The 115343-nt window shown below is 64.3% G+C and carries 105 protein-coding genes and 3 tRNA genes (1 of these 108 running past the window's edge); 59 read left to right on the top strand and 49 right to left on the bottom strand.

The features are described 5' to 3' along the window. Together ggt and F455_RS0116110 are read right to left on the bottom strand one after the other, a co-directional pair. Positions 1-1544, bottom strand: partial view of a gamma-glutamyltransferase gene (ggt, locus tag F455_RS0116115; RefSeq protein ID WP_018974348.1) — the 5' portion only. It extends 325 nt beyond the left edge of the window; only the first 1544 of its 1869 coding nucleotides appear in the window; its start codon is at positions 1542-1544; its stop codon lies beyond the left edge, outside the window. A 161-nt stretch (positions 1545-1705) separates the two neighbouring features. Next, positions 1706-2608, bottom strand: a complete 903-nt coding sequence (locus F455_RS0116110) for a LysR family transcriptional regulator (RefSeq protein WP_018974347.1) — start codon at positions 2606-2608, stop codon at positions 1706-1708. Between the two features lie 169 nt (positions 2609-2777). Between F455_RS0116110 and dgcN the strand changes: the two genes are divergently transcribed. The 12 genes from dgcN (at position 2778) to F455_RS0116050 (ending at position 13500) form a co-directional block, all read left to right on the top strand. Next, the gene (gene dgcN, locus F455_RS0116105; protein ID WP_018974346.1) at positions 2778-3821 is read left to right on the top strand and encodes an N-acetyltransferase DgcN; all 1044 of its coding nucleotides are present in this window, start codon (positions 2778-2780) and stop codon (positions 3819-3821) included. Continuing rightward, complete coding sequence (gene dgcA / locus F455_RS0116100; protein WP_018974345.1) at positions 3806-4792, top strand: N-acetyl-D-Glu racemase DgcA; 987 nt, start codon at positions 3806-3808, stop codon at positions 4790-4792. The genes dgcN and dgcA overlap by 16 nt, the downstream gene beginning before the upstream one ends. A gap of 64 nt (positions 4793-4856) precedes the next feature. Beyond that, positions 4857-6131 carry a diaminopimelate decarboxylase gene (lysA, locus tag F455_RS0116095; RefSeq protein ID WP_018974344.1) on the top strand — a complete coding sequence of 425 codons (1275 nt, stop codon included), beginning with the start codon at positions 4857-4859 and terminating at the stop codon, positions 6129-6131. Next, complete coding sequence (locus F455_RS0116090) at positions 6128-7687, top strand: serine hydrolase domain-containing protein (RefSeq protein WP_342662062.1); 1560 nt, start codon at positions 6128-6130, stop codon at positions 7685-7687. The genes lysA and F455_RS0116090 overlap by 4 nt, the downstream gene beginning before the upstream one ends. Positions 7688-7703: 16 nt before the next feature. After that, on the top strand, positions 7704-8765 hold the full coding sequence (locus tag F455_RS0116085; protein ID WP_026293455.1) for a serine hydrolase domain-containing protein: 1062 nt from the start codon (positions 7704-7706) through the stop codon (positions 8763-8765). Then, positions 8762-9928, top strand: coding sequence for a 3-hydroxy-D-aspartate aldolase BhcC (bhcC, locus tag F455_RS0116080; RefSeq protein ID WP_026293454.1), 1167 nt, complete (start codon positions 8762-8764; stop codon positions 9926-9928). Before F455_RS0116085 ends, bhcC begins: the two co-directional genes overlap by 4 nt. Positions 9929-9950: 22 nt before the next feature. Further along, positions 9951-10421 carry a low molecular weight protein-tyrosine-phosphatase gene (locus F455_RS0116075; RefSeq protein WP_033410264.1) on the top strand — a complete coding sequence of 157 codons (471 nt, stop codon included), beginning with the start codon at positions 9951-9953 and terminating at the stop codon, positions 10419-10421. Beyond that, entirely contained in the window at positions 10418-12316 is a 1899-nt protein-coding gene (uvrC, locus tag F455_RS0116070) for an excinuclease ABC subunit UvrC (protein ID WP_018974339.1), read from the top strand. The genes F455_RS0116075 and uvrC overlap by 4 nt, the downstream gene beginning before the upstream one ends. Before the next feature lie 60 nt (positions 12317-12376). Continuing rightward, positions 12377-12937, top strand: a complete 561-nt coding sequence (gene pgsA / locus F455_RS0116065) for a CDP-diacylglycerol--glycerol-3-phosphate 3-phosphatidyltransferase (protein WP_018974338.1) — start codon at positions 12377-12379, stop codon at positions 12935-12937. Positions 12938-12997: 60 nt separating this feature from the next. Further along, positions 12998-13073: transfer RNA gene (locus F455_RS0116060), tRNA-Gly, on the top strand. Positions 13074-13224: 151 nt separating this feature from the next. Then, positions 13225-13298: transfer RNA gene (locus tag F455_RS0116055), tRNA-Cys, on the top strand. Positions 13299-13409: 111 nt separating this feature from the next. Further along, a tRNA-Leu gene (locus tag F455_RS0116050) sits at positions 13410-13500 on the top strand. Between the two features lie 151 nt (positions 13501-13651). Here the strand turns inward: F455_RS0116050 and phoU are convergent. From phoU to pstS, 5 genes are all read right to left on the bottom strand, one after another. Next, a complete protein-coding gene (gene phoU, locus F455_RS0116045) occupies positions 13652-14362 on the bottom strand; it encodes a phosphate signaling complex protein PhoU (RefSeq protein WP_018974337.1) in 711 nt (236 codons plus the stop codon). Between the two features lie 4 nt (positions 14363-14366). Further along, complete coding sequence (gene pstB / locus F455_RS0116040; protein WP_018974336.1) at positions 14367-15215, bottom strand: phosphate ABC transporter ATP-binding protein PstB; 849 nt, start codon at positions 15213-15215, stop codon at positions 14367-14369. Next, on the bottom strand, positions 15208-16083 hold the full coding sequence (gene pstA / locus F455_RS0116035; protein WP_018974335.1) for a phosphate ABC transporter permease PstA: 876 nt from the start codon (positions 16081-16083) through the stop codon (positions 15208-15210). The genes pstB and pstA overlap by 8 nt, the downstream gene beginning before the upstream one ends. Beyond that, on the bottom strand, positions 16080-17060 hold the full coding sequence (gene pstC, locus F455_RS0116030) for a phosphate ABC transporter permease subunit PstC (protein ID WP_018974334.1): 981 nt from the start codon (positions 17058-17060) through the stop codon (positions 16080-16082). The genes pstA and pstC overlap by 4 nt, the downstream gene beginning before the upstream one ends. Before the next feature lie 78 nt (positions 17061-17138). Beyond that, positions 17139-18176 (bottom strand): phosphate ABC transporter substrate-binding protein PstS, encoded by a 1038-nt coding sequence (pstS, locus tag F455_RS0116025; protein ID WP_018974333.1) that lies wholly within the window; start codon positions 18174-18176, stop codon positions 17139-17141. A gap of 283 nt (positions 18177-18459) precedes the next feature. On the opposite strand from pstS, the gene F455_RS0116020 reads away from it, so the two are divergent. Beyond that, the gene (locus F455_RS0116020) at positions 18460-19089 is read left to right on the top strand and encodes a DUF47 domain-containing protein (RefSeq protein ID WP_026293451.1); all 630 of its coding nucleotides are present in this window, start codon (positions 18460-18462) and stop codon (positions 19087-19089) included. A gap of 16 nt (positions 19090-19105) precedes the next feature. Further along, positions 19106-20236, top strand: a complete 1131-nt coding sequence (locus F455_RS0116015; RefSeq protein ID WP_018974331.1) for an inorganic phosphate transporter — start codon at positions 19106-19108, stop codon at positions 20234-20236. A 376-nt stretch (positions 20237-20612) separates the two neighbouring features. Here the strand turns inward: F455_RS0116015 and F455_RS0116010 are convergent, their stop codons facing one another. Continuing rightward, entirely contained in the window at positions 20613-20972 is a 360-nt protein-coding gene (locus tag F455_RS0116010; protein WP_018974330.1) for a hypothetical protein, read from the bottom strand. Positions 20973-21250: 278 nt separating this feature from the next. Here F455_RS0116010 and F455_RS0116005 point away from each other — a divergent pair, with 278 nt between their 5' ends. Further along, on the top strand, positions 21251-22339 hold the full coding sequence (locus tag F455_RS0116005; RefSeq protein WP_245540004.1) for a sensor histidine kinase: 1089 nt from the start codon (positions 21251-21253) through the stop codon (positions 22337-22339). Positions 22340-22341: 2 nt separating this feature from the next. Next, positions 22342-23124, top strand: coding sequence for a LytR/AlgR family response regulator transcription factor (locus F455_RS0116000; RefSeq protein WP_033410260.1), 783 nt, complete (start codon positions 22342-22344; stop codon positions 23122-23124). Between the two features lie 11 nt (positions 23125-23135). On the opposite strand, the gene F455_RS22235 is transcribed toward F455_RS0116000, so the two are convergent. Together F455_RS22235 and F455_RS0115990 are read right to left on the bottom strand one after the other, a co-directional pair. Then, on the bottom strand, positions 23136-24383 hold the full coding sequence (locus tag F455_RS22235; RefSeq protein WP_083918988.1) for a DUF3300 domain-containing protein: 1248 nt from the start codon (positions 24381-24383) through the stop codon (positions 23136-23138). 138 nt (positions 24384-24521) lie between these two features. Further along, positions 24522-24929 carry a hypothetical protein gene (locus tag F455_RS0115990; RefSeq protein WP_018974327.1) on the bottom strand — a complete coding sequence of 136 codons (408 nt, stop codon included), beginning with the start codon at positions 24927-24929 and terminating at the stop codon, positions 24522-24524. A gap of 57 nt (positions 24930-24986) precedes the next feature. Here F455_RS0115990 and F455_RS0115985 point away from each other — a divergent pair, with 57 nt between their 5' ends. The 4 genes from F455_RS0115985 (at position 24987) to F455_RS23375 (ending at position 27232) form a co-directional block, all read left to right on the top strand. Then, complete coding sequence (locus F455_RS0115985) at positions 24987-25364, top strand: MGMT family protein (RefSeq protein ID WP_083919005.1); 378 nt, start codon at positions 24987-24989, stop codon at positions 25362-25364. A gap of 27 nt (positions 25365-25391) precedes the next feature. Next, the gene (locus F455_RS0115980; RefSeq protein ID WP_018974325.1) at positions 25392-26030 is read left to right on the top strand and encodes a rhomboid family intramembrane serine protease; all 639 of its coding nucleotides are present in this window, start codon (positions 25392-25394) and stop codon (positions 26028-26030) included. Positions 26031-26241: 211 nt separating this feature from the next. Further along, a complete protein-coding gene (locus tag F455_RS0115975) occupies positions 26242-26535 on the top strand; it encodes a LysM peptidoglycan-binding domain-containing protein (protein ID WP_018974324.1) in 294 nt (97 codons plus the stop codon). Positions 26536-26743: 208 nt separating this feature from the next. Next, positions 26744-27232, top strand: coding sequence for a hypothetical protein (locus F455_RS23375; RefSeq protein WP_018974323.1), 489 nt, complete (start codon positions 26744-26746; stop codon positions 27230-27232). A 136-nt stretch (positions 27233-27368) separates the two neighbouring features. On the opposite strand, the gene F455_RS0115965 is transcribed toward F455_RS23375, so the two are convergent. The 5 genes from F455_RS0115965 to F455_RS0115945 form a co-directional block, all read right to left on the bottom strand. Next, entirely contained in the window at positions 27369-29414 is a 2046-nt protein-coding gene (locus F455_RS0115965) for a M13 family metallopeptidase (protein ID WP_018974322.1), read from the bottom strand. 241 nt (positions 29415-29655) lie between these two features. Further along, on the bottom strand, positions 29656-31491 hold the full coding sequence (locus tag F455_RS0115960; protein WP_342662060.1) for a M14 family metallopeptidase: 1836 nt from the start codon (positions 31489-31491) through the stop codon (positions 29656-29658). After that, entirely contained in the window at positions 31488-32141 is a 654-nt protein-coding gene (locus F455_RS0115955) for a DUF502 domain-containing protein (RefSeq protein ID WP_018974320.1), read from the bottom strand. The genes F455_RS0115960 and F455_RS0115955 overlap by 4 nt, the downstream gene beginning before the upstream one ends. Positions 32142-32224: 83 nt before the next feature. Next, a complete protein-coding gene (locus tag F455_RS0115950) occupies positions 32225-33157 on the bottom strand; it encodes a methyltransferase domain-containing protein (protein WP_169337363.1) in 933 nt (310 codons plus the stop codon). Between the two features lies 1 nt (position 33158). Beyond that, on the bottom strand, positions 33159-33629 hold the full coding sequence (locus F455_RS0115945; protein WP_018974318.1) for a DUF4442 domain-containing protein: 471 nt from the start codon (positions 33627-33629) through the stop codon (positions 33159-33161). Positions 33630-33776: 147 nt separating this feature from the next. On the opposite strand from F455_RS0115945, the gene F455_RS0115940 reads away from it, so the two are divergent. Continuing rightward, entirely contained in the window at positions 33777-35036 is a 1260-nt protein-coding gene (locus F455_RS0115940; RefSeq protein WP_018974317.1) for an MFS transporter, read from the top strand. A 14-nt stretch (positions 35037-35050) separates the two neighbouring features. On the opposite strand, the gene F455_RS0115935 is transcribed toward F455_RS0115940, so the two are convergent. Together F455_RS0115935 and trxA are read right to left on the bottom strand one after the other, a co-directional pair. Then, complete coding sequence (locus tag F455_RS0115935; RefSeq protein WP_018974316.1) at positions 35051-35464, bottom strand: hypothetical protein; 414 nt, start codon at positions 35462-35464, stop codon at positions 35051-35053. 205 nt (positions 35465-35669) lie between these two features. After that, the gene (gene trxA / locus F455_RS0115930) at positions 35670-36536 is read right to left on the bottom strand and encodes a thioredoxin (protein ID WP_018974315.1); all 867 of its coding nucleotides are present in this window, start codon (positions 36534-36536) and stop codon (positions 35670-35672) included. 175 nt (positions 36537-36711) lie between these two features. On the opposite strand from trxA, the gene F455_RS21155 reads away from it, so the two are divergent. Both F455_RS21155 and F455_RS0115920 read left to right on the top strand, forming a co-directional pair. Beyond that, a complete protein-coding gene (locus F455_RS21155) occupies positions 36712-37257 on the top strand; it encodes an ECF-type sigma factor (protein ID WP_018974314.1) in 546 nt (181 codons plus the stop codon). After that, the gene (locus tag F455_RS0115920; RefSeq protein ID WP_018974313.1) at positions 37254-40208 is read left to right on the top strand and encodes a serine/threonine-protein kinase; all 2955 of its coding nucleotides are present in this window, start codon (positions 37254-37256) and stop codon (positions 40206-40208) included. The genes F455_RS21155 and F455_RS0115920 overlap by 4 nt, the downstream gene beginning before the upstream one ends. Before the next feature lie 39 nt (positions 40209-40247). On the opposite strand, the gene F455_RS0115915 is transcribed toward F455_RS0115920, so the two are convergent. The 8 genes from F455_RS0115915 to F455_RS0115875 form a co-directional block, all read right to left on the bottom strand. Beyond that, complete coding sequence (locus tag F455_RS0115915; protein ID WP_018974312.1) at positions 40248-40724, bottom strand: hypothetical protein; 477 nt, start codon at positions 40722-40724, stop codon at positions 40248-40250. Between the two features lie 38 nt (positions 40725-40762). Then, positions 40763-41392, bottom strand: a complete 630-nt coding sequence (locus F455_RS0115910) for an uL10 family ribosomal protein (RefSeq protein WP_018974311.1) — start codon at positions 41390-41392, stop codon at positions 40763-40765. A gap of 29 nt (positions 41393-41421) precedes the next feature. Then, positions 41422-41763, bottom strand: a complete 342-nt coding sequence (locus F455_RS0115905; protein WP_018974310.1) for a hypothetical protein — start codon at positions 41761-41763, stop codon at positions 41422-41424. Between the two features lie 17 nt (positions 41764-41780). Continuing rightward, the gene (locus tag F455_RS0115900) at positions 41781-42305 is read right to left on the bottom strand and encodes a hypothetical protein (RefSeq protein ID WP_157578929.1); all 525 of its coding nucleotides are present in this window, start codon (positions 42303-42305) and stop codon (positions 41781-41783) included. A 5-nt stretch (positions 42306-42310) separates the two neighbouring features. Continuing rightward, positions 42311-42541, bottom strand: coding sequence for a hypothetical protein (locus F455_RS23070; protein WP_157578928.1), 231 nt, complete (start codon positions 42539-42541; stop codon positions 42311-42313). Between the two features lie 52 nt (positions 42542-42593). Then, entirely contained in the window at positions 42594-44648 is a 2055-nt protein-coding gene (locus tag F455_RS0115885; RefSeq protein WP_018974306.1) for a DUF7933 domain-containing protein, read from the bottom strand. 141 nt (positions 44649-44789) lie between these two features. After that, positions 44790-45281 carry a hypothetical protein gene (locus F455_RS0115880; RefSeq protein ID WP_018974305.1) on the bottom strand — a complete coding sequence of 164 codons (492 nt, stop codon included), beginning with the start codon at positions 45279-45281 and terminating at the stop codon, positions 44790-44792. 249 nt (positions 45282-45530) lie between these two features. Then, positions 45531-46838, bottom strand: coding sequence for a metal-dependent hydrolase family protein (locus F455_RS0115875; RefSeq protein WP_018974304.1), 1308 nt, complete (start codon positions 46836-46838; stop codon positions 45531-45533). 323 nt (positions 46839-47161) lie between these two features. Between F455_RS0115875 and F455_RS22230 the strand changes: the two genes are divergently transcribed. Both F455_RS22230 and F455_RS21145 read left to right on the top strand, forming a co-directional pair. Next, a complete protein-coding gene (locus F455_RS22230) occupies positions 47162-50680 on the top strand; it encodes a serine/threonine-protein kinase (RefSeq protein WP_018974303.1) in 3519 nt (1172 codons plus the stop codon). A gap of 172 nt (positions 50681-50852) precedes the next feature. Then, positions 50853-51701: a hypothetical protein gene (locus F455_RS21145; protein ID WP_169337362.1), complete on the top strand. Its 849-nt coding sequence runs from the start codon at positions 50853-50855 to the stop codon at positions 51699-51701. A gap of 114 nt (positions 51702-51815) precedes the next feature. Here F455_RS21145 and F455_RS0115855 read toward each other — a convergent pair whose 3' ends face one another. Next, positions 51816-52877: a glycerophosphodiester phosphodiesterase gene (locus F455_RS0115855; protein ID WP_018974300.1), complete on the bottom strand. Its 1062-nt coding sequence runs from the start codon at positions 52875-52877 to the stop codon at positions 51816-51818. A 191-nt stretch (positions 52878-53068) separates the two neighbouring features. Here F455_RS0115855 and leuS point away from each other — a divergent pair, with 191 nt between their 5' ends. The 9 genes from leuS to F455_RS0115810 all read left to right on the top strand — a co-directional run bounded on the left by leuS (position 53069) and on the right by F455_RS0115810 (position 65473). Continuing rightward, positions 53069-55792, top strand: coding sequence for a leucine--tRNA ligase (gene leuS / locus F455_RS23660; protein WP_026293446.1), 2724 nt, complete (start codon positions 53069-53071; stop codon positions 55790-55792). A 5-nt stretch (positions 55793-55797) separates the two neighbouring features. Further along, complete coding sequence (locus F455_RS22225; RefSeq protein WP_169337361.1) at positions 55798-56304, top strand: LPS-assembly lipoprotein LptE; 507 nt, start codon at positions 55798-55800, stop codon at positions 56302-56304. 19 nt (positions 56305-56323) lie between these two features. Further along, positions 56324-57349, top strand: a complete 1026-nt coding sequence (holA, locus tag F455_RS0115840) for a DNA polymerase III subunit delta (RefSeq protein WP_018974297.1) — start codon at positions 56324-56326, stop codon at positions 57347-57349. A 58-nt stretch (positions 57350-57407) separates the two neighbouring features. Further along, on the top strand, positions 57408-58055 hold the full coding sequence (gene nadD / locus F455_RS0115835) for a nicotinate-nucleotide adenylyltransferase (RefSeq protein ID WP_018974296.1): 648 nt from the start codon (positions 57408-57410) through the stop codon (positions 58053-58055). A gap of 260 nt (positions 58056-58315) precedes the next feature. Further along, entirely contained in the window at positions 58316-58732 is a 417-nt protein-coding gene (rsfS, locus tag F455_RS21135; RefSeq protein ID WP_425413746.1) for a ribosome silencing factor, read from the top strand. Between the two features lie 58 nt (positions 58733-58790). Beyond that, entirely contained in the window at positions 58791-59261 is a 471-nt protein-coding gene (gene rlmH / locus F455_RS0115825) for a 23S rRNA (pseudouridine(1915)-N(3))-methyltransferase RlmH (RefSeq protein WP_018974294.1), read from the top strand. 36 nt (positions 59262-59297) lie between these two features. Continuing rightward, entirely contained in the window at positions 59298-59870 is a 573-nt protein-coding gene (locus F455_RS0115820) for a Maf family protein (RefSeq protein WP_018974293.1), read from the top strand. An 86-nt stretch (positions 59871-59956) separates the two neighbouring features. Next, complete coding sequence (gene rng, locus F455_RS0115815; RefSeq protein ID WP_018974292.1) at positions 59957-61501, top strand: ribonuclease G; 1545 nt, start codon at positions 59957-59959, stop codon at positions 61499-61501. Positions 61502-61528: 27 nt separating this feature from the next. Then, entirely contained in the window at positions 61529-65473 is a 3945-nt protein-coding gene (locus tag F455_RS0115810; protein WP_018974291.1) for a YhdP family protein, read from the top strand. A 61-nt stretch (positions 65474-65534) separates the two neighbouring features. On the opposite strand, the gene F455_RS0115805 is transcribed toward F455_RS0115810, so the two are convergent. From F455_RS0115805 to pqqA, 7 genes are all read right to left on the bottom strand, one after another. After that, complete coding sequence (locus tag F455_RS0115805) at positions 65535-66884, bottom strand: pyridoxal phosphate-dependent decarboxylase family protein (protein WP_018974290.1); 1350 nt, start codon at positions 66882-66884, stop codon at positions 65535-65537. Positions 66885-66921: 37 nt separating this feature from the next. Next, complete coding sequence (locus tag F455_RS0115800) at positions 66922-68226, bottom strand: PP2C family protein-serine/threonine phosphatase (RefSeq protein ID WP_018974289.1); 1305 nt, start codon at positions 68224-68226, stop codon at positions 66922-66924. Between the two features lie 248 nt (positions 68227-68474). Next, the gene (pqqE, locus tag F455_RS0115795) at positions 68475-69638 is read right to left on the bottom strand and encodes a pyrroloquinoline quinone biosynthesis protein PqqE (RefSeq protein WP_018974288.1); all 1164 of its coding nucleotides are present in this window, start codon (positions 69636-69638) and stop codon (positions 68475-68477) included. Then, positions 69635-69907 (bottom strand): pyrroloquinoline quinone biosynthesis peptide chaperone PqqD, encoded by a 273-nt coding sequence (gene pqqD, locus F455_RS0115790; protein ID WP_018974287.1) that lies wholly within the window; start codon positions 69905-69907, stop codon positions 69635-69637. Before pqqD ends, pqqE begins: the two co-directional genes overlap by 4 nt. Then, complete coding sequence (gene pqqC, locus F455_RS0115785) at positions 69904-70608, bottom strand: pyrroloquinoline-quinone synthase PqqC (RefSeq protein ID WP_018974286.1); 705 nt, start codon at positions 70606-70608, stop codon at positions 69904-69906. The genes pqqD and pqqC overlap by 4 nt, the downstream gene beginning before the upstream one ends. Continuing rightward, complete coding sequence (gene pqqB / locus F455_RS0115780) at positions 70605-71522, bottom strand: pyrroloquinoline quinone biosynthesis protein PqqB (RefSeq protein ID WP_018974285.1); 918 nt, start codon at positions 71520-71522, stop codon at positions 70605-70607. Before pqqB ends, pqqC begins: the two co-directional genes overlap by 4 nt. 52 nt (positions 71523-71574) lie before the next feature. Beyond that, the gene (gene pqqA / locus F455_RS21130; RefSeq protein WP_083919003.1) at positions 71575-71649 is read right to left on the bottom strand and encodes a pyrroloquinoline quinone precursor peptide PqqA; all 75 of its coding nucleotides are present in this window, start codon (positions 71647-71649) and stop codon (positions 71575-71577) included. 161 nt (positions 71650-71810) lie between these two features. On the opposite strand from pqqA, the gene F455_RS0115770 reads away from it, so the two are divergent. From F455_RS0115770 to F455_RS0115760, 3 genes are all read left to right on the top strand, one after another. After that, positions 71811-72821, top strand: a complete 1011-nt coding sequence (locus tag F455_RS0115770; RefSeq protein WP_018974283.1) for an alpha/beta fold hydrolase — start codon at positions 71811-71813, stop codon at positions 72819-72821. After that, the gene (locus tag F455_RS0115765; protein WP_018974282.1) at positions 72818-74158 is read left to right on the top strand and encodes an ATP-binding protein; all 1341 of its coding nucleotides are present in this window, start codon (positions 72818-72820) and stop codon (positions 74156-74158) included. Before F455_RS0115770 ends, F455_RS0115765 begins: the two co-directional genes overlap by 4 nt. A 218-nt stretch (positions 74159-74376) precedes the next feature. Continuing rightward, positions 74377-75024, top strand: a complete 648-nt coding sequence (locus F455_RS0115760) for a response regulator (RefSeq protein ID WP_018974281.1) — start codon at positions 74377-74379, stop codon at positions 75022-75024. Between the two features lie 44 nt (positions 75025-75068). Here F455_RS0115760 and F455_RS0115755 read toward each other — a convergent pair whose 3' ends face one another. Together F455_RS0115755 and yhbY are read right to left on the bottom strand one after the other, a co-directional pair. Continuing rightward, positions 75069-75443 (bottom strand): Mth938-like domain-containing protein, encoded by a 375-nt coding sequence (locus F455_RS0115755; RefSeq protein WP_018974280.1) that lies wholly within the window; start codon positions 75441-75443, stop codon positions 75069-75071. A gap of 70 nt (positions 75444-75513) precedes the next feature. Further along, entirely contained in the window at positions 75514-75810 is a 297-nt protein-coding gene (gene yhbY / locus F455_RS0115750; RefSeq protein ID WP_018974279.1) for a ribosome assembly RNA-binding protein YhbY, read from the bottom strand. Between the two features lie 204 nt (positions 75811-76014). On the opposite strand from yhbY, the gene rlmE reads away from it, so the two are divergent. The 9 genes from rlmE (at position 76015) to F455_RS0115705 (ending at position 88414) form a co-directional block, all read left to right on the top strand. Then, positions 76015-76638, top strand: a complete 624-nt coding sequence (gene rlmE, locus F455_RS0115745) for a 23S rRNA (uridine(2552)-2'-O)-methyltransferase RlmE (protein WP_026293444.1) — start codon at positions 76015-76017, stop codon at positions 76636-76638. Positions 76639-76749: 111 nt separating this feature from the next. Continuing rightward, complete coding sequence (ftsH, locus tag F455_RS0115740) at positions 76750-78672, top strand: ATP-dependent zinc metalloprotease FtsH (RefSeq protein ID WP_018974277.1); 1923 nt, start codon at positions 76750-76752, stop codon at positions 78670-78672. A gap of 207 nt (positions 78673-78879) precedes the next feature. Continuing rightward, positions 78880-79662 (top strand): hypothetical protein, encoded by a 783-nt coding sequence (locus tag F455_RS23275; RefSeq protein ID WP_018974276.1) that lies wholly within the window; start codon positions 78880-78882, stop codon positions 79660-79662. Beyond that, entirely contained in the window at positions 79659-81446 is a 1788-nt protein-coding gene (locus tag F455_RS0115730) for a tetratricopeptide repeat protein (RefSeq protein ID WP_018974275.1), read from the top strand. Before F455_RS23275 ends, F455_RS0115730 begins: the two co-directional genes overlap by 4 nt. Further along, positions 81443-83221, top strand: a complete 1779-nt coding sequence (locus F455_RS0115725; protein ID WP_018974274.1) for a tetratricopeptide repeat protein — start codon at positions 81443-81445, stop codon at positions 83219-83221. Before F455_RS0115730 ends, F455_RS0115725 begins: the two co-directional genes overlap by 4 nt. Then, a complete protein-coding gene (locus F455_RS0115720) occupies positions 83218-85050 on the top strand; it encodes a tetratricopeptide repeat protein (protein ID WP_018974273.1) in 1833 nt (610 codons plus the stop codon). Before F455_RS0115725 ends, F455_RS0115720 begins: the two co-directional genes overlap by 4 nt. After that, a complete protein-coding gene (locus F455_RS0115715; protein WP_157578925.1) occupies positions 85041-86867 on the top strand; it encodes a tetratricopeptide repeat protein in 1827 nt (608 codons plus the stop codon). The genes F455_RS0115720 and F455_RS0115715 overlap by 10 nt, the downstream gene beginning before the upstream one ends. A gap of 4 nt (positions 86868-86871) precedes the next feature. Beyond that, the gene (gene folP / locus F455_RS0115710) at positions 86872-87774 is read left to right on the top strand and encodes a dihydropteroate synthase (protein ID WP_018974271.1); all 903 of its coding nucleotides are present in this window, start codon (positions 86872-86874) and stop codon (positions 87772-87774) included. Continuing rightward, positions 87761-88414, top strand: coding sequence for an HAD family hydrolase (locus F455_RS0115705; protein WP_018974270.1), 654 nt, complete (start codon positions 87761-87763; stop codon positions 88412-88414). The genes folP and F455_RS0115705 overlap by 14 nt, the downstream gene beginning before the upstream one ends. A gap of 19 nt (positions 88415-88433) precedes the next feature. On the opposite strand, the gene F455_RS21125 is transcribed toward F455_RS0115705, so the two are convergent. The 3 genes from F455_RS21125 to F455_RS0115690 form a co-directional block, all read right to left on the bottom strand. Further along, on the bottom strand, positions 88434-89483 hold the full coding sequence (locus F455_RS21125) for a redoxin domain-containing protein (RefSeq protein ID WP_018974269.1): 1050 nt from the start codon (positions 89481-89483) through the stop codon (positions 88434-88436). A 135-nt stretch (positions 89484-89618) separates the two neighbouring features. After that, positions 89619-91724 carry an FUSC family protein gene (locus F455_RS0115695; protein ID WP_018974268.1) on the bottom strand — a complete coding sequence of 702 codons (2106 nt, stop codon included), beginning with the start codon at positions 91722-91724 and terminating at the stop codon, positions 89619-89621. Between the two features lie 183 nt (positions 91725-91907). Beyond that, complete coding sequence (locus F455_RS0115690) at positions 91908-92489, bottom strand: N-acetylmuramoyl-L-alanine amidase (protein ID WP_018974267.1); 582 nt, start codon at positions 92487-92489, stop codon at positions 91908-91910. A 53-nt stretch (positions 92490-92542) separates the two neighbouring features. On the opposite strand from F455_RS0115690, the gene F455_RS0115685 reads away from it, so the two are divergent. The 6 genes from F455_RS0115685 to F455_RS0115660 all read left to right on the top strand — a co-directional run bounded on the left by F455_RS0115685 (position 92543) and on the right by F455_RS0115660 (position 99458). Further along, positions 92543-93055 (top strand): alpha/beta hydrolase, encoded by a 513-nt coding sequence (locus F455_RS0115685; RefSeq protein WP_018974266.1) that lies wholly within the window; start codon positions 92543-92545, stop codon positions 93053-93055. Continuing rightward, positions 93052-95226, top strand: a complete 2175-nt coding sequence (gene rlmKL / locus F455_RS0115680; protein WP_018974265.1) for a bifunctional 23S rRNA (guanine(2069)-N(7))-methyltransferase RlmK/23S rRNA (guanine(2445)-N(2))-methyltransferase RlmL — start codon at positions 93052-93054, stop codon at positions 95224-95226. Before F455_RS0115685 ends, rlmKL begins: the two co-directional genes overlap by 4 nt. 147 nt (positions 95227-95373) lie before the next feature. Then, the gene (locus F455_RS0115675) at positions 95374-95775 is read left to right on the top strand and encodes a hypothetical protein (RefSeq protein ID WP_018974264.1); all 402 of its coding nucleotides are present in this window, start codon (positions 95374-95376) and stop codon (positions 95773-95775) included. Between the two features lie 159 nt (positions 95776-95934). Next, a complete protein-coding gene (locus tag F455_RS21120; protein ID WP_211212339.1) occupies positions 95935-96567 on the top strand; it encodes a class I SAM-dependent methyltransferase in 633 nt (210 codons plus the stop codon). A gap of 54 nt (positions 96568-96621) precedes the next feature. Next, on the top strand, positions 96622-98292 hold the full coding sequence (gene hutU, locus F455_RS0115665) for a urocanate hydratase (protein WP_018974262.1): 1671 nt from the start codon (positions 96622-96624) through the stop codon (positions 98290-98292). A gap of 14 nt (positions 98293-98306) precedes the next feature. Next, on the top strand, positions 98307-99458 hold the full coding sequence (locus F455_RS0115660; protein WP_018974261.1) for a hypothetical protein: 1152 nt from the start codon (positions 98307-98309) through the stop codon (positions 99456-99458). Between the two features lie 107 nt (positions 99459-99565). Here F455_RS0115660 and F455_RS0115655 read toward each other — a convergent pair whose 3' ends face one another. Beyond that, positions 99566-100009, bottom strand: coding sequence for an SRPBCC family protein (locus tag F455_RS0115655; RefSeq protein ID WP_018974260.1), 444 nt, complete (start codon positions 100007-100009; stop codon positions 99566-99568). A 268-nt stretch (positions 100010-100277) separates the two neighbouring features. Between F455_RS0115655 and F455_RS22220 the strand changes: the two genes are divergently transcribed. Beyond that, a complete protein-coding gene (locus F455_RS22220; protein WP_018974259.1) occupies positions 100278-100994 on the top strand; it encodes a class I SAM-dependent methyltransferase in 717 nt (238 codons plus the stop codon). Positions 100995-101074: 80 nt separating this feature from the next. Here the strand turns inward: F455_RS22220 and F455_RS22215 are convergent, their stop codons facing one another. Genes F455_RS22215 through F455_RS23060 form a run of 3 tightly spaced genes read right to left on the bottom strand, consistent with a single transcriptional unit; the run spans position 101075 to position 102029 of the window. Beyond that, positions 101075-101593, bottom strand: coding sequence for a zinc ribbon domain-containing protein (locus F455_RS22215; protein ID WP_018974258.1), 519 nt, complete (start codon positions 101591-101593; stop codon positions 101075-101077). A gap of 59 nt (positions 101594-101652) precedes the next feature. Further along, positions 101653-101871 carry an RNA-binding S4 domain-containing protein gene (locus F455_RS0115635; protein WP_018974257.1) on the bottom strand — a complete coding sequence of 73 codons (219 nt, stop codon included), beginning with the start codon at positions 101869-101871 and terminating at the stop codon, positions 101653-101655. After that, positions 101868-102029 (bottom strand): hypothetical protein, encoded by a 162-nt coding sequence (locus tag F455_RS23060; RefSeq protein WP_018974256.1) that lies wholly within the window; start codon positions 102027-102029, stop codon positions 101868-101870. The genes F455_RS0115635 and F455_RS23060 overlap by 4 nt, the downstream gene beginning before the upstream one ends. Between F455_RS23060 and F455_RS0115625 the strand changes: the two genes are divergently transcribed. After that, positions 102028-102405, top strand: coding sequence for a hypothetical protein (locus tag F455_RS0115625; protein ID WP_211212338.1), 378 nt, complete (start codon positions 102028-102030; stop codon positions 102403-102405). The two genes, F455_RS23060 and F455_RS0115625, sit on opposite strands and share 2 nt — an antisense overlap. A 132-nt stretch (positions 102406-102537) precedes the next feature. Continuing rightward, positions 102538-102897, top strand: a complete 360-nt coding sequence (locus F455_RS0115620; protein ID WP_211212337.1) for a YciI family protein — start codon at positions 102538-102540, stop codon at positions 102895-102897. Between the two features lie 8 nt (positions 102898-102905). On the opposite strand, the gene F455_RS0115615 is transcribed toward F455_RS0115620, so the two are convergent. Beyond that, positions 102906-104267, bottom strand: coding sequence for an MATE family efflux transporter (locus F455_RS0115615; RefSeq protein ID WP_018974253.1), 1362 nt, complete (start codon positions 104265-104267; stop codon positions 102906-102908). 164 nt (positions 104268-104431) lie between these two features. Beyond that, the gene (locus F455_RS0115610; RefSeq protein ID WP_018974252.1) at positions 104432-105274 is read right to left on the bottom strand and encodes a trypsin-like serine protease; all 843 of its coding nucleotides are present in this window, start codon (positions 105272-105274) and stop codon (positions 104432-104434) included. 226 nt (positions 105275-105500) lie between these two features. Here F455_RS0115610 and F455_RS0115605 point away from each other — a divergent pair, with 226 nt between their 5' ends. Beyond that, positions 105501-106181, top strand: coding sequence for a GNAT family N-acetyltransferase (locus F455_RS0115605; protein ID WP_018974251.1), 681 nt, complete (start codon positions 105501-105503; stop codon positions 106179-106181). 19 nt (positions 106182-106200) lie between these two features. Here the strand turns inward: F455_RS0115605 and F455_RS0115600 are convergent, their stop codons facing one another. Beyond that, entirely contained in the window at positions 106201-107007 is an 807-nt protein-coding gene (locus F455_RS0115600; RefSeq protein ID WP_018974250.1) for a DUF72 domain-containing protein, read from the bottom strand. A 93-nt stretch (positions 107008-107100) separates the two neighbouring features. Between F455_RS0115600 and F455_RS0115595 the strand changes: the two genes are divergently transcribed. Continuing rightward, positions 107101-107982, top strand: coding sequence for a carbon-nitrogen hydrolase family protein (locus F455_RS0115595; protein ID WP_018974249.1), 882 nt, complete (start codon positions 107101-107103; stop codon positions 107980-107982). A 151-nt stretch (positions 107983-108133) separates the two neighbouring features. Here F455_RS0115595 and F455_RS0115590 read toward each other — a convergent pair whose 3' ends face one another. The 3 genes from F455_RS0115590 to F455_RS0115580 form a co-directional block, all read right to left on the bottom strand. Continuing rightward, positions 108134-108685 carry a phosphatase PAP2 family protein gene (locus tag F455_RS0115590; protein WP_018974248.1) on the bottom strand — a complete coding sequence of 184 codons (552 nt, stop codon included), beginning with the start codon at positions 108683-108685 and terminating at the stop codon, positions 108134-108136. Beyond that, complete coding sequence (locus F455_RS0115585; RefSeq protein ID WP_026293437.1) at positions 108682-109851, bottom strand: glycosyltransferase family 4 protein; 1170 nt, start codon at positions 109849-109851, stop codon at positions 108682-108684. The genes F455_RS0115590 and F455_RS0115585 overlap by 4 nt, the downstream gene beginning before the upstream one ends. Before the next feature lie 760 nt (positions 109852-110611). Further along, complete coding sequence (locus tag F455_RS0115580; RefSeq protein ID WP_018974246.1) at positions 110612-112516, bottom strand: ABCB family ABC transporter ATP-binding protein/permease; 1905 nt, start codon at positions 112514-112516, stop codon at positions 110612-110614. A 38-nt stretch (positions 112517-112554) separates the two neighbouring features. On the opposite strand from F455_RS0115580, the gene F455_RS0115575 reads away from it, so the two are divergent. Both F455_RS0115575 and F455_RS21100 read left to right on the top strand, forming a co-directional pair. Continuing rightward, positions 112555-113004 carry a DUF4399 domain-containing protein gene (locus F455_RS0115575; RefSeq protein WP_018974245.1) on the top strand — a complete coding sequence of 150 codons (450 nt, stop codon included), beginning with the start codon at positions 112555-112557 and terminating at the stop codon, positions 113002-113004. Positions 113005-113041: 37 nt separating this feature from the next. Continuing rightward, the gene (locus tag F455_RS21100; RefSeq protein WP_211212336.1) at positions 113042-113533 is read left to right on the top strand and encodes a TlpA family protein disulfide reductase; all 492 of its coding nucleotides are present in this window, start codon (positions 113042-113044) and stop codon (positions 113531-113533) included. Here the strand turns inward: F455_RS21100 and F455_RS0115565 are convergent, their stop codons facing one another. Next, on the bottom strand, positions 113534-115225 hold the full coding sequence (locus F455_RS0115565) for an AMP-binding protein (RefSeq protein ID WP_018974243.1): 1692 nt from the start codon (positions 115223-115225) through the stop codon (positions 113534-113536). Positions 115226-115343: the final 118 nt, after the last annotated feature.

Raw genomic sequence — 115343 nt, 5'->3', positions numbered from 1 at the left:
GCGAGGCGATCTTTGCCGATGATGATGCTCGGCGTCATCGACGAGAGCATGCGCTTGCCCGCGACCGGCGCGTTGGCTTCGCCGCCGATCAGGCCGAACGCATTCGGCTGGCCGGCGACCAGGGCGAAGTCGTCCATCTCGTTGTTGAGCAGCACGCCGCTCTTGCCGGCGACGAAGGCAGAGCCGAGCGTGGTGTTGACCGTGCAGGTCATCGACACCATGTTGCCGTCCTTGTCGATGATCGAGAAATGCGTGGTGTGCATGCCCGGCTCCTTGGCGTGCACCGCCGGCAGCCATTCGGATTTCGTCGCCTGCTCGGGCAGGATGCTCTGGCGCAGTCCGTCCGCGTAGTAGGGCGAGAGCAGCATGTCCATCGGCATCTTCACGAAATCCGGATCGCCGAGATATTCGTTGTGGTCGCGATACGCACGACGCATCGCTTCGACTTCGTAATGGATGCGATGCGCTTGATCGAGGCTCTTCAAATCGATGCCGGCGAGGATGTTCAGCACTTCGCCGACGACGACGCCGCCCGACGACACCGGTGGTGCGGTGATGATTCTGTAGCCGTTGTAGGTCAGCTCGATCGGCGCGCGTTCCCGGGTCCGGTAGCTCGCGAGGTCGGCCGTCGTCCACGTGCCGCCGGCCGCCTTCACCGCCGCGACCATTTCCTCGGCGACTTCGCCCTTGTAGAAACCGTCGGCGCCTTTTTCCGCGAATGCTTTCAACGTGCGTGCCTGCGCCTCGTCGCGGAAGAGGTCGTTCGTCGTCGGCGCCTTGCCGTTCGGGAAGAACTTGGCCGTCGACGCGGCGTAGCGATGCAATACGTCGGCGCGGTAGGCGATCGATCGTGCCATCGCCTCGCTCGGATGGAAGCCTTTTTCCGCCAGCATAATCGCGGGCTGCACCGATTTCGTCAGCGGCAGCTTGCCGAACTTCTGCGCGATGTAGGCAAGACCGGCGGGCGATCCGGGAATGCCTGCAGCCAACGGACCGTTGAGCGAGGTGTCGCGATTGGGCGTGCCGTCCGCGTTGAGATAGTCGGCGGATTTCACCGCCGCCGGTGCCATCTCGCGCGAGTCGATGAACGTGTCCTTGCCACTCGCCGCGTCGTGGATCAGCGCGAGGAAGCCGCCGCCGATGCCGGACGCTTCCGGCTGCACCACCGATAGTGACGTGGCGACAGCCACCGCCGCGTCGACCGCGTTGCCGCCTTCGGCGAGCACGCTGAAGCCGGCTTCGGTGGCGTGCGCGTTCGCGCTCGCGATCGCCGCTGTCTTCGTCGTCGTTCCCGCATCCCGGGCGAACGCCGTTGCCGTGAGCGCAATGAGGCCCGCGGCCAAGGCGAATCGATGCGGCCACGATGGGCCGGGGAATTTCGTGCGCGAGTGCGGCGCGATGCGCTTGCTCATGTTCTTGCTCCAGCGGGTATTGCCAGTATCGGACTTTTCCATGGACGAACGCGCCTCAAACAGCGCGGTGGCGGGACGAGCAAGGGATGTGCCGTGGAAGTTGCTGCAGTCGTCCGGCAAATGCAATCGCATCGCGCGGGCAAAGCATAGGTGCGGCGGTAGCGAGCCACCAATGAAAAGGTCGTGGCTTTGCATAACCGGAGGTTGTGGGCGGCCTGGATGGGCGGGGCTTCGACGTTCTCAACTGCCGAGAATCGTCGTCGACGATGCCGAGCCGCAGCTGCGTTTCGCGGCTAGCGCTGCGCGAGCATCTTCTGCGCCAGTTGCCGCACCAGATCGAGGAATCGCTTCTGCACCGGATCGAGCGGATTGTCGGGCCGATGCATCGCATACAGCACGACTTCGAGATGCGGTTTCAGCGGACGCATCTGCACGCTGTTCGCGTCGCCGCAGCGGGCCGTGAACGGATCGACCACCGCGAGGCCCTCGCCCTTGGCGACGAGCGCATGCGCCAACTGGTACGTCTGTACCGAGACCGCGATGCGCGGCGCAGGAGAAACCTGGGCGAGATGGCCGTGCAGCGCGCGGCCCAGCGCGTCGCGCACGGTGATGCCGATCATCGGCTGGTTGGCCAGCGCCTCGATCGGCAGCGGTTGCGTCAACTCCTTCTCCGGCCACCAGCCCGGCGGCGCGATTACCATGACCTGGCCACGGCAGAGCACGCGCTGGCGCAGGTTTTGATGGCCGGTGTCCTGCAAGGTGAGGCCGATGTCGGTGTCGCGCAGGGTCAGCGATTCGCACATCGCTGCCGAGTGCTGCGTGGACAGTTCGGCCATCACATCGGGAATGGCCTTGCGCAGCAGCGTCGTCGCGCCGGCAAGCAGAGTCAGCGCCAGCGTCGGCGTGCAGGTGACGCGCAGCGGGCAATTGCCCGGCTGACCCATGTTCTTGGTCAGGCGTTCCAGATCGTGCACGTCCTGGATGATCTTCTCGATGCGGTCGCGCATCAGCAGCGCCTGCGGCGTCGCCTGCAGGCGCCCGCGCACACGGCTGAACAGGGCGAAGCCGAGCCGGTCCTCGGCGTGCTGCAACGCTTTGCTCGCCGCCGGCTGCGAGATATTCAGCAGCTTCGCCGCGGCAGTGATGCTGCCGGTGGTCAGCACGGCATGAAAGAGTTCGATGTAGCGCAGGTGCATGAGGATTTCGATCCGTCTGTTTGTCCGGTGGGGCTGGTGGCGCCGAACTAGGATAACCACAACCCAAAGTTATGCCACGTACCGGTCTTTTCATTGGTGGCCGACGCTGGCCGCTGGTTATGCTCCTCGAACCTTTCGATGGACGGATTCAGGCAGGAGTGCGGATTTCATGAGCAGCCACGGCGAAGCGACCGGCAGCAACCGTTGGGGACCGCCGTACCTGCTGTATCTGGGTGGTCGGGCCGACGATCTGGCCATCAAGACCGCGCGCGGATTGGCGTATTGGCGGCCCGATTGGTGCATCGGACAGAACCGGCGTGCAGACTGCAACCAGACGCTCGATCTGCCCGACATGACGCCGGCGCAGGCCAGGGCCGCCGGCGCGAACACGATGGTGGTCGGTACCGCCAACGCGGGTGGCGTGATGGCGAAGGAAACCGTCGCCGACATCATCGCCGCACTCGACGCCGGCCTCAACGTGATTGCCGGCCTGCACGAGAAGTTGCGCGACAACGCGGACATCGTCGCCGCGGCCGAGCGCAATGGCCGCGTGCTGTTCGATGCGCGCGAACCGAAGGGCCGCATCCCCGTCGGCAACGGCAGGAAGCGCGCCGGCCGCCGCCTGCTGACGGTCGGTACGGATTGTTCGGTCGGGAAAATGTATACCGCGCTCGCGCTCGAGCGCAGCCTGCACAAGCGCGGCCTTGTCGCGGATTTCCGCGCGACCGGGCAGACCGGGATTTTCATCGCTGGCGACGGCGTGCCGGTCGATGCCGTGATTGCCGATTTCATCTCCGGCTCGGTCGAGCAGATTTCGCCGGCGCGCGACGACGGCGGTTGGGATCTGATCGAGGGCCAGGGCTCGCTGTTCCATCCCTCGTATGCCGGCGTGTCGCTCGGCCTGCTGCATGGCGCGCAAGCCGATGCGCTCGTGCTCTGCCACGAACCCACGCGCAAGCACATGCGCGGGCTGCCGCACTATCCGATTCCCGAACTCAAGCTTTGCCTGGAAGCGAACCTCACCGCCGCGCGCCTGACCAATCCTGCGGTCAAGGCCGTCGGCGTCGCGCTCAACACGTCCAATCTTCGCGCCGCGGAAGCCGCCGCGATGTGTCGAGAAATCGGCGACCGGCTCGGCCTGCCGTGCCAGGACCCGGTCAGCATGGGCGTAGAAGCGATCGTCGACCATCTGCTTTCATGCTGCGCAGGCTGAGCGTCCAGCCGCGCAGCTTTCCGCTGCACTCGCCGTTCGGCATTTCGCGCGGCGTGAAGACCGCGGCGGACGTGGTCACGGTCGAGCTCGAACAGGCCGGCTGCGTCGGTCGCGGCGAATCGGTTCCGTATGCGCGCTATGGCGAATCGGTTGCTGCGGTGATCGCGCAAGTCGAGTCACTGCGCGACGAGCTTGCCGCGGGCATGGGCCGCGACGAATTGCAGGCGCGACTCGGCGCCGGTGCCGCACGCAATGCGCTCGACGCGGCGCTGTGGGATCTCGAGTCGACGCTCACGCGCGTGCCTGTGCATAGTCAACTGGCGCGGCCGCCGCATCGACCGCTCGAGACCGCGATAACGGTCGTCATCGATACGCCGCAGGCGATGGCGAAGGCAGCGGCGAGTATCGCCGATGCCGGACTGATCAAGATCAAGGTCGATGCCGAGGATCCGATCGCGCGCATCGAAGCGGTGCGCAGCGCGGCGCCCGCAGCGCGGCTCATCGTCGATCCGAACGAAAGCTGGACGATCGACATTCTGCGCGAGACGCAAGACGCGCTGGTGCGCCTCAAAGTCGACCTGCTCGAACAGCCGCTGCCGGCCGATGCGGACGAAGCGCTACGGGGTTTTGTCAGCCGCATTCCAATCTGTGCCGACGAGTCCTGCCACACCTCGTCGGACCTGTCCTCGTTGCTCGGCCGCTATCAGGCGATCAACATCAAGCTCGACAAGACCGGCGGCCTGACCGAAGCCTGGCGCTTGCTGCGCGCGGCACGCGCCGAAGGTTTCATCGTCATGGTCGGCTGCATGGTCTGCTCGTCGCTGGGCATTGCGCCGGCGCTGGAAATCGCGCGCGAAGCAGAATTCATCGACCTCGACGGGCCGCTCTGGCTCGCGAACGATTATCCCGATGGCGTCCGCCTGCAGGGAGGCATGCTGATGCCAACTTCGCCCGGTTTCTGGGGCGGATGAACGTGAGCCGCGACGTCGCGACTCAGGGCGTCAACGAGGCATTGTCGAACCGATCATGACCCGTATGTCGACCACCATCGAATCCCCACGCGCCATCGACGTCTGCTGGGACGGCGTCGACCTGCCGAGCTTGGCGCAAAAGCTTGGAACGCCGTGCCATGTCTATTCCGCATCGTCGATCCGGCAACGCATCGGCGCATTGCAGACCGCCCTGCGCGGGCTCGATGCGCTGGTCTGCTACGCAGCCAAAGCCAACAGCAACGTCGCGATCCTGCAGTTGATGGCGCAAGCCGGGTTCGGCGCCGACATCGTTTCGGCTGGCGAAATGCGGCGTAGCCTGCGCGCCGGCATTCCGGCGCAACGCATCGTGTTTTCCGGCGTCGGCAAGAGCGCCGACGAAATCGTCGAGGCGCTGGCCGTCGGCGTCGCCCGCTTCAATGTGGAGTCCGAGGACGAACTGCATCTTCTGCAGCGGTTGGCGGCGGAGCGGGGCGTGATCGCGCGTGCCGCGGTGCGCGTCAATCCCGATGTCGACGCGCTGACCCACGCCAAGATTTCCACCGGCAAATCGGAGAACAAGTTCGGCGTCGGCATCGACGAGGCGCGCCGTTGGTTCGCCGCCAGTGCACAGCTCACGCATGTGCGTCTCGACGGTCTGCACGTGCATATCGGTTCGCAGATGCTCGATCTCGATCCGATTCGCATCGCACTGCAACGCGTGGCCGATTTCTGGCGGGAACTCATTGGCGCCGGTCACGCGATCAACAGCATCGATGTCGGCGGCGGTCTCGGCGTGTGTTATCGCGCCGATCGCGACCGGCCGATTGCGATCGAGGACTATGTCGCCGCCATTCGTCACGCGCTGACCGGCTTCGATGGCCGCATCCTGCTCGAACCGGGGCGCTGGCTCGTGGCCGAGGCTGGGGCATTGCTGACGCGTGTGATTCGCGTGAAGCAGGGCCGGCAGCGCTGTTTCCTCGTGACCGACGCGGCCATGACCGAACTGCTGCGACCGAGCCTGTACGATGCCTGGCATGAGATCGTACCGGTGACGCGGGAGCCGCGACCCGCGCAAACCTACGATATCGTCGGACCGGTCTGCGAGACAGGCGACGCCTTCGCCGTCGATCGTGAACTGCCGCGCTGCGAAGCCGGCGACCTGCTGATGATCCGAACCACCGGCGCCTACGGCGCGTCGATGGCGTCGAACTACAATTCGCGGCCGCTCGCCGCCGAGGTGCTGCTCGACCGCGGCCGATATGCCGTGGTGCGACGGCGTCAGACTTTCGAGGATATGCTCGCCGGCGAGCAGTCGGTGCAGGAGTGGGAGAACGCGTGAACAGTTTCGTCAAATCCATCTTGGCAGCGTCGATGTTCGCGTTCTTCGCAGCCGCCGCTGCTGCGCCCGCGACGAGTACGAACTCGAATTCCGATGTCGACGGCATCGTCGATGCCGTGGTCGCGCGCTATCACCTGCCTGGCATCGCGGTCGGCGTCATCGACGATGGCAAGGTGGTCTACACGCGCGCAGTCGGCAATCTCGCCTCCGGCAAGCCGATGGATGCGGATACGCTGTTCCAGATCGCATCCAACACCAAGGCGATGACCTCCACGCTGCTCGCGCGGCTCGTGCAGCAGGGCAAGCTGCGCTGGGAGGATCCGGTCACGAAATACCTGCCGTCGTTCCGCATGCACGACCCGTGGGTGACGGCGAACATGCAGGTCGGCGATCTGCTCGTGCATCGCAGTGGCCTGCCCGAAGGCGCGGGCGACCTGATGCTGTGGCCGACGCCGAACCAGTTCACGCCCGACGACGTCGTCGCCGGGCTGCAATACCTCAAGCCGGCCTACAGCTTCCGCTCGGGTTACGCCTACGACAACACGCTGTATATCGTCGCCGGCCAGCTCGCGGCCGCGGCCGGCGGCGCGGCGTATCCCGAGCTGATGCGCCGCGAAATCTTCGAGCCGATGGGCATGACGCGCTGCCGGATCGGCACGTGGAATCGCGATGAGATCGGCAACGTCGCTGATCGGAATGTCTGGCGCGATGGCAGATACGTGTTCGAAGCGGCGAAGGATCCCATCGTGCAGGCACAGACGATGGACTCTGCCGGCGGCGTGCGTTGCAGCCTGAACGACATGCTGACCTGGGCAAAGAACTGGCTGGTGCCGACGCCGCGGCAACTCGAATGGCTGGCGCCGGAGCAGCGGCGCCGGGAATGGACGAGCTATACGCCGATGCCGATTTCCAAACGCAAGCGCGACTGGGACGGCACGCTGTTCTACGGCTATGGCTACGGCTGGCGCATCGCTGATGTCGATGGGCAGATGACCGTGTCGCATACCGGCACGCTGTCGGGCATGTACTCGGCGATGTTGCTGCTGCCGATGCGCAAGAGCGGTTTCGTCGTTCTCATCAACGCCGATGCCGACCACGCACGCAGCGTGCTGATCGAGACGCTGACCAAGCATTTCACCGCGCCGGACAAAGCGCGCAGTGTGGCCAGCTATGCCGACGAACTGGAGCAGGCGGACAAGCAGCAACGCGCCTCGCATATCCCCGACACGTCCTCGCGCAAACCCGCGACAGTGGCGGAACTGAAGGCGCAACTGGGGGTATGGCGCGACCCGTGGTTCGGCGAGGCGCGCATCTGCGCCCAGGGCAGGGCGGTACGCTTTGCGTCGGCGAAATCGCCGCGGATGGCCGGACAGGTCATGCGTGTCGGCGACAAGTATCTCGTGCATTGGGACAGCGACGCGGTCGATGTCGAAGCCTGGCTGCGTCTGCCGGAAAAACCCGACGGCACGCTGCATCTGGCCAAGGTCGATCCCGACGCCGACTTCAGCACCGACTTCGAGGATCTGGCCTTTACGCGTGAGCACGGCTGCGAATAAGGAGTCCGCATACATGATGCGCAAGCTTGTCTTCTCCACGATCGCATTGGTGGGCATGCTCGCCTGCGTGCGTGCGCAATCAGCAACGCCGGTGAACGATGCCCGGATCGACGCGATGATGAGCCGCTACGCTGGCAACGTGGCCGGCGCTTCGCTGATCGTCGTCAAGGACGGCAAGACCGTCGTCCGCTGCGGTTTCGGCTACGCGAATCTCGAGGAGCACACCAAAGCCGGCCCCGAAACCAACTACCGCCTCGCCTCGGTATCCAAGCAATTCACTGCCGCCAGCATCCTCTTGCTGAAACAGGACGGCAAGCTGCGGCTCGATGATCCCGTGCGCAAATGGTTGCCCGAACTGCCGGCCAGTGACGGCAAGATCACCCTGCGCAATCTGCTGACCCATACCAGCGGCCTGATCGATTACGAGGATCTGATTCCGGCGGATCGCACCGCGCAGATCGACGACCACGACGTGCTGCGCATGATCGCGGCGCAGAACCGTCTCTATTTCGAACCTGGCAGCGCGCATCGCTACAGTAACGGTGCTTTCGTGCTGCTCGGCCTGGTCGTCGAACGCACCTCCGGTGTGGGTCTCGCCGACTTCATGAAGAAGCGCATCTTCCAGCCGCTCGGCATGGAGCACACGCTGATGTACGAGCACGGCCGCGGCCCCGAGGTGGCGAACCGCGCCTACGGCTATACCGAAGCCGACGGCAAATGGACGCGCACCGATCAGAGCGTCACCAGTGCCACGCGCGGCGACGGGGGCATCTACTCGTCCGTCGACGATCTGGCCAAATGGGACGCGGCGCTGTATACCGACAAGTTGTTGAACGCGGAGTCGCGCAAGCTCGCGTTCACGCCGACCGAACCGATTGCCGATCCTGACGTCGACTTCGGCTTCGGCTGGCGTCTCAGCGGCGACACCGTGTGGCACTCCGGCGAAAGCATCGGATTCAACAACGTCATCATCCGCTGGCCGAAGCAGCACGTCGCCGTCATCATCCTTACCAATCGCAACGAATTCCAGCCGTACCCGTTGGCGTTGACGATAGGCCAGTTGTTCCTCGATCGATGAGCTCGGCAACGATGGATTTCACCGGCCTCGAAGTCGGCTACGACATTCCCGCGCTGCCCGGCATGGCCGAGGCCGACATCCAGACGCCATGCCTGATCCTCGACCTCGATGCGCTCGAGCGCAACATCCGCAAGATGGGCGAATACGCGAGGGCGCACGGCATGCGCCACCGCAGCCACGGCAAGATGCACAAGTCGGTGGACGTGCAGAAGCTGCAGGAAAGCCTGGGCGGCGCGGTCGGTGTCTGCTGCCAGAAGGTTTCCGAAGCCGAAGCGTTTGCGCGCGGCGGCATCAAGGACGTCCTCGTCTCGAACGAGGTGCGCGATGCGCTGAAGATCGATCGCCTCGCGCGCCTGCCGAAGTACGGCGCGCGCATCAGCGTCTGTATCGACGATCCGGCGAACGTGGCCGAGCTTTCGGCGGCCGCGCAGAAACACGGCACGACGCTGCAATGCCTTGTCGAGATCGACTGCGGCCAGGGGCGTTGCGGTGTCGGCACGGCCGATGCTGCGGTCGAGATAGCACAGGCCGTCACCGCAGCACCGGGCCTGAAGTTCGCCGGCATCCAGGCCTACCAGGGCAGCATGCAGCATCTGGAGAGCTTCGCCGATCGCAAGGCCAGACTCGACGCCGCCATTGCGGTAACGAAAGCCGCGGTCGCCGCGCTACAAGCGGCGGGCCTCGATCCCGAACTCGTCTCGGGCGGCGGCACGGGTTCGTACCCATTCGAATCGAATTCCGGGGTTTACAACGAACTGCAATGCGGCAGCTACGCCTTCATGGATGCGGACTACGGGCGCATCAGGGACTCGCTAGGAGATCGCATCGACCGCGGTGAATGGGAGAACGCGCTGTTCATCCTCACCTCGGTGATGAGCCACGCCAAGCCCGGTCAGGCCGTCTGCGATGCGGGGCTCAAGGTGCAGTCGCTCGACAGCGGCCTGCCCGTGATCCACGGTCGCGACGACGTGAAATACATCAGTGCTTCGGACGAGCACGGCATCATCGAAGACAAGCACGATGTCCTGCGCATCAACGAAAAACTCAAGCTCATCCCCGGTCACTGCGATCCGACCTGCAACCTGCACGACTGGTATGTCGGCGTGCGCCACGGCAAGGTCGAAGTGCTCTGGCCGGTGTCGGCGCGCGGTAAAGCCTGTTGAGTTTTTGCGCTATATTTGAAGCATGCGAATTTTGTTTGTCTGCATGGGCAACATCTGTCGTTCGCCCGTGGTCGAAGCAGTGTCACGCGCGCGCTTCGCGCGCGCGGGGCTCGATATCGAAGTCGACTCGGCCGGCACTGGCGGCTGGCATGCGGGCGACGCGGCCGATCCGCGCTCGCGCGCGAGTGCGCTGGCGCGCGGCTACGATCTTTCCGCGCACCGCGCGCGCCAGGTGACCGCCCGCGATTTTGTGCTCTTCGACAAACTGCTCGTGATGGATCGCATGAATCTGCGTGACCTCACCAGCCTTGCCCCGGGCGAAGGCCACGACCGGATCGCAATGTTCCTGCCTTGGGCCGGGCTCGCCGATCCGCGTGACCTGCCCGATCCTTATTACGGCGACGCGCAAGACTTCGACCACGTCGTCACGCTCGCAGAACGCGGCGTGGACGGGTTGATTGAGAGGCTCGGAAGGCCCATAAAGGCGCAATGACCGAAAGCGCCAACTCCTTCGACGGCAAAGAGTTCGTCCGCACGCTGACCAGCTCGCCCGGCGTCTACCGCATGTTCGACGCGCGCGGCGAATTGCTTTACGTCGGCAAGGCCGGCAACCTCAAGAAGCGCGTCGGCAGCTACTTCCTCAAGCCGCGCCTCGAGCCGCGCATCATGTCGATGATCGGGCAGATCGCGCGCATGGAGACGACGCTGACGCGCACCGAAGGCGAGGCGCTGCTGCTCGAGGCGCAGCTGATCAAGTCGCTCAAGCCGCGCTACAACATCCTGCTGCGCGACGACAAAAGCTATCCGTACATCTATCTGTCGGAAGGCGAAGGCGGAAAAGGGCAGGACAGCCCTTTTCCGCAAGTGAATGATTACCCGCGCATGGCATTCCATCGCGGGGCGAAGGCGGGCAAGGGCAAGTACTTCGGCCCGTTCCCGAGTGCGTGGGCGGTGCGCGAAAGCCTCAATCACATGCAGAAGATCTTCCTCGTGCGCCAGTGCGAGGACAGCTACTTCCGCAATCGCTCGCGGCCGTGCCTGCAGTACCAGATCGGCCGCTGCAGCGCGCCTTGCGTCGGCCTGATCGACAAGGGCGAGTATCAGGAAAGCGCACGCCACGCGGCGATGTTCCTAGACGGCAAGAGCGATGCGGTGATCGGCGAACTGGTCGGCGCGATGGAAACCGCGAGCCGCACACTGGAATTCGAGAAGGCGGCGAAGCTGCGCGACCAGGTGTCGACGCTGAAGCGCCTGCTGGCGAAGAACTACGTGCAGGGCGCGAGCGCCGACCTCGACGCGATCGCCTGCCGCATCGCCGGCGGCGTCGCCTGCGTGTCGGTCATGTATTTCCGCAACGGCGTCAATCTCGGCTCGCGCGATTTCTTTCCGAAATTGCCGCATGACGCCGAGGTTGCCGACGTGCTGACCTCGTTCATCGCGCAGTACTACGTCGACAAGCCGGTGCCGCGCGAACTGCTCGTCGAACAGGCGCTGCCCGATGCCGAACTGCTCGCGCAGGCGTTCACCGAGCAGGCCGGGCATGAGGTCGCGATCAAGCACAGCGTGCGCGCCGAACGCGCGCGTTTCCTCGAACTTGCGGCGAAGAACGCCGAAGCCGCCCTGGCTGCCCGCCTGGCGAGCAACGAGACGCAGCGCGAGCGCTTCGAGTCGCTGCGCGACCTGCTCGGCCTCGACGAGGTGCCGCGGCGCCTGGAGTGCTTCGACATCAGCCACACGATGGGCGAGGCGACCGTTGCATCCTGCGTCGTCTACGGGCCGGAGGGGCCGATCAAGGCGCAATATCGCCGTTACAACATCGCCGGGATCGAGCCGGGCGACGACTACGCCGCGATGCGCCAGGCGCTGGAAAGGCGCTTCCGGCGCGCTGCGCCAGCCAACGAAAGCGAAGGCGGTGAGCCCGAGGCTGCAGAGCCAGCCAACCTGCCGGACATCCTGCTGATCGATGGCGGCAAGGGCCAGGTCAAACAGGCGTTGGACGTGCTCGAAGATCTCGCGATCAACGACGTTCTCGTCGTCGGCGTGGCCAAGGGCGTCGAGCGTAGGGCCGGGCACGAGACGCTGATTCTCGGTGCCAGCGGCAAGACTTTGTGGCCCGGCCCGGAATCGCCTGCGTTGCATCTGGTTCAGAGTGTGCGCGACGAGGCACACCGCTTTGCGATCACCGGTCACCGCAAGCAACGGCAGAAGGCGCGCGACACGAGCAAGCTCGAAGACATCACCGGTATCGGCGCCAAGCGCCGTGCGGCGCTGCTCAGGCATTTCGGCGGCCTGCCCGGCGTGGTCAATGCGGGCATCGAGGAGATCGCGAAGGTCAAGGGTATGAGTCGCGAGCTGGCCGAGAAGATCTACGCGCTGTTCCACGGCTGAACTCGCGTTGCTTTCCTGTGTCACACTGCGACGAGTCGAAATTTCCGCACCATCCACGCAATGCACCTGACCTGGCCGACCATTCTCACCCTGTTCCGCATCGCGCTGCTGCCGGTCATGGTGGTCGTGTTCTACCTGGATTTCCGTGGTGCGAACGTCACCGCCGCGCTGATCTTCCTGCTCGCCGCGATCACCGACTGGCTCGACGGCTACATCGCGCGGCGCTACAACATGTGGTCGGCGTTCGGCGCGTTCCTCGACCCGGTCGCCGACAAGCTCATGGTCGCGGTGACGCTGTTCCTGCTCGTGCAGGAGAATCCGACCCCACTGCTCGCGGTGACCAGTGCGGTCATCGTCGGCCGCGAGATCACGATTTCGGCGTTGCGCGAATGGATGGCCGAGATCGGTGAGCGCACGCGTGTCAACGTCGCCGCGCTCGGCAAGATCAAGACGGTGATGCAGATCGTCGCGATCGAGGTGCTGCTCTACCAGCACGACCTGGAAGGCCTGCGCCTGTTCCACGTCGGCGAAACCCTGCTCGTGATCGCCGCGGCGATGACTATCTGGTCGGCTTTTGAGTACCTGCGTGTGGCCTGGCCGGTGCTGCGCGACCGGCGCTGACCGAAATCGTCATTTTCCTGTTGACAGGCGCCGTCTGAAACGGCATCATTTTCGGCTCACGCGGGAATAGCTCAGTTGGTAGAGCACGACCTTGCCAAGGTCGGGGTCGCGAGTTCGAGTCTCGTTTCCCGCTCCAATATTTATGTATTCGTCCGTGAATACGAAGAACAAGAAGCGGCCGTCCACTGCCGCACTCTTCACGGAAGAGCTTGAAAACCTCGGCGCCAAAACCGGGGTTTTGTTTTTTCCGGAGGGCGTTGCTACGCTTCCGGAAGCCATCATGCAGAGGCGGGGTGGCAGAGTGGTCATGCAGCGGCCTGCAAAGCCGTGTACGCCGGTTCGATTCCGACCCTCGCCTCCACAGTGTTTGTGTTCTCATCCGTGATCGCGAAGCGATCGCCTGCGGCCACACACCCGGCGCGCTTCGCGCGCAATGCGGTATTCTCTCGCTGTGATAGATGCGGCTAGCAATGCCCGGATGGCGAAATTGGTAGACGCAGCGGACTTAAAATCCGCCGGAGCCTAATAGCTTCGTGCCGGTTCGATTCCGGCTCCGGGCACCACGGTTCACGCAGCGGTCCGATGCGATCCTGGGAATTTCCATAGGCGCCGGTGTCTCCATCCGGACGGCCAATTCTGCGAGCGCGCACGCTCCCAATAGGCAAAGCCGATCCAAGGCGTCGCGCGCGCCAGTACGCATGCGAACTTGAGCCTTCAGTTGTTCGCTTCGACCTGATCCAGGCTGGTCTTGTCGCCCTTCGGGCGTGGCGCGTCGAGCACGTTGCCGGTGACGAGGTAGTAGATCGATTCGGCGATGTTGGTGACGTGGTCGCCGATGCGCTCGACGTTCTTGGCGATGAACATCAGATGCGTGCCGATCGCGACGTTGTGCGGGTCGGTCTTCATGTAGTCGATCAGGCGGCGCGAGATGCCAGTGTAGGTGTCGTCGATCTGTTCGTCGCAGGCCCAGACCGTGATCGCCTTTTCCTGATTGCGTTCGCCGAACGCGGTGACGACGTCGGCAAGCTGCTTCTTCGCCAGTTCGCCGAGCTCGCCGATCTCGACCAGCCACTGCTCGGGCGAATGCGTGTTGAGCGCAATCACGCGCTTGCAGATGTTGGCCGAGAAATCGCAGATGCGCTCGAGCTCGACGACGACGCGCAGGGTCGAGATCACCTCGCGCAGGTCGCGCGCGATCGGCTGGCGCAGCGCGAGCACGCGGATCGCGCGTGACTCGATGTCACGTTCGAGCGCATCGACGTCGATGTCGTCGCGGATCACGCGCGCGGCGGCCTCCACGTCGCGCATGCGCAGCGCGCTCATCGTCGCGGCGAACTGGAACTGCGCGGATTCGCCCATGCGCGCGATCGCCGCATTGAGCTGGGAAAGTTCGTCGTCGAAACTCTTTACGATATGTTCGGACATGGGATCAGCCGTAGCGTCCTGTGATGTAGTCTTCGGTCATTTTCTTCGTCGGGTTCTCGAAGATCGTGGTCGTGTCGCCGAACTCGATCAACTCGCCCAGGTACATAAATGCAGTGTAGTCGGAGACGCGCGAGGCCTGCTGCATGTTGTGGGTGACGATCGCGATCGTGTAGCGCTCCTTCAGTTCCTCGACGAGCTGCTCGATCTTGCCGGTCGCGATCGGGTCGAGCGCCGAGGTCGGTTCGTCGAGCAGGATCACTTCCGGCTTCAGCGCGACCGCGCGCGCGATGCACAGGCGCTGTTGCTGGCCGCCGGAGAGGCCGAGCGCGCTGCCGTTGAGCTTGGACTTCACCTCGTCCCACAGCGCGCCCTGGCGCAGCGCTTCCTCGACGCGCGCGTCCATGTCCGCCTTCGACAGCTTCTCGTAGTGGCGGATCGCGTAGGCGACGTTGTCGTAGATCGACATCGGGAACGGCACCGGCTTCTGGAACACCATGCCGACCTTGCTGCGCAGGCGGTTGAGCGGATACTTCGGATCGAGGATGTTCTCGCCGTCGAGCAGCACTTGGCCCTTGGCCTCGAGCTTCGGGTAGATCGAATAGATGCGGTTGAAGATACGCAGCAACGTCGACTTGCCGCAGCCCGAGGGGCCGATCAGCGCGGTGACTTTCTTCTCCGCGATGTCGAGGCTGACGTTCTTCAGCGCGTGGAATTTGTCGTAATAGAAGTCGAGGCCCTTGGCGGACATCTTCGGTGCTGCGGCAGCAGCCGTCGCTTTCGCGTCAGTGCTTGGCGGCGGCGTGATCAGCGAAACGCTGCCTGTCGTCGCAAGTGGAATGTTCGGATTAGTCATTGGACACCTTGTTGCGCAGGAGTATCGCGCGCGAGAGCAGGCTCAGGGCGAGCACGAACAGCGTGACGATCAACGCGCCGGCCCAGGCCAGTGACTTCCAGCCGGCGTCAGCGCTCATCGCGAATTTGTAGATCACGACCGGCACCGAGGCCATCGGCTGGGCGACGTTCATGCTCCAGAACTGGTTGTCGAACGCGGTGAACAGCAGCGGCGCGGTCTCGCCCGAGATGCGCGCGAGCGCAAGCAGCACGCCGGTGACGATGCCGGGCAGGGCGGCGCGGTAGAGGACCTGCATCGTCACCTTCCACTGCGGCACGCCGAGCGAGAGTCCGGCCTCGCGCATCGCGCTCGGCACGAGCTTGAGCATCTCGTCGGTCGTGCGCACGACCACGGGCAGCACGATCAGCGCCAACGCAAGCGAGCCGGAGAGCGCCGAATAGTGGCCGATCTGCTTGACCACGACGGTGTAGACGAACATGCCGAGCACGATCGACGGCGCCGACAGCAGGATGTCGTTGAAGAAGCGGATCGCCTCGCCGAGGCGCGACTTCTTCGCGTATTCGGCGAGATAGGTACCCGCGGCGATGCCGATCGGCGCGCCGATCAGGATCGCGAGCAGGCAGATCATCGCGCTGCCGGCGAAAGCGTTGAGCAGACCGCCCTCGTCGCCGGGCGGTGGCGTCATCATCGTGAACAGCTTGCCGTTGAGCGAAGAAATGCCGGTGTAGAACGTCGTCCACAGAATCCAGGCCAGCCAGAACAGGCCGAAGCCGGTCGACAGCGTCGCGAAGACGAGGCCGACGCCGTTGACGATGCGGCGGCGGAAATAGAGGCGATCGGCGACCGCCTGGCGTGCCTCGTCGCTCATTTGCCTTCCTTCTTTTCCATCTGGCGCAGCATCAGCTTGGCGATCGCGAGCACGATGAAGGTGACGACGAAGAGCAGGAACGCGAGCGCGATCAGCGAGGAGCGGAAGATTTCCGAATCCGCTTCGGCGAATTCGTTCGCGATCGTCGCCGCGATCGAGTTGCCCGGTTCGAGCAGGGACAGTGACAGGCGATGCACGTTGCCGAGCACGAAGGTCACCGCCATCGTCTCGCCGAGCGCGCGGCCGAGGCCGAGGAAGATGCCGCCGATCACCGCGGTGCGCGTGTACGGCAGGACGATGTCCCAGGCCACTTCCCAGGTCGTCGAGCCGAGCGCATAGGCGGATTCCTTGAGCCGGGTCGGTACGGTCAGGAACACCTCGCGCATCACCGAGGAAATGAACGGGATGATCATGATCGCGAGCACGATGCCGGCGGTGAGCATGCCGAGGCCGAGCGGCGGCCCCTTGAACAAGCCGCCGATTACCGGCCATTCACCGACATGGTCGTTGAGCCAGGGGATGATGTATCTGCCCATGATCGGCACGAACACGAACAGGCCCCACATGCCGTAGATGATCGAGGGGATGCCGGCGAGCAGTTCGATCGCCGAGGCGACCGGCGTGCGCAGCCAGGGCGGTGCGATCTCGGTCAGGTAAAGCGCAATGCCGAAGCTGACCGGCACCGCGATGATCAAGGCGATGGCCGCCGTCACCAGCGTGCCATAGACCGGCGCGAGCGCGCCGAATTGCTTGCCGACCGTGTCCCATTCGCTGGACGCGAGGAACTTGAAGCCGAACGTGGCGAACGCCTCACGCCCGCCCCAGAGCGTGGTCAGGGCGACGCCGGCGAGGGTGACGAGGACGAAGATGCCGGCACCGGCGACGATGCGGCGGAACAGGCGGTCGGCGAAGCCGTCGCGGCGCGCGCGCTGCTCGTCGCTCTGCGGGATGGCGATGGATTCGGCACTCGCAGCCATGATCGATTCCGGAAACTGTTTGCGCTGCAGTAAAAAAGCGCCCCTCGCGAATGCATCCACGAGGGGCGGGGAGGGAGCTTACAGTTTGACTTCCGCCTTCCAGTAGGCCTCGATCTGCGCGACCAGCGCGGCCGGCAGCGGCACGTAGTCCAGCGCCTCGGCAGCCTTGCCGCCTTCGCTGTAGGCGTACTTGAAGAAGTCGACTACCGCCTTGGAATGCGCGGCATCCTTCGGCGTCTTGTAGATCAGCGCGAACGCGGTCGCGGTGATCGGCCAGGAGTCATCGCCCGGCGCATTGGTGATCACGAGTTGGAAGTCTTTCGCGCTCTTCCAGTCCGCGTGCGAGGCGGCCGCGGCGAAGCTTGCCAGGTTCGGCGTGACGAACTTGCCGGCCGAGTTCTGCACCTGGGTATAGGCCATCTTGTTCTGCAGCGCGTAGGCGAGTTCGACGTAGCCGATCGAGCCATTGATCTGCTGCACGTAGGCGGCAACGCCCGCGTTGCCCTTGCCGCCGACGCCGACCGGCCACTGCACCGAGGTGCCTTCGCCGACCTTCTCCTTCCACTCGGCGTTGACCTTGGAAAGATAGTTGGTGTAGTTGAACGTGGTGCCCGAGCCATCCGAGCGCGAGACGACCTGGATCGCCGCATCCGGCAGCTTGACGCCGGCATTGTTCGCGGCCAGCGCCGGATCGTTCCACTTCTTGATCTTGCCGAGGTAGATGTCACCGAGCTGGGCGCCGGTCAGCTTGATTTCGCCGGCCTTGACGCCTTCGATGTTGACTACCGGCACGACGCCGCCGATCACGATCGGGAACTGGCCCAGGCCCGCGGCCGAGAGCTCGTCTGGCGACAGCGGCTTGTCCGAGGCGCCGAAATCGATCGTCGCGGCCTTGATCTGCGCGATGCCCGCGCCGGAACCGCCGCCACCGTAGTTGATGTGGTTGCCGGTCTTCTCGGCGTAGGTCGCCGACCACTTGGTGACGATCGGCTGGACGAAGGTCGAGCCGGCGCCGGTGACGTCGACGGCCTGAGCCGAACCCGCGAACAATGTGGCGGCCACGGCGAACGCCGTGATGGAATGACGAATGCTGTGAAACGCATTGACTTGAAGCATGTGAAAACCTCCGTAGGTGGAAATTCTTGCGGAGGCGCGGACGACGTACCCCGCGCCGCTCCTTTACGCTGGCGCAGGCTACGCGGGGAATTTGAAACTTTTATGACAAAGGCCGAGGGGCGGGAATGGCCGGCCGGGAATCGTTTAAGAATCAGCATATTGAAGGTGGCAGCGCAAAACAGGCGGTGCCGGACAATCGACCGATTGACTGTTTCCGACACCCCATTCCCGGCCGTCGTAACAAAACGGTAAACTTGCGGCCAATTTTGTGGGGATGGATCACATGTTTTCGTTACAGACCATATTCGGCAAGGGCGACAAGTTTTACGGCCTGCTCGAGGCCAGCGCCGATGCCGCGCGCCAGAGCGCGCGTGCACTGATCGCGCTGTCGAAGCAGAAGACGCCGAATCCCTCGCTCGACGAATTCCGCCTCGCGCGCCGGCGCGAGAAGCAGATTTTCAACGACATCAGCGCCGAGCTGGTCAATACCTTCGTCACCGCGCTCGAACGCGAGGACATCGAGGCCCTGTCCGCCGCGTTGTACAAGATCCCGAAGACGGTGGAGAAATTCGCCGAGCGTTACGCGCTGTTCGCCGCCCAGCTCATGGATGTCGACTTCGGTTCGCGCGCGGTCATGCTCGAGAAGGGTTGCGACGTCATCGCCGAGATGGTCGGCCTGCTGCGCAAAGGCATGCCGCTTGACAAGATGAAGGAGCTCAACGACCGCATGCAGGCGATCGAAGGCGAAGCCGACCGCCTGATCCTCGACCTCTACCGCGACCTGTTCACCCAGGAGCAGGACGTCGCCCGCCTGCTGTTGCGCAAGGATCTGTTCGAATTGTTGGAAAAGGCCATCGACCGCTGCCGCGATGCGGGCAACGTGATCTATGCGATTGCGCTGAAGAATTCCTGAGAACGGGAGCCATCGCGTGACCCTGACGCTCGTTCTCGCCGTCGTTTTTGTCGCCCTCGTTTTCGAGTACATCAACGGTTTTCACGACACGGCCAACTCGATCGCGACCGTCGTCGCGACCAAGGTGCTCAGTCCCGGCCAGGCCGTGCTGCTCGCCGCGGCAACGAACCTCCTCGGTGCGCTCTGGGGCACGGCCGTGGCCAAGACGATCTCGTCCGGGCTGATCGATTCCCACGTCGTCAACGTCACCCCCGAGTTGCTGATCTGCGCGCTGCTCGGTGCCACGATCTGGGATCTCATCACCTGGTGGTGGGGCCTGCCGTCGTCCTCTTCGCATGCGCTCGTCGGCGGCCTTTGCGGCGCGGCGCTCGCCGGTGCCCACAACGACTGGAACGCGCTGATCTGGAACCAGGCCGGCGTGCACTGGTGGGACGGCAAGGGCCTGTGGCCGAAGGTGATCCTGCCGATGATCACCTCGCCGCTCGGCGGGTTCGTCCTCGGTGTCGTCGTCATGGGCCTGCTGTTCGCCCTGATCTCCTGGCTCGGCTCAAGCAGGAGCCCGACGATCAGTCAGTTCGGCCGGCCGAAATTCGTCAACGCCTTCTTCGGCAAGGCGCAGATCATTTCGGCCAGCGCGATGGGCCTGTCGCACGGCATGAACGATGCGCAGAAGACCATGGGCATCATCGCGCTGGCGTTGGCGGGAGCGACGAGCGCGGGTTCGCTCGATCAGCTGCCGTGGTTCCTGCATTTCCTGCGCGTCGAGCAGGATGCATCGAAGACGTTCGAGATCGCGCTGTGGATCAAGATCGTCTGCGCGCTGACCATGGCCGCAGGCACCGCCGCGGGCGGCTGGCGCATCATCAAGACGCTCGGCCACAAGATGGTCAAGCTGCATCCGATCAACGGTTTCGCCGCGGAAACGAGTTCGGCCGCGGTCATCATCGCCGCGTCGACCGTCGGCATTCCGGTGTCGACCACGCACAACATCTCGGCGGCGATCATGGGTGTCGGCGTAGCCAAGAATCCGCGTGCGATCAAATGGACCGTCGTCGAGCGCATGGTCTGGGCGTGGCTGCTGACGATTCCGATCGCTGGCGTGATTGCTTACGTACTCGTGCGGTTTGTCGAAGCGGTGTTCGCGTAAGACGCAACCTCTGCGCGCCGGAAAGGCGATTCCTCTCCCCCCGATGTTCATGTCAGGGGAGAGGGTAGGGTGAGGGGTGCTTTTGATCTTGCTCTGTTCTTGCAACCGCGTCCCTTCGCTTTTCCGCGCGCGTCCGGCGCGCGGGTGACTTTCTCTTGCTCGCCCAAGAGAAAGTCACCAAAGAGAATGCGCCCCGGATGCCGCGCTCGCCGCTGCGCGACGAGTCCGCGAGGTCATGCCGGGGTTCGTTGAACGCACGTCCGTGTGCGTGCAACGAACTCGCGCGCATCGTGCGCGCGATCCTGCGGACGTTTCCGGCATGCCCTCGCCGCGACAAACGGGGATCCGAGGATCAAGAGCCGGATCAAGAACGGGCTTACGGCATTTTGGCGACCACGGTTTGCGCATTCCCGCGCAGGTATTGTCCGGTGTGGTAGCTGCGGTATTTGCATACGTCGAAGTTCTTCTGGATCAGGACGCGGCCGTTGCGGAACTCGGTGCGCAGATCGCGCAGACAGCCGTCGTCGTCGCGCAGGGCTACCGTGGCCGAGTCGCCGCCGCCGTGCAGCGGCTGGTCGCCGAAGGGCAGCGGGCGAAAATGATTGCTTCCCGCAGGCGCGACCGAGAACGCGGTGATGCTGTTCTGCGCGGTATTGACCAGATTGAGGTAGTGGGTGGTTCCGGCCGCGTTTGCATCGACCGCGGCGAGGAGAAGGAGCAGGCATAGGCTGCGCATTGAAAATTCCTGGAGTCGATGGGAACCGGAGTACAGGCATCGCCGCTACCCTTGGGAGGAATCGAGATCGCTGACTGCACTCCGGTATGCGCACAATCCTCATGCGCGGAGTCGGAGCGCGCTACCGGAATGGGACGAATCGTCGCCATGCGCGGACGAATCGCAATCCGTTGCAACCATCCTTTCCGTCGTGCCATCTCATGCGTACGATGAGCGCCCATCCAATCGATTTGGAATTGCCGGTGACGCGAGAGCGGATAGATCCGCACGAGCTTTTGTTGCGGGTTCTCCTGTACGTCGCGCTGTGGCTGATGGTCGCGGTGCTGTTCGCCGTGCCGAGCCTGATGGCCGACTGGCTCAATGGGCATACCTGGCGCATTTCCGACTACGTGCGTTGGTCGATGATCCAGTGGGGGACGCTCGCCGTGCTGGTGCCGCCGGTACTCTGGCTTGCGCCGCATGAGCCGATCGAGCCGCCGAATCGCTGGCGGCTGCTCAGGGCAAACTTCGGAGCAAGCCTGATTTTCACCGTTGCAGCCGTGGTGCTGGGGGCGGTGATCACGCATTTTGTTCAGGAGGAATACACCAGCATCGGCTATCAATTCACCCAGTTCCTCGGCCAGCACGCGGCGATGGACTTCGTCGCCTATTGGTTGATTCTAGGCATGCGCCAGACGGTACATTTCTATCAGCAGAAAGTCGGTCGCGAAGCGCAGGCGAGCCGCCTGCAGGCGCAGCTCGCGCAATCGCACCTGCAGTTGCTGAAAATGCAGTTGCATCCCCATTTCTTGTTCAACACGCTGCATGCCGCAGCGACGCTAGCGCGTGAGGATGCGGCTGCTGCCGAGGACATGCTGCTGCGCCTGGCCGAACTGCTGCGCACCTATCTCGACGACGAGCGCCAGGAAATCTCGCTGGGCGAGGAGCTGGAGTTGATCGATCTCTATCTCGGCATCCAGCGCGTGCGCTTCAAGGATCGGCTGACCAGCCGCGTCGACATTGATCCCGAATTGTCGCGCTACGCCGTGCCGAGCCTGATCCTGCAGCCTATCGTCGAGAACGCGATCCAGCACGGCATCGGCAAGCAAGTCGGCGCGGATTGCGTGGAGATCGACTGCTATCGCGTCGCGGCGAATCTCTGCATCGATGTGCGCAATCGCAACAGTGTGCTGGCCGGACCGCCCGAGGAGTTGTTCCGGCGTGGCATCGGCCTGTCCAATACCCGCCTGCGGCTAAAGGAACTGTACGCCGACGCCGGTCATATCGAGCTCGGTGAACTGTTGCCTCGAGGCGTGATCTGCCGCATTCGCTTGCCGCTGAAGCAACTCGCTGCGGATGCGACGCGACGCGTCGCGAGGGCGGCCTGAGCATGAGCCGGATCAGAGTGCTGGTCGTCGACGACGAGCCGATCGCGCGGCTGGCGATCGTGCGCCTGCTCAATGAGGACGCCAGCTTCGAGTGCGTCGGCGAATGCGGCGACGGCGCGAGCGCGCTCAAGGCGATACGCAAGCTCGCTCCCGACCTGGTCTTTCTCGATATCCAGATGCCGGCGATGAGCGGGATCGATGTCGCCGCGCAGATCGGCCACGAGCGCGGCCCGGCCATTGTGTTCGTCACCGCGTACGAGCGCTACGCGGTGCGCGCGTTCGAGGCGAACGCGGTCGACTACCTGGTGAAGCCGTTCAGTCGCGACCGCTTTCTCGCCACACTCGAACGCGCCAAGCGCCGCCTCGCTGCCGCTGATGCAGCCATCGAGCAGGCCGCTTCGGCGCAAGTGCTGCGCGCACTCAACGAACTGCGTCGCGAGCAGGACTACCTCGAACGCATCCCGGTGCCGGTCGACGAACATTTGGTCTTCGTCGACGTGCGCGACGTCGACTGGATCGAGGCGAACCGCAACCTCGTGCGCGTGCATGTCGGCAAGCAGGTGCACGAAGTCCGCGAGACGATGATGGCACTCGAAGCACGTCTGAATCCGCGTCACTTCGTGCGCGTACATCGTTCGGCAATCGTCAACGTCAGCCGCATCACGGCGATCCATCCCTGGTTCAACGGCCACCACGTGCTGATGCTGAGCGGCGGCCAGCAATTGCGCATGAGCCGCTACCAGCACGAAGCGTTTCTGCGCCTGACCGGGCGGCGCGGCGAGTGACGATCAGCGGATCAGTGGGCGCGCGAGGAACTCGCCGAGCCCGAGCTGCTGCTGGAAGAGGACGTAGAGATGGATGTCGACGCGCTGCTCGACGCAGACGAGCCGGACGACGAACCGCCACCGCTCGACGCGCCGTGGGTGGAAGATCCGCCGCCGGAACTGCCGTGACTGCCGCCAAAGGAAACCGGAGAACCGCCGCTACTCGCCGAAACCATGCGACCGCCGCCTAAGGCCCCGTTGAAATGGAAGACCGAACCCGGGCGTGCGCCCACGGCGGGACTCTCGCGGCTGCTGTAGCGCGCGGGCGGCAACGATTCTCGCGCTGCTCGTGATTCGCGCGGCGCCCAGGCCGATGGGCGGGCAATGGCGAGTGGCGATGCGTCGACATTGCGCGGCGCATTGGAGTGTGTGGCGTACGCGATTGCGTGCCGATCCGCATGATCGACGTGCTTCCACGCGACGGCACTGCGCGGCGGGCAGGGATGTGCGGGATCGTGCTGGTGATGCTTGTGCCAGTTCCGGTAGCTGTGAGCGAAGACGCGGCGGTGGACGTGGTAATAGGTGTCCCAGGTACACGGAACCCAGTAGTAGCGCCGAATCCAGCCGTTCGAATCCGCAGGCGGGTAGTCGGGCCAAGGCCAGGTTCCGTAGGCAACGGAAGAATTGCAGGTGGGGATGTAGTAATAGCCCTTGAAGCCGCTGTCGATGAACACGTCGCCGCTGCCGTCGAAGACGTACAGATTGTCCGGGACGCCATCGAGGACGCCGGACTCGACCGAGCGCCGGCGCAAGTCCCTGATCGCGAGGCTGACGTCCGCGCTCTGGGCGAGCACGATGTCGCCGAGCCGGCGAGTCCAGTCGATCTGTTCGCTGAGCATTTCCAGGATCTGCGGAAACGCGAGGAGCGCAGTGACGGCCGGATCCCAACCTTGCTTCGAGCCCGCGTCGATCGCGGCATCGCCGTCAAGTTCGGAATGGCCGCGCGACCATTCCGCCGCGGCGAGTACATCGTCCGGGGCCGTCGCTGCCAAAAGCACCAGGCCGAGCACATCGTTCGGATACAGCGCGACCGGTGCGAGCATCTGCTCGAGTTCGGCCCGGCTGAACTCGGTGCCGACATAGTTGGGAGTCGAATTCGTTGGTTGCTTTGAAATGCCTTGTGCCTTCGGTGCTGTGGCAATGGTCGAACAAGCCGAAAGCGTGGCGAGGGCAACAACGGCGGCCAAGAACGTTCCCGAGGTTCTCATGCGTGCGCTCATGATTCACTCCTCCTGACTCATGCATCGCGTCGGCGCAACGATACTCCCAATTGGGTATACGGATGTAAGCAATCTTCAAGAAAGGTCAAGCCGAGCGCATTGAAGCCGTGCCGGAGGGACGGACCGCAGTTTCCGTTTTCAGAGCGTGTCGTCGCCCTGCGAAATCGCTTGTTCGAGCTTGTCGCCGAGCGGGCCGAGTTCGGCGACGAGGCGATCGATTTCCTTCGCGTTGAGCAATTCGTACGGACGGTTTTCGCACAGATGCAGGTAGGGCGAGCCGTCGAGGTCGCTGACCGCGAGAAATCCCAGGCGCTGTTCCCAGTTGAAACGCAGGCAGCGGCGCGCATCCATGCCGGTGAGCGGGCCGATCGGCGTCGACACGCGCAGATAGGTGGCGCCGGTTTCGTCGTTGAGTTCCGCGAGGTACAGCCCTTGGTGACGCTTGCCCTGCTCGAGTTCGACGTCGAAGCAGATCAAGTATGGATCGTTGATGCGCAGCGGATGCTTCGCCGCGATGTACGCACGGATTTCCTCGAACGATTGCATGAATTTCTCCCAGAATTGGCGCCTATGCTAACGTGCCGGGGAGACGAAGTGGAGCGTATGGCGAAAGCGAAGTCCCCGGCGAAACAGGTTGCCGCCACGGGTGTCAAGCCCGAACATGCGGCCATCGTGCGCACGATTGCCGCGATTCCGCGTGGACGCGTCGCGAGCTACGGCGAAATTGCCGCGCGCGCCGGCCTGCCGCGGCACGCGCGCCTGGTCGGGCGCGTGCTCGGCGACGCGGGCGCCGACGCCAAGCTGCCTTGGCATCGCGTGCTGCGCGCCGATGGCCGTTTCGCGTTCAAGCCGGGCAGCCGCGCGTTCCGCGAACAGCGCGCGCGCCTGATCGACGAGGGCGTTGCGGTCAAAGCGGGTCGCGTCGACCTTGCATTGTTCGGCTGGCAGCGCAATCTCGATGCGGAAATCTGGCGTTTCTGAACATCCCGCAAGGAACGAGAATCTTTGATGCAGAACCTACCTCCCGTCACACGCGCGTTGCTGATCGCGAACGTAATCGTCTTTCTGCTGCAGCAGGTCGCGGGCGATTGGCTGACCGCGCATTTCGCGCTGTGGCCGGTCGATGGCTCGCGTCTTTTCGATCTCGGCGACGGCAGCGTGCTGCGTGTTGCGTTCGAGCCGTGGCAACTGGTCAGCTACGGTTTCCTGCATGGCGGTTTTCCGCACATCGCGTTCAACATGCTTGGTCTGTGGATGTTCGGCGGCCCTGTCGAGCAGGCGCTTGGCGCGCGTCGATTTACTATTTTCTATTCCGTTAGCGTAGTTGGTGCGGCGCTGGCGCAACTCGCGACGATCCATTTCTTCAAAACAGGGGATTTTTATCCGACGATTGGTGCTTCAGGTGGCGTGTTTGGAATTCTGCTCGCCTACGCAATGATTTACCCTCGCGCACGAATCATCTCCTTGTTTACTCCTTTTCCTACTCCTGCGCCCATAGCAGTCGCGATTTTCATCGCGATAGAAATGTATATGGGCATCACCGGCACACAGGAAGGCGTCGCGCACTTCGCCCATCTCGGCGGCGCGGCGGCGGGGTTCGTGTTGCTGCGTTATTGGCGTGCGCAAGCGCTGCGCAGTCGCGATTGAGCGCTAATAACTCCGACGATAGCGCTGTCTTTGTCCGCGTTGCATCGATCGACCTTGCGCGAATTTGTTAGGTAATCGTTAGTGATGAACCGAGCGAATTTTCGTGCGGCGGAGCGCATGCGTGTGCAGAAAAAAACGTGTATGGTGCGGGTGCGTCGGGTCTTGAGACCCTCATCGCACTTTCCAACCAGGGCAGGAGGAGATATCGATCATGAGCAACGATCCGAAAGCGGATTTTTCCGACGTCAACAGCGAAGTGAAGGTCAACATGACGCCGACGCCGACCGCGGCATCGACGGCAGGCTCGGCTGCTTCGAGTCAGACCTACACCGTCGTCAGCGGCGATAGCCTGTCGAAGATCGCAAAGCATTTCTACGGCGATGCTAATCAATGGAAGAAGATCTTCGATGCCAACACCGACAAGATCAAGAATCCCGACCTGATCCATCCGGGACAGGTGCTCACGATTCCCGCCGCGCCAGCTTCCGGCAAGGCAACGGCCTGATCGCAGCGCACGCATGCGCGACAAACGGGCGCCCTGAAAGCCGCAGCGAGCGAAGAGCCGATCCCTTCTGGGGTCAGGCGCGGTGCCGGAGCGCAGGAATCGGAGTGTACGCAGAAGTACATGAGAGTTCCGAGCACGCCGGCGCGAAGATTATCGAATGCAGGCTTTCGAGACGCCCAAACTTGAATCCATACGACAGAGGGTAGTTATGAACAAGCTCAGCAAACGCATTCCGTTGACGATCGTTCTGGCCGGCGCCGTGGCATTGGCGGCCTGCGGCAAGAAAGAGGCGCCGGCGCCGGCTCCGGCACCGGCTCCCGTTCCGGCGGCTCCCGCGCCCGCACCGGCCCCTGCGCCAGCTCCTGCGCTTCCGGCACAGGTCAACTCGGTCGTGCTCGGCAATGCGGTCGATGCCAGCGGCAAGATCAGCGCGCCGGTGGGCACCTTCGGCACCAAGGACACGATCTACGCGACGATCGCATTGACGACTACGGTGCCGAATGTGGCGGTCAATCTGCGCTGGAAGTTCCAGGATGGCCAGACCGTTGCCGACAACGCCAAGACGATCGCGGCGCCGAGCACCGGCACGATCGACGACAAGCTGACCAAGCCGTCGGGTTGGCCGGTCGGCAATTACACACTCGAAGTCGTCTCCGACGGTAAACCGCTGTCGACGACCACGTTCCAGGTCAAGTAAGTCCAGTCCGGCTGTTCGAACGGAGCAAAAAGGGCGCGGAATTTTCCGCGCCCTTTTTCTTTGCAGATATCTTTGCGATCTGCGTGATCACGAGAATCAAAAGGCGGTCATCCGTGACCACGTTCAATACGAATCGTTACCAAATCTTCACCTGCGCCTCGCCACCGCGCACCATTGCATCGCCGGCCTTGCATGAGAACGCTTGTGCGAATGCGGGCATGTTCGACGGCGCGGCGATCGCGCGGAACTGGCCCGGCGCATGCGGATCGGTGTTGAGATTGACCTTCGCCGTCGCCGGCAGCGTGTTCGTGCGCCACAGGCGCGCGAAGTTGAGGAAGAAGCGCTGGTCCTGGCTGAAACCGTCGATCTTCGACTTCGCCTCGGCGGGATTCTTCGCCAGCGCAATCTGCAGCGCGTCGTAGGCGACGTTGAGGCCACCGAGGTCGGCGATGTTCTCGCCGAGCGTGAGCTTGCCCTTCACGTGCAGATCCTCGAGCGCGACATAGCCGTCGAACTGGGCAACGAGCTTGTCCGCGCGCTCGGTGAATTTCTTGCGGTCGTCGTCGGTCCACCAGTTGCTGTTGTTGCCCTGCGCATCGAACTGGCTGCCCTTGTCGTCGAAGCCGTGCGTGATCTCGTGGCCGATCACCGCGCCGATGCCGCCATAGTTGAGCGCGTCGTCGGCCTTGGCATCGAAGTAGGGCGGCTGCAGGATCGCTGCGGGGAAGGTGATCTCGTTCTTCAGCGGGTTGTACGAGGCATTCACCGTCTGCGGCGTCATGCCCCATTCGGTCTTGTCGACCGGCTTGCCGATGCGGCCCATGCGCCAGTCGTGATTGAACTTGCTCGCGGCGAGCAGGTTGTCGACGTAGCCCGCGCGCGCGATCGACAGGCCGGTCCAGTCGCGCCATTTGTCCGGATAGCCGATTTTCGGCGTGAACGCCGAGAGTTTTTCCAGCGCCTTGGCCTTGGTCGCCTCGCTCATCCAGTCGAGCTTCTCGATGCGCAGCTTCAGCGCGGCCTGCAGGTTGGCGACGAGCTGCTCGGCACGCTGCTTTGCCTCGGGCGGGAAATTTTCTTTGACATAGAGCTGGCCGAGCGCCTGACCCATCTGCCCATTCACGGCACCGAGCACGCGTTTCCAGCGCGGCTCGATCTCTTTCTGTCCGCGCAGCTTGTGTGCCCTGAAGTCGAAGTGCTCCTCGACGAAGGCGCGCGACAAGTACGGTGAAGCGTCGTCGATCGCGTGGAAGCGCAGGTAGGCCTTCCACTGCGCTACCGGGATCTCGGCCAGCATCTTGTCGAACTCGGCGAACCATTCCGGATGCGAGAGCGAGAAGCCTTGCACGTCCTTCAAGCCCTGCGCGGCGAGGAACTTGGTCCAGGAAAAATGCGGCGTCGCCTTCTCTGCCTCGGCGACACTCGCGTAGTGATACTGGTTTTTCGGATCGCGCGCCTCGATTGGCGACAGCGAGGCTTTTGCGTCGCGCGTTTCCAGCGCCATGATCCATTGCGCATCCTGCTTGGCCTCGTCCGCCTTGACGCCAGCCAGGACCAGCGTCTTCTCGATATGCTCAAGGTACTCGCTGCGGATTTTCACGTAGTCCGGCTTGTCCTCCAGATAGTAGGCGCGCTCCGGCAGGCCGAGGCCGTCTTCGCCGGCGAAGCCGATGACCGTGCTCGAATTCTTGAAGTCGGGGTAGGCGCCGAAGCCGAAGTAGCCGCCGAGTCCGCGTGCATGTGCATCGATCATGTAGGCGGCGAGATCGCTGGTCGACTTGATCGCGGCGATCTTCGCCAGTTCCGGCTTGAGCGGCGCGATGCCGGCCTTTTCGATCGCGGCTTCGTCCATGCCGCTTACATAGAAATCGCCGAGTTTTTGTTCGATCGTGCCTTTTGCCGCAGCGGCGATCGCCGGATCCTCGATCAGCTTGTGCTGGGCCTTGAGGCTGGCCTCGCGCAGCTCGTCGAACGTGCCCCAGCGTGTGCGATCACCCGGAATCGGATTGGCCGCGAGCCATTTTGCATTGACGTGGTCGTAGAAATCGTCACAAGGCTTGAACTTCGCATCGAAGGACGCCGGATCGAGCGCGCTGCCGGAGGTGGGCGAAAGCGCATGGGCTGCACCGGTGAAGGCGAAGGCGATGGCGAGAGCGAGCGGGTGGCGCAGGCGATGGGTCATGGCAGATTTTCCCGGGTTCCGAAGAGTTTGCGGTGGGTCACGGTAAGCACTGGCTGCGGCGCGCAGCAGTGCGGAAAGTCATGCACAAAAAAACGGCCGGTGAAGCGCCGGCCGGATGACAAATAATGAAGGCAGGAGACTGCTTTCGCGGCACACTCTGCTCGGTTCTTGCCGGCGCGGGCAGTGCCGGAAGGCATGGTCGCCGCAATCCGGTGCTGAGCGGGGTATGGCCGGCGTGCCGTCAAGGGGCAGCACGCGCCATGGCCAGCGCGGCGGCATCGAGCTTGACGACCGGATACGCGCCGATGTTCTGCTTGGCATACCACGGCGAGCGGCGATAGAAGAACTCCAGCCGCGCACGTGGATCGGCAGCGAAACCGGCGTCGTTCTTCAGTCGTTCTTCGAACTCGGCCTTGAACGAGGTGTCTTGCGCGAGCATGTCGCGTGCGAGCTTCTCGAGCACGCGCGCATCGGCGCTTTCTTTCTGCTCGAAGATCGCGTTGAACGTGCCCCAACGCAGCAGCGAGTCGGGCGCGTCGGGCTCGAGCAGGTTGACGGCGACGTTCGCGGCACGCTGATCCATACGTACCACTGCGGAACCGGGCGGAAAGGTCAGCGTCGCATTTTCCGTTTTTGCCACGAACTTGCGCAGCATGAGGTGTCCCTCGAACGGCGTGCTTGCCCACTGCGGATCGTCGATTTGATATCGCTGTACGGCGAGCGTTAGCGGCTGCGTCGTCGTCTCCACGCGCAGGCCATGCAGCTTCAATTTCGCGATGACCTGTGGCCAGCCGGCCGGCACGAGATACGCCACCGGCAACATCGCGCTCTTGGCGACGACGAGATCGCGCCAGTTGGGAATCGAGTAGTCCTTCGGTCGCGCCGGATCGTATTGCGTCCAGATGTCGCCGGAGATTTCGCTTTTCGTCTGGGTGAAGTCGAATCCCTTCAGTATCATCGCCACGGGCTTGTCGCCTGCGGCGAACAGGATCGGCAGCGTCGCGTCTGGCTGGTTTGCGCGCGCAATCGTATTGCGGTCGGCGGCTTCGACAACGCGGCGCAGTTCGCCCGGGTGCGCGCGGATGTCATCGAGGATCGCGGTGACGAGATCGTAGATGACGCGTACGCGCACCTCATATGGTTTGAGCATGTGCGTTTCGACCAGCAGCGCGGCACGGTTCTGCAGCGCGACGTACCCCGTCGAAAAGCGCTGGCCCGAGCCGAAGTTCTCGATGCCCTTGGTGATGTCGCGGTGGTCCTTCAATTCGAGATACGGCGAGAGCAGATGACCGCGCTTGTTCGTCGCCGCAAAGATTCTCTTCTTCAGCGCGGTGTCCTGCCATGCCTTGACGCCGTTGTCGAGCGGCCCCCAATCCTCGGAGTACCAGGTCAGGTCGTAGCGGTAGTCGGCGCCGTCTGTGGTGTGGATGTCGGCGAGGAAATCCGGCAGCCATGCGTTCCACAGCGCGAGCCAGGCCTGCATCTCGGGCGCATAGGCCTTGATGTAGTCGCGGTTGAGATTGAGGTTCTGCGCGGTGGCGCGAAACCCCATCTCGGCGGGGCCGTTCTGGTTGATGCGCAGGTAGGGATTGGAATTCTCGTGGCCGTCGACGTTGAAGATCGGCAGGTAGAGGAGGATCGCGTGGTCGAGCGCATGCTTGAGCCTCTCCGCGGCGGGCGATGTTCGCGCCCCAGCCGCTTTCGCATCGACGAGGTCGCGCAGCAACATCAGCCCCGCGTCCTTGCCCTCGATCTCGCCCGCATGGATGCCGGCCTGGACGAACACGATCTCCTTGCCGGAAGCGCGCGCGGCTTCGGGTGTGAACTCGCCGCCGCTCGCGGCGACGACCAGCATCAGGTCGCGACCTTCCGGCGAGACGCCAAAGCGCGTCAATTTGAGTCTGTCGGGTGCTGCCGCGGCGAGCTTTTCGAGATAAGCGCGCGTGTCGGCATAGCTCGGCGTCGTCTTGAAATGCGCCGCTTCGGCGGGCGTGGTCCAGTCGGCGGCCTGCGCGGCCGCCGTTGCGACGGCGAGCAGGCACACGCCGATCGCGAAATTCCACACCCGTTTCATCATGGCGCGCGTTCGCGCGGCATGTCGGGCAGCTTGTCCGGGCCCGCCGCGCCCCCGGAGAGGATGAAGGCCATCGCCTGGTCGACGCTCCAGTCGGTCGCGATCAGCTCGTCGACCGGCACGATTTCGAGATAGCCGCCGGTCGGATTGGGCGTGGTCGGCACGTAGACCGCGGCCATTTCGCGGCCCGTGCTGCCGACGAAAGTGCGCGTGACGAAGCCGATCGTCTTCAGCGTCGGCGAGGGAAAGCCGATCAGCACGACACGTTGTGTATTGCCCGGCTTGCTTTGCAACATTGTCATCAACTTCTTCGAGCCGCCGTAGATCGTATGCACGAGCGGGATGCGCTCGATCAGGCGTTCGAATCCGGCGAGCAGGCGCTGGCCGAGCATGCGGCTGACGGCGAAGCCGAGCAGGTACAGCGCGAGGATCGTGCCGACGAAGGCAACGATCGAACGGAACCATTCCTGGCCGAGCCATTCGGCCGCGGCCGGGAACAGTGCGCTGATCAGCGCGAATGTCGCCGCGACCGCAGGTGCGCCGACGTGCGAAAGCACGCTGACGATGAAGGCGAACACGAGCCAAGTCAGCCACAACGGAATGAAGGTGAGCAGACCGGTGATCAGGTAGCGTTGCAGGTGCAGGCGGGGCATGGATGTGGCGACAGGTCGGGGAGCTGCATCATAGCGGCCGACGCGTCGCGGCGCATGGCGCACATCGCGGAGTCGTCTATGGCTCAGGGCTTGCGCAACACGGCCTCGAATACCTGATGGCCGTCGTGCGTATCGTCCCAGTGCACGAATTCCAGTCGGGCTTTCGCTGCCGCCTGGCGCAGCCATGTCTGCGACAGATAGGCGATGTGTGCCGGTACGTGCAGGTAGCTGTAATGAAGCCACGGGCGGATACCCTCGCGCGGTTTCCATAGCGGCGGGCGATATGGAGCAGTTATGTAGATGTGGCCCCCGCGCAGCATGCGTGCCTCCATCTCGATGAGCATGACGGCGGGATCGATTAGGTGTTCGATCACATGAGTCATCGATGCGAACGCAAAGCGCGGTTCGCGGGATACGGCCTGGATCGTGCCGACGATATATTCATCGACCCACGGGCACGCTGTTGCGCATTCCGTACTGACGTCCTGCGCCACTGTGTGCACGCCAGGGCTTCGCTGCTTGCAGGCGCGCGAAACCCAAGCCAGCCCGGCGCCTACTTCGAGAACGGATTGCGCCGCGGTGGGGACAAGCCCTAGCCGGTCAATGCGGCGAGTGTAAGAATCGAGCACGCGCAGGGCCGCGGCATCGTCTGAGTATGTCTTGTCGCTGAACTGGACGGAATCCTGGTAGAGGGTCTGCAGGTCGCGATCGCTCGGCTGTGGGTCGAGATAGACGACCTCACAGAGGGTGCAGAGAAGCAGCCGATAGTCCTCGTGTTCGAAGGGTCCGGGATGAGTCGGCGCGACGTTTCCTATGACGAGATGACCAACGCGAGCCGTAGCGCAGAATCGGCAATCGCGTTCGACATCCGCTGATTCGCCCGTGGACGAAATGTTCGGATCGCGCCTGCCACGCCATGCGTCCAGACTCTTGAGTTGCCATGCGCGCAGGCGGTTACGTCCGTTCTGCGGTAACAGCCGCGCGAGTCTCCTAAGCATGTCAAGTGGCGCGGGCATTCTATTTTTCGTGCTTGCGCCGTACATAGATCTGCTTGCGCACGCGTGCGATCACATCGCCGGCGGCGGTCTTCACCTCGGTGTCGAACCAGCGCAAATATTTTTCGCCATTCGCGGTCGCGGCGCGGATCTCGTCGAGCACGGTCTCGTCGAGCCGGAATTCGGCGTAGACCGCTTCGCGCCCCGGCGCGACGAAGTCGATCGCGCCGGCCTTGTCCCAGACGATGTAGTCGCGGCCGAGTGCCTGCATCGTCATGATCATCCAGAACGGATCGGTCATCGCGAACAGATTGCCGCCGAACTGGGTGCCGACGAAGTTGCGGTTGTACCATGCGAGTTTCATGCGCACGCGTGCGTGGCGCCAGTCCTCACTCCATTCGAGCACGCGCATGCCGCCGAACAGGAACGGCGGCCAGAAGTTCAGTGCGCGCCGTAGCGTGCGCGCGGAGAAGGATGTCGTCGTGAGGTTCATTGCCGGCAGAGGATGGGGAGCGCGCGCCGACCATGCCCGCGAATGCGTTTGAAATCAACCGTGCGCGCGAATGAAATAAATTCCACCTCGGTCATCGCGCGAGTGCGGCGGATATAATCCTCGCTCGATCTTTCGCAGGATACGCCCTTGTCGTCAGGTTCCGTCGCCGCACCGCATGTCGCGTTCGCGGCTCTGCGCCACCCAGGGTTCCGTGCCTACTTCCTGCTCTCGGCGCTGGCGATGATGGCCGACAACATCGAGCACGTGATCAGCTACTGGGTGATCTTCGGCAAGTTCAATTCGCCCGCGCTCGGCGGCTTCGCCGTCGTCGCGCACTGGCTGCCGTTTCTGCTGTTTTCGGTGTACTCGGGCGCTCTCGCCGACCGCTTCGATCCACGCCGCATGATCCAGCTCGGCATGGCGCTGTTCATGGGCGTGTCGATCACCTGGGGCGTGCTGTTCATCACCGGGGCGTTGCAGATCTGGCACGCCGCCGCGCTGCTGATCGTGCACGGCATGGCTGGCGTGCTTTGGGGACCGCCCTCGCAGTTGTTGCTGCACGACATCGTCGGCCGCGAGCACCTGCAGAGCGCGGTGCGCCTCAACGCGACCGCGCGCCAGCTCGGCATGCTGATGGGGCCCGGCGTCGGCGGCGCGCTGCTGCTCTGGCTCGGTCCGAACCTCGGCATCTTCGTCAATGCAACGCTGTACTTGCCGTTCATCCTCTGGCTCGCGGTCGCTCCGTACGGGCCGAAATTCCGCGCCGCCGGCGTCGCGGTCGCGACGCGCGCGGTGCGCAACCTCGGCGATATCTGGCGGGCGCTGCAGGAAATCTCGCACCATCGCGTGATCCTCGCGATGACCGTGCTGGCGGGCTGCGCCTCGCTATTCGTCGGCAACGCCTACCAGGCGCAGATGCCCGGGTTCGCCCACGATCTCGGCCAACAGAATGCAGACTTCTTCTACAGCATGCTGCTCGGCGCCGACGCAGCCGGTGCACTGACCGCCGGTTTCGTCCTCGAAAGCCGCGGCCTGCTGCAACCGCGCGCGCGCACCGCCTGCATACTCGCGATGATCTGGTGTCTGGCGCTGGCCAGCTTCGCGCTTACGTCGAGCTATCCGCTCGCGCTGGCCGTGCTCCTCGTCGCCGGCTTCGTCGAACTCTCGTTCAACTCGATGGCGCAGACGCTGGTGCAGCTCGATGCGCCGGCCGAGATGCGCGGCCGCGCGATCGGCGTGTTCAGCATGTTCGCGATGGGCATGCGCATGTTCAGCGGCGTCACCGTCGGACTTGCCGGTGCGCGCATTGGCATTCACTGGTCGCTCGCGTTCAGCGCGGGGGTGTTGTTTGTGGTGATTGGACTGCTGATGCAGTTTGGCCTGCGCCCGGCTCGGTCGGCGCCGTAACCGGCTCGCTATCGTCATTCCAGCGCAAGCTGGAATCCAGTTTTCTGCTCTTCAGTTTTTGCGGCAAGTGCTTCCACTCGTCCTGCGGACGAGCGGGTAACTTTCTCTTGCTCGTGCAAGAGAAAGTCACCAAAGAGAACACGCCCCAGAACATTGCGCCCGGCGCGCATCCTGCGCTCCGGGTCCGCGTCAGGGGCCGGGCTTCGCTGACTGCACGTCCGTGTGCAGGCAGCGAAGTCGGCGCGATCCTTCGCGCCGCCCCTGCGGGCATTTCCGGCCACTGTCGCCGCAATGTAATGGGGACCCGAAAGCCGGGGCAGCGCGCTCCTGCGCGCCAGAGCAAAAAGCCTCGCATGCAGTTGCTCTTGATCTTCCTCCCCTTTCACCGCACCGAGCATCGCAGGCGGCGGCGGGGGAAAGGCGCGCATGTCCGAGCGCAGGGATGCGCGAGTTCGCGCCGGCCCGCTGGCGCCGAGAAGCGCAGGGCACTTTCGCGCAGCGAAAGTGCGGTGGCGGGGCGTGTTTCTCTTGGTGACTTCTCTTTGCACGAGCAAAGAGAAGTCACCCGCTCGTCCGCAGGACGAGTGGAAGCTCTTGCTTAAAGAAAGCGCGAGAACGGAAGCAATGGCATGGTCAGAACAGCAACGACGACATCTTGCGTCGATACGTGCCGACGAGTTCGCCGTCGTCGAGCACATTGAACGCAGCGATCAGGCGCTTTTTCGCCTGGCCCTCGTTCCAGTCGCGCGCTGTGCGCAGCAGGGTGAGGAATTCGTCGAGGCCCTGCGCCGGCTCATCGCCGAGCAGCAGGTGCACGCCGAGCAGGTCGCGTGCTTCGTGGTCGGCGGGATTCTGCGTGAGTCGGGTGCGCAGCGCGGCGGCATCGGGCGCATTCTTCAGCGCACGCGACAGATCGAGTTGCGCGGCGACGCGCTTGGCTTTCGCATCGCTGGCAAGGTTGGGTGGCAGCGCATCGAGCTGCGCTTGTGCCGCATCGGCCTCGCCCGCGCGGGCGAACGCTGCGGCAAGATCGAGCTTGAGTTCGGGCTTGTCCGCGTTCGCGGCAATTTCCTGCTGCAGGCGCGCGATGGCTTGCTGCGGCGTTTCGTTCGCAAGCAATTCGTCTGCAACGGGTTCCGGTTCTGCGGCAGCTTCCGGCTTGCCGAGGTGTTTTTCGACGAACGCGCGCACGCCGGACTCGGGCAGCGCGCCCATGAAGCCGTCGACCATCTGCCCGTCCTTGACGAGCACGACGGTCGGCAGGCTGCGGATGCCGAACACGGCCGCGAGCTGTTGCTCCTTGTCCGTATCGACCTTGCCGAGTTTGAGCTTGCCGCCGTAGCTGTCGACGACCTTCTCTAGGATCGGCCCGAGCGATTTGCACGGCCCGCACCAGTCAGCCCAGAAGTCGACGAGCACGGGTGTGGTCAGCGAGGCCTGGATGACGTCGGTTTCGAAATTGGTTTCGGTGGCGTCGAATGTATGGACGGATGCGGTCATGGTTCGTTCACGATGCGGCAAGGGGCGCAAGGATAGCGGAAGATGGCGACGCCGCGCGCGATTGCAAGCCGCGCTGCGCGAGCAGCGAGGGTACGCTTGTTGCCGCGCGCAACGGCTTCTATAGTGCCGCTGTCGCTCGCGCGAGCGTCGAAGCCGGGAGCGAAAGGGTTCCGTCATGGGCAGCGAGACCAGCGTGTCGAATCCGGACGTTGCCGACGACTTGTTCGCGATCGTCTACGAGGAGCTGCGGCGCATTGCGCGCAGTCAGCGCCGCGGCGCCGGTGGCACGGCGACGCTCGAAACCACGGCGCTCGTGCACGAGGTCTACTTGAAGCTCAGCGGGAGCGATGCAGCGCGCGGCATGGACCGCGTGCATTTCCTTTCGCTCGCGGCACGCGCCATGCGACAAATCCTGGTCGACCACGCGCGCAGCCGCTCGCGGCTCAAGCGTGGCGGCGACTGCATCATCACCGGATTGAACGGCGAGATCGGCGGTGCGGACGAGATCGTCGACCTGGTCGCGCTCGACGCGGCGCTGAGCGATCTTGCCGAGTTCGATCCGCGCGCCGGCCGCATCGTCGAATGGCGCATCTTCTCGGGCCTCGAAATCGCCGAGATCGCGCGCCTGCAGAATCTGGCTGAACGCACGGTGTTCCGCGACTGGCGTCGAGCGCGCGCCTTCCTGATCCAGCGCCTCGGTCTCGCCGACGCGGCGACATGAATACAGGTAGCCAGCGCTGGCGGCAGATCGGCGAGATGTTCGATCGCATCGCTGACGCAGCGCCGGAACGGCGCACGTCGTTGCTCGACGAGCTGTGCGGCGACGATGCTTCGTTGCGCGCCGAGGTCGAGGCTTTGCTGCGCGCGGACGCCGCCGCGTCGCAGTTCGACGACGGCATCGAATCCGCGCGCGGCGCGGCGGCGCGCGCTTGGCATGACGATGCGGAAAGCGAAACCACGGGGCGGCGCGTCGGACCGTGGCGAATCGTGCGCGAGATCGGTCGCGGCGGCATGGGCGTCGTCCTCCTCGCCGAGCGTGCGGACGGACAGTACGAACAGCAGGCGGCGCTCAAGTTGGTCAAACGCGGCATGGACAGCGAGGCCATCCTCGCGCGCTTCCTGCGCGAGCGGCAGATCCTCGCGCGGCTCGAGCATCCGCACATTGCGCGCCTGCTCGACGGCGGTATCGCTGACGACGGCAGGCCATACTTCGCCATGGAATACGTCGCGGGCGAACCGTTGCTGGACTGGTGCCGGGAACGCAAAGCGAAGCTCGACCAGCGCATCGCGCTGTTCCTCGAAGTCTGCGCGGCGGTGCAATTCGCGCACAGCCAACTCGTTGTGCATCGCGACATCAAGCCGTCGAACATCCTCGTCACGCCTGCTGGCGAGGCCAAGCTGCTCGACTTCGGCATCGCCAAGGCGATCGGGCGGGGCGGGAGCGGCACCGCCACCGCGTTGTGGCGCGATCGTCCGCTGACGCCGGCCTACGCCGCGCCGGAGCAGATTCGCGGCGACCCGGTCACCGTCGCGACCGACGTGCACGGACTCGGTTGCGTGCTGTACGAACTGCTCACGGGGCGGCGCGCATTCGAGATCGGCGATACGCCCACGCTCGACGAATTGCAGAGGCTGCTGGCCGCGACCGCGCCGCGCGCGCCGAGCCTGGTTGCGGCGATCGATGCGCCGGTGTCGGCGAAAGCATTGCGCGGCGACCTCGACACGATCGTGCTCAAGACGCTGCATCGCGACCCGGCACGTCGCTACGCGACAGTCGAAGCGCTCGCGTCCGATCTGCGTCGCTATGGGCAGGACCTGCCAATCTCGGCGCGGCGCGACAACACCGCCTATCGCGTGGGCAAATTCGTCGATCGGCACCGTGCGGTTGTTTTCGCATCCGCCGTGGCGGTCGCATTACTGCTTGCGAGCACGGCATTCGCGTTGTGGCAGGCTCGGCAGAAATCGCTTGAAGCGCAAGCGGCGCAGCAGGTGACCAATTTTCTTGTCGGCCTGTTTGCCGGCGCCGATCCAGAGCTGACTCGGGGTTCCAAACCCAGTGCACAGGATCTGCTCGACCAAGGCAGCGCGCGTCTGAATGCCCCGACCGACATCGGGCCGGCTGTGCGTGCGCGGCTGTTGCACACGATTGCGCGTACGTATTCGTCGCTCGGACTCTACGACCGCGCGGTGCCGTTGGCGGAACAGGCGCTTGCCTCGCGTCGTGGGCAGTCCGGTGGCGCCGATCTGGATACCGCGGAAAGCGCGGACGAACTCGGGATGATCCATCTGAGCAAAGGCGAATACGACAAGGCCGAGCCGTTGTTGCGCGAAGCGCTGCAGACACGGCGCGAAAAACTGGCAGCGGACGATCCCGCCGTCGTCGACAGCCTCGGCAATGTCGCCTTGCTGTTGCAAGATCGCGGTGATTTCGCCAGCGCCGATTCGCTCTACCGACAGGCGCTCGACGCGAGCAGACGACGCTTCGGCGAGGATTCCGCAGAGCAGGCGCGTCGCCTCGACGACCATGCGACCAATCTCGACAACCTCGGCAGACGGCCGGATGCGGAAGCCGCGTACCGTCGCGCGTTGGCGATTCGCGAGAAACGGTTCGGGCCCGATTCGGCGGAAGCCGCCGTGTCGCTGCAGAACCTCGGCGTGCATCTCGATCAGGACGGTGACTACGCCCAGTCGGTCGCGCTGCTCGAACGCGCGCAAGCGAACCGCGCACGTATCTACGGCGCGGAGCACCCGCTGACAGCGATCAGCATGCTCGCGCTGGCGGATGCCTGCGATGGGAACAAACAAACACAACGCGCCATGGACCTCGCCGAACGCGCGCTCGAAATTTTTCGCCGCAGCTTGCCGCAGGAGCACCAGAAGATCAGCGAGGCGATCAACATGCTGGCGGCCTTCCGCTACGAACGAGGCGATCTTGCCGGCGCCATTGCCGCGTATCGCGAACTGATCGTGCGTTCGCGCAAGACGCTCGGCGAAAACCATCCGGACACGCTGACGATCACGAACAATTTCGCGAGCGTTTTGTCGCACGACCATCAATACGCCGAGGCCGAGCGCCTGCTGCGCGACGTGCTGGCGCGTACCGGCGCGGACAATGGCCAGGGCATCGACACCACGGCCGCGGAGAATCTCGCGACTGTTCTCGGCATGCAAGGGCGTGGCGCAGAAGCGGTGGAATGGGCACGCAAGGCAGTGGCACTGCAGGCTGCGCGGGCCGGCGCCTCGGCCAATCTCGCGATTGCTCTACGCTCGCTGGCCGGGGCCGAGGAGGTCGCGGGCGACGCCGGTGCCGCGGAATCCGATTTCCGCGCGAGCCTCGCCCTCGGCGACTACATTTCGGCGACGCATGGCGTCGACCGTTTCAATTGGCACCTGACCTGGGCTGATTTCCTCGTTGGTCAACACCGCTGTACCGAAGCTGCGCCGTCGATCGAACTTTCTCTCGCCGAGCTGGCGAAATCGGACGAATCGAAGAACTTGAACAAGGCGGAAGCGATCTTTCTGAAGTCCCTTTGCGAGTCGGAGGCGAATGCCGCGAATCCGGCAGCGAGGAAATCCGCGACTGCGGCGTTGGCGAGGCTTCGCGCGATCCCGCGCACCGATATCGATGCCGATCCGACCACGTCCGCTTACGTGAGAAAAAACTCTCTGTAGCCGACTCGATGCCGATCGGACGCGCATCGACGACGCATCTCATCTTCCCGCGGGCGCTTCGACATGATCGTAGGCGAACACCCAGTCGACCCGTGTCGTCGCCGTGCCGCCTTCGCCTTTCAGCGGCAAGCCGTTCTGGCCGATCCAGTAGCGCATTTCGCCGCCCGTGAGATGGCCGCTGTAGATCGTCGCGGTCTGGCCATCGGCCGTTTCTTGTCCGATGAGTTTGCAGTTCGACGTCGTCGCACGCACGGCAGTGAGTTGTTCGCTGCGCTCCTGCGCCGTGGTCGGATTTTTGACCCAACCTGCATTCTGCATTTTGACGAAGGTGGCGTCGGGCAGCACGATCTTTTCCGTCGTGTGTCCACGGCCCGTGATCGATTCACGGAAGGGAGCATCGAGCTGCCTGGCGAAGGCGTCGAGCAGCGGTTTGCAGCTGGCATCGTCGGCACGGGCAACGACGCAATGGAACATCGAGAACGATACGATGGCGACGGTAAATGGGCGGTAAAACATGATGCGCTCCGAATGCACGTAGTGCGGTGACCGCTGGATCAGCTCCGGCGCGCGGCGAAAGACTTGTTGCAGAGTGCACCGAGTTTCTTCGCCAGTTCCTCGCCGCGCACAGGTGTGATCGCCTTGTCGCCTTGCACGCCCTTCTTGAAGTGCAGGTCGGCCTGGCAAATGACTTCGCCCTTGATCGCCAGCGTGTCGAACTCGCTCATGCCGGGTATGTTGGAATCGTGCACGTCGACCCATACGGCCTTGTCGCCGACGCCAGCGAACGCCACGCCCTTGGGTTGGAGAAAACTCACTAGGGTCTGATACGTCTGCTTGTTGTCTCCCTGCATCGGTGGTTTCGCGCGGATCGAAAAGTCGATGAGCGCGCCGTTGCCGTCGCCCATTTCGCAGCCGTTCTCCGCTTCGCCGAGCGCGGCGTTCATCGCGTAGCGATTCAGTGCGGTCGAGCCGGTCAGGATTTCAGCCGCATCGCGCGCGGAGAAATCGGTCTCGCACGGCGTCGGAGTCGTACCTTTGTTCGCGTTCGCCACGGCATTCGAGAGCGCCGCTTTCGCGGCATCTTCGTTCGTAGCCGCCGCAACTGCATTCGCAGGGTTCTTCGAGCAGCCTGTAACAAGAACTGCAGCGAGCAAGAGCGTGGCATAGCGGAATTTCGCTTTCATGGTGCCTCCGTCGGGATCGATGTGACGGTTCACTGGCCGAACAGGCCGCCTGTGGCCATCTGCGTGATCAGCGTCTTGCCGTCGTGCGGCGTGATCATGATGTTCACGTTCGGACAGGCGTATTTCGCGCCGCCCTGCGCGGTCTGGTGCGTGCAAATTTTCGGCAGGCGTGCGCCATACCATGCATCGACCGTGGCAGCCGCATCGGTGGTTTCCACTTGGAACAGCGGCGAGCTCGGGGGCAGGTCTGGATTCTTGTTGACCGCGTTCGGGTAGCTCGGTATGCCGTTGCCGGCGGCACTGGCAGGCAGCGCGGTGACGACGCATATCAATGCAGTCGCGATCGGAATACGCAGGACGGTTGGGATCACGTCGGTGTCTCCTATGGTCAAATTTTCGGTGGCTGCACGTCGGCGTAGTCGTAGCGAAATTCGCGACGGCTCTTGCCGAGCGCGCCGCCGACGTCGATGTCGATGACTTGCCGCAACGGCAGGCCGTTCGCACCGATCCAGATGCGCTGAACGATCACCGCGTCGTCGCTTTGCTTGTGCACAGCGAACAGGGTCACCGCCTGCCCGTCGACGTCGGCGCTTCCCGCATTCGTGCAGATCGCCTTGCTCGCCTGCATGGCATTGCCGATCTCGGCGGCCTCGGCCTTGGCGTCGTACGAATGCGAATGCCACCTGCCGATGACCCGGAGATATCGCGTCGTACCCGTTTCAACCACCTCGCTCTGGCTCGGGCCGGGTTTGTAGGCGGCGGTTTCGGTGATGTGCTGGTGGTTGGGCGTGGTGGCGAGCAGGGTCATTGCACTGACCAGCGGCATGCAGGCGCCGGTCTGTGCCTGCGCGGGCGCGCAGGCGATGGCAGCGACGAGAGCCAACAAGTTAACTGCGCAAGTCATGCGATTCATGGAATTCATCCGGTATGTGCTGGGTTACGTCGTTCGGTGCAGTCGGCTGACATCGCGCGACCTGACCATTCTCGTCCACGCGCAGGCGCACCTTGCGTGCCACCGGCATTCGTCATGAGGAAGCCGCTTCCGGCGACGCGCTGCACGGTGACATCGGCGGCGTGGATCGAAGTGCCGGCGATCAGCGGGGCAACGGATGCCGCGACATGACGGGCGAGATCGGGCGTTCTGGTCATGGCATCTTCGGGCCGCACTCGTCGCGACAACTTGGGCAGATTGCGTGCGATGTCAGCGTGCGCGTCGATGGGGCGGCCTCGTATTGAATGCACAGGCAGCCACGACCGCGATCAGCGTAGCGAGGAGTAGCAGGATGAGACGGCCGAGCGCAGGCGCAGGCACGGCCGGCGCCTGCGGCGCGGCATCGACGACGAGCGTCGCGGAAGCCACCGCCGTGCTGTTGTCGGCGACGTTGCCGGCGACGACGTCGGGCAACGACAGCGAGATCAGGTATGCCTGCACGGCGCCCGCCGGCAATGCATCGACGTAGCTGCGGGCTGCTGCTGCCGCTGCCGTTACCGCGACCGATGCCGTGCAACCGCCGCCGGCCGGGATCGTCGCGACCGGCAGTAGCGGGGCTGCCTTTACGACAGTGAAGCTGCCACCGCCGGCCGTCGCATTGACCGCGGCGCCGGGGCAGGTCGTGATCGCGTTCGATGTCGCCGCGATCACGAGGCCGGACGGCAGCGTGTCCGTCAATGAGATCAGTTCGAGGTCGGTGCTGTTGGCGTTGGCTATGGTTACCGTCAGCGTGCTCGTCGCGTGCGCAGCGATCGTCGCGGGCGAGAATGCGGCGGCGACGGTCGGCGCAATCGGCGCCACCGCGGTGAAGCTCACGCTGGCGTCGGCGGCGTTGTTGCCGACCGAGGTTTGCAGGTCGCCGGCAAGCACCTTGTGCGTATACGTGCCGGGCGCGTTCGCCGTGGTCTGGATGTGCAGCGTACAGGAGCCCGATGCGGGCAGCGTGCCCGCGGTGATGCCGACGACTTCGCCGCCGAAGTTGGCGAACGTGCCGCCGCAACTGTTGTCGACGAGGCCGTAAGCGTCGGTCGCCGGATCGAGGGTAATGTGCAGGCTCGTGATCGTCGCGGCCGTGGCGGTCGGGTTGGTCAGCGTCACCGTGAGCACGCTGTACGCGCCCGCGGGTACGGTCGCGGGGGCCATCGACAAGGTGACGCCGGTGGGCGTCGAGGCCGAGAACACCGCATCGGCGAGCGTATTGCCGAATGTGGTCGAACCGGTGACGGAATTCGTGGCCGTGGCGATCGTGGTCAGCGTGTTCTTGACGAGGTCGGTGACATACAGCGTCGCGCCGTCGTGCGACAGCGCGACGCCGAAGGGCTCACCGGCGCCGGCGATCGCGATGTCGGTTACCGCGGGTGTCGCGCCGCTGACGTCGACTACCGAGGCGCCGTTGTCGGCGGCGTAGACCTTGTGGCCGTCGGCGCTGATTGCGATGCCCTTGGGCGGTCCGGTAACGGTCGCATGCGAGAGCGGCGTCGCGCTGCCGATGTCGATGATCGAAACGGCGTTGGTGTCCTGGCTGGAAACGTACAGGCGCGTTCCGTCCGGCGAGACCACGATCTTTTCCGAATCGCCGCCGGCCAGCGCATAGGTGCCGATTGCCGCCGGCGTTGCGCCGGTGAGATCGACGATTTCGACAGAGTCGCTGGGGCCGGTGTCGCCGGTGACGACATAGGCGTGTGTGCCGTCGGGCGATACCGCGACGGCGACGGCGTTCCAGTTCGCGCTGATCGTGATCGTCGAGATCACGTTCGCCGTGCCGGCATCGATTGCGATCACGCTGAGCTTGTTCGACCAGGTCGCATAGACCTTCTTGCCGTCGGGCGAGAAGGCGACGCCGAACAGATTGCCGCTTCCCGGCGCGAGCGTCGCGAACGGCGCCGCGGGGCTGCGGGTCAGGTCGACCAGGCTGACCGAGCCCGAGAAATTGCCGACTGCGAGCGTCGTTGCGTCCGCCGACAGTGCCAGTGATCGCGGCGCCGCGCCCGCGGCCAGCGGAATGTTGCCGATGACGGTGGGTGCCGCCGAGACGTCGACGATGGCTATCTTGTCCTCGCCGCTGTCGGCTACGTAGAGCCGCTGCGCGAAGGCAGGCGTGCTCGTCAGCATCGCGCAGGTCAGTAGGCAAGACAATTGACGCACGAGGCGTCGAGTGAAATCAGGGCAGCTGCGCGGATCACCGTCGGTGGCCGCGAAGGCGGATGCCGCCGCCGGGATGGGCATCGTTGCGGTGGGGTGGACGAGGTTGCGTGCTTGTGTCATCGATTTTCCTGGCAGTCTTGTCGGAATGCGTCTTCCGGCGACGGTGGCGCGCTCGCTGCATTTGCCTGCGCCGACGCCGGACGATGCCGCGCAGTCACTGGGTCCCTGCGCTGGGCTTGCCCGTTGCGCGAACTAGGCGGCTCAATGGCTTTCGATCTTCTTGATCGGCGCGCCGGGTTGCGGCATCTGGTGTAGTGCGTGTCCCGGCGGGATCGGTTGCGGATTCAACGCAGCTTTGCCGGGTGGAATCGGCTGTGTGTTCAAGGCTGCGTTGCCGGTGGTGGAGAGAATTCCATGCGTGTTCGATACGCTATTCGCACGCTCGATCGGCGCGCCGGGCTGGGGCTTGAGTTTGCTGTGATCTTGCTGCATCGGCGTTTGCGAGTGCAGCCGGGAGGCGTGTTCGATATCCGGATTGGTCGTGCCGATATACTTGGCCGTGGGTGGTTTCGGTGCAGGGACGCAACGCCGCGGATGCGCTCTCGCCGCCGGGGCCGAAGGGTTGTAGTTCGGATCGGGCATCGTGCCGATCGGGCACGCGTGGGCCCATGAAGCGACGAGCGCTGAGCAGGCCAGACCCCGCAGCGCTGCGCTGCGGGCGAAGCGGAAACCGGAAGAAAACGACGATTTCATGGCGAACTCCTGTGCACAAAGACCCTGCACAGCAAGTTACGTCGTTGCATGCTGATCACTGACACGCATTAACGATGCGCGATCACATCGAGTTCGCCGGATGGATCGCGTCGGCAGGCTTCGCGATCCCTGTGCGGCCTGCCGCCGAATTACCCGCTGTCGCTGCTTGTCGGCGAAAATGCCGCCGGGCGTCCAGCGCACGCCTCTGCCGAAGTGGCGGATTTTCTTACGATCGGAGCGCAGCCAAGGTTATTTGTACACCACGCCTGCCTTCATGACGAAGCCGACTTTCTGCAGCAGGGCGACGTCGTCGAGCGGGTTGCCTTCCACCGCGATCACATCGGCGAACTTGCCCGGCGCGATGCTGCCCAGGTCCTTTTCCTTCTTCAGCAATTGCGCCGCATGCGTGGTCGCCGCTTGGATTACGAACATCGGCGGCATGCCGGCTTCGACCATGTAGACGAATTCCTTTGCGTTGCGTCCGTGCGGATAGACGGCGGCATCGGTGCCGAATGCGATCTTCACGCCGGCCTTGTACGCCTTGCCTGCGGTGGCCTGGATGATCGGCCCGACGAGCAGCGCCTTGGCGGCGACCTGCGGCGGATAGCGGCCGGGTATCTTGGCCTGTTCCTCGGCGGTCTTGCCGGCGATGATCGTCGGCACGAGCCAGGTACCGTGCTCCTTCATCAGCTTCATGTCGGCGTCGTCCATGTAGGTGCCGTGCTCGATCGAATCGACGCCGCCGAGGATGGCGCGGCGGATGCCTTCGGCACCATGCGCGTGCGCGGCGACGGTGAAGCCGTAGTCGTGCGCGGCGGTGACCACCGCCTTGATCTCCTCGATCGTCATCTGCGCGTTGTCGACGCTGGTGCTTTCGTCGAGCACGCCGCCGGAGGGCATGATCTTGATCGCGTCGGCGCCATCCTTGTAATGCTGGCGCACCGCCTTCCATGCGTCTTCGGGTGAGTTGATGATGCCGTCCTTGGGACCCGGATCGCCGGCAAGATCCGCGCGGAAACCGTCGGTCGGGTCGGCATGACCGCCGGTCGAGCCAATCGCCTTGCCGGCCGTGAAAATGCGCGGGCCCGGCACGACGCCGGCGTTGATCGCATTGCGCAGCGCGATCGAATCGTTGTCGAAATCGGCGAGGTTGCGTACCGTGGTGAAGCCCGCGTCGAGCGTGCGCTTCGCGTAAACGGTACTGCGGATGGCAAAATCTGCGGTGTTGAGGCGGAACTTGTCGCTGTACGTGGTCGGGCTGAACTCCATCGTCAGATGCACGTGGCTGTCGATCAGGCCGGGCAGGCAGGTGCTCGTCGGCAGGTCGATGCTCTTCGCGCCGGCCACCTCGGCCTTGCCATGACGCACCTCCTTGATGCGTGTGCCTTCGATCACGATGGTCGACTCGCCGAGCAGCTTGCCCGCCTCGGTGTCGATCAGGTGGCCGCAATGGATGGTCTTGATCTCGACTGGCGCGGCGGCCTTGTCAGCTTCGGCGGCGTGGGCGGACAGGGCGAGCGTGGAAGCGATGACGGCGACGATAGGCAACAAGCGCATGGAGGTCTCCTTGAATGTCGCGGCATGCTAGCGGTTGTCGCCGCGGCGATCCATGTGCGTCGCCGCAATTGCGCGCAGCGCGATGGGCGGAAAATACCAGTGGGCAAGTCGATGCGGCGACGTTGAAACACTCGGCCGCTGAAGCGGCAGGGGCAACTTGGTCCCTTGAGAGTCGTGTGTGCGGGTTCTATAGTCGCCGTAACGGACCGCACCGGACGCCGTGTCGACGGGGCCACCATCCGCAAACAGCCGTGCAAACGGCTGCCTGGCGGGCGCGAGCGGGAATATCCGAAGGACCGTCTTCGCCGTTAGGGGCATCGTGGATGGACACCCAGCGTTGGCAACTCGCAGGCGATATCTTCGAGAAGCTGCTCGAGGTGCCGGCGTCCGAGCGCGAGCCCCTGCTTGGCACGTTGTGTGGCGACGACGTTGAGTTGCGCAAGTTCGTCGTTTCGATGCTCCATTCGCAGGAACACGACAATCGCACCGACGCCGCGTCCAGCGCCAGGACGGTCGCAGCGCCGTCCGATGCTGCGCATCCGCCGCTCACTCAGGATGTCGATTCCGCCGACAGTCGCGTCGGTCCGTGGCGGCTCGTCGGCAAGCTCGGCGCGGGCGGCATGGGTGTGGTCTGGCTGGCCGAACGCGCCGACGGCCAGTTCCACCAGCGCGCGGCGCTGAAGCTGATCAAGCGCGGCATGGATTCCGACGCCGTCCTTGCGCGTTTCCTGCGCGAACGGCAGATTCTGGCGCGGTTGGATCATCCGAACATCGCGCATCTGCTCGACGGCGGCATCGCCGCGGATGGCCGGCCCTATTTCGCGATGGAGTACGTCAAGGGCCTGCCGCTGCTCGACTACTGCAGCAAGTTGAACGCAGACCTCGAGACCCGCTTGCGCCTGTTCCTGGAAATCTGCGCCGCGGTGCAGTTTGCCCACGAACGCCACGTCGTGCATCGCGACCTCAAGCCGTCTAACGTGCTGATCACCTCGACCGGTGCAGTCAAGCTGCTCGACTTCGGTATCGCCAAGTTGCTCCACGACGATGACGAACCTGTGGTCACGCTGACCCGCGCCGGCAGCGGCCGGCCGATGACGCCGGCCTATGCCGCGCCCGAGCAGATCGCGGGCGAAGAGGTCACCGCGGCGGCTGACGTCTATGCGCTTGGCGGCTTGCTCTACGAGCTGTTGACCGGACGACTTGCCCACGATTTTTCCGCCGCACCCGACGCCGGCGCGGTGCTTGGCATCATTCGTGCGACCGACCCGGCGATGCCGAGCCGCCTCGCCTCTGCGACGCTGCCGGTGCCGCGCGGCCGCCTGCGCGGCGACCTCGACACGATCATGCTGACCGCGCTGCGCGCGCAACCCGAGCGGCGCTATGCCGACGTCGCTGCGCTTGCCGGCGACGTGCGCAGCTATCTCGCCGGCAAGCCGATCGCGGCGCGCCGCGATCATGTGTTCTATCGTGGATGGAAGTTTTTGCGCAGGCACCGGTTCGACGTGGCGGCCATCGCTGCGGCGGCGATCGTGGCATTGGGCGCGCTGGCGTTCGTCTTGTTCGAACGACAGTCGCGAGCTTCCGCTGCCGAGCACGCGGCGTTGGCGATCGTCGATTTCAACAACCTGGCGCAGAACAAGGACGCCGCGTGGATCTCGCCCACGCTAGGGCAGATGCTTGCGACCGAATTGGCGCTCGGCGGCAAGCTGCGTACCTTGTCTGATGTGTTGGTGCGCGGAGCGGCCGCTGATCTACCCGCCCCAGGGGCTGGAGGTTACGCGGCGGAAACCCTGGCAACGCTGCACAAGCGCGTCGCCGCGGACTACGTCCTCAGTGGCAGCTACTTTGCAGCGGGCACGTCGAACGATGCGAACCTGCGTCTCGATATCGCCGTGCAGGATGCACGCAACGGCCAAGCGGTTGCGCGCGCGGCGCAGAGCGGTGTGCTCGCCGACCTGCCGAACTTGATCGGCAGACTTGGTGAAGACTTGCGCGGGCAACTCGGGATCGCACAGCCGGATGCGGCGACACGCGCGCAAGCCGCTCAGGTGCAGCCGCAAAACACCGATGTCGCAAAGCTCATGGGCGAGGCTCAGCAGGCCTTGCGCGCGAGCGATCCAACGCGTGCCCGCGACGACCTGCTATCCGTGGTCGCACAGACGCCCGGTTATGCGCCTGCTTACGTTCTTCTGGCGCAGACATGGAAAGCGCTCGGCTACGACGCCAAGGCATTGGCGATGGCGCAACAGGCCGCAGCGCACAGCGAGGGCCTGCCGCCGGAGGCGCAATTGCGCATCGCCCGGGAAGTGGCAGCGCAACAGTCCGATTGGGACAAGGCGGTCGAACTGGATCGTAGGCTATTGGCACTCGCGCCGCAGGATCTCGACATCGAACTGGCGCTGGCCGACGATCTGCTCAGTGCAGGTAAACCCGACGAAGCCGATCGCGCGCTCGATGAGGCGCGCAAGTTGCCGGGAAGCGACGGTGATGCGCGCATCGAATTGAAAAGCGTCGCTATCGCACGGCTGCGCGGCAATATCGCCGAGCAGGCCGAGCATGCAAACCGGGCGCTGCAATTGGCCCAGGCGCACGACGCCTCACTTCTCGCCGCGGCTGCGAAAGTCGAATTGGCCTGGACACAGAGTCATTCCGGGCAACAGGAGGCAGCTGAAAAGACACTGCGCGATGCAATCGACTACTACCAGCAGCGCGGCAATCCGCGCCAAGAGGCGGAAGCCCGATTGCGCTTGGCAGGTGTGCTGACGAAGCAGAACCGATCCAGGCAGGCGCGTGAGCAATATCAAACCGCGTTGGACGTGTTCCACCGAATCGGTGATCAGAAGCAATTGACCAACACCTACAAACTGTTGAACGGCGCTTTGTGGAATCAAGGCGATCGCGATGCTGCCGTGACGGCGTCGCGGCGGGGACTGGCGATCGCGCGAGAAATTCGGGACGCCGGTAGCGAAGCCTGGCATTCGGGTTCGCTGGCGGTTATGCGTCTGGATGAAGCTGCCGACGACGAGACGATTGCAGAATTGCGCGCAGCGGGCGAATTCGACGCACGTTTGGGTGCGCGCGAGGATCGTCTGTTCATGCTCGCGAATTTGAGTGATGCGTATCGTCTGCGCGGGCAACTCGACGAAGCACAAAGATACTGTGCGCTTGCGCGCGCCGAACTGTCGCCGACCGGCTCGCCGTTTGCCGCCGCATCAGTGCACTACAACTGCGCAGTGCTTGCCTTGGATCGCGGCGAATCCGTCGAGGGCGCGGCCGAGCTTGAGCAGGCCATGACGATCGGTGCGCAGATCAATGACAACTGGTCGTTGACGAACGGCGCCATCGTCTTGGCTGGCATCGATATTTCCAACGGCGATTGGGAGGCGGCGCGACAACGCCTGGCGGCTACGGCAGCTCGTTTGCCGCCGGATGACTTCCCGATCGGCGAAGCCAATGTGCTGGCTTGGCTGGGTCTGTGCGAGGGGCATCAGGGGCACGTTACCGAGCGTGACGCAGCGCTGGCGCGCGCGCGCGCGTTGCGCAGTCGAATAACGTCGTCGTATACCGTTTTTGCCGCAGACGTAGCGTTGGCCCAACTTCGCGGTATCGCCGATGGCCGAGCTGCCGGGATCGCGGCCTTGGAATCTTTGGCCGACGATGCCGAGCGCAGGTCGTGGCCGGCTCTTGCCTTGGAAGCACGCCTGCCGTTGTTGCCTTTGCTTCAGCAGAGCGATGCACACTTGGCTGAGGAATTGCGCGACCGGATCGAAACTGCGGCGCGTCGATACGGATTCAATTGGGTATCGACACGCTTGGCCAAGTCGGGTGCAGCGGTGCCATGAAGGCGGGGTTACTTCACGCGTGTGGCTTTGCGCGCACTCAATGCGAACATGTGCGTCGCCGCATCCGCAAGCAAGGTTTTGTTGGGATCTGCAGAATCGAGGCTGCAGGCAACGTCGTGAAAAGCCTTGCCTACGGCAAGCAAGCCCAGGCTAATTCCGGCCGGCGAAACATATGTCGATTGCAGCAGGGAAGCCACGCCGCAGTCGACTTCGAAGTTCGGACCGGTCGGTCCGCCATACGCTCCGGCGACTTGCGCCGTCGCGGCCTTTGCCGCCACCGCGCGCCGTGGCGCCGGCGGCAAAGGCAGCAATTGATCGGTTTGCCGGGATTTCATCTGCTTGGTTTTGTTCGTTCTCATGGCAGCATCTCCGTCGGATGGTAGGAATTACGCACAATGAAACAGTGGATAGGCTATCGATGAAGCAGGACAGGCTCAGGTCGAATTTCATGAATAAGGGCTTCGCCCTCATGCGCAAGGGTATTTCCCCGGAATTGGCCAACATCTTCGCCAACTATGCGATCCTTCAGGCGGCCGATCCGGATTATTACACCTTGGACACGCACACGCGCATCCTGTCTTCGGCTTCGCGCTCGCGCTATGCCGATGCGCTCGGCGAATGCCTGCTGCTGCGCCTGCAGCCGCAAATAGAAGCGGTGGTCGGCGAACCGCTGCATCCGACATATTCGTATCTGCGCATCTACGGAAAAGGATCGATCCTGGACGGGCATGTGGATCGACGTGAATCGGAAATCGCGGCGTCGATGACGCTGGCTTGCGTGGCCGACGCACCGTGGTTGCTGTGCTTGCAGGCGCGCGACAAGACCCATGCCCTCGATCTCGCACCAGGCGACATCGTCGTTTACGAAGGCATTCAGTTGCCGCATTGGCGCGAGGTTTTTCAAGGTGAGTTCTGCATCCAGGTCATTTTCAGCTACGTGCGTGCGAACGGAGAGTTCGCCAGCTTGCGCTTCGACGGTCGCGATCAGATCGGGCCCATCCAGAAGCCTGGCCGGAATTGAACTATTTGCTTGGCGATGCCTTTTTCCGCGCGGGGTTTCTCTTCCCTTCGAGATTTCGCGGCCGCGATTACAGATGAGGCGAATCTTCCATCCTGAGCCGCTTTGGGTGGGGTCTCAGCGCTCGACCGCTTTGCGCCCCAGCACCGGATCGTCGCTGAAGAAACCGTCGATGCCGGCGTCGAGATAGGCACGAATTTCGGTGACGAGACCGGCTTCGTTGCGAGTGGCCGGCGTGCCCGGCGCGCGCATGTCGGCCGGCAGGAAATTGTTTTCAGGACGGAACGTCCAAGGGTGGACGAGCAGTTTTGCTGCGTGCGCGTCGGCGACCAGCGCCGTGGGCGAGCCGAGCGTGCCGTCGGCGGTGCGCGGGATGACCGAAAGCTTGTTCGGGCCGATCGCGTCCGCATATTTCGCGATGCTGGCTAGTCCTTGCGGCTGCATCATCCGCGCGTAGTCCAGCGGCTGTTTGCTCGCGAGGATATCGTAGGGCTGTTCCTTCGCTTCGCCGAGCAGTTGGATCAACTTGACGTTCGGCAGATCGCCGAGCTTGCCGCGCAGATATTTGAGATTGCCGATTTCGAACGACTGAATGAACAGCGGCGCGGTCCTTGCGGTGTAGGCGTGCTTGCGGATCGTGGCTAGCACGGCGTCTTCCATCGCCAGGCCGATGCCTTTGAAGTAGGTCGAATGCTTGATTTCGGGATAGATGCCGATCACACGGCCGCGCTTCTTCGATTCGGCGGCGACGAAATCGATGATCTCCGCGAACGTCGGCACGGCGAACTGGCCGTCGAACTTCGCGTTGCCCGGGCGCAGCTCGGGCAGGCGCTCGCTCGCGCGCAGCGTCTTGAATTCGGCGAGCGTGAAGTCCTCGGTGAACCAGCCGGTCACCGACTGGCCGTCGATCGTCTTGGTCGTCTTGCGCGCGGCGAATTCGGCGTGTTTCGCCACGTCGGTCGTGCCCGAGATCTCATTCTCGTGGCGGGCGACGAGGGCGCCGTCACGGGTCATGACGAGGTCGGGTTCGACGAAATCGGCGCCATCGTCGATCGCCTGGCCGTACGAGGCGAGCGTATGCTCCGGGCGCAATGCGCTCGCGCCTCGGTGGCCGAGGACGAGCACCTTGTCCGCGAGCGGTTTCGCGGGCGGCGCGGCGTCGGCGGTGGGAACGGCCATGCAGGCGAGGGCGATCAGGGCGGCGAATCGGAGTCTAAGCATACGGGCAGAATAGCGCGCGAACGTGAAAAAATGGCGTCAGGCGTGCCGCGCCAGCCTGAATGGCGCCGCTGCCAGCGATGGCGCCGGCCGCCCCGCTGCGCTACCCTGCGCGACCCGCCAACGGCGCGCAGACGCGCCTCATTCTCGTCATGCAAGAACAAGAAAACCTCTACGACCCTGCCGCCGTCGAAGCCGCGGCACAGAAATTCTGGAACGAGAGTCGCGCCTTCGAGGTGAAGGAAGACCCCTCGAAGCCGAAGTTCTTCTGCCTGTCGATGCTGCCGTACCCGTCGGGTGCGCTGCACATGGGCCACGTGCGCAACTACACGATCGGCGACGTCATCAGTCGCTACCAGCGCATGCTCGGCAAGAACGTGCTGCAGCCGATGGGTTGGGACGCGTTCGGCCTGCCCGCGGAGAACGCGGCGATCAAGAACAATACCGCGCCGGCGAAGTGGACCTACGCCAACATCGACCACATGCGCGCGCAGCTCAAAACGATGGGCTACGCGATCGATTGGTCGCGCGAATTTGCCACCTGCCGCCCGGACTACTACGTGCACGAGCAGCGCATGTTCGTGCGCCTGTTCAAGAAAGGTCTGGCTTACCGCAAAAATTCGGTGGTGAACTGGGACCCGGTCGACCAGACCGTGCTCGCCAACGAACAAGTGATCGACGGCCGCGGCTGGCGCACCGGTGCGCTCGTGGAGCGGCGCGAGATCCCGCAGTGGTTCCTCAAGATCACCGACTACGCCGATCAATTGCTCGACGGCCTCGACAAGCTGCCCGGCTGGCCCGATGCGGTCAAGACGATGCAGCGCAACTGGATCGGCCGCTCGGAAGGCCTGGAAATCCAGTTCGGCGTCGAGGGCGAGAGTGAGCCGTTGACCGTGTTCACGACGCGCCCGGACACGCTGATGGGCGTCACCTTCCTGTCGATCGCGCCCGAGCATCCGCTCGCGTTGCAGGCGGCGAAGACGAATCCGAAACTGAGCGCATTCATCGAGGAATGCCGCCATGTCGCCGCCTCCGAAGCCGTCGTCGAGACGGCGGAGAAGAAGGGCGTCGAAACCGGCCTGCATGCGATCCATCCGATCAGCGGCGAAAAGCTGCCGATTTGGGTCGCGAACTTCGTGCTGATGGGCTATGGCACCGGCGCGGTGATGGCCGTGCCCGGCCACGACGAGCGCGACTGGGAATTCGCGACCAAGTACGACTTGCTGATCAAGATGGTCATCGTCAGCGATGCCGTGCGTGATGCGATCCGCGAGCTCGGCCGCGAGGCCGAAGGCAACCAGGATCCGATGTCCGCCGCGCTCGGCCAGAGCCGCGCGATCGACGTGGTCGAGGCGCCGAGCGCGCTCAGCATCGTCGAGGATTTCGAGAACAAGATCATCACCGACGGCGCCTACACCGAGTACGGCACGGTCGTGAACTCGGGCGAGCTCGACGGCAAGAATTACCGTGAGGCGTTCGACTACCTCGCGGAGAAACTGCAGCGCGAAGGCAAGGGAGCGAAGCGGATCAATTACCGCCTGCGCGACTGGGGCGTTTCGCGCCAGCGCTATTGGGGCTGCCCGATTCCGATCGTCTACTGTCCGAAGTGCGACGCGGTGCCGGTGCCCGAGGACCAGCTGCCGGTCGTGCTGCCCGAAGACGTGCAGTTCATGGGCGTGCAGTCGCCGATCAAAGCCGATCCGAACTGGCGCAAGACCACCTGCCCGCAGTGCGGCGGACCGGCCGAGCGCGAGACCGACACGTTCGATACGTTCATGGAGTCGAGCTGGTACTACGCGCGCTACACCTCGCCCGGTGCGAAGACCCAGGTCGACGAGCGCGCGAACTACTGGCTGCCGGTCGATCAGTACATCGGCGGCATCGAGCATGCGATCCTGCATCTGCTGTACTTCCGTTTCTATCACAAGCTCATGCGCGATGCGGGCCTCGTGCACAGCGACGAGCCGGCGACGAATTTGCTCTGCCAGGGCATGGTCATCGCCGAGACGTTCTACCGCGAAGATGCGAACGGCAATCGCGACTGGATCAATCCGGCCGATGTCGAGATCCAGCGCGACGACAAGGCGCGCATCGTCGGCGCGATTCTCAAGAGCGACGGCAAGCCGGTGCAGATCGGCGGCATCGAGAAGATGTCGAAGTCGAAGAACAACGGCGTCGATCCGCAGGCGATGGTGTCGAAGTTCGGCGCCGACACGGTGCGCCTGTTCTCGATGTTTGCCGCACCGCCCGAGCATTCGCTCGACTGGCGCGAGGCCGGCGTCGAAGGCATGGCGCGCTTCCTGCGCCGCCTGTGGCGCGACCTGCATGCGCATGTCGCCCAGCCTGATCATCCCGAAGTTGATCCACGCATGCTCAACGCCACGCAGAAGACGCTGCGCCGGCAGATCCACGAGACGATCGCGAAGGTAAGCGACGACTATGGCCGCCGCCTGTCGTTCAACACCGCGATCGCGGCGGTGATGGAACTGCTCAATGCCGTCGGCAAGTTCGACGACATGAGCGATCAGGGCGGAGCCGTGCGCCACGAGGCGTTCGAGGCGATCGTGCTGCTGCTCAACCCGATCACGCCGCACATCGGCCACGCGCTGTGGGCCGCACTCGGCCACACGGAGCCGGTCATCGACGTGGCGTGGCCGAAGGCCGATCCGGCCGCACTGGCCAAGGATGCGGTGACGCTCGCGGTGCAGGTCAACGGCAAGCTGCGCGGGCAGATCGAAGTCGCGGTCAATGCGGCGCGCGAAGAAATCGAGCAAGCCGCGCTGGCCGATGAAGGCGTCATCAAGTTCGTTGCCGGGCAGACGGTGAAGAAAATCATCATCGTGCCGGGTAAGATCGTAAATATTGTCGTAGGATGATGCGCATGCAGACGATCGTTCGTTCCCTTGCCGTGCTGGCCGCGCTTTCGCTCGGCGCCTGCGGTTTCCACCTGCGCGGAGAGGTCAAGCTCACGCCGGAACTGCAGCGCGTGGTCGTGACCAGCTCCGATCCGGCCGGCCCGCTCAAGCGCAGCGTCGAGGACGCGATGAAGCGCGCCGGCGCGACGATTGCGACCGCGGCAGGCGAGGGCGTTGGCGAGATTCGCATGACCGGCGTCAACATGCAGAATCTGGTCGGCTCGGTCGGCGCCAACGCGCGCGTGAACGAGTTCAACATGGTCTATCACGTCGATCTCGAGATCGTCGACGGCGCGGGCAAGACCGTGCTCGAAAAGCAGCCGCTCGAGCAGACGCGTAGCTATACCTTCGACCAGACCCAGGCGGCCGGCGCAGGTGCGCAGCAGGACGTGATCCGCCGCGAAATGGAGCGCGACATGGCTCAGGCGGTGATGCGCAAGATCGATTCGGTCGAGCGGCGCCTGGCGAAGTAGATCCGCGCGTACACGCAAAATGCCGACACCGTTACCGGCGCTGCGCAAGCAAATCGCGACGGGCGAGCTCAAGTCCGTCTATTTGCTCGCCGGCGAAGAGCACCTGCTCCTGCTTGAAGCGGCCGATGCGCTGCGCGCACGCGCGCGCGAACTCGGCTACGTCGAGCGCGAGGTGTTCGACGCGGACAACAGCTTCGATTGGAACCAGCTCGCGCAGAGTGCGAGTGCGATGAGCCTGTTCGCCACGCGCAAGCTGATCGATCTGCGCATACCGACCGGCAAGCCCGGCAAGGATGGCGGCGCAGCGATCATCGAGTATTGCGCCAATCCGCCGCCCGACACGGTGCTGCTGATCACTGCGCAGGAATGGAGCAAGAAGCACGAAACCGCCTGGAGCCAGGCGGTCGATCGCATCGGCGTGTTCACTCAGGTGTGGCCGCTGAGAACCGATGAATTGCCGGGATGGATCGGTGCCAGGGCGGCCGCGCGCGGCCTGAAGATGACCGCCGATGCGGTCGATCTTCTGACCGAGCGCATCGAAGGCAATCTGCTCGCCGCCGCGCAGGAGATCGACAAGCTCGCTTTGCTGCATGCCGGCGCGACGCTCGATGCTGAGATGCTCGAGGCCAGCGTCGCGGACGATACGCGCTTCGACGTATTCAAGTTGCTCGACGCCGCACTGGCGGGAGACGCCGCGCGCGCGCTGCGCATCCTCGCCGGGTTGCGCGCCGAGGGCGAAAATCCGATCGGCCTGCTCGGCTGGCCTTTGAACCAATTGCAGATGCTCGCGCGCATCGCGAGCGCGCGCGGTGGCATTGCAGTGGGGCTCAAGTCCGAATACATCAGGCCGCAGCAACGCGAAGGGCTCATCCGGCGCGCGTTGGAGCGGGCGCCACGCACGCACTGGGATGCATGCCTGATTCAGGCCGGCCGCGTCGATCGCATCGGCAAGGGGCGCGGTATTGGCGACGCCTGGCTCGAACTCGAACGCCTGCTCGTCGCAGTCGCGCAGCCGCGAGCCGGGTTGCTGGCGAAGGTCGGATGACGCGGATGCGGCAAAATATACAATGCGCCAGCAACGACGGCGCAATCGCTCTGGCAGCATGAACGGCAAACCGATCGCCATCCTCGGCGGTACCTTCGATCCCGTGCACAACGGCCACCTGCGCGTCGCCTGGGAGGCGGCCGAGGCGCTCGATGCACAGGTGCGCCTGATGCCCGCGCACGTGCCGCCGCACAAGCCCGCGCCGCTCGCCTCGGCAGCGCAGCGCGTGGACATGCTCGAGCGCGCGCTCGTCGGCCAGCCACGCCTGGTCGTCGATACGCGCGAGTTGCGCCGCGAGGGCGCGTCCTACACGGTGGATACGCTGCGCGGCCTGCGCGTGGAATTCGGCGATGCGCAGCCGCTGATCCTGCTCGTCGGCGCAGATGCATTCGGCTCGCTGCCGACCTGGCGCGAGTGGCGGCAACTGTTCCGCCTCGCCCACATCGTCATGCTGACCCGCCCCGGGCGCACCGAGCCGTGGTCGGGCGAGCTCGTCGGCGAAGCGGTGCCGCGTCGCGCGCGTTCGCCGCGCGAATTGCAGGAAACTCCAGCCGGCAAGGTACTCAGCATCCCGGTCACGCCATTGGATATTTCAGCGAGCCAGGTGCGCACGCTGCTTGCGGCCGGGCGCGAGCCGCGCTGGCTGATTCCCGAGGCGCTGCTGGCCGATCCGGCAATCCTTGCACCGTATCGGCGCAACGGCTGAACCACCGCCGGATCGTCATCCAATCGACACTTCCCTCGACGCCAAATCGGCGTATATTCTGGCCGCGCGGGTGCGAGCCCGCCTGTGCACTCAATCCAGGTGATACGTTTTTGCCTACTCCGACCAAAACCCAATCCACCCGCGCGCCGCGCAAGGCGGCTGGCGCGAAATCCGCAGCCAAGAAGACGGCATCCAAGTCCGCCGTGAAGAGGCCCGTCGCCAAGGCGGCGAGCAAACCGGCGAAGAAGCCCGCGAAGAAAATCGCCGCGGCGAAGCCGAAAAAAGTCTCGGCACCGAAACCGAAAAAACCCCAGCTGCCCAGCGATCCGGTAGAGCTGCTGCGCGTACGCGTGCTCGACGCGCTCGACGATCTCAAGGCGCAGAACGTGCAGGAGATCGACGTGCGCGGCAAGACCTCGATCGCCGACCTCATGATCGTCGCGAGCGGCACATCGACCCGTCACGTCAAGTCGCTGGCCGATGAAGTCGTCAAATTCGCCAAGCAGGCCGGCATGCAGCCGCTCGGCATCGAGGGCCAGCGCGAGGCCGAATGGGTGCTCGTCGACCTCGGCGACATCATCATCCACGTCATGCTGCCGCGCGTGCGCGAATTTTACGGATTGGAGCGGCTGTGGACCGTGGGCGACGACATGGCGCGGACAGCGGCGGTCGGTTGATCCGATCCGCCTCGGTGCGGTCCATGTCGCGTAACTTGTCGCATATCGCCGACGGACCATGCGTGCCACGCTGATCGCCATCGGCGAGAAGATGCCTTCGTGGGTCACCGAAGGCTATAACGAATACGCCAAGCGCCTGTCGCACGAGCTGCCGCTGCAGCTCGTCGAAGTCACGAGCAAGCTGCGCGGGCGCAGCAACGACACCGCGCGCGTGGTTGCCGATGAAGGCGCGTTGATGCTCGCGGCAGTTGCGAGGAGCGCGAACATAATTGCGCTCGACGGTCGCGGCAAGGCGTTCAGCAGCGAACAGCTCGCGCAGCAGCTCGCGCGCTGGCGCATGGACGGGCGCGATCTCGCCTTCCTCGTTGGCGGTCCCGAAGGCCTCGCCCCGGCGGTGCTGGAGCGTGCCAGCCAAACTTGGTCGCTCGGCCCGGCGACGTTGCCGCATCCGCTGGTACGCATCCTGATCGCCGAACAGCTCTATCGTGCGGTGAGTCTGCTCGGCAATCATCCGTACCATCGCGCTTGAGGGCTCATTTCCGCCGCGTCGGCTAGAATTGGCGGCATGCTCTATCTCGCTTCGCAATCCCCGCGCCGCCGCGAACTGCTGGAACAGATCGGCGTGCGTTTCGGCATGGTGCAGCTCGACCTAGCCGAAGTGCGCGCGCCGGGCGAGCCGCCGGTGGACTACGTCAGCCGCGTCGCGCGCGAGAAGGCTGGCGCGGGGCTGCTGAAACTGGGCGGAAAGCAGGGCGTCGTCGTACTCGGCGGCGACACCGAGGTCGTGCTCGACGACGAAGTGTTCGGCAAACCCGCCGATCGCGCGCATGCGATCGCCATGCTGCGCAAGCTGTCGGGCCGCACCCACGAGGTGATCTCGGCGGTCTGGCTGGTCGATGCCGGGCGCGAGGAACATGCGATTTCGCACACCCGGGTCACGTTCGCCGAACTCGACGAAGCGACCATCGCCGCCTACGTCGACAGCGGCGAGCCGGCGGGGCGCGCGGGCGCCTATGCGATCCAGGGGCGCGCCGCTGCCTTCGTCAGCCGCATTGATGGAAGCTATTCGGGGGTGATGGGTTTGCCGTTGTTCGAAACTTGCGTCCTGCTGCGCCGCTTCGGGATCTCCGTCGGCTGACCCTATTCCGGATCGGCGCGCAAGATCGACAAGCCCCGTCCGGCCAAGCTATAAACGCGTTGAGAAAAATTGCGGAAGCAGCGGCCTTGTCTGAGGAAATCCTGATCAACGTCACCCCGCGCGAAACCCGCGTCGGCGTGGTGGAAAATGGCGTGCTGCAGGAAGTGCATGTCGAACGCGCGCTCAAGCGCGGTTACGTCGGCAACATCTATCGCGGCCGCGTCAGCCGGGTGATGCCGGGAATGCAGGCGGCGTTCGTCGAGGTGGGGCTGGAGCGCGCCGCGTTCCTGCACGCCAACGACATCGTCCGCTCCGGGCCTACAGGCACCGGCGACGGTCACGAAGGCGAGTCCGGCGAGACGGCCGCACTGCCGACGCCGCCGATCAGCGAACTCGTGCACGAAGGCCAGGACATCATCGTTCAGGTGGTCAAGGACCCGATCGGCAGCAAGGGTGCGCGCCTGACCACACACCTGTCGATCCCCTCGCGCTACCTGGTGCTGTTGCCCTACGCGAAGATGATCGGCGTATCGGTGCGCATCGAGGACGAGGCCGAACGTGTGCGCCTGAAGGACCTGGTCGCCGCGTTGACCCAACCCGGCGTTGCGGTTGCCGGTGATATCTCTGCTGCCCAGCCCGTAACCCTCGGCCCGCAGCTCGGCTATATCGTCCGCACGAATGCGGAGGGGGCTTCGCGCGACGCGCTCGCCGATGACGTCGCCTATCTCGGCCGCGTCTGGCGCGTGGTCCAGGAGAACATGCGCCGCGTCGAGCCGCGCGCACGCGTTTACGAGGAACTCGCCCTGCCGCTGCGCGCGCTGCGCGACATGATGCGCGAGGACGTGGAGAAGGTGCGCGTCGATTCGCGCGAAACCTACGAGAAAACCATCGCGTTCACGCAGAAATTCATGCCGGCGCTGGCCGAGCGCATCGAACTCTATTCAGGCGAGCGGCCGATCTTCGACCTGTACGGCGTCGAGGACGAGATTCAGCGTGCGCTCAAGAAGGAAGTGCCATTGAAGTCGGGCGGCTACCTGATTGTCGACCAGACCGAGGCAATGACCACGATCGACGTCAACACCGGCGCGTTCCTCGGCCATCGCAACCTCGAGGAGACGGTGTACAAGACCAACCTCGAGGCGGCGCAGGCGGCTGCACGCCAACTGCGCCTGCGCAACCTCGGTGGCATCATCATTATCGACTTCATCGACATGACCGACGCCGAACACAAGCGCCAGGTGCTGCGCATGCTGGAGAAATCGCTCGCCCACGATCACGCCAAGACGACCGTGTACGAGATGTCGAGCCTGGGCCTGGTCGAGATGACGCGCAAGCGCACGACCGAGAGTCTCGAACGCCAGCTGTGCGAGCCATGCCCGGCTTGCGACGGCCGTGGCAACGTCAAGACCGCCGAGACGGTGACCTACGAAATCTTCCGCGAAATCACGCGCGCGGTGCGCCAGTTCGAGGCATCCAGCCTGCTCGTGCTTGCCGCGCAGAAGGTGGTCACGCGCATCCTCGACGAGGAGTCGGGTTCGGTGGCGGAACTGGAGGAATTCACCGGCAAGACGATCCGCTTCCAGGCCGAGGAGCACTACGCGCAGGAGCAGTACGATGTGGTGCTGCTGTAACCGCAGGTCGTCCGGCGAACGTCGCCCATGACGCCCTGGCGCCGCCATCTGCACCGTGCGCAATGGTGGCTGTTCCGGCTGCTGGCGACGTTCGCGATCCTGATGGCGATCGTGAGCAGCGTGACCCAGCTTGTCGTTCTGCCGTGGTTGACGAATCACCCCGAATGGGTCAGCGCCAAGCTCGCCGAGACACTGAATCGACCGGTGACGATCGATCGACTCGACGCGCGCTGGGAACGCACCGGACCGTTGCTCAACCTGACCGGCGTGCATCTCGGCGTGATGCCGGCGGCGGCCAAGGCAGCGGAAGGGCAGACACTGGACTTCGCCAGCGCCGGCCTGAAGATCAACTTCTTCGCCTGGGCGCGGCCGCGCGCGAGCTGGACCGAGATCCATCTGTCGGGGATCGAGCTCGACCTCGTGCGCGACGTCCAGGGTGAATGGCGGCTGCGTGGTCTCGACACCGGCGATGCGGCCAGCAGCAACCAGGATCTCAATGACAGCCCGTTGTTCAGCCTGGGCACCGTCGTCGTGCGCGACGCGAGGCTCAACGTCGACGACCTGCCGAACGACAAGCATTTCAAGCTCGGCGCCGACGAATTGCGTCTGACCGCGCACGGCGATTTCCTGCGCGTGCTCGCGCGCGTGAGGAATCTGCAGAACGACTCCGCGCCGGTGAACGCGGTGGTCGAATACGATCGTGGCAAACGCGATGGCAGTGCCTACCTCGGCGGCGCCGACATCGACCTCGCCGCGGTACTGCGCAACTATCCGCTCGCCGGCCTCGTCGTCGACCACGGCGGCGGCAAGCTGCAGGTCTGGGCGTGGCTCAAGGCCGGCGAGGTCAGCGAGGTACGCGCCGAGGTTGATCTTGCCAATCTCGTGCTGACCACGCACACCTCGATCAAGCTTGACGACAAGCGCGACTTCCTGCCGCATGTCGGTATCGACCGCCTCGCCTTCGGCGCGCGCTGGCGCCGCGAGGAGGACGGCTTCAGCGCCGACGTGGCCGAGTTGAAGATCGTCCGCCAGAGCGAACCGCTGGCACCGGCGGAACTGCACCTGCGCCGCCGCTATCCCGCTGGCGACTACTACGCTACGCCCGAGCACACGATTGCCATCGGCGCGCTCGACCTCGGCACCGTCGCCAGCGCGGCGATGCTGATCGACACGCTGCCCGTCGACCTGCGCCGCTGGCTGTACGCGGGCAATCCGTCGGGCATGCTCGCGCGCGCGATGCTGCGTTTTGCCGATGCGACCGATTTCGACGCCGCCGCGCAGCTCGACGGCCTCGCCGCGCACGCGTTCGGCAAGATACCCGGCGCGAGCGGCGTTTCCGGCCAGCTGTTCGCCGACCAGGATGCGATTACGTTCGATCTGCCGCAGCACAATGCGTTCGCGTTGCTGTTGCCGAAAGTGTTTCGCGAGCCGCTGAGTTTCGCCGAGTTCCACGGCAGCGTCAGCGCGTATCACGCCGACGATGCCTGGCGCATCGAGACCGGCGCGTTGCAATTCGAGAACACGATGCCGGGCAAAAGCTACGGCGGTGAATTGCGTGGCGCAGCCGATCTCTTCGATGCCGGCGGCAAGCCGGCGCTCGACGTCGCCGCCGTCGTTAACCACGCCGACGTGGGCGCGGCGAAGCGTTTCTGGCCGCTGGGCGTGATGTCGCCGCACGCGATCGAATGGCTCGATCGTGCGCTCGACGCGGGTCAGGTCACCGGCGGACGCGCGGTGTTCCGCGGCAATCTCGCCGACTGGCCGTTCCGCAACAACGCGGGCCGCTTCGAAGCCAGCGCGGATGTCGCCGACCTGCGCTTCCGCTATCTCGGCGACTGGCCGGCGATCGAACATGCGCACGCGCTCGTCGGTTTCGTCAACGCAGGGCTGCACGCCGACACCGACGGCGGAAACCTGCAAGGTGTCAAAGTCGGCAAGGCGAGCGTCGACATCAGCGACTACGGCGAGGGCACGCTCGAGGTCACGGCGAATGCGCAGGGCGGCGGTCGCGACCTGCTCGGTTTCGTCAAGGCGTCGCCGCTCGGCACGAAATTCGCGGCGCCGCTGCTCGGCGTCGACGTCGGCGGCCAGGGCAAGGTCGACTTCGCTCTGCGCGCGCCGATGAAGCCGATCGAGAATTTCCAGATCGACGGCAAGGTACAACTCGCCGATGCCGATCTTGCCGATGCGAAATACGATCTGAAATTCGACAAGGCCTCGGGACCGCTGCGCTTCAACCGCAGCGGGTTTTCCGCGGATGCACTCGCGACCACATTCAAGGGCAAGCCGGCGAAGCTCTCGCTCGCGATCGGCGATTACGTCGGCGATACGAAGCATGTCGTCGAAGGCAGGGTCGACGCGCGCCTGCCGGCGAGCGAGCTGATCGATAGCTACGCCTCGACGCTCAAGGACTACAAGAAATATCTCTCTGGCGAGGCGAACTGGAGCGCTCAATTCAGCATCGACCGCGACGGTGCCGACAAAGCCAAGGCGACGGACAGCGGCCAGCGCGTGGCCCTGACTTCGGATCTGCGCGGCATCGGCATCGACCTGCCCGTACCGCTGAAGAAGTCCGCCGACAGCGCTCTGCCGCTCAAGCTCGTGGTTGGCCTGCCGCCGCTCGGCGCGAGCATCGACGCAAGCCTCGGCGACATCGTCAACCTGCGCGGGAGACTGCCGACGCCGACCGCACCGTTCGCGGCGAACGTGATCTTCGGCGGCGAAGCGACCGGCGTGCTGCCGAAGTCCGGCATCGCGATTGGCGGCGCGGCGCGCGAGGTGGATCTGTCCGGCTGGATGAGTTTCGCTGCGGACGGTATGGACGGCGGGAGCGGTGGCGATGTGCTGCGCAGTGTCGATGTCCGTACCGCCTCGCTCGTCGCCTGGGAGCGTGACTTCGGCGACGCAAAAGTGCGCGTCGGTTTCGGCGCCGATGCCGTGCGCGTCGACTTCGAAGGCGCGCGCATCGAAGGCAGCCTGACCGTGCCGAAGAAGAACCTGCGCACGAGCACGATCGTCGCCGACTTCAAGCGTCTGCACTGGCCCGAATCGCCCGAAGCGCCGGCGAATGCCGCCGCGGTCGGTGACGTGCGCGACGACTCGCTCAATCCCGCGGCGATCCCGCCGCTGCGCATCGACATCGGCGACTTCCGCCTCGGCAAGGCCAGCTATGGCGCGGCCTCGGTGGAGACAAAGCCGATGGCCGATGGCATGAGTCTGGACAAGGTCAACACGCATTCGAAAGACATCGATATGAAGGCGCACGGCGTGTGGACGCGCAAGAACGGTTTCCACCGCTCGACCTTCGGCATCGAACTCAAGGCGCGCGATTTCGGCGCGATGCTCGACGCGCTCGGTTACGGCGGCAAGCTCGCCGGCGGTGAGATCACTGCGTCGATCGACGCGAGCTGGGCCGGCACGCCGTCGGCGTTCGCACTCAACCGCATCAACGGCGGTGCGCTGCACATGAAGATCGCCGATGGGCGCATCCCGAACCTCGACCCTGGCGCGGGGCGGCTGGCCGGATTGGTCAACCTCGCCGCGCTGCCGCGCCGGCTCGCGTTCGACTTCGGCGACCTGTTCAACAAGGGTTTCAGCTTCGATTCCGCACAAGGCGTGTTCACGATGACCGACGGCTATGCCTACAGCGACGGCTTCGAAGTGAAGAGCCCGACCGCGGACATGCGCATCAAGGGCGCGATCGGTCTGAAGACCAGCGTCTGGGACATGCGCGTCGAAGTCACGCCGCATGTCGGCGCCACCGTGTTCGCCGGTGCCGGTGCGCTGGTCGGCGGCCCGGTCGGCGCCGCGGCCGGCGCTTTGGTCGGCGGCGTGCTCGGCAAGGCGATCAACCAGGCCACGCAGTCCGAGTACAAGGTCAGTGGCAGCTGGGACAAACCCGAGATCGTCAAGCTCGGCAGCCGGCGCGTGCCGAAGGCGGAAAGCGAAACGGCGAAGCCTGCGACGAAGTGACGGCGGGCATCACGCCCGCAGCGTGACCACCGCTGCCGCGCAGAAGACTGCAGTTGGGCGATTAGGCAGTAGCGTTGGCCACGCGGATCATCGCCTCGATGCTGCGCTCGACGTCTGCGTCGGTCGTCGCCCAGGACGAAACGCTGATGCGCATCGCGGTGCGGCCCCGCCAGACCGTGCCGCCGCACCAGCAGGTGCCTTCCTCCTGCAGCGCGGCGACGACGCGCTGGGTGCGCTGTGCGTCGCCGAACGCGACGAGCACCTGGTTGAGCGCGATCTCGTTGAGCACGTCGAACCCGGCGGCGCGCAGAGCCTCGGCAAAACGGAGTGCTTGACGGCAGTGGCGTTCGATCATTTCCCCGACGCCGCTGCGGCCGAGGCTGCGCAGCGCGGCCCACACCGGCACGCCGCGCGCGCGGCGCGACAGCTCCGGAGTGAAGTCGGACGGATTGCGCCACGCGCTCGTCGTCGGCAGGTACTCGGCGGTGATCGCCATCGACGCGCTCAGCGCTACCGCATCGCGCACGAACGCGATGCCGCTGTCGTAGGGCACGTTGAGCCATTTGTGCGCGTCGGTCGCCCAGGAGTCCGCCGTTTCGACGCCGACGACGAGATGCGCGTGCGCTTGCGTCGCACGCGCCCACAAGCCGAATGCGCCATCGACATGCAGCCAGGCATCCGACCCGATGCGCGCGCGGATCTCGCCGACCGCGTCGCACGCGCCCGTGTTGACGTTGCCGACCTGCGCGCAGACGATCGCGGGCCCGGACAACTGCGGCAACGCATCGACGCGCAAGCGTCCCTGCGCATCGACCGGAATGCGCACGACGCGATTGCGGCCGAGGCCGAGCATGCCGAGCGACTTGATCAGCGTCGGATGCGCTTCGGCGCCGACGACGACCGTGATCGGCGGCGCGCCGAACAGGCCGTCGGCTTCGACCTTCCAGCCCGCGCGTTCGAGCACGGCGTGGCGCGCGGCCGCGAGCGCGACGAAGTTCGCCACGTTGGCGCCGGTGACGAAGGCGCCGCCGGCAGTGCGCGGCAGGTCGAACAATTCGAGCAGCCAGCGCAGCGCGGTCTGCTCGAGACGCGCAGTCGCCGGCGTTGCGTTGTACAGCGCGGAGTTCTGGTCCCAGGCCGCGGTCAGCCAGTCGGCGGCAAGCGCGGCGGGCAGGGCGCCGCCGATCACGAAGCCGAAGAATCGCGGCCCGGCCATCGCCATCGTCGCCGGCGAACCGATCGTGTCGAGCAACGCGAGCACTTCGTGTGGATCGGTCGGCGCGTTTGGAAGTTCGCCGTCGAATGCCGCAAGCGCCGCGACCGCGGCCGGATCGGGCGCGACCTTGCGTTCCTGCAGCGACTGCAGATAGCTCGAGGCGCGGCTGGCGACGTCTTGCAGCAATTCCTTCATCTTCGATTTCCCGTTTGGTCGATGAGCTGCATTTCGGTCAATGCGCGATGCGCAACACGAGCAGGGTCTGGTCGTCGTTGCCGACCGCGCCGCCCTGATGCTCGTGCACGGCGGCAACGAGGGTGTCGCGCAGTGCCTGCGCGGATACACCGGCATCGGCTGCGCCAACCAGGCGGCGCAGACGTTCCGTGCTGAATTGGCGCCCGCGTGCATCGCGCGCTTCGACGATACCGTCGGTGTAGAGCACGAAGACATCGCCGTGGCGCGCGTCGTGCGCGTTGTTGGCGTAGGCAAAATCGGGTAGCACGCCGAGCGGGATCTGGTCGGCTTCGCCGAGCAGCGAGACGTCGCCGTCGCGACGCAGCAGCAGCGGCGGATGACCGGCCGAGAGAAAGCTCAGCAGGCGCGCATCGGGCCGGTAGAGCAGGGCGAATACGGTCATGAAACGGCCGCGGCTGCGACGCGAGAAGAAGTGGCGATTGGCGTAGCTGATCACGTTGGCCGGCGGTTCGCCGTCGCCGCCCTGGTAGGTGCGCAGGATCGCGTCGAACTGCATTGCCTCGGCTGCGGCCGCGACGCCGTGGCCGGAAACGTCGCCGACGATCACGCCCCAGACATCCGCATCTTCGCTCGCGGGAATATCGGTCGCGACGACCGCGGTGAGGTTGCTCATTTCATAATAATCGCCGGCTGCGGTTGCGGCGGGTTGCCAGTGCACGGCGTAGTCGAGGCCACGGATGCGCGGGTTGTCGGGCAGCAGCAGCTTCTGGATATCGGCGAGGCTTTCGATTTCGTGGCGCTGGCGTTCGGTCTCGCGGGTCAGTTCGCGCAGTGCAATCGGTCCGCGGATCAGATTCGAGGCGAGATTGACGTGCAGCATCGCGCGTTCGAGATCGACGCCGTCGAAACGCCCGGCGAGCGTCGAACCGAATACAAGCCAATGCGAGACCTCGCCCGAGTTCGCGATCGGCAGCGCAAGCACGGCCGCGGGCGCGAACAGCGCTTGAGCGAGCGGCAGTCCACGTTCGCGCGGAGATACGCCGACAACGTGTGGCTGCGGCAATGAGATCAGGCGGCCAGCGAGGGCATCGTCGAACAACGGCAGGCTGTTGCGCGCATTGATCGGATCGAGATTGGCGACGTGTTCGGTGCCGTCCGGCCCGATCAGGCCGGCGAGGCGGCAGCGCCCCGCGCCCTGGCCGCGCGAGAAAAGCAGCGCGAGCGAACAATCCGGAAAATCGCCGCTGAAATAGGCGTGCGCGGCGAGCAAGCCGCTGCGCGAGTCGCCGTCGAACACGCTGAGCTTGAGGACGCGGTCGAACAGGTCGATGGCAGAGGGCATGCGCCCATTGTCGCGCGCCGCCCTGTTTACGCCAAGGGAACCTCTGATTTACCTACTCTGCTCGATAATCTGCGCGCCGGCAGTGCTCGGACTGCGGAGGCAGGACGCCAAAGCGAACAATCGCGTAGCGAATGACCCGGAGGGCGAGCCGCGGATGCGGCGAGTCATCCTCACATACTCGTATGTATGCTCCGGTTCCTGCGCTCCGGCGACGCGCCCGGTTCTGGATAGGATCGGCTCTTCGCTCGCTACGGTAAAGCAGAGGTTCCCAAGCCGGACAGAGCTTTGGAATTCTTCGGGTCGCGGAACAGCAGTGGTTTCGCTTCGACAATCGATCGCTGCTGCTGCGCCTGGTCGACTATCGCGGCGACGACAGCATGCTTCGGCGACTTGTCGCAGACCGGATCGGCCGCGGCGGGGTCCTGCGCGAGCATATAGGCCTGGCAGCGGCAGCCGCCGTAGTCGTTTTCCTTTTCCGGGCAGCTCGCGCAAGGTTCCTTCATCCAACCGGTGCCGCGGTAGCGGTTGAAGCCTTCGGATTCGTACCAGATCTCGCGTACGCCGTGCTCGCGCACGTTCGGGAAGGCAAGGCCCGGCAGCATGCGCGCGGTGTGGCAGGGCAGGGCCGTGCCGTCGGGCGCGATCGTGAGGAAGATGTTGCCCCAGCCGTTCATGCATTTCTTCGGTCGCGTCTCGTAGTAGTCGGGCACGACGAAGATCAATTTCATCTTGCTGCCGAGCCTCTCGCGCCATTGCCGGGTGATGCGTTCGGCGCGCTGCAGCTGCTCGCGTGTCGGCAGCAACTGTTCGCGGTTGAGCTGCGCCCAGGAATAGAACTGCACATTGGCAAGTTCGAGATATTGCGCGTCGAGCTCAATCGCGAGTTCGATGATGCGTTCGATATGATCGATGTTGAGGCGATGGATCACGCAGTTCATCACCATCGGCCAGCCGTTGGCCTTGATCAGTGCCGCCGCCTCGCGCTTGAGGTCGAAGGTGCGCGTCGAGGAGAGAAAATCGTTGACCTCGCGCGTGGAGTCCTGGAACGAGAGCTGGACATGGTCGAGCCCGGCCTGCTTGAGCCGCTGCGCGCGTTCGGCATTGAGGCCGATGCCCGAGGTGATCAGGTTGGTGTAGTAGCCGAGCGCACGCGCTTCGGCGACGAGCGTTTCGAGATCCTTGCGTTGCAACGGTTCGCCGCCGGAGAAACCACATTGCACCGCGCCGAGTGCGCGGGCCTCGCGCAGCACGCGCAGCCAGTCATCCGTGGACAGTTCCGCCTCGTGGCGCGCGAAGTCGACCGGGTTGTAGCAGAACGCGCAATGCAGCGGGCAGCGGTAGGTCAGTTCGCACAGCAGCCAGTGCGGCGAGCCGATTGCCGCTGCGGGCGCGGTTTTCTGGACGGCGTTCATGCGATCTGTACCCAGCCTTGTCGCGTGGCGATGTCGAGGAAGGCGAGCACGTCGTCGCCCAGGCCCGTGGTGTCGAATTGCCTTTCGATATCGGCGGTGATCGCTGCGACGTTCGCCGCGCCGTCGCAGCGCTTCAGAATCTCGCCGGCGCTCGCGTTGAGCTTGACCATGCCCTCGGGGTAAAGCAGCACGTGCGCGTCCTGCATTGGTTCCCACTGCAGGCGGAAGCCCGGCGCAATTTGCGGAACACTCGCGATGCCGACACTCATTTTTCCTCCGTCATGCCGTACTTGAGTGCCATTGCATCGTTCATCGTCCAGAGCACGTCGAGCTTGAATTGCAGGATGTCGAGCGCGCGCTGTTGCAAGGCAAGCGTGTCGAAGTAGGCGAGTGTGATCGCCAGACCCTGCTCGACATCGCGCCGTGCCTGGGTCGTGCGGTTGCGGAAATACTGCAGGCCTGCGGATTCGATCCACGGATAATGCTCCGGCCAGTTGGCCAGGCGTTCCTTGTGGATCTTCGGTGCGAACAGTTCGGTCAGCGAGGCGCAGACCGCCTCCTGCCATGGCGCGCGGCGGGCGAAGTTCACGTAGGCATCGACGGCGAAACGCACGCCGGGCACGACGTGGCGCTGGTCCTCGATTTCCTCGCGCGCGAGGCCGACGGCAAGCCCAAGGCGAATCCACGCCTCGATACCGCCGGCGTCATCGCCGTGGCCGTCGTGGTCGAGGATGCGCTGCACCCATTCGCGGCGCACCGCGCGGTCGGGACAGTTGGAGATGACGACCGCGTCCTTGACCGGAATCGCGACCTGATAGCAGAAGCGGTTCGCGACCCAACCCTGAATCTGCGCGCGTGTCGCACGCCCCTCGTTGAGCATGCGGTTGAACGGATGATGGATGTGGTAGGCCGCGCCGCGCTCGCACAGGCGCGCCTCGAATTCCTCGTGGCTCCATGGCGTAGCGCTCACAGTTCAATCTCCATGCCGTCGTAAGCGATCTCGACGCCGGCCGCACGCACCTCGGCGTGTTCGGCGCTGTCCTCGTCGAGGATTGGGTTGGTGTTGTTGATGTGGATGAGGATCTTGCGCGTCGCTGGCGGCAGTTGTGCGAGTTGCTCGAGCATGCCGCCTGCGCCGGACTGGGCGAGATGGCCCATGTCGCGTGCGCGCTTTTTTGAGATGCCGAGTGCGATCATCTCGTCGTCGCGGAAACAGGTGCCGTCGATCATGACGACGTCGGCGCTGCGCATAGCCGCCGACAGCCGCGCATCGATCTCGACGACTCCCGGTGCGTAGACCAGGCGCTTGCCGCTGGCCATGTCTTCGACGGCGAGTCCGATCGTGTCGCCGTCGATCGGTCGGTCACGATGCGGCGAATACGGCGGCGCGTTGCTGCGCAGCGGCAGCGCGGTGAAGCGCAGGCCGGGCACCTGCGGAATCGCGAATGCCGCGCCGTCGAGCGCGATCTCGTGCCAGTCGCTGCCGCAGTAGTGATCGAGCAAGGGAAAAATCGGATTGCCGCGCTCGAGATCCTCGCGCACGGGCCGCGTCGTCCACAGCGGCCAGCGCGCGCGATGTTCGCGCAGCATGTAGAGTCCGGTGACATGGTCGATCTGCGCGTCGACGAGCAGGATCGCGCGCAGCGCCGTGTCGCGGAGCGCGCGCGCCGGTTGTGCGGCGGCGAACGATTTCAGCTGGACGAGGATGTCGGGCGAGGCGTTGCACAGCAGCCAGTCCTCGCCGTTGCCGCTGAGCGCGATCGAGGACTGCGTGCGCGCCCGAGCGCGCAGCGTGCCTCGGCGCAGGCCGGCGCAATTGCGGCAGTTGCAGTTCCATTGCGGAAAGCCGCCACCGGCCGCGGAACCGAGGACATGGATATGCACGAGTGATGCGTGTCGGAAACGGCACACCGACGAAGCCGGCGTGCCGCTCGCGTCAGCGGTTGGCGATGTACATCGTGACTTCGAAGCCGAAACGCATGTCGGTCGCCTGCGGGGTTTGCCACTTCATGTCGATTCTCCGGTGCAAAGGATGCTGGGTGCGGTGAGCCGGAATGGCTCGCCGGCATCGAGTGTCGTGGCTCGGGGGATTCACGGCATCGCCACGGCAATGAATCAAGCCTCACGATTTTCATTAGATTGTGCGACGTGCGAATGCGCTAGCATGCCGGCATGCCCGAGCATGCCGACCAGCCCGACGACTTCGCCGCACGGCGCGTCGCGCAGGCAGCCGAGGGCGCCGCGCTCGCTCTCGATCACGGCCACGTGATGGCCTGGGAGCAGTCGGGCTCGCTTTCGGGGTTGCCCGTCGTTGTGTTGCACGGCGGGCCTGGCTCGGGCAGCAGTCCGCGCCATCGCGAATTCTTCGATGCGGCGAAATACCGGATCGTGCAGTTCGACCAGCGTGGCTGCGGACTCAGCACGCCGCTCGGCGAGACCGCGCACAACCACACCGGTGTTCTGGTCGACGACATCGAGTGCTTGCGCGAACATCTCGGCATCGAACGCTGGCTCGTGTTCGGCGGATCCTGGGGTGCGGCGCTCGCGCTGGCCTACGCGGCGAAATATCCGCAGCGCACAAGCGGGCTGGTGTTGCGCGGCATCTATCTGACCGGCGATGCGGACAACGACTGGTTCTTCCACGGCGCCGCGGCATTCGCGCCCGAAGCGCATGCGCGGTTGATGCAACTCGTACCGCGACGCTGGCAACGCAGTCTGCTCACCTGGCTTGAGCGCACGTTTCGCGACGGCGATGAGGAGCGCAAGGCCGCCGTCGCTGCGGCATGGCAGCGCTACGAAACTGCCCTGGCCGATCCGTCCCGTCTTGATGCCATGGATTCCGTACCGTTGTCGCCCGCGCCCGCGGCCACATGGAAAAAGTATACCGTGCAGGCGCACTACCTCGCGCGCCGCTGCTTTCTCGGCGAGTCAATGGTGATGCGCTGCGCGAGTGACCTGCGCAGCGTGCCGACGGCACTCGTGCACGGCACGCTCGACTTCGTCTGTCGCCCGGTCAATTCACTGCGCGTGCAGCACGCGATCGTCGGCAGCCGGCTCGCTTGGGCGCAGGGTGCCGGGCACGATCCGCTTCATCCGGAATCCAAGCGATTGTTGTGCGCGGCGACGGATCGTTTCCACGCCGACGGAGATTTTTCACGCTGGCCGACGGAGGCGGACGCGTGAGCCTGCGCGCGCAATTCAATCTGCTGATCGCGGTGCTGATTTCGGTTTTCGTCGGCGTGCTGTTTACGCAGCAGATCCGCGATACGCGCGACAGCGTGCGCGAGGAAATCGAGGCGGGCAACCTGGTCGCGACGCGATTATTGTCGAGCTTCGTGCAGACTTACGGTGATACGAGCCGACCGGCGATGGTCGGCTACCTCAGTCATCTCGGGCGTGTACGCTCCACCGTGATCCGCCTGTACGACCAGGAAGGCGCGCTCGTCTACACCTCGCCGCTTTCGCCGTACAAGGCCGGACGCGAAGCCCCGGCCTGGTATGCGGCCCTCATCGCGCCGGCACCGATGAAGCAGCGCTTCGATACCTTCGACGGTGTGCTCGAAGTAGCCGCCGATCCGAGCCGCGCGATCCTCGACGGCTGGGACGAGGCGCTGCGCCTCGTCGGCATCGGCGCGATCGCGATCCTGATCGGCAATGTTCTCGTATTCGCGCTCGTGCGTCGTGCGACAAAGCCGTTCGCGCGCATCGCGCGCGGTCTCGACCAGCTGCAGCAGGGCAACTATCACACGCGCCTGCCCGCCTTCCGCGGCGCCGAAGCGAGCGCGATCGGGCAGGCGTTCAATCGCATGGCGCAGACGATCGAGGACAATCTCAACGCGCGCCACGAAGCGGCCGAGGCGCGGCTGCGCCTTGAGCAGAACCGCGAACTGACCGAAACGGTGCGCGCGCGCATCGAGGACGAGCGCCGCGAGATCGCGCGCGAGCTGCACGACGAAACCGGGCAGAGCGTCACCGCGATCAAGTCGCTCGCACTGGCGCTGATGCAACGCCCGCACAGCGACGATACGACGCGCGGTACGGCGCAGTTGATCGCCGATACGGCGGGCAGGTTGTACGCGGCGATGCACGAGATGATCCCGCGCCTGCGGCCGTTGACCCTCGACAGCCTCGGTCTCGCCGATACGCTGCGCGAGCAGGTGGCGGAGTGGCGGCACCTGCATCCGCATGTCGATGTGGCGCTGACGATCGGCGACATGCCCGCTTCGCTCGGTGATACGGCGACGGTGACGATCTATCGTGTCGTGCAGGAAGCGGTGACCAACGCGCTGCGCCACGCCGACGCGGGCCGCGTCGAGATCGATCTGCACGCCGAAGCACAGGCTCTGCATCTGCGAATCGCCGACGACGGCCGTGGCCTGCCGGAAAATTGGCGGCAGCCCGGCCACTATGGCCTGCGCGGCATCGCCGAGCGCGCGCGTGCACTCGGCGGCGAGGCGCGCATCGGCAATCGCGAGCCGCATGGCGCCGAGATCAGGCTGGAGATTCCGCTTCAATCATGAGAGAACCTCTTGAAACCTACTACGCTCGATAATTTGCGTGCCCGCGGTGCTCGGACTGCGTGGGCAGGATGCCGAAGCGAACATTCGCGTAGCGAATGGCCCGGAGGGCGAGCCGCGGATGCGGCGAGTCATCCTCATGTACTTCTACGTACACTCCGGTTCCTGCGCTCCGGCGACACGCAAATTCTCTTCGCTCGCTACGGTTTCATGAGGTTCTGGTGAGCACAAACGCGAAAATCCGCGTGATGCTGGTCGATGACCACGCGGTCGTGCGCGTCGGCTTCCGCGTGCTGCTCGAAATGAGCGGCGAGGTTGAAGTCGTCGGCGAGGCCGAGAGTGGCGAGATCGCTTATCGCGATTTCGCGCGCATCCAGCCGGATGTCGCGATCATGGATCTGTCGATGCCGGGCATGGGCGGCATCGAGACCGTGCGCCGCCTGCTCGCGCGCGATCGCAGCGCGCGCATCCTCGTGTTGTCGGCGCATGAGGACTCGGCGCATCCGCGGCGCGTGCTCAAGGCCGGTGCGCTCGGCTATCTGTCCAAGCGTGGTGCACCCGAGGAACTGCTCGATGCGGTACGCGCGGTCGCCGCGGGGCGCATCTATCTCGAGGCCGAAATCGCACGCAAGCTCGCCCTGCACGATCTAGCCGCGCCGGGACAATCGATCGAGAGCCTGTCGGAGCGCGAATTTGCAGTGTTCATCAAGCTTGCGCGCGGCGAATCGGTGCATGCCATCGCGCAGACGTTGTCGCTGTCGCCGAACACGGTCGGCACACATCTGTACAACATCAAGCAGAAGCTGGGCGCCGGCAACCAGGCCGAATTGACCCTGATCGCGGTGCGCAACGGCCTGATCGAGACTTGAAAGCCTGTCCTCAAAGCGCAGTAGCTTTGAGGACAGGTTCGGAGTTAAGCGGGCAGCAGGAAGACCGCGACCACCTTGCGTCCCTCGCCGGCGAGCACGTTGAACGTGCGCGCTGCCGCGGCGTTGTCCATCGTCTCGAGGCCGATGCCGCGGCGCAGGAATTCGCCGAGCACGGCCTGTGGCGGAAATGTCGCGCGCGCGCCGGTGCCGAGCAGGACGACCTCGGGCTTGCGCGCGAGGATCAAGGCGATCGCGACCGTATCGAGCTCACCGACCAAACGTGCGGGGAAGTTCGCCTGCGCATCGACGGTGTCGAGCAGCACGCTGGTCGTGAATACGCGATCGATGACGACGACCTGCGTCGCATCGGCTTTGCGCACGAACATCTGCTGCTCGTGGCGGTGTTCGGTCAGCTGCATGGGAAGAAAGGAAGCCTCTGCATAACTGTAGCGCGCAAATTATCGAGCGCAGTAGGTTAAGCAGAAGTTTCTAGCGCGGCAGGGCGATCTTCGGCGCATCCTCGTTGCGGCGAAAATAGCTGGCGACATGGCCGATGCGCTGCACGACTTCGGCGCCGCCCTGTCCGGCGAGTTCGTCGATCTGCTGCTTGCGTGCTTGCCGGTCGTCGCCGGCGATCTTCACCTTGACCAGTTCATGCTGGTCGAGCGCTGCGTCGAACTCCTTGATCAGCGCGGGCGTGATGCCCTTGTTGCCGACGAGGATGACAGGGTTGAGATCGTGCGCGAGGCCGCGCAGGTAGCGGATCTGGGTGTTGGTCAAGGCCATGGAAGGACTGAGAATTAAGGCGTCGATCGGTCGTACAGGGTATCATGCACGCCTACTCCATGAACCTGTCCAAAAACCGTAGCGAGCGAAGGTAGTTTGCGCTGCGCCGGAGCGCAGGAAACGGAGTTCACTTGTGTGTAAATGAGGATTCCGAGCACCGCCGCTGCGCAAAATACCGAGCGCAGTAGGTTTTTGGACTGGTTCATGGCCTCCCGCAGCAAATCCAGTGCCCGTTGGTTGAAGGAGCACTTCAGTGACCCCTACGTCAAGCGCGCCCAGGCCGAGGGTTGGCGCTCGCGCGCCGTGTTCAAGCTCGAGGAGCTGCTGCAGCGCGATGCGATCCTCAAGCCGGGCATGGTCGTGGTCGATCTCGGCGCGGCGCCCGGCGGCTGGTCGCAGATGGTGCGCGAGAAGCTGGGCGACAAGGGCCGCGTCGTCGCGCTCGACATCCTGCCGATGCAGGGCATCGGCGGCGTCGATTTCATCGAGGGCGATTTTCGCGAGGAATCGGTGTTGAGAGAGCTCGAAACGCTGCTGGCCGGGGCGCCCGTGGACCTTGTCTTGAGCGACATGGCCCCCAATATGAGTGGTGTGACCGTGGCCGATCAGGCACGGGCAATGCATCTATCTGAATTGGCTAGGGATTTTGCCGCTGTCCACCTGAAGCCCGGCGGTGCGTTTTTGATAAAACTTTTCCAGGGGCGCGACTATGATGCGTACCTGAAGAGCTTGCGTCAGGGCTATGAGCGCGTCAGCATTCGGAAACCGAAGGCCTCGCGTGCGCGCAGCCCGGAGGTCTACGCGCTTGCCAGCGGCAAGCGCGGATAGTGGAAATCGTCGCGCTGGCAACCGGGAAACGCGGTTGAGCATCATAGGCAACGATGCAAGACGCAAAAGAGTTACCGACGCGGCAATCGGCCGCAAGTTGAGTCAAGGCTAATGAACGAAATGGTCAAGAATCTTGTGATCTGGGTGGTCATCGCGGTGGTGTTGATCGTCGCGGTGCAAAGCTTCAAGTTCGGCGGCACCGAGCCGAGCACGGTGCCGTATTCGGACTTCATGGCCCAGGTCAACAACGGCAACGTCAGCGAGGTCGTGCTGCGCAACGACCTGCAGACGGTCAATGCCAAGCTCAAGGACGGGCAGAAGCTCAACACGACGATCGTGCCGACCGACGGCTCGCTCGACAAGATCCTCGACAAGCAGGGCGTGAAGTTCACGGTCGAGGCCAAGGACAACAGCGGGCTGATCACGCGCCTGCTGATCGATTGGGTGCCGATCCTGCTGTTCTTCGCCGTGATCGTCTACTTCATGCGCCAGATGCAGGCCGGTGCCGGCGGACGCGGGGCGATGAGCTTCGGCCGCTCGCGCGCGCGTCTGCAGGGCGAGGACCAGGTCAAGGTCACGTTCGCCGATGTGGCCGGCGTGGACGAGGCCAAGGACGAAGTGCAGGAGCTGGTCGAATTCCTGCGCGATCCGTCGAAGTTCCAGAAGCTCGGCGGGCGCATTCCGCGCGGCGTGCTTATGGTCGGCTCGCCCGGTACCGGCAAGACGCTGCTCGCCAAGGCGATCGCCGGCGAGGCCAAGGTGCCGTTCTTCACGATTTCCGGTTCCGACTTCGTTGAGATGTTCGTCGGCGTCGGTGCTTCGCGCGTGCGCGACATGTTCGAGCAGGCGAAGAAGCACGCTCCGTGCATCATCTTCATCGACGAAATCGACGCGGTCGGCCGCCATCGCGGCGCCGGCCTCGGCGGCGGCCACGACGAACGCGAGCAGACATTGAACCAGCTGCTCGTCGAGATGGACGGTTTCGAGGGCAACGAGGGCATCATCGTCATCGCCGCGACCAACCGCCCCGACGTGCTCGATCCGGCGCTGCTGCGTCCGGGCCGCTTCGACCGCCAGGTCGTCGTGCCGTTGCCCGACCTGCGCGGCCGCGAACAGATTCTGAAAGTCCACATGCGCAAGGTGCCGCTCGCGGCCGACGTCGATCCGACCGTGATCGCGCGCGGCTGCCCCGGATTCTCCGGCGCGGATCTGGCGAACCTCGTAAATGAAGCAGCACTCTTCGCGGCGCGAGGCAATTCGCGCGAAGTGATGATGGATCACTTCGAGCGTGCCAAGGACAAGATCATGATGGGCAGCGAGCGTCGCTCGATGCTCATGAGCGAAGACGAGAAGAAGCTGACTGCCTATCACGAAGCCGGCCACGCGATCGTCGGCCGTCTCGTGCCCGAGCACGACCCGGTGCACAAGGTCACGATCATTCCGCGCGGGCGCGCGCTCGGCGTGACTTTGTTCCTGCCCGAGGCCGACCGCTACAGCAACAGCAAGACGTATCTGGAAAGCCGCCTCGCCAGCCTCTACGGTGGCCGTGTCGCTGAGGAAATCATCTTCGGCGCGGACAAAGTGACCACGGGTGCGTCGAACGACATCCAGCGCGCCACCGGCCTCGCCCGCGATATGGCGACCAAGTACGGCCTCTCGCCCGAGCTTGGGCCGATGACCTACGCGGAGGAAGACGACGAAGTATTCCTCGGCCGCTCGGTCACGCAGCACAAGCACGTGTCGGAGGAGACCGCGCGCAAGATCGACGAAGTCGTGCGCGGCATCATCGATACCGCATATGGCCGCGCCCACGAACTGCTGACGACGAACATCGATAAGCTGCATACGATGGCGAAGACGCTGCTGCAGTACGAAACGATCGACAGCGAGCAGATCAGCGCGATCATGGAAGGCCGTACACCGGGGCCGCCGAAGGATTGGCAGAAGTCCGGCGAACCGCCGCGCAGCGGCGGCAATGCCGCCAGCGGCGACAAGACCGCCGCGCCGATCGGTGGCACCGCGACGCAGCATTGAGCATTTCTCGCGTATCGATAGAAAAAGCCGCCTTTGGGCGGCTTTTTCGTTGATGCGGCTTGCGCCGCAATGATGAATTGCTGAAACTCACAACCAACGCCGAGGTATTTCCGCGAACACAGCACCTTGCCACATTGTGTTCGCGCTACGTCTTAGCGGCGGTGCCGGACATTGCCGGTGCCGCGAAACTCGCCGGGGGGCAGCAGAATGTTGCGTCGAGTCGTTGCGAATTTCCGTCGCCAGGACTGGACGGCCGTTGTCGTTGAACTGGCCGTCGTCGTCATCGGCGTGTTCATCGGCTTGCAAGCGGCGAACTGGAACGAAGATCGGCAAAAGAATCAGAAGGCCGCCGAATTCACCGAACGCCTCAAGGCCGACCTGCGCGTGGAAGCGTGGAACTACGAGACGCAGATCGGCTATTTCAACCAGGTACAGGCCAATGCGACACGCGCGGTCGACGCGCTGACCGGCACGGCGCCGCTAGCCGACGACGCTTTGCTGATCGCCGCGTACCGCGCCACGCAATACAACAGCAACTCGCGCCGCCGTGCCACCTACGACGAATTGACTTCGACCGGTGAGATCGGCTTGATTCATGATGCGGCCCTGCGCGCGCTCGCGATGGATGTCTACACGTTGCCGCTGGGCGACCGCATCGAACAGGGCGGTATGCAGTCGGAATACCGCAAGGCGTTCCGCACGGCGATCCCGTACCAGGTTCAGCGCTCGCTCGCCGACAAATGCGGCGACCGCATCGTGCCGATCGGCGACTACGCGGGCATTGCGCAGGTTCTCGACTACCCCTGTGCGACCGGTCTTGCTCCCGAAACCATCGCGGCCAGTGCCGCCATCCTGAGGAAGGACCCGCGATTCGTCGCCCTGCTGCAGCTGCGCATCGCCGACATCGCGACGGATCTGAGCAACATGACGGTGTATTTCGACCCGTACATTCGCGAGCCGCTGCGCCGCCTCGCGAAGGACAAGCCGTGAGCCTGTTCGCCGAACTCCGACGCCGCAATGTCCTGCGCGCAGCGGTTCTCTATATCGGTGCGGTGTGGGCGCTGGCGCAAGGCATTTCGCAACTCAGTCCCGCCGTCGGCTTGCCGGATTGGGGCACGCGCTGGTTCCTGATCGCCGCGGCGATCGGTTTTCCTTTTTGGCTCGCATTCGCCTGGTTCTACGAATGGACGCCACAGGGCCTGAAGCGCGAAAGCGAACTTGCGGTAGATACGTCCATCGTTCGCTCGACCGGGCGAAAATGGGACCGGGCGATCACCGCGGTATTGGCCGTCGCGGTGGTGCTGTTGCTGACCAACACCTTCGTGTGGCGCAAAGGTGCGGGACTCGACGCCGCTGTTTCTGCGAATCCGGACAAATCCGTCGCGGTACTGCCGTTGAGCAACGAAAGCGCCGACAAGGATCAGCAGTATTTTTCCGATGGTCTGTCGGAGGACCTGATCAACGCGCTGTCGCAGTTTGCTGGGTTGAAGGTGATCAGCCGCAATTCCTCATTCCAGTTTCGCGACAGTCACGACGATAGCAAGACCATCGGCGCGAAACTCGGCGTTACGCATCTGCTCGAGGGCAGCGTGCGGCGCGCTGGCGACATGGTGCGGATCACTGCGCAACTGGTAAACACCGCCGACAGCCGTACGCTTTGGTCGCAGCGCTACGACCGCCCTTACATCGATCTGTTCGCGCTACAGGACGACATCACCCGGCAAGTCGCTGAGGCGTTGAAAACGAAACTGCTGGAAGGCGCGGCCGCCAACACGCAAAGCGACCGCCCGCCCAGCGGCAATCTCGATGCATACAACGCGTATCTGCAAGGCGTCTTCGTGGCTAGGCGCAGCACGGACGCGGACATGCGCCAGGCGATCGAATACTACAAAGAAGCGATCCGCATCGATCCGAACTATGCGCTGGCCTATGCCTCGCTCGCGCGCGCGAAAATCGCGCTCATTGCGGCGTTCTCGGTGGCGGACCGCGCAGAAAGGGAAGCGTTGATCGCGACCGCACGCACGGCAACAGCGACCGCGCTGGCGCTGCAGCCGGATCTAGGGCGCGCGCATCATTCGCGCGGCTTCCTGCTGCAGATCGTCGATCTCGATCTGGTCGCGGCTGAAGCCGAATACCGGCGTGCGGCCGAACTGGCACCACACGAGGCCGGAAACGTGTTTTCGCTCGGTATCGTCAGTGCGTCATTCGGTCGGCTCGCCGAAGCCGTGACGTTCGGCCGCCAGGCGGTCGCGCTCGATCCGCTGAGCAGCGTCAACTATGTCTATCTCGCACGCACGCTGCGTGCGCTCGGCCGCTACGACGAAGCCGAATCCGTCTTACGCAAGGCGCTCGAGATCAATCCGTCGGGTGCTCAGAACTATAGCGAACTGACGATTCTGCAAATCCTGCGCGGCAACGCCGGAGCCGCCATCGACCTCGCGCAGCGCGAAACCGCTCCGTTCTGGCACACCTTCGCGCTGACTATCGCTCACTTTTCGCATGGCGACAATGCTGAGGCCGATGCAGGACTCAACGAGTTGATCGAAAAATACGCCGTCAACGGCGCTTTCCAGATCGCGCAGGTCTATGCGCAGCGCAAGCAACCAGAGCAGATGTTCGAATGGCTCGATCGCGGCCTGGCGGAGCACGATCCCGGCGTGCCGACGCTGCGCTATGCCGTGTTCGTCATGGACTACAGCGACGATCCGCGTTTCGCGGCGTTGTGCAGGAAACTCGGCCTGCCTGCAACGAATGACGTGAAGACACAGCCATGAGCGGACGACCTTCGTTCCTCGCTGAACTCAGGCGCCGCAACGTGATCCGCGCGGGCCTGCTCTACATCGGCGCGGTGTGGGCGTTGGCGCAAGGCGTTGCGCAATTGGGGCCGCCGCTTGGCGCACCTGAATGGATCACGCGCTGGTTCGTGATCGCCGCGGGCATCGGATTTCCGTTCTGGCTCGCGTTCGCATGGTTCTACGAGTGGACGCCGCAGGGGCTCAAGCGCGAGAGCGAAGTCGCCGCTGAAGTGTCGATCACGCATTCGACTGCACGCAAAATGGATTTCTGGATCATCGGCGTGCTCGGCCTCGCCGTGGTGCTGCTGCTGACCGATCGACTGATCCCGCACAGGAGCGACGGCGCCGCGATTTCCGACAAGTCCATCGCCGTGCTGCCTTTGACCAACGACAGCGGCGACAAAGACCAGCAATATTTTTCTGACGGCCTGTCCGACGACTTGATCAACGCGCTGATGCAGTTCGGTAACCTCAAGGTGATCGGGCGCAATTCCGCATTTCAGTTTCGCGACAGCAAGGAGGGCAGCGCCGCGATCGGCTTGAAACTCGGCGTCGCCTATCTGTTGACCGGCAGCGTGCGCAAGCTCGGCGACACGGTGCGCATCAATGCGCAGTTGGTGAAAGCGGCGGACGGCAGCGGCGTTTGGTCGCAAAGTTACGATCGGCCGTACATCGATCTGTTCAAGCTGCAGGACGAGATCACCGAGGCCGTGGCGGGTGCGCTCAAGGCGAAGTTACTGCAAAACGGTGATGTTGCCATGCAATCCGAGCGGCCGCCCAACGGCAATCTCGCCGCGTATAACGCCTACCAGCAAGGGCGGTTTTACACCGCGCGCAACAATGAGCCGGATCTGCGCACGGCGATCGCGCATTTTCACGATGCCGTTCGCCTCGATCCCGGCTATGCGGCAGCGTATGCGTGGCTTGGCAACGCGCAAGCGACACTGGCGGGAAATTACCTCGCCGGCGCCGACACGGCATCCACGTATGCGCAGGCACAGTCGGCGATCGATACCGCCTTGCGGCTCAACCCCATGTTGCCGCAGGCGCACATGACCCAAGCCAGGCTCATGATGAACCGCAATTTCGATTGGCGCGGCGCGCAGGTGGAGCAACGACGCGCGCTTGAATTGGCTCCGAACGATCCGCGCATCCTCGTCGCCTACGCTTGGGGTTCGGCAATTCTGGGGCAGGTGCGCGCCGCCATCGACCTGACGGAACAGGCGTTGAAGCTCGACCCGTTGCAGAGCGGTGCCCGTCAGAATCTCGCGCTTTTGCTGGCCGTGAACGGGCGCCTGGATGAGGCGAAGGCGGCCGTCGACAAGGCGGTCGAATTGCAGCCGAGTTCGGACACGCATCGGGTGATACAAGCTTACATCGCGACGTTTCGCGGCGACTTTCCGGCCGCGCTGGCGATTGCGCAATCTCTGTCGCAGGGCATGTGGCGCGATGTTGCGCTGGCGTTGGTATTGCAGATCGGGCCCGACCGTGCCGCCGCGGATGCGGCGCTGCAGAACCTGATCGACAAACACATCGACTCCTCGGCGTACCAGATCGCGGAGATCTACGCATTGCGCCGCGATCCCGACAACGCGTTCAAGTGGCTCGATCGCGCCTGGGACGCACGCGATGGCGGCATCGTCTTCCTGCTCAACGATGCGCTTCTGCTGCGCTACCGGCATGATCCCCGTTACGCCGCGTTCGCGCTGAAGGTCGGCCTGCCGACAACGACCGATGCCAAGGGATTGCCATGAGCGGGAAACTTTCGTTCTTCGCCGAACTCAAGCGCCGCAACGTCATTCGGGCGGCCGTGCTCTACATCGGCGCGGTGTGGGCGCTGGCGCAGGGCATTGCGCAACTGAGCCCGGCCATCGGCTTGCCCGACATGGCGGCGCGCTGGTTCCTGATCGCGACGACGATCGGTTTTCCGTTCTGGCTCGTATTCTCATGGCTATACGAGTGGACGTCGCAGGGACTCAAGCGCGAGAGCGAGGTCGCTGCAGACACGTCGATCACGCGTTCGACCGGGCGCAAGATGGATCGCGCGATCATCGCCGTACTTGCGATCGCGGTGGTGTTGCTGCTGACCAATACCTTCCTCTGGCGCAAAGGCGGGCTCGGCGGCGATGCCGCGTCATCGACTTCGGGAAAATCCATCGCCGTGCTTCCGTTCGATGATTTGAGTCCGGGGCACGATCACGGCTACTTCTCGGCGGGCCTCGCCGAAGAATTGCTCAACGCGCTGGCCAAGGTGCAGGAACTGAAAGTCGCCGGGCGAGCGTCGTCGTTCTATTACGCCAGTCACAATGCCGAGCTGCGCACCATCGGCCAGGCTCTTAGCGTCGCCAATGTGCTGCAGGGCGCGGTGCGTACGCAGGGTGATGCCGTGCGCATCAGCGTGCACCTGGTGCGCACCGGCGATGGTTTCGAGGTGTGGTCGCAAAGTTACGATGGCGATCTGCACGATATCTTCGACGTGCAGGAACGCATCGCGCGAGCGATCACCGAGCGCCTGAAGATCGTTTTGAGCGGCAGCGAGCAGTCGCGCCTCGTGCCGGTGGCCACGACCAGCGCGGATGCCTACGCGGACTTCGTCACCGCACAGACGCTGGTCAACAAGCGGGTCGACAACAGCCTGCCGCAGGCGATCGCACTGTTGCAGAAGGCAACGGCGCTCGATCCGAAGTTTGCGCGCGCCTGGTCCAAGCTCGCGGTCGCCTATGCGGTGTTGCCACAGTACACGGCCGCCGAATGGGGCGAAAGCTGGCGCAACTCCGATGCCGCCGCGCAGCGCGCGCTGGCGCTCGACCCGGACGATGCGGAGGCTTACGCCGCGCTGAGCTACAACCAGTTCTCGCAGCGACATTTCGAGGCAATGGTCGAACCCATGCACCGCGCCTTGCAACAGGCGCCCGACAACTCGGCGGTGAACTACTGGGCAGCCAACGAGCTCGCCGCGATGGGCCGCACGCGCGACGCCGAAGCGCGAATCGACGCGGCGTTGGTCAACGATCCTGCCAATAATCTGCTGCTGTTCTACAAGAGCATGACGCGCTGGCGCATCGGCGACGAGGCCGGTGCGCTGGACTACATCCGTCGTGCCGGCGTGGCCGATTCGCCGTTCGGCGCCTTGATGCTGCAGTACTACGATGCGGCGCACGCTGATGTGCAGGGCGCCGCGCGCGATTTCGTGAAAGCCATCGGCAAGATGGGCACTCGGATCGCCGAAGGTGACCTGCACACGATCTATTTCGGCACCTTCGGCGACGAGACGCAAAGGCAGACGGCACTGAAAATCATCGACGCGCACGCAGAGGACAATTGGGCTCCGACCTTATTGCTGCAACTCGGAGAACCTGCGCGTTCCTTCGATCTCTACGAACAGGGCCACAGCGGCTTATCGGACGCCTATTTCAACTGGCTATGGCAGCCCGAGGAATGGTCGCGCAAGGCGCTGCGTGATCCCTCGTTCCAGGGTTTTGCACGGCGCATCGGGATGGTTGCCTACTGGCAGCACTACGGTTGGCCGGATTTGTGCCACCCGGTGGCGGCAAGCGACCCGCAGGCGTTCACATGCCAATGAACACGCAGCCGTCATTCCTGTCCGAATTGAAGCGTCGCAACGTCATTCGCGCGGCCGTGCTCTACATCGGCGCGGTGTGGGCGCTGGCGCAGGGCATCGCGCAACTAAGCCCGGCCATTGGCTTGCCCGAGATGGCGGCATGCTGGTTCCTGATCGCAACGACGATCGGTTTTCCGTTCTGGCTCGCCTTCGCCTGGTTCTACGAGTGGACGCCGCAGGGGCTCAAGCGCGAGAGCGAGATCACGGCCGATGCCTCGATTGTGCGTTCGAGCAGTCGCAAATTGGATCGCGCGATCATCACGGTCCTGACTGTCGCGGTGGTGTTGCTGCTGACGGATCGTCTTGTCGTGCGCAAGAGCGATGGCGCAACCGCGATTCCGGCCAAGTCCATCGCAGTGTTGCCGTTGCTCAACGAAAGCGGCGATCCGCAGCAGGAATATTTTTCCGACGGTCTTTCCGAGGAACTGATTTCCGCGCTGGGCCAGGTGCGCGATCTCAAAGTGATCGGGCGCAATTCCTCGTTTCGCTTTCGCGGCAAGGACCAGGACGATACCGCCGGCATCGGCGTCAAGCTCGGCGTGGCCACGCTGCTGCAAGGTACCGTACGCAAGCAGGGTGACGAGGTTCGGGTGGTGGCATCGCTGGTCAAGGCGGTCGATGGAAGCCAGCTGTGGTCGCAGGCTTATGATCATCAGTTGAAGGACGTTTTTGTCGTGCAAAGCGACATCGCGACGGCAGTGGCGAACGCGCTGAAGGCGACCGTGTTCGGCGGTGCGATCAAAAACAGCGACAAGCCGCCCGGCGGCAATCTCGACGCCTATGATGCGATGCTACAGGGCCGCTATTACGCCGAGCGCCGCAATCCCGACGACTACCGCAAGGCGGTGGATTACTACCAGAAGGCGATCGCGCTCGATCCGAATTACGCACTGGCCTATGCGCGACTGGCGATCGCGCAGCAGTGGTACAACGACTGGGTTGCAGACGCCGAGGAGCGCAAGACCGTCGGCGCGCAGGCGCGCGCAAATGCGCAGAAAGCCGTGGCGCTCGCGCCCGATTCGGCGCTGGCGCTGGGTGCGCTCGGCATCAACCAGGCATGGACGGATTTCGACTATCCGGCCGCAAAAGCCAGTTTGAGAAAGGCCGTGGCGCTGGATCCGTCGAATGCCGAGACTCTCTACCAGTTGGCGGACGTGACGGCTTGTACAGGTTCGCTGGGTGAAGGCATTGCAATGTTGCGCAAGGCATTGCAGATGGAGCCGCTCAATGCATCCTTCCATTTCTATCTCGGGCAATTCCTCCTGGCGGCGGAGCGCCAGCCTGAAGCGGAAGCCGAGCTGAAGCGCGCATTGCAGCTTCAGCCGACGATGCACAACGTGCAAGCGTTTCTTTCGGTGGCCTACACCGAGCAGGGTCGCTTCGCCGAGGCCATCGCTGCTGCGGAGGCCGAGCCGCATCCCGCCAATCACCTCTGGGCGTTGGCCATCGCCTATACCGTGCAGGGCGACAACGTGCGTGCCCAGCAACACCTCGATGAGATGATCCGTCTCGACGCCGACCTTTATCCTTCCAACATAGCAATGGTCTATGTCTTGCGCGGTGATACTGACAAGGCCTTCGAATGGATCGACCGTGCGGTCGCGGAGCGCGATCCCGGCATGGCCGCGGTTTACGAGCAGCCTTACGTGATTCCCAGACTGCGCGATGATCCGCGTCTTATGCAAGCCCTGCGCAAGCTGGGACTGCCGGCACCGGCCGAGGTCGGTGCCCACGCTGCTGCGACCGTCCCCGCGGCGCCGGCGAATGCGGGACAATAGGCGCATGTTCGACACGACTCCTACACTCGATTGCGCCGGCCGCGTGCTGAAACTCGACCGTGCGCGCGTCTGCGGCATTCTCAACTTGACGAACGATTCCTTTTCCGGCGACGGATTGCGTAGCGACATCGACGCCGCCGTCGCGCAGGGCGTCGCGATGGTGGAGCAGGGCGCGGATCTGCTCGACGTCGGCGCGGAATCGACACGGCCCGGTGCAGGCGAGGTTTCCGTACTTGATGAAATCGCACGCGTCGTGCCGGTGATCGAGGCGCTGGCAAAACGCGTCGACGTGCCGATTTCGATCGACACGAGCAAGCCCGAAGTGATGCGCGCTGCCATTGCCGCAGGTGCGGGCTTCATCAACGACGTGCGCGCGCTGCGTGAAGACTGTGCGCTCGACGCGGCGGCGGAATTGAAGGTGCCGGTCTGCCTGATGCACATGCAGGGCGAGCCGCGCACGATGCAGGACGCGCCGCATTACGACGACGTCGTCGGCGAGGTGAAAAATTTCCTCGCCGGCCGCATCTTCGCCTGCGAGATGAGCGGCATCGACAAGAAGCGCATCGTCGTCGATCCGGGCTTCGGTTTCGGCAAGACGCTGGAACACAATCTCGCCTTGCTGCGTGGGCTCGATCAGCTCGCCACGCTCGGCGTACCGCTGCTCGCCGGACTGTCGCGCAAGGGCATGATCGGTGCGCTGACCGGACGCGAGGTCGATCAGCGCGCCGTCGGCTCCGCAGCCGCCGCGCTGATCGCGGTGCAGAAAGGCGCATTGATCGTACGAGTACACGATGTTGCCGCGACGCTCGATGCGCTCGCGGTGTGGCAGGGCGTCGCGAGTGGTGCGGCGCCGATGAAGAAAACGCAGAAGCCTTTCGGTTCGCGACGATTCGATGGCGATGACTGAAGCGCAGCAAGGTCGGCAGCGTAGCGCCGACATCGACACGATCATCTTCGATCTCGGCGGCGTGCTCATCGACTGGAACCCGCGCCATCTCTACCGCAAGATCTTCGGCGCCGATCACGCGGCGATGGAGTGGTTCCTAGCGCATGTGTGTTCGCCCGAATGGAACCTGCGACAGGATGCCGGACGTCCCTGGCCGGAGGCAATCGCGGAGGCGCAAGCGCGTCACCCCGAACATGCGGCACTGATTCGCGCCTATCGCGAGCGCTGGGAAGAGACCTTGGGCGGGGTGATCGATGACGCGGTGGCACTGCTGGCCGAACTGCGCAGTGAACCGGTGCGCCTGCTGGCGCTGACGAATTGGTCGGCCGAAACCTTTCCGATCGGGCGCCGGCGTTTTCCGTTCCTCGACTGGTTCGAAGGCATCGTCGTCTCGGGCGAGGAGAAACTGGTCAAGCCGGACCGCGCGATCTACGAGTTGCTGCTGCGGCGCTATGCGGCCGTGCCGGAGCGCGCCGTCTTCATCGACGACAGCGAAGCGAACGTCGTCGGCGCGCGCCGGGTCGGACTGCATGCGATCCGCTTTCGCGATGCGGCTACTTTGCGCCGGGAGCTGTCGGCCCTCGGGTTGCTCGCCGCCTAGCGCCGCGGCGCAGTCTCGCCTACGGCGTGGCGGCGAGCGCCGCGTCGACCAGGCTGCGCCCCTGCAACGCGCTGGGATCGAGCCGGCGCAGAACGCGCCCGTTCGCGTCGAGTACGATCAGCGCTGCCGGCTGACGCACACCGTAGCGGCGGAACAGCGCACCGTCGCCGTCGAGCACGAGCGGCACCTTGACGGCGTGCTTGTCACGGTATTCGCGCAGATCCTGTGCGGAAGACCACAGTCCCGCCGCGATGCCGACCCAGCGCACGCTCGCGTCGCCGCCATGCGCGCTCAGTTGCTCGCGTATCGCCTTGCACTGGGAGGCGGACTGGGGACGGGTCTTCTCGAAGTAGCTTTCGCACCACGGCGACAGAAACGCGAGCACCGTGCGGCGCTTGTGCTCGGGATCGGCCAGCGCGATGTCGCTGCCGTCGAGCGTCTTCGCCGTCTGTGCCGCCTGCGCTGCGGCAGCCGTTGCCGCGGGCGATGTCGCCGCAGTCGCCACGACACCCTTGCGTGCCTGCGCCAGCGCCGCTTCGAGGCGCGCATCCGCGAGATGGCCGACGTAGGCAATGCGTCCGTCGCGGTCGATGATCACATGCTGCGGGGTGACGCGCAGGCTGAACAGCTCGCCGAGGTGGCCATCGTCGTCACGCACGATCGGCATCGTGATGCCGAGCTTGCTGCGGTATTCGCGGATCTGTTCGAGCGTGTCGTCGAAGCCGATGTTGATCGCAACGACTTCGAGGTCGTCGCCGGCATGGCGGTAGACATTTTCAAAGTGTGGCATCTGCTCGCGGCAGGGCACGCACCAGGTCGCCCAGAACTTGAGATACACGGCCTTGTGCCCGCGCAGAGCGGCGAGGTCGATGGTCTTGCCGTCGATCGTGGTCAGCTTGATCGCCGGCGCCATTTGGCCGAGCAGATGGTCGCCGGCCTGGGCGGCGAAATCCTGTCCGCTTTCCGCGCGCGCGGGAGCATTTGCGCCGAGCAGCGCGGCAACGAGCAACAGTGCGGCAAGGCCTGGAAGCAAACCGGTGATTCGGCGATGGCGGAGCGAAGTGGGCATGGCGAGTAGTTACTCGTAGAGGTTGGTGGCAGCTAAGCTACGCGACATTTGGCCCCATGCACGATCCAATTTGTTTAATTTTTTCAGAGCCAATATGCAGATCGTGCCGGCACAGCGATGCAAATCACATTGGTTTCAACCGGATTCGCCGGCAGCGGCATGCGCGACATCGCGGTCGAGCAGATGTGCGAGTGTGTCGACCGAGTCGGTAGCGCGGTCGCAGGCGTCGGCGATCGCGAGGGCGACGGCGTGCGCTTCGCCGTCGGGCGGCGTTGCGGCCAGCGTCTTGACCAGTTCGCGCTCGCAGGCGCGCAGGCCCTCGACCTGCACCGGATGATCGTGGCGCAGGCCGTCAGCGATGTCGCCGAGTGCGGCATCGATGCGGCCTGCGAAAGCCTGCACCGTCTCTTGGGCCGGCCGCTCGCGGCTGTCCTGCAGCACCGCCTCCAGCGCCATGCAAGCGCGCACGAAGCGGTTCGCGTTCGCCAATACGCTTTCGGCAAGTGCGATCAGGCGCAGGTCGCGCTTGGGCTCGCCGCGCACGCGGTCGAGCGATGCCTGCGCGTTCGTGCGCGCGCTGCGCGAGGCCACGCGCGCATCGCGGCGCAGATCGCTATCGCCGTCGAACAAAGTGGAAAAGTATACTCTGTACGATTCGATCATCGTCGCCAGCGCAGGGCGCAACTGCTCCCAGGTAGGCCACAGCGCGTAGGCGGCGAGGGCGAAAATGCTGCCGATCGTCGTCGCGATCGCACGTACGAGCATCGATTCGCCGGGCGCGATGCCGTGGAAGGCGAGCAGGATGACGATCAGGCCGGTCAGCATCATCACGCCGAGGCCGTAGTTGATCGTCGTCAGCATGCGGAAGCCGATCGCGAGCAACGCTAGCAGAGCGAGCTGTGCCCAGACGTTGTCGAGTGCGTAGTGCACCAGCGCCGTAGTCAGGACGAGGCCGGCGAGCGTGCCGGCGACACGCAGCAGGCCGAAGCTGAAAGTGCCGGCGAAATCGGGCTTGAGCACGATTGCCGTGGTCATCGGCACCCAGAATCCATGCGGGTAGCCGAGCGCGCGTTCGCCGATCACTGCGAAGCAGACGCAGACGCCAAGGCGCAACGCGTGGCGAAACGCGACCGACTGCAAGTGCAGGTTCGCGCGCAGCGTCGCCAGCGGGCTCATCGGCCGCAGCATGGCCGGCAGGCGCGCTTCCTTTTCCTCGGCCTCGAGCTCGCCGCGTGCACCGGCGAGGCCGGCGTTGCGGATTGCCGCGCGCAACTGGCCGCCGAGCGCCTGCGCGCGTGCGAGGGCGACGGTCAGCGTGCGCTGGTCGCTCGCGTCGGTGGTGTGGCTGAGTGCTTCGAACGCGGCGAATGCGGCCTCGTAGCCTTCGATCGCCCCGCTCGTCGCCTCGGCCGTGGTGCCGTGCTCGAGCGCCGCGCCGATGCCGTCGAGTGCGCGCGAGGCATATTCGCGCAGGCGCAGCAGCGTGTGCTTCGCCTCATCGTCCGGCAACGTGCCGATCACATCGGCCAACGCGAGCAATTCCAGGCGTACGCGTTCGATGATGCGCGCGAGCACGCGGAAGCGCTCCATCTCGGCGCCACGCGCGCGATGCGTGCCGTTGAGCAATTGTTCGACGTCGAGCAAGCCCTGGGTCACCGGGGGCGCGCGTTCGAGGCGGTTCGCCGCGATCGGACGGTGCGTGATCGCGCCGAGCTCGCGGTAGACGCGCGCGAGTGCCGAGCGTTCGGGTCGATAGCGCTGCAGTGGCCACGCGGCGAGCGCGAGCCCCATCTCGATCAGACCGCCGGCGAAGACGAGCAGGCCGGCGCTGGCGGCATCTTTGAAGTCGCGCGGGTCCGCACCCATGACGAGCAGCAGGATGACGCAGGCCAGGCCTGCGCGCCCCGCATTCGGGCCGAGCGCGACGAGCATGCCGCCGGCTACGCCGCAGACCAGTGCCGCCAGCGCCATCGCGATCGCATGCGCGCCAAGCAAAGCGCCGACGAAGCCGGACAGGCCCGCACCGAGCGCGCCGAGCAGCATGCGCTGCATGCGCAGGCGATATGGCCCAGGCTGATCGAGAAACATCGTGTTGAGCGCGCCGGTGGCGATGCCGAGCCCGATCGTCGTATGCCCGGTGGCGATGCCGATGCCGAGCGGCAGGACGAAGCCGGCAGCGTTGCGCAGTGCGACGCTGAACGGCACGTCGCGCGGCTTTATTTCGATCAGGGTGCGGAACATGGCGGAATTCTAAGAACCTGTCCTCAAAGCTACTGCGCTCGATAATTTGTGCGCCGGCGGTGCTCGGAATCCTCACATACTACTTGTATGCTCCGGTTCCTGTGCTCCGGCGTCGCACAAATTCTCTTCGCTCGCTACGCTTTGAGGGCAGATTCTTGGCCATGCCCGCGAGGCATCGGCTGGCTAAGGCCGCAAGCGCGCCAATCCGGCGGCCGGCACGATCTCGTTCCACGGGAACAGCGGGCCTGGGTCCTGGCGCCGGCGCAGCATGATCTTTGCATCATCGCTCGCGGGCTCGAGACGCGTATCGAGATCCTCGTGGCCAGCGACGTAGCGCAGGCTCGGGATGTCTTGCTTGAGCTTGCGCAACAGCAGCAGCAGCGACTGGATCTGCTCTTTCGTATACGCCACCGTGAACGCCTGGTGGCGGCTGTCGCCCCAATAGGGATAGCGGCCCAGATTGAACATCTCGATGCCGATCGAACGCGTGTTCCAGTCCTTGGTGTGATTGGCCACGCGCTCGGGTGCGACGAAGCGGTACACCGCGCCGGCTTCGGTAATGTAGTAGTGGCCGCTGTGTCCGGTGCCCTTCTCCGGATAATGCACGCGCTCGCCGAACTCGCGCGTCATCGCCATGTCCGGCAGCTCGGTGCAGTGGATAACGACGAGATCGATCGCCGCCAGCGCACGATGGTTGAGCTTGGCTTCGTAAGGCAGAGGCCAGTCGTGGATGACAAGGTCGGGGGGCGGGGCGGATATCGGCATACATGCAGTCTCGCATGCACGGAGGCGGCCTGTCAGCATGCGATAATCCGCGAATGAAACCGTTCCTGATACTGTCGCACGGCCTGGAAAGCGGGCCCGAGGCGACCAAGGTGAGCGCGCTTGCGAAGGCCGCCGAGGCGCTCGGCTTGCGCAGCGTGCGCCCCGACTATCGCGATCTCGATGCGCGCCGCGACGTGCGCGATATCGACGCGCGCATCGCGCGCCTGCAATCGCATGCGCCGGCCGATGCGCCGGTTGTGCTCGCCGGATCGAGCATGGGCGCGTTCACCTCGGCGCTGGCGTCGACCGGATTGAACTGCGTCGGCTTGTTCCTGATCGCGCTGCCGGTGGCGATCCCCGGATACGCGCGGCCGTTCGCCGCGGCGGCCGTGCCGACCACGCTCGTGCACGGCTGGAACGACGAGGTTTGTCCAGTCGACGCCGCGATCGCGTTCGCGCGCGCACGTGGCGATGCGATCACGGTATTGAACGACGACCATCGCCTCGGCAGCCACGTCGATTTCATCGCCGAGCAATTCCGCCTGTTTCTGGAGCAGTTCGCTTGAACGCGGCGGATACTGTCGCGCGAAAGTTTTTCGCGACCTGCCCGAAGGGGCTGGAATACCTGCTCGTCGACGAGTTGAAGGCGCTCGGCGCTGCCGAAGTGCACGAAGCGCTGGCCGGCGTGCATTTCAGTGGCGGACTCGACGCGGGCTATCGCGCCTGCCTATGGTCGCGCCTGGCGAGCCGCGTGCTGATGCCGATCGCCGAGTTCGCTGCCGCTGACGGCGATGCGCTGTATCGCGGCGCGCTCGCTGTCGACTGGAGCGAACATTTCGGCGCGGGCGACACGTTTGCGGTCGACGCGGTCGGCAGCACGCAGGGCATTACCCATACGCAGTTTGCGGCGCTGCGCGTGAAGGATGCGATCGTCGACCAGTTCCGCGAGCGCGACGGCGAACGACCCAGCGTCGATACCGAACAACCATCGGTGCGGGTGAACTTGGTGCTGCGCAAAGGCCACGCGATCCTGAGCATTGATTTCGCCGGCACGCCGTTGCATCAGCGCGGCTACCGCCTCGGCAAGGGCCTGGCTCCGCTCAAGGAAAATCTCGCCGCGGGCATGCTGCTGCGTGCGGGCTGGCCGGCGGTGTATGCGGCCGGCGGCGGCCTGGTCGACCCGATGTGCGGCTCGGGCACGCTGCTGGTCGAGGCGGCGCTGATGGCCGCGGATATCGCACCGGGGCTGCGTCGCGACTATTTCGGTTTTTACGGCTGGCGCGGGCACGATGCGGCCGCGTGGCAGGCGCTGCGTGAAGAAGCACAGGCACGCGCTCGCGCCGGCGCGCAGGCTCTGCGGCCCGTGTTCTTCGGCTTCGATCGCGACGCGAACGTACTGCGCGAAGCCGTGCACAACGCGCAGTACGCGCAGATGTCGGGCTTCATCCATCTCGGCAAGCAGTCACTTGAACATCTGCACCGGCCGCAGGAATTGCCGACGCCGGGACTCGTGATCTGCAATCCGCCGTACGGCGAACGTATGGGCGCGGATGCCGGTCTCGCCGATCTGTATCGTTTGCTCGGTGCGAAACTGAAATCCGAGTTTCCCGGCTGGCGCGCGAGCGTGATCACATCCGATGAAAATCTGGCGCGCGCGATCGGCTTGCGCGCGGAAAAGAAATACCAGCTCTACAACGGCGCGCTCGAATGCGTGCTCCTCAATTTTGAGATCGCCGCCGCCGATGCGCCGAAACCCGAGCCGAAGCCGCTGTCGGCCGGCGCGCAGATGGTCAAGAACCGCATCGACAAGAACTATCGCCATCTGCGCAAGATCGCCGCGCGCGAAGGCGTCGAATGCTGGCGCGTCTATGACGCGGACCTGCCCGAATATGCGGCGGCGATCGACATCTACCGCGAGCATCCACGCGCCGGCGGTATGCCGCTCGACTGGCTGCACGTGCAGGAGTACGCGGCGCCGGCCAGCATCGACGAAACTCTCGCACGCACGCGCCTGCGCGAGCTCGTGCGCGCGGCGGGCGAGGCCTTGAACGTCCCTCGCGAGCGCATCGCGCTGAAGCAGCGCCGACGCGGCAAGGGCGGCGAAAAATACGGCAACCTCGATCATCGCGGCGAATTCATCGAAGTAGGCGAGGGTGGCCTGCGCTTTCTCGCCAACCTGTGGGATTACCTCGACACCGGGCTGTTCCTCGATCACCGCCCGCTGCGCGCACGCGTTCGGGAACTCGCGCGAGATAAGCGCTTCCTCAACCTGTTCTGCTATACCGGCAGCGTCAGCGTCTACGCCGCGGCCGGCGGCGCGGCCGAGACGACCAGCGTCGACCTGTCGCAAACCTATCTGGAGTGGGCGACGCGCAATCTTGCGATCAACGGTTTCGGCAACACGAAGCACAAACTCGTGCGTGCCGACGCGGCCGGATATCTCGCGCAGCATTCGGCGATGTACGACCTGATCTTCGTCGATCCGCCGACGTTCTCGAACTCGAAGAGCGCCGCCGACTTCGACGTGCAGCGCGACCACGTACGCCTGTTGCAGCTTTGCGGCGAACGCCTGCTGCCGGGCGGCGTCATCCTGTTTTCGAACAACTACCGCCGCTTCAAGCTCGACGAAGCCGCGCTTTCCGAGTTCGAGATTCGCGACATCAGTTCGGCCACGATCCCGTTCGATTTCGAGCGCAATCCACGCATCCACCAGGCTTGGGAACTGAGGAAAAAATAGGCCCGTTCAGTTTCGTGCGGCGGCTTCCGGGACGAGGCTGAACGGACCGGGCCAAGGCCTGCATTTTTCACAATCGATTCAGGCGGAAAATCGCAGCATGCACTTGCGATCAAATGGATCGCGTTTCTGCAATCCTCGGAGCAACTCATGAACATCAGCAAGCGTGGTTTTCGTGCGATGGCTTTCGGCCTAGTCGCCGTGGCCGGGCTCGCATTTGCCTCTGCCGCTTCGGCGCGCGATCACTTCAGCCTCGGTATCAGCGTGCCGGGTCTGAGCATCGGCGTCGGTGGTCATCACACCTACGTCGGTGTCGGCGGCGGCTACTATGGACCGGCCTACTACGGCCCGGCGTATTACGCGGCGCCGGCGCCGGTGGTTTACGCCGATCCGTATCCCGTGTACTACGGCCCGGCCTACTACGGCGGTTACTACTCGCGGCCCGTCTATCGTGGCGGCTACGGCCATGGGTACTATCGCGAAGGATATCGCGGCGGCTACGACCACCGCGGTGGCTACGACCATCATGGCGGCGGTTACTACCACCGCTAACCGGTCATCCAGTTGAGTGCCGCTACAACGCCCCGCTGCTTCGGCAGCGGGGTTTTTGTTTGGAATGTGATGGGTTGTGGCTTCGTGCGTGTCCGCAAGGGTGGCCGTCTTGACCCTGTCACACTATGATGGTCGCCGTTTCTCTCACACGGATTCGCAGTGACTCAACCGCAATCGTCGTCCACGTCCGGCTCGCAGGCTTGGTTGTTCTTTCGCCAGTGGCTGAAGAACCCGCTGAGCATCGCCGCACTGGCGCCCTCCGGCGCACAGCTGGCCGGACTGATGACTGCTGAGTTGCCAGCCGGAGCCAGTCGCGTCATCGAGCTGGGCGCGGGTACGGGCGTGTTCACGCGCACGATGCTCGACAACGGCATCGCGCCTGAGCAGTTGCTCGTCGTCGAATTGAACGAGGAATTGTACGAATACCTGCGTACGCAATTTCCCACGGCGCACGTCGTCTGCGGCAACGCCTGTGACCTGACCAGCATCGTTGCGGAAAAGGAGTTCGCCAGTGCGGGCCAGGTCGACGCGATCGTCAGCGGCTTGGGCCTGCTCAACATGTCTCGCGACCTGCAGCTTTCGATCATGCGATCCGCATTCGACGTGCTCAAACCGGGCGGCTGCTTCATCCAGTTCACCTATTCGCCGAAGCCGCCGCTGCCGCGCGAACTGCTGGACGAACTCGGCCTCTCGGTACGCCGCGGCGGATTCGCCTGGCGCAACATCCCGCCGGCCTCGGTGTTCGTCTTCTCGCGCAATCGTTCGGAGCAGATGCGCGCCGTTCGGAAGTAGGAAATCCCGCGCGAACGGCAGATAATCGGCGGTCTCTGAACACGGGATTCCGCCATGAACGCACCGACCCGCATCGACACCGCGCGCACGATCCGCGCGCCGCGCGGCAACACGCTCACCTGCAAGAGCTGGCTGACCGAGGCCGCGTATCGCATGATCCAGAACAACCTGGATCCGCAGGTCGCCGAGAACCCGCACGAGCTCGTCGTCTACGGCGGCATCGGCCGCGCCGCGCGCAACTGGGAATGCTTCGATGCGATCCTGCGCAGCTTGCGCGAACTCAACGATGACGAGACCCTGCTGATCCAGTCGGGCAAGCCGGTCGGCGTGTTCCCGACCCATCCCGACGCGCCGCGCGTGCTGCTCGCGAACTCCAACCTCGTGCCGCACTGGGCGACCTGGGAGCACTTCAACGAGCTCGATAAGAAGGGCCTGATGATGTACGGCCAGATGACGGCCGGCTCGTGGATCTACATCGGCTCGCAGGGTATCGTGCAGGGCACCTACGAAACCTTCGTCGAACTCGGCCGCCAGCATTACGGTGGTTCGCTCAAAGGCAAGTGGATACTCACCGCCGGTCTCGGCGGCATGGGCGGCGCGCAGCCGCTTGCGGCGACGCTCGCCGGTGCCTGTTCGCTCAACATCGAATGCCAGCAGAAGAGCATCGACTTCCGCCTGAAGACGCGCTACGTCGACGAACAGGCGCGCGATCTCGACGACGCGCTCGCGCGCATCGAAAAGTATACAAAGGCCGGTGAGGCGAAATCGATCGCGCTGCTCGGCAACGCCGCGGAGATTCTCCCGCAGCTCGTCAAGCGCGGCATCAAGCCCGATGCGGTCACCGACCAGACCAGCGCGCACGATCCGGTCAACGGCTACCTGCCGATCGGCTGGACGGTCGAGCAGTGGTTCGAACGGCGCAAGGCCGACCCGAACGGCGTGCGCGACGCGGCGAAGAAATCGATGCGCGTGCACGTCGAGGCGATGCTCGCGTTCCACGCGCAGGGCATTCCGACGGTCGACTACGGCAACAACATCCGCCAGATGGCCTTCGACGAAGGCTGCAAGAACGCGTTCGACTTCCCCGGCTTCGTGCCGGCATACGTGCGCCCGCTGTTCTGCCGCGGCATCGGCCCGTTCCGCTGGGTCGCGCTCTCGGGCGATCCCGAGGACATCCTCAAGACCGACGCCAAGGTCAAGGAACTGATCCCCGACGATCCGCATCTGCACAACTGGATCGACATGGCCGAGAAACGCATCGACTTCCAGGGCCTCCCCGCGCGCATCTGCTGGGTCGGACTCGGCCAGCGCCACCGCCTCGGCCTCGCGTTCAACGAAATGGTGCGCAACGGCGAGCTCAAGGCCCCGATCGTGATCGGCCGCGACCATCTCGATTCCGGCAGCGTTGCGTCACCGAATCGCGAAACCGAAGCGATGAAAGACGGCAGCGACGCGGTCAGCGACTGGCCGATCTTGAACGCGCTACTCAACACCGCCGGCGGCGCGACCTGGGTCAGCTTCCACCACGGCGGCGGTGTCGGCATGGGCTATTCGCAGCACAGCGGCGTCGTCATCGTCTGCGACGGCAGCGAAGCGGCCGACAAGCGCATCGCGCGCGTGCTGTGGAACGATCCGGGCACCGGCGTGATGCGGCATGCGGATGCGGGGTATGAGATTGCGCGGGTGTGTGCGAAAGAGCAGGGGTTGAAATTACCGATGGCATGAGATGGGGAAACGAAATGAGGATGGTGAATGTCTTAAAGGTGATGATCTCTTGCCCAGCAGATGTAGTCGAGGAAGCGGAGGCTGTTGAACAAGTTCTTGATGAATTAAACAGATCGAGCGCTGAGTTGCTGAAGATTCGTTTTGATAGCTTTCGCTGGGATAAAGATGCATCACCGGGGTTTGGCGATGACCCACAAGAAGTTATTAATTCGCAGGTGGCAGATCGGTTCGATATTTTGGTTGGGATATTCTGGACTCGCATTGGTTCACCCACATCTCGCGCGAAATCTGGCTCGGTCGAGGAAATCGAATCCGCGATAACACGCCTGCGAAACGAACCGAACAGCCTCCGGCTGCTCATCTACTTTAAGACAGAAAATCCTTCGTTAGAACGCTTGGATCCCACTCAACTGGCGGGGGTGTTTGAATTTCAGAAAACTCTCGGACGCGAGGGTGTTCTCTATAAGAAATTTAGCGTCGTTGAGGACTTCAAAAGCTCGTTACGCGCGAACATCATTCAGGCTGCTCAGGAACTTGTAAGCAAACAGACTAATAAGCCACCTGAGCAACAGTTCGAGTCGTCTGCCTCTTCTACACAAGCTAATGATGATGAATTAGGGTTGCTGGACTACCAAGACATTTATGAAGGCAAGCTCGCTATCGCAACTAGTGCAATGGATGGCATTGCCGCAGCGTTACAGGCGTCAGCGGCGTCAACGACCCGCAGAACTGGCGAATTGAACGATCTCAGGGAAAAAGGGGAGTTAAGTCGTTCGGAGCTTCGCAGATTTCTTCATCGGCAGGCGGAGGATTGGGATGACCTCTCGGGAAAGCTGTCTCGTCTCTCTGCAGAGTTCAACGAAGCAAATACAGAGGCTTTCAACGCGTTAAGTCGATCAGTACCCCTAATGTCAACGCGTTCGCCTGAAGAGAAGAAGCAAAGAATCAATCTGGCAGAAACCCTAGAGCATCTTGCGGATACCACTGCAACTACAGGAAAGTCGAATGCGGAATTCCGATCCGTCATTGAGTCAACACCTCGAATGACGGCCGAGCACAATAGAGCAAAGAAACGGCTGCTGCATGTAGCTGAGCAATCGGCGAATCATTTTTTTAATGCAGCTGCATTGGCAAGAGATATTTCGACCGTCTTGCGAAAGATCTAAAGAATTCGGAAACCGGGGTCAGAGTGCATTTTCCGCGAAACGCGGCGAACGCGATCAAGAAGTTCGCCGTGTTTGCAACGCCAATCCGTTGGCAAACGTCTAATCGTTCAAGCCGGAATTTCCACCTCGACGAGCTTGCCGAGCAACACCAGCGATTCCTGCCAGCCGAGGTAGCACATCTCCGGTGGGATCGCATCGGGAATGCCTTCCTGCACGATGTTCACTTCGGTGCCGCAGATCACGGCGCGCAGGTCGATCGTGGTAATCATCGTGCCGGGCAGGTTGGGGTCGTCGAAGCGGTCGTCGTGGCGGATGCGCTGGTTCGGCACGAGTTCCAGGTACGTGCCGCCGAAGTCGTGGCCGCCGCCGGCAGAGAAATTGGTGAACGACATGCGGTAGCGACCGCCGACTTTGGCTTCGAGTTCGTGGACGGTACAGGTGAAACCGTTCGGCGGCAGCCATTTGCTGAGTGCGGCGGCGTCGAGGAAGGCGCGGTAGATGCGCTCGGGCGGCGCGCGCAGGACGCGGTGCAGGCGGATAGTGCTGGACATGATCGTTTCTCGTTGGTCGAGGAGGAACCCTCATTGTCGGCGACGAATGGGGAACAGGAAAATCGACATCGACGCTAAACTAGAACCTATCCCAAAACTACTGCGCTCGACATTTCGCGCGCCGGCGGTGCTCGGAATCCTCACATACCTTTGTGTATGCTCCGGTTCCTGCGCTCCGGCGACGCGCGAACTGTCTTCGCTCGCTACGTTTTGAGATAGGTTCTAGCGTTGCACCACGGAATTGAACATTGAACCGAGTGAAGAGGACATGACCGAAGACAGAGCACTGCCGACCGCCGCCGACGCGGAAGCCACCCATCCACATTTCCCGCGCTGGAACGGCATTGCGCCGCTGCCGAATGCGCGCATGATGCTGCACGTCGGTGCCGAGACGGTGGAGAATTTCCTCGTCGTCGGCGACGCCTGGGGCCAGCTCGTCGCGATGGAATTGCCCGCGCACGCACGCGTGCTCGACATCGGCTGCGGCTGCGCGCGCACCGCGCGCATGCTGCTGCATCACCCGCAGATCGAGGACTACCTCGGTGTCGATGTGATCCAGCCGTATATCGACTGGAATTCGCGTTTCATCTCGCCGGTGACGAGCGGACGCTTCCGCTTCGCCCATCTCGACGTACGCGGGCCGCGCTATAACCCGGACGGTGCGGTCAGTGCGGAGGAAGTCGTGTTTCCCGCAGCGGACGGCAGCATGACCCTGGCCTTTGCCGCCTCGTTGTTCACCCATCTCAAGGAAGGCGCGACGGTGCGCTATCTCCAGGAAGCACGCCGCGTGCTCAAGCGCGGCGGCAAGCTGATCGCTTCGATCCACGATCGCCCCGAAGGCGACAGCAAGTTCAGCGGCGACGAATTCCGCGCCGACGTGCAGCCGGAGTATTTCGCCGCGCTGGCGGAGAAGAATGGATTTGTCCTCGGCCGTCGTGTCGGAGATGTTTGCGGACAGGAGACATTTGTTTTCGTCGCGAAATAGTCTCAGTACAACCGAGGCCGCGGAAAGTCGGGTCAGGGCTCACTTTCCGAACGCACCATTCCCCGAGAAGGCAGCCGCGGTCAAGAGATCTTCCGAGCGCGCACCTCGCCGATCAGGTCAGTCAATACCTTGTCCTGCGCGGCCAGGTGTGCCTGAATCTGCATGGCTTCGTGCAGCACCGCCTCGGCATCGTTGTAGGTTTCGACCGCGCGCTTGTCCGAGGCGACACCGTCGACCTTCTGGCCGACGATGATGATCGACAGCAGCACCAGTTGCAGGAAGGTCTGCGCGATCCAGGCGATCAGCGGTGCCGTGCCGCCGCGAATGGCTTCCGGCAGGCTGACGAGAGCGAGGCCGGCGAAAAGGTAAGCACACCACATCGTGCCGACCGCGCTGGTGATCTTCACGGCGAGGAAAGCGTTGAAACGCTGGATTGCTCCGTCACTTGGCAACAAGTCCCTTCTCTTGAATGGCGCATGTTCCTTGCGCTTGGCGATTCGAGGGTGCGGGACGTAGTGGAAGATCACATCCGCACCGCATTGCGGGCAGTTGTGCGCATTCGCGGCGACGCTCGCGCCGCATTGTGGGCAAGTCGACATATCCACTCCTGTTCGAAAAAAAGAGGGTTTGAAAAGAAGGGCGAGCGCGGATCTCTCTGCTAAGGCACCGCGGCGACGCGGATTACCACATCGCCGGCCTGCACAACTTGTCCGTCATGGATCTTGCAGGTCTTGCGCAGCTCGACGACGCCGTCGACGGTCACCGCACCGCTCGCGACCATGGCCTTGCCTGCGCCGCCGCTGTTGCAGACGCCGGTGAGCTTGAGCAGGTGGTGCAGCTCCACGTGATCGCGTTCGAGCGGGAATTCGATGGTCATGTGTCCACCGTCATTTTGCTGTGCGCTGATTCGGTAGCCATGGGGCTAGCGTAGACGAGTTTGCGCGGGGTGTGAATCGCGGCGGGTGGCGTCGTCGGTTGACCCGCTGCCGCCTTCTTGCGTAAAAAGAAGCCCTTCAGCGAGGGGAGCAGGATCATGGCGATGTCAGGTGCGGGTGGCACACCGGGTGGCGTGGGGCAATTTCTCATTGGCTTCGTGCTTGCCGTGGTCGGCGGCTGGCTGCTGATGAACCAGGTGACGGTGACGAGCGGTATGTGGTCGTTGTGGGGCTACAACTCGTTCGGCCTTTCGTTAGTGCCGTTCGCGGCCGGCGTCGCGTTGTTGTTTTTCAACGGCAAGTCGATGGTCGGCTGGCTGCTGACGATCGCCGGCCTCGCCATCGTGCTTGCCGGCGTGATCGCCAACCTGCAGATCTATTTCCACCCGACCAGCCTGTTCAACACGTTGTTGATGCTCGTGCTGTTGTTCGGCGGCATCGGGCTGATTGCGCGTTCCGTGCGCTCGCAGGCGTGACCTCACATCTGCGGACAAGAAGGAACCGGTCTGCTTAATGTCGATCCGGCATCACCTTGATCGTCGTCGAGATGGAAACGGTCTGTTCGCCGCTGGCAACGGCCGTCCGTCCAAACACACAGGAGACCAATGATGCGATTTCTATCCCTGATCCGGGTCCAGGAAAACACCGGAAAACAACCCAGCGAACGCTTGATGCGCGAGATGGGCGAGCTGATGGGCGACATGAGCCGCAACGGAACGCTGCTCGATACTGCCGGCCTGATGCCGACCGCCAAGGGCAAGCGCGTGCGTTTGCGCGGCGGCAAAATCAGCCTGGTCGACGGGCCGTTCACCGAAACCAAGGAGGTGGTCGGTGGCTATGCGATGCTGCAGGCGCAGTCGCTGGAAGAGGCGATCGCGCTGACCGAGCGCTTCGTCGAGCTGCACATCGCCGACGGCTGGGAACTGGAGTGCGAGGTGCGCCAGGTGATGGAGGCCGATTTCGGCTAGGTTGGAACTCAGGCGGCAGCCGTCGCTACGGCTGCCGGCTTCAAGCGCAGCTGAAACTCGCGCCGCATCAGCCACAGGCTGAATATGGCTTGCAGCGTGACGCTGGCGACCGAAGCCATCCACACATGGCGCAGTTCGAAGCCGGGCTGATGCGACAGCCAGATCGTCGGCAGCGCGAACGTGAGCAGGCGCGAGGCGCTGCTGACCAGGGAGGGCACGGTGTTGCCGAGTGCCTGGAACATGCCCGAACAGGTGAACACGATGCCCTGGGCGACGAAGTTCCACGAGATGTAGCGCAGGAATTGGGTTGCGATCGCGACTACTGCCGCATCGCTGGTGAAAGCGCGTACGAACCAACCCGGCTCCACCTGGCAGATCAGCGTGAGGGCGAGCATCAATACGCTGCCGATGCCGATCGCGGAACGAAATGTGGCGCGCACGCGGTCGGAGAGGCCGGCCCCCATGTTCTGTCCGGCGACGGGCGAGGTCGCAAATGCCACCGCCATGGCGGGCAGGAAGATCGCCTGCATGACGCGCGCGCCGATGCCGAAACCGGCTTGTGCAGTCGCGCCGAAATCGCGGATGACCGTGTAGATCACCGCCATGTAGATGAACATCAGGGCGAACTCGCCGCCGGCCGGCAGGCCGATGCCGAGGATGCGGCGCCATGTCTCCACGCGCGGCGCCCACAGTTTGCGCTCGAAAGCGACGAATTTTTCCAGCCTGATGAAATACAACGCGAGCAGGACGACGCCGACCGCGATCGAGATCGTCGTTGCCAGCCCGGCGCCGGCGATACCGAGGGCGCTGCCAGTGCCCCAGCCGGCGATCAGCACCGGCGCGAGTATCGCGTTGATCACGACGGTCAGCACCTGCACGAGCATCGTCGGCTTGGCGATGCCGGTTCCGCGCAGCGCCGAGCCCATCGAGACCGCTGCGAACTGCAGCGCCAGCCCGGGCAGATACCAGGCAAGATAAGCGATGCCGGCGTCCTGCGTCGCCGCGTCGGCGCCGAGCGTGCGCATGTACGGCCCGATCGTAAGGTAGCCGAGCACGAGTGTGAGCACGCCGCATAGCGCCGCGAGCAGCAGGCTCTGATTGAACACCAGATTGGCGTCGCCGTGATCCTTGCGCCCGACCGCCTGCGCGATCAGCGTCACCGTGCCGACGCCGAGCACCTGGGTGAGCGCCATGACGATGAACATGATGTTGCCGGCAGCGCCGACGCCGGCAATCGCCGCATCGCCGATGCGCGCGACGAAATACAGATCGACGAGAAAATACAGAGTCTGGAACAGCATGCCGATGCCGATCGGCATCGCCATCTTGATGATGTGCCGGCTGACCGGGCCTTGAGTCAGATCGTGCATGACGCACTCCCGTGGCGAAACGGGGGCACGTTAGCATGCGGGCCGCTGTCGTCGTTATTGACGGGCTTCAGAGGCGCTGCATGACAATCGTCAGGTTGTGCGGCCCGTGCCGGCCGGGCCCCGTCCGAGTGCACGGCGCGCGCAGGCGCGCGCCGTGGTGTGGCTCAGGGTAGCGTGACGAAGTTGGCGAGGAACGAACGCGCCGACGGTGAGTCGGTGCGGTAGTCCTTGTCCGAAGACTTGCACTGCGTGTCGCCGGTGATCGTGATCGCGGCGACGATTTCGGTCTCCGTGCCATTCGTGTCGTGCAGGAAATGCGGTCCACCGGAATCGCCGTAGCAGGTGCCGCCGCTGTTGTTCGATCCGGTCGGCAGCATGTCGAAGGTCAACCAGGCGTCGGTAAGAAAGCGGAAGCCCTGGTCGACGGTCTGGCGCTCGACGTTGCTGTCGTCAATGCCTTGCGGGCCTTTCTTGATCGAGTCGCGCGTCGAACCGTAGCCGACTGCGGTGAAGCGCGTGCCGTTGAGCGTGCCGCTCGCCTTCATCGCATCGAACAGGCCGGCCGTTGGCAGGCTGGCCGGTGACAGCGGTGGTGCCGAGTCGAGCGTGATCACGGCGATATCGTGCGGATCGTTCTGACCGCCGCTGCCGTACAGCGGATTGGTATGCGGCGTGCCGGTGTAGAACGTACCGGTCGTGCCGGTCGTGTCGATCACCGGATCGAAGGTGACGAGGAACTGCCAGTCGGGGTGGTCGCTCAGATATTGCGCGATCGGCTGCGTGCAATGGCTGGCAGTGAGGAACACCTGCGGGGCGATCAGCGTGCCGGAGCACCACTGGAACACGCCATTCGGCGTCTTGACGACCATCGAGCCGACGTTGGGATGGCCGCTGCCATCGGCAGTGCCGAATGTGATCGCCATCGCCGGCAGCGCCGCTGCGGCAAGCACGATGGCCGCGGCGAGGCGGTGGAGTCTGTTGGGGGAATTGAGCTGCGTCAGGGTCATACGTACTCCTTTGGTTGGAATGTAACGTATCGCGCCGTTGCATGGCTGCGGCCCGAAGTCTACCCCCACCGAGCCCGGCGGCGGGATTCTACGCGCGCAAAAGTAAAGATCGGATTAAAGTGGCTCGTGTGAGCAGGCGAGGGCGGAAATGACGCGAGACTTCCACGCTTGCGAAGTTCGCGCCCCGGAAGAAGAATCCTCCCTCAGTCCATTCATCTGCACTGCCATGCCGGCGCATCCCGAACTCGACAATCCGTTCTGGTCTTCGCTGGCCAGCGTCCATCGCGACCTGGCCCTGCGTTCCGGTAATGTTGCGCGCTATCCGCCGGAGTACGCGCCATTCCTCGCCGTGGCCGATGCTCGGGCCGCGGCGACGTCCGATTTCGAGGCGCTGGTCGCACCGGGCGAGAGCGTGTACCTGCTCGGTGTCGCGCCGAAGCCGCCCGCGCACTGGACGCTCGAGCCGTTTCGTCCGCTCGCGCAGATGGTCTGCGAGCAGCCGATCGCGCAGGTCGAGGGGCCGGAGGCGATCGAACTGTCCGCGGCACATCGCGCCGACGTGCTCGCGCTGACCGCACTGGTCTATCCGCACTATTTTCGCGAACGCACGATGGACATGGGCCGCTACTTCGGCATATATCGTGACGGCCGGCTCGCGGCGATGATCGGCGAGCGCCTCGGCACGGAGTCGGCGCGCGAGATGAGCGCGATCTGCACGCATCCGGACTTCGCCGCCCTAGGTTATGCGCGACGGCTGACCGCGATGCTGACCAACGACACGCTGCGCCAGGGCCGGCTGCCGTTCCTGCATGTCAGCCACGAAAATCCGCGCGCGAAGCAACTGTACGAACGGATCGGCTTTCGTCTGCGCCGCGACATCCCGTTCTGGTCGCTGCGCCGCCACTGAGCGCGCCGGCCGGCCTCGCTCAGCGCAAGCGTTCGATGAGCGACTTCGCCGCGGCCGGATTGCGTTCTTTCGCCGCACTGATGAAATAGATGTACACCTCGCGCGGCGCGGCGTTTGCGCCGCCGCTGTTGGGCGCAGCTTGTACGCGCGGCAGATCGGTTGGCTCCGCGCCCTCGCTCCAGGCCTGCGCGCGCTGTGCCCAGAGATCGAGATCGGCGGCGGCATAGCCGGTGTCGATATCCGCCTCGCTGCGCATCAGTCGCGCATAGACAAAGTCACCGGTTACGTCGGCCAGCGACGGATATTTCGGCGAATCGGTGAACACGGTGGCGATGCGCTGGCGGCGCGCGAGTTCGAGATACTCGGCGCAGAGGAAGCTCGCGTGGCGCACTTCGAGCACATGGCGCAACGACAAGCCGTCGAGCGCGCGCGGCAGCAGTTCGAAGAACGCGGCCAGATCGGCACGGTCGAACGCCTTGTACGGCGGCAATTGCCAGTTGATCGGTCCGAGTCGGTCGCCGAATTCGGCCAGGCCGCCGAAGACGAAGCCGTCGATCGCGTTGCCCGCGTCGGCGAGCGTGCGCCGATCGGTGCAGAAGCGCGGCGCCTTGAGCGAGAACACGAATCCGTCCGGCGTCTCGCTGCGCCAGCGTGCGTAGGTCGGCGGTTTCTGCGGGCTGTAGTAGGTGCTGTTGATTTCGATCGAGGTGAGTTGCCGGCTAGCGAATTCGAGCTCGCGTTTCTGCGGCCATTTCGGCGGATAGAAGTTGCTGCGCCACGGCGCATAGTTCCAGCCGCCGATGCCGACGCGGATTTTCGTGTCCATCGCATCGCTCTCGATAAAATCGAATCGTATTGAAATCGTCCCAACCTCGCCACACTTGGATTGCAGCTTTGTTTCCTGCGCTAGACTTTCCGAATGAAAATCGCTCTCGCCCAATGGCGCATCGGCGCGCCGGCCTCGTTCGACGAATTCGCCGCGCGCGTGAGCGCGGAAGTTGCCGCCGCAGCCGCGCAGGGCGCGCGCATCGTCGTGCTGCCGGAATACCTCGCGCTCGAACTCGCTTCGACGCTGGACGCGAAAATCCGCGCCGATTTCGCGGCGACGCTCGCCGCGCTGCAGGCCGTGCACGAGGACTGGCTGCGCCTGTTCGCCGGGCTTGCGACCACGCATCGCATCCATCTGCTCGCCGGCACTTTCCTGCTCGCGCAGCCGAATGGGAAATATCGTAACCGCGCCTATCTGTTTTCCCCGGACGGTGCGCATGTCTTCCAGGACAAGCTCGCATTGACCGGCTTCGAAAAAGCGCATCGAGTGATCGAGCCGGGCGACGCGCTCAAGGCGTTCGAGTCGCCGTTCGGGCGCATTGCGATCGCGATCTGTTACGACAGCGAATTTCCGCTCTACGCACGCGCGCAGCGCGAGGCCGGGGCGCGCCTGCTGCTCGTGCCGAGCTGCACCGACACCGAGGCAGGCGCGACGCGCGTGCGCATCGGCTGCATGGCGCGCGCGCTGGAAAACCGCATCTTCGTCGCTCAGTCCGTCACCGCGGGCGAAGCGCCAGACAATCCCGCGCTCGACACGAACACCGGCCGCGCCGCGGTTTACGCGCCGAGCGATCGTGGCCTGCCCGACGACGGTCTGCTCGCCGCCGCAAAACCCGGCGAGACGTGGCTGATCGCCGACATCGATCTCGACGCGCTCGAGGCGACAGCCGGGAATGCGCAAGTTGCCGTGCCCGTCGATTGGGAGCAGCAGCTGCGCCCCGACGTCGTGCGCGCGAAAGTGGAATCGCTGTAGGGCACATCGAAAAACCTACTGCGCTCGATGTTGCGCGCCGGCGGTGCTCGGAATCCTCATGTACTGACGTGTACACTCCGGTTCCTGCGCTCCGGCGACGCGCAAATTCTCTTCGCTCGCTACGGTTTTTCGAAGTGCCCTAGCGTTGTGATCAGAAGCGGATCAGCGAGGCGATCCAGAGCGAGGTCGTCGCCAGTCCGCATCCGATCAGCGTCGCCGCGAGCACGTCGCTCGGATAGTGCAGCCCGAGCACGACGCGCGAGGCGGCGACGAGCAGCGCGAACGGGATCAGCAGCGGCGCGAGCAGCGGGAACCAGGCGAGCGCGATGATCGTGAACGTCACCGCGTGCAGGGTGTGACCGGAAGGAAAGCTGAATTCGTCGAGTGGCAGCACCAGCGGCACGATGTCGCGATGCGTGCGGAACGGACGTGGGCGCCGCGTCCAGCGCTTGAGTGTGCGATACATCGTGGCGGCGACAAGGCCGGTCAGGCCCATCTGCAGCGCGACCAAAATGCCCTTGGCACCGCCGAGCAGCGCGATCGCGAGCATCAGCACGTACCAGAACGCGCCGTCGCCGAGCCGGCTGATTACGCCGAAGAAGCCGGCAATCGTCTTGCGCGCGCCCCAGTCGTTGGCGCACTTGCACAGGCGCACTTCGCGGCTGCGCAGTTCAAGAGTCTGCAGAAGTTGCATCGCGCTCATGTCGCTCCCTCGCGGAGGTTGCCGTTGCCGGTGATCTTGGTGCCGAGCCGCGGCAGACCCGCGAGCAGCTTGGCGAATTGCGCGGCGACCGCCGCCGGTTCGAGTTCGGCGACGGCGCCGACCGCGGCGGCGCGGATGTCCGCGCGCGTCACGTCGCCGCGCACCAGGTCAAGCGTCGCGCGCACGAAGGCGTCTTCGTTGCCGAACGGCACACGCCGGCCGCAGCCGGGGTTGAGGTGTTCGCGTGCGGCGCCGTAGTCGAAGGCCACGGTAGGCAGACCGCTGGCGAGTGCCTCGAGCGTAACGTTGCCGAAGGTCTCGGTCAGGCTCGGGAATACGAACAGATCGGCGCTGGCGAAATGGCGCGCAAGATTGGCATCACGCTGGATGCCGGCGAAGATGAAGTCGGGGTTCTCGGCGGCGAGCGCGGCGCGCGAGGGGCCGTCGCCGACCCAGACATAGCGCGCGTCGTGCCGGATCTTCTGAACCTCGCGGAATGTACGCACCGCGAGCGGCAGGTTTTTTTCCGGAGCAATACGTCCGACGTAGACCACCGCGAGCTGGCCGGGCTTGAGCCCCCATTGCGCACGCAGTGCTTCGTCGCGATGCGCGGGCGAGAACAGCGCGTTGTCCACGGCGCGGCGCAGCAGGACGACGTCGCCGAACTTGTTCTCGATCAGGAAATCGCGCAGTTCGATCGTCGGCACCAGCGTCGCCGCGCCCTGGCGATGAAAGCGGCGCAGGTAGGCGAACACGACCGGGGTGAGGAAACCGAAGCCGTAGTGGCGGGCGAAGTCGTCGAAGCGCGTATGGAAGCCGGTCGCTGCAGGAATACCGAGCGCGCGTGCCGCGCGCAACGCCGAATAGCCGAGCGGGCCCTCGGTGGCTGCGTAGATCGCGTCGGGGCGTTCGTCCTTCCACAGCTTGCGCAGGCGACGCGCGGTCGGCAGGCCGAACTGCAGGCCCGGATATTTCGGCAGGCGCGCGCCGCGCACGAGCACGTCGGGACCATTTTCGTCCGTATCGACATCGTCGTCGGCCTGGCGCGGACGCACGACCTGCACCGTATGCCCCGCTTCGCGCAGACCCTGCGCCAAGCCGGCCACGGTCAAGGCGACGCCGTTGATTTCCGGCGGGAACGTCTCGGTGACCATGGCGATGCGCATCGGGGCTCCGCGCAGACTCTTTTGGGTACTGCGTGCACGCTAGTGGCGTGGGGTGTACGGGGCATTACCGATTTGTGTCGATCGCGTTACCACGCGCTTTGCTCGTCATTCCCGCGAAACGGGAATCCAGTTCTAAATCTTTATCTTCCAGGTTTCTCTGACCGCGTCCGTTCGCCTTTCCCGCGCGCGGGTCACTTTTTCTTCTCCAGCGAAGAAAAAGTAACCAAAAAGACGCCGCCCCGGATGCCGCGCCCTCCGCGCTACGCGCTACGGGTGCGCGAGGTCATGCCGGGGTTCGTTGACTGAACGTCCCTGTCCAGACAACGAACTCGCGCGCATCGTGCGCGCGATCCTACGGACGTTTCCGTCCTGCCCTCGCCGCGGCAAACGGGGACCCGAAGATCACAAACCAGATCAAAAGCAACAGCGCGCAGCGCTTTTTCTTTGCTTCTGCGCGCAGGAGCGCGCTGCTTCGGTTTCTCCGGGCCCCATTGCATTGCGGGGGCAGCGGACGAAAAGGCCCGAAAGGGGGCGCGCGACGATCGCGCGCATTCCGCTATTGCACATGGACGTGCAATTAGCGGAACCCGGTCGCTGCCGCGAACCCGGCGCGCAGGATGCGCGTCGGGCGCAATGCTCTGGGGCGTGTCTCTTTGCTTACTTTCTCTGCACGAGCAGAGAAAGTAAGACGCTCGTCCGCAGGACGAGTGGAAGCCTTTGCTCTTATCGACTACAGATAAAGCAAAGACAAACGCTGCCCTTACGTCGTGACGGCCTCGACGACGCGCAGTGGCGAGGCCGGCGAAGTCTCGCGAGCCTGCTGTTGCATCGCCCACAGCGCCGCATAGCGGCCACCGTGCGCAAGCAGACCGCTGTGGGTGCCACGTTCGATGATACGGCCGTGGTCGAGGACGAGGATTTCGTCGGCATCGACGATCGTCGACAGCCGGTGCGCAATAACGAGCGTGGTGCGCTCGCGCGCGATCTCGGCGAGTTCGGCCTGAATGACTTTCTCGGTGCGCGTGTCGAGTGCGCTGGTCGCTTCGTCGAAGACGAGAATGGTCGGGTTCTTGAGCAGCGTGCGCGCGATCGCGACGCGCTGCTTCTCGCCGCCGGACAGTTTCAACCCGCGCTCGCCGACGCCGGTGTCGTAGCCCTGTGGCAGCGAGACGATGAACTCGTGGATGTGCGCGGCACGCGCGGCGGCGATCACGTCGTCGCGCGTCGCCTCGGGCTTGCCGTAGGCGATGTTGTAATAGATCGAATCGTTGAACAGCACAGTGTCCTGCGGGACGATGCCGATCGCGTTGCGCAGCGATTCCTGCGTGACCGCGCGGATATCCTGGCCGTCGATGCGGATCGCACCGCCGTTCACGTCATAGAAGCGATAGAGCAGGCGCGACAATGTCGATTTGCCTGCGCCCGTGGTACCGACCACCGCGACGGTCTTGCCCGCGGGAATGGAAAAATCCACATTGTGCAAAATGCCTCGCGCGGGATCGTAGCCAAACGATACATCGTCGAAACGCACCTCGCCGCCGCGCAGCGCGAGCGATTTCGCGCCCGGCGCATCGCGAATCTCCTGCGGCTCGGCGAGCAGGCCGAACATGCGCTCGATATTGGTCAGCGCCTGCTTGACCTCGCGGTAGACCATGCCGAGATAGTTGAGCGGGATTGAAAGCTGGATCAGGAACGCGTTGACCATGACCAGGTCGCCGATCTTCAGCGCACCGGCAACGACGCCGGCCGAAGCGCGCCAGAGCAGCAACGTGAGGCCGACCGCGACGATCGCAGTCTGGCCGATGTTGAGTGCGGCCAACGACTTCTGCGACTTCACCGTCGCCTCTTCGAGATTGCGCAGGCTCACGTCGAAGCGGCGCAACTCGTGCTGTTCGTTGCCGAAATACTTGACCGTCTCGTAGTTGAGCAGGGCGTCGACATTACGTGCGTTCGCCTCGGTGTCGGCCTCGTTCGCGGCGCGGTAGAAGCGCAGGCGCCACTCGGTCATCGAGAAGGTGAAGGCGATGTAGACGAGGAGTGTCGCGAGCGTGATCGCGGTGAAGCTCCAGTCGTAGTTGAGCATGAGGATCGTGCAGATCACCGCGATCTCGAACAAGGTCGGCAGGATCGTGTAGATCGTCCAGTCGAGCAGGTCGGAGACCGACGTCATGCCGCGCTCGACGTCGCGCGCAACGCCGCCGGTGCGGCGGTCGAGGTGGAAGCGCAGACTCAAATTGTGCAGGTGGGCGAACACGCGCAGCGTGATTTCGCGCGAGGTGCGCGCGAGCACGCGCGCGAACACGATCGTGCGCAGTTCCTGGAAGAACGAGGTCGACAGGCGCAGTGCGCCATAGGCCATCAACAGCAGCAGCGGGATGACGAGCGGGGAGGGCTTCACGTCGAGCCCGTCGACCAAGTGCTTGAGCACGACCGGCACGGCGATATTGGCCAGCTTGCCGACGACGAGGAAGGCGAGTGCGGCGAATACGCGGCCGCGGTAGTGCCACACGGTCGGCATCAGGCGGCGGAAGGCGCCGACCAGGGTCGTGCGCGTGGTGTCTTGGGTCGATGGCATCACCGTCCAATGTGGAGGCGGTCGGCGGTTTTTCCAGCTGCCTTCATTCTGCGCGGTGCCGCCGGCATCGCAGCAGTTTAACGTCGCCAAGGGTATGATTGGTCCAATTCGTCGAACGGGAGAGAGCAATGCGCAAATCGATCTTGTTGGCCGTCACACTGGCGCTGTGCGCGGGTTCGGCCTTTGCCCAGGACGCGGCCAAGCCGGCCGGCGTCGAGTCGAAGAAGGCGCCGGCGGGCGCATCGGTGTTCATCGAGTCGCCGAAGAACGGCGAAACGGTGGGACAGGAATTCACGGTCAAGTTCGGCGTCAAGGGCATCGCGATCCGCCCGGCCGGTGACCCGACCCCGGGCACGGGGCATCACCACCTGTTGATCGACGTGGCCGAGCTGCCGCCGAGCGGACAGCCTATCCCGAACGACGCCACCCACAAGCACTACGGCAAGGGCCAGACCGAGGACACGATCAAACTGGCGCCGGGCGACCACACCTTGCAGCTGGATTTCGCCGACCTGGCGCATGTGCCGTTCGATCCGCCGCTGGTGTCGAAGAAGATCACGGTGCACGTGAAACCGTAGTCGACCGGCAGGCTCAGGCACCATGCTGACTAGTCTGATGCTTCTGGTCGGCATGGTGCTGGGTGGGGTCAAAGTCGGTGGCGAACCGCCCGATTACATCGGCAAGGACATCCACGGCAACGAAGTCCGCTTGAGCCAGTATCGCGGTCGGGTTGTCGTGATCGACTTCTGGGCGTCGTGGTGCTCGCCTTGCAGGGAGGAACTCGCCGTCCTCGACCGCATCCAGCGTCAAGTCAGCCCGCAGCGGCTCGTCGTGCTCGCGGTGAATTGGCGGGAAGGCAGCAATCGATTCCGACAGATAGTCGAGGTGCTCGGCGAGAACACCAAACTGACCCTGCTCGACGACGCCAAGGGTTCGATAAGCGCCCCGTACAATATCCACGCTATCCCGTTCGTCGTCGTGATTGGTATGGACGGCAAGATTGCCGATATTCGAAGGGGTTTTTCAAAATCGCTCACGCCGCAGTTCGTCGACGAACTGAACAAATTACTCGCCGTCGATGCAGCTCCGGCTGGAGTCGCGCAGTAGCTACGCCGTCTTCTGCGCGATCAGCCCCAGCTCGTCCGCCATCGCCTGGCGCAAAATGAATTTCTGGATCTTGCCGGTGACCGTCATCGGGAATGAATCGACGAAGCGCACGTATTGCGGCACCTTGTAGTGGGCGATCTCGCCCCTGCAGAATTCCTTGAGTTCGTTTTCGTCGGCCGAAACGCCTGGTTTGAGAATCACGCAGGCGCAGAGCACCTCGCCGAATTTGGGGTCGGGCACGCCGACGCACTGCACGTCCTGCACCTTGGGATGCTGGTAGAGGAATTCCTCGACCTCGCGCGGATAGACGTTCTCGCCGCCGCGGATGACCATGTCCTTGGAGCGGCCGACGATGTTGCAGTAGCCTTCGGCGTCGATCGTGGCGAGATCGCCCGTGTGCATCCAGCCGGCACGATCGAGCACTTCGGCGGTCTTCGCCTCGTCGCCCCAGTAGCCGAGCATGACCGAGTAGCCGCGCGTGCACAGCTCGCCCGGTTCGCCGCGTGGCACGATGCGGCCGTTTTCGTCGACGACCTTCATTTCGAGATGCGGATGGATGCGGCCGACCGTCGACACGCGGCGCTCGACCGAATCGTTCGTCGAACTTTGGAAGCTGACCGGCGAGGTTTCGGTCATGCCGTAGGCGATCGTCACCTCGCGCATGTGCATGCGTTCGATCACCTGGCGCATCACCTCGATCGGGCAGGGCGAGCCGGCCATGATGCCGGTACGTAAACTGGACAGGTCGTATTTCGTGAAGTCCGGGTGACCCAGTTCGGCGATGAACATCGTCGGCACGCCGTACAGCCCGACGCAGCGTTCGGCCTGGATCGTTTCGAGCACGGCGCCGGGGTCGAAGGCTTCGCCCGGATAGACCATCGTCGCGCCGTGGGTGACACAGCCGAGATTACCCATGACCATGCCGAAGCAGTGGTACAGCGGCACCGGGATGCACAGGCGCTCGCCGGGCGTGAGCTTGATCGTCTCGGCGACGAAGTAGCCGTTGTTGAGGATATTGTGGTGGGTCAGCGTCGCGCCTTTCGGCAGGCCGGTCGTACCCGAGGTGAACTGGATGTTGATCGGATCGTCGAACTGCAGGCGTGCGCCGAGTGCGGCGAGTTGTTCCAATTCCGCAGTGCTCGCTGCGACGAGCAGCGCGTCGAAGTTGTGCGCTCCGGGCGAGGACTCCGCGCCGAGTCGAATCACGTGGCGCAACTCGGGCAGCTTCGCAGCCGCGAGTCTGCCCGGGACGCACTGCGCAAGCTCCGGCGCGATTTCGCCGAGGATGTCGAGGTAGTTGCTCGATTTGAAACCTGGCGCGAGCACGAGTGCCTTGCAAGCGACCTTGTTGAGCGCGTATTCGAGTTCGCTGCGCCGATAGGCTGGATTAATGTTGACCAGGATCAACCCGGCCCTGGCCGTGGCGAACTGGGTCAGCGTCCACTCGGCGCAGTTCGGTGCCCAGATGCCGACGCGGTCGCCCGGTTCGAGGCCGAGGCGCAACAGGCTCGCGGCGACGCGGTCGACCCGGTCGGCGAGTTCGGCATAGGTCCAGCGCACGTTCTGCCGACGCACGATCAGCGCGTCGCGCGCCGCATGTTCGCGCGCGATGCGGTCGAAGCACGTGCCGATCGTTTCGCCGATCAGCGGCACGGACGAGGGACCACTCACATAGCTCGCTACGCCTGGCATCGCCCTCTCCCTTGCGCCGTAATCAGCAATGTATTGCAGCGGCGGCAAGGGCTGTCCATAGCCCCTTCGGTCGCATCGCTCCCTCTCCCCGGTTCGGCGGGGAAGAGGGCTGCGCGGC

Source organism: Rudaea cellulosilytica DSM 22992, assembly GCF_000378125.1.
GTDB classification, from domain to species: domain Bacteria; phylum Pseudomonadota; class Gammaproteobacteria; order Xanthomonadales; family Rhodanobacteraceae; genus Rudaea; species Rudaea cellulosilytica.
The sequence above is the reverse complement of the archived record's forward strand: the minus strand, read 5'-3'. Positions and strand labels throughout refer to the sequence as shown.

Excerpts from the sequence above, each read along its gene's own strand:
- F455_RS0116110 (WP_018974347.1), bottom strand. The coding sequence starts at position 2,608 with ATGCACCTGCGCTACATCGAACTCTTTCATGCCGTGCTGACCACCGGC.
- dgcN (WP_018974346.1), top strand. The coding sequence starts at position 2,778 with ATGAGCAGCCACGGCGAAGCGACCGGCAGCAACCGTTGGGGACCGCCG.
- dgcA (WP_018974345.1), top strand. The coding sequence starts at position 3,806 with ATGCTGCGCAGGCTGAGCGTCCAGCCGCGCAGCTTTCCGCTGCACTCG.
- lysA (WP_018974344.1), top strand. The coding sequence starts at position 4,857 with ATGTCGACCACCATCGAATCCCCACGCGCCATCGACGTCTGCTGGGAC.
- F455_RS0116085 (WP_026293455.1), top strand. The coding sequence starts at position 7,704 with ATGCGCAAGCTTGTCTTCTCCACGATCGCATTGGTGGGCATGCTCGCC.
- bhcC (WP_026293454.1), top strand. The coding sequence starts at position 8,762 with ATGAGCTCGGCAACGATGGATTTCACCGGCCTCGAAGTCGGCTACGAC.
- F455_RS0116075 (WP_033410264.1), top strand. The coding sequence starts at position 9,951 with ATGCGAATTTTGTTTGTCTGCATGGGCAACATCTGTCGTTCGCCCGTG.
- uvrC (WP_018974339.1), top strand. The coding sequence starts at position 10,418 with ATGACCGAAAGCGCCAACTCCTTCGACGGCAAAGAGTTCGTCCGCACG.
- pgsA (WP_018974338.1), top strand. The coding sequence starts at position 12,377 with ATGCACCTGACCTGGCCGACCATTCTCACCCTGTTCCGCATCGCGCTG.
- phoU (WP_018974337.1), bottom strand. The coding sequence starts at position 14,362 with ATGTCCGAACATATCGTAAAGAGTTTCGACGACGAACTTTCCCAGCTC.
- pstB (WP_018974336.1), bottom strand. The coding sequence starts at position 15,215 with ATGACTAATCCGAACATTCCACTTGCGACGACAGGCAGCGTTTCGCTG.
- pstA (WP_018974335.1), bottom strand. The coding sequence starts at position 16,083 with ATGAGCGACGAGGCACGCCAGGCGGTCGCCGATCGCCTCTATTTCCGC.
- pstC (WP_018974334.1), bottom strand. The coding sequence starts at position 17,060 with ATGGCTGCGAGTGCCGAATCCATCGCCATCCCGCAGAGCGACGAGCAG.
- pstS (WP_018974333.1), bottom strand. The coding sequence starts at position 18,176 with ATGCTTCAAGTCAATGCGTTTCACAGCATTCGTCATTCCATCACGGCG.
- F455_RS0116020 (WP_026293451.1), top strand. The coding sequence starts at position 18,460 with ATGTTTTCGTTACAGACCATATTCGGCAAGGGCGACAAGTTTTACGGC.
- F455_RS0116010 (WP_018974330.1), bottom strand. The coding sequence starts at position 20,972 with ATGCGCAGCCTATGCCTGCTCCTTCTCCTCGCCGCGGTCGATGCAAAC.
- F455_RS0116000 (WP_033410260.1), top strand. The coding sequence starts at position 22,342 with ATGAGCCGGATCAGAGTGCTGGTCGTCGACGACGAGCCGATCGCGCGG.
- F455_RS22235 (WP_083918988.1), bottom strand. The coding sequence starts at position 24,383 with ATGAGCGCACGCATGAGAACCTCGGGAACGTTCTTGGCCGCCGTTGTT.
- F455_RS0115990 (WP_018974327.1), bottom strand. The coding sequence starts at position 24,929 with ATGCAATCGTTCGAGGAAATCCGTGCGTACATCGCGGCGAAGCATCCG.
- F455_RS0115985 (WP_083919005.1), top strand. The coding sequence starts at position 24,987 with ATGGCGAAAGCGAAGTCCCCGGCGAAACAGGTTGCCGCCACGGGTGTC.
- F455_RS0115980 (WP_018974325.1), top strand. The coding sequence starts at position 25,392 with ATGCAGAACCTACCTCCCGTCACACGCGCGTTGCTGATCGCGAACGTA.
- F455_RS0115975 (WP_018974324.1), top strand. The coding sequence starts at position 26,242 with ATGAGCAACGATCCGAAAGCGGATTTTTCCGACGTCAACAGCGAAGTG.
- F455_RS23375 (WP_018974323.1), top strand. The coding sequence starts at position 26,744 with ATGAACAAGCTCAGCAAACGCATTCCGTTGACGATCGTTCTGGCCGGC.
- F455_RS0115965 (WP_018974322.1), bottom strand. The coding sequence starts at position 29,414 with ATGACCCATCGCCTGCGCCACCCGCTCGCTCTCGCCATCGCCTTCGCC.
- F455_RS0115960 (WP_342662060.1), bottom strand. The coding sequence starts at position 31,491 with ATGATGAAACGGGTGTGGAATTTCGCGATCGGCGTGTGCCTGCTCGCC.
- F455_RS0115955 (WP_018974320.1), bottom strand. The coding sequence starts at position 32,141 with ATGCCCCGCCTGCACCTGCAACGCTACCTGATCACCGGTCTGCTCACC.
- F455_RS0115950 (WP_169337363.1), bottom strand. The coding sequence starts at position 33,157 with ATGCCCGCGCCACTTGACATGCTTAGGAGACTCGCGCGGCTGTTACCG.
- F455_RS0115945 (WP_018974318.1), bottom strand. The coding sequence starts at position 33,629 with ATGAACCTCACGACGACATCCTTCTCCGCGCGCACGCTACGGCGCGCA.
- F455_RS0115935 (WP_018974316.1), bottom strand. The coding sequence starts at position 35,464 with ATGCGCGCCTTTCCCCCGCCGCCGCCTGCGATGCTCGGTGCGGTGAAA.
- trxA (WP_018974315.1), bottom strand. The coding sequence starts at position 36,536 with ATGACCGCATCCGTCCATACATTCGACGCCACCGAAACCAATTTCGAA.
- F455_RS21155 (WP_018974314.1), top strand. The coding sequence starts at position 36,712 with ATGGGCAGCGAGACCAGCGTGTCGAATCCGGACGTTGCCGACGACTTG.
- F455_RS0115920 (WP_018974313.1), top strand. The coding sequence starts at position 37,254 with ATGAATACAGGTAGCCAGCGCTGGCGGCAGATCGGCGAGATGTTCGAT.
- F455_RS0115915 (WP_018974312.1), bottom strand. The coding sequence starts at position 40,724 with ATGTTTTACCGCCCATTTACCGTCGCCATCGTATCGTTCTCGATGTTC.
- F455_RS0115910 (WP_018974311.1), bottom strand. The coding sequence starts at position 41,392 with ATGAAAGCGAAATTCCGCTATGCCACGCTCTTGCTCGCTGCAGTTCTT.
- F455_RS0115900 (WP_157578929.1), bottom strand. The coding sequence starts at position 42,305 with ATGAATCGCATGACTTGCGCAGTTAACTTGTTGGCTCTCGTCGCTGCC.
- F455_RS23070 (WP_157578928.1), bottom strand. The coding sequence starts at position 42,541 with ATGACCAGAACGCCCGATCTCGCCCGTCATGTCGCGGCATCCGTTGCC.
- F455_RS0115885 (WP_018974306.1), bottom strand. The coding sequence starts at position 44,648 with ATGACACAAGCACGCAACCTCGTCCACCCCACCGCAACGATGCCCATC.
- F455_RS0115880 (WP_018974305.1), bottom strand. The coding sequence starts at position 45,281 with ATGAAATCGTCGTTTTCTTCCGGTTTCCGCTTCGCCCGCAGCGCAGCG.
- F455_RS0115875 (WP_018974304.1), bottom strand. The coding sequence starts at position 46,838 with ATGCGCTTGTTGCCTATCGTCGCCGTCATCGCTTCCACGCTCGCCCTG.
- F455_RS22230 (WP_018974303.1), top strand. The coding sequence starts at position 47,162 with ATGGACACCCAGCGTTGGCAACTCGCAGGCGATATCTTCGAGAAGCTG.
- F455_RS21145 (WP_169337362.1), top strand. The coding sequence starts at position 50,853 with ATGTCGATTGCAGCAGGGAAGCCACGCCGCAGTCGACTTCGAAGTTCG.
- F455_RS0115855 (WP_018974300.1), bottom strand. The coding sequence starts at position 52,877 with ATGGCCGTTCCCACCGCCGACGCCGCGCCGCCCGCGAAACCGCTCGCG.
- leuS (WP_026293446.1), top strand. The coding sequence starts at position 53,069 with ATGCAAGAACAAGAAAACCTCTACGACCCTGCCGCCGTCGAAGCCGCG.
- F455_RS22225 (WP_169337361.1), top strand. The coding sequence starts at position 55,798 with ATGCAGACGATCGTTCGTTCCCTTGCCGTGCTGGCCGCGCTTTCGCTC.
- holA (WP_018974297.1), top strand. The coding sequence starts at position 56,324 with ATGCCGACACCGTTACCGGCGCTGCGCAAGCAAATCGCGACGGGCGAG.
- nadD (WP_018974296.1), top strand. The coding sequence starts at position 57,408 with ATGAACGGCAAACCGATCGCCATCCTCGGCGGTACCTTCGATCCCGTG.
- rlmH (WP_018974294.1), top strand. The coding sequence starts at position 58,791 with ATGCGTGCCACGCTGATCGCCATCGGCGAGAAGATGCCTTCGTGGGTC.
- F455_RS0115820 (WP_018974293.1), top strand. The coding sequence starts at position 59,298 with ATGCTCTATCTCGCTTCGCAATCCCCGCGCCGCCGCGAACTGCTGGAA.
- F455_RS0115810 (WP_018974291.1), top strand. The coding sequence starts at position 61,529 with ATGACGCCCTGGCGCCGCCATCTGCACCGTGCGCAATGGTGGCTGTTC.
- F455_RS0115805 (WP_018974290.1), bottom strand. The coding sequence starts at position 66,884 with ATGAAGGAATTGCTGCAAGACGTCGCCAGCCGCGCCTCGAGCTATCTG.
- F455_RS0115800 (WP_018974289.1), bottom strand. The coding sequence starts at position 68,226 with ATGCCCTCTGCCATCGACCTGTTCGACCGCGTCCTCAAGCTCAGCGTG.
- pqqE (WP_018974288.1), bottom strand. The coding sequence starts at position 69,638 with ATGAACGCCGTCCAGAAAACCGCGCCCGCAGCGGCAATCGGCTCGCCG.
- pqqD (WP_018974287.1), bottom strand. The coding sequence starts at position 69,907 with ATGAGTGTCGGCATCGCGAGTGTTCCGCAAATTGCGCCGGGCTTCCGC.
- F455_RS0115770 (WP_018974283.1), top strand. The coding sequence starts at position 71,811 with ATGCCCGAGCATGCCGACCAGCCCGACGACTTCGCCGCACGGCGCGTC.
- F455_RS0115755 (WP_018974280.1), bottom strand. The coding sequence starts at position 75,443 with ATGCAGCTGACCGAACACCGCCACGAGCAGCAGATGTTCGTGCGCAAA.
- yhbY (WP_018974279.1), bottom strand. The coding sequence starts at position 75,810 with ATGGCCTTGACCAACACCCAGATCCGCTACCTGCGCGGCCTCGCGCAC.
- rlmE (WP_026293444.1), top strand. The coding sequence starts at position 76,015 with ATGGCCTCCCGCAGCAAATCCAGTGCCCGTTGGTTGAAGGAGCACTTC.
- ftsH (WP_018974277.1), top strand. The coding sequence starts at position 76,750 with ATGAACGAAATGGTCAAGAATCTTGTGATCTGGGTGGTCATCGCGGTG.
- F455_RS23275 (WP_018974276.1), top strand. The coding sequence starts at position 78,880 with ATGTTGCGTCGAGTCGTTGCGAATTTCCGTCGCCAGGACTGGACGGCC.
- F455_RS0115725 (WP_018974274.1), top strand. The coding sequence starts at position 81,443 with ATGAGCGGACGACCTTCGTTCCTCGCTGAACTCAGGCGCCGCAACGTG.
- F455_RS0115720 (WP_018974273.1), top strand. The coding sequence starts at position 83,218 with ATGAGCGGGAAACTTTCGTTCTTCGCCGAACTCAAGCGCCGCAACGTC.
- F455_RS0115715 (WP_157578925.1), top strand. The coding sequence starts at position 85,041 with ATGCCAATGAACACGCAGCCGTCATTCCTGTCCGAATTGAAGCGTCGC.
- folP (WP_018974271.1), top strand. The coding sequence starts at position 86,872 with ATGTTCGACACGACTCCTACACTCGATTGCGCCGGCCGCGTGCTGAAA.
- F455_RS0115705 (WP_018974270.1), top strand. The coding sequence starts at position 87,761 with ATGGCGATGACTGAAGCGCAGCAAGGTCGGCAGCGTAGCGCCGACATC.
- F455_RS21125 (WP_018974269.1), bottom strand. The coding sequence starts at position 89,483 with ATGCCCACTTCGCTCCGCCATCGCCGAATCACCGGTTTGCTTCCAGGC.
- F455_RS0115695 (WP_018974268.1), bottom strand. The coding sequence starts at position 91,724 with ATGTTCCGCACCCTGATCGAAATAAAGCCGCGCGACGTGCCGTTCAGC.
- F455_RS0115690 (WP_018974267.1), bottom strand. The coding sequence starts at position 92,489 with ATGCCGATATCCGCCCCGCCCCCCGACCTTGTCATCCACGACTGGCCT.
- F455_RS0115685 (WP_018974266.1), top strand. The coding sequence starts at position 92,543 with ATGAAACCGTTCCTGATACTGTCGCACGGCCTGGAAAGCGGGCCCGAG.
- F455_RS0115675 (WP_018974264.1), top strand. The coding sequence starts at position 95,374 with ATGAACATCAGCAAGCGTGGTTTTCGTGCGATGGCTTTCGGCCTAGTC.
- hutU (WP_018974262.1), top strand. The coding sequence starts at position 96,622 with ATGAACGCACCGACCCGCATCGACACCGCGCGCACGATCCGCGCGCCG.
- F455_RS0115660 (WP_018974261.1), top strand. The coding sequence starts at position 98,307 with ATGAGGATGGTGAATGTCTTAAAGGTGATGATCTCTTGCCCAGCAGAT.
- F455_RS0115655 (WP_018974260.1), bottom strand. The coding sequence starts at position 100,009 with ATGTCCAGCACTATCCGCCTGCACCGCGTCCTGCGCGCGCCGCCCGAG.
- F455_RS22220 (WP_018974259.1), top strand. The coding sequence starts at position 100,278 with ATGACCGAAGACAGAGCACTGCCGACCGCCGCCGACGCGGAAGCCACC.
- F455_RS22215 (WP_018974258.1), bottom strand. The coding sequence starts at position 101,593 with ATGTCGACTTGCCCACAATGCGGCGCGAGCGTCGCCGCGAATGCGCAC.
- F455_RS0115635 (WP_018974257.1), bottom strand. The coding sequence starts at position 101,871 with ATGACCATCGAATTCCCGCTCGAACGCGATCACGTGGAGCTGCACCAC.
- F455_RS0115625 (WP_211212338.1), top strand. The coding sequence starts at position 102,028 with ATGGCGATGTCAGGTGCGGGTGGCACACCGGGTGGCGTGGGGCAATTT.
- F455_RS23060 (WP_018974256.1), bottom strand. The coding sequence starts at position 102,029 with ATGATCCTGCTCCCCTCGCTGAAGGGCTTCTTTTTACGCAAGAAGGCG.
- F455_RS0115620 (WP_211212337.1), top strand. The coding sequence starts at position 102,538 with ATGCGATTTCTATCCCTGATCCGGGTCCAGGAAAACACCGGAAAACAA.
- F455_RS0115615 (WP_018974253.1), bottom strand. The coding sequence starts at position 104,267 with ATGCACGATCTGACTCAAGGCCCGGTCAGCCGGCACATCATCAAGATG.
- F455_RS0115610 (WP_018974252.1), bottom strand. The coding sequence starts at position 105,274 with ATGACCCTGACGCAGCTCAATTCCCCCAACAGACTCCACCGCCTCGCC.
- F455_RS0115605 (WP_018974251.1), top strand. The coding sequence starts at position 105,501 with ATGCCGGCGCATCCCGAACTCGACAATCCGTTCTGGTCTTCGCTGGCC.
- F455_RS0115600 (WP_018974250.1), bottom strand. The coding sequence starts at position 107,007 with ATGGACACGAAAATCCGCGTCGGCATCGGCGGCTGGAACTATGCGCCG.
- F455_RS0115595 (WP_018974249.1), top strand. The coding sequence starts at position 107,101 with ATGAAAATCGCTCTCGCCCAATGGCGCATCGGCGCGCCGGCCTCGTTC.
- F455_RS0115590 (WP_018974248.1), bottom strand. The coding sequence starts at position 108,685 with ATGAGCGCGATGCAACTTCTGCAGACTCTTGAACTGCGCAGCCGCGAA.
- F455_RS0115585 (WP_026293437.1), bottom strand. The coding sequence starts at position 109,851 with ATGCGCATCGCCATGGTCACCGAGACGTTCCCGCCGGAAATCAACGGC.
- F455_RS0115575 (WP_018974245.1), top strand. The coding sequence starts at position 112,555 with ATGCGCAAATCGATCTTGTTGGCCGTCACACTGGCGCTGTGCGCGGGT.
- F455_RS21100 (WP_211212336.1), top strand. The coding sequence starts at position 113,042 with ATGCTTCTGGTCGGCATGGTGCTGGGTGGGGTCAAAGTCGGTGGCGAA.
- F455_RS0115565 (WP_018974243.1), bottom strand. The coding sequence starts at position 115,225 with ATGCCAGGCGTAGCGAGCTATGTGAGTGGTCCCTCGTCCGTGCCGCTG.